The organism is Stenotrophomonas sp. TWI1183 (genome assembly GCF_039673115.1).
Taxonomy (GTDB): Bacteria; Pseudomonadota; Gammaproteobacteria; order Xanthomonadales; family Xanthomonadaceae; genus Stenotrophomonas; species Stenotrophomonas maltophilia_AA.
In genome coordinates, this window is record NZ_JBDJKZ010000006.1 from 56,374 (window position 1) to 169,769 (window position 113,396).

At 66.6% G+C, this 113,396-nt stretch carries 101 protein-coding genes, 1 tRNA gene and 1 riboswitch (2 of these 103 only partly in view); of the genes, 38 read left to right on the top strand and 64 right to left on the bottom strand.

Features of this window, described 5'->3' with window-relative positions:
- From ABE434_RS07755 to ABE434_RS07780, 6 genes are all read left to right on the top strand, one after another.
- Positions 1–571, top strand: partial view of an AI-2E family transporter gene (locus ABE434_RS07755; protein WP_313208836.1) — the 3' portion only. The gene continues 521 nt to the left of window position 1, outside the view; the window shows 571 of its 1,092 coding nt (coding positions 522–1,092); its start codon lies beyond the left edge, outside the window; it ends in the stop codon at positions 569–571.
- A gap of 85 nt (positions 572–656) precedes the next feature.
- Positions 657–1,133 (top strand): hypothetical protein, encoded by a 477-nt coding sequence (locus tag ABE434_RS07760; RefSeq protein ID WP_313208837.1) that lies wholly within the window; start codon positions 657–659, stop codon positions 1,131–1,133.
- 63 nt (positions 1,134–1,196) lie between these two features.
- Positions 1,197–1,907 carry an HAD family hydrolase gene (locus tag ABE434_RS07765; RefSeq protein WP_102788871.1) on the top strand — a complete coding sequence of 237 codons (711 nt, stop codon included), beginning with the start codon at positions 1,197–1,199 and terminating at the stop codon, positions 1,905–1,907.
- Between the two features lie 28 nt (positions 1,908–1,935).
- On the top strand, positions 1,936–3,303 hold the full coding sequence (locus ABE434_RS07770; RefSeq protein WP_346478419.1) for a leucyl aminopeptidase family protein: 1,368 nt from the start codon (positions 1,936–1,938) through the stop codon (positions 3,301–3,303).
- A gap of 157 nt (positions 3,304–3,460) precedes the next feature.
- Positions 3,461–4,573, top strand: a complete 1,113-nt coding sequence (locus ABE434_RS07775; protein ID WP_346478420.1) for a catalase family peroxidase — start codon at positions 3,461–3,463, stop codon at positions 4,571–4,573.
- Entirely contained in the window at positions 4,570–5,130 is a 561-nt protein-coding gene (locus ABE434_RS07780) for a cytochrome b/b6 domain-containing protein (RefSeq protein WP_121044183.1), read from the top strand. The genes ABE434_RS07775 and ABE434_RS07780 overlap by 4 nt, the downstream gene beginning before the upstream one ends.
- Before the next feature lie 102 nt (positions 5,131–5,232).
- Here the strand turns inward: ABE434_RS07780 and ABE434_RS07785 are convergent, their stop codons facing one another.
- Entirely contained in the window at positions 5,233–5,835 is a 603-nt protein-coding gene (locus ABE434_RS07785; protein WP_123731154.1) for a response regulator transcription factor, read from the bottom strand.
- Positions 5,832–7,058, bottom strand: a complete 1,227-nt coding sequence (locus ABE434_RS07790; RefSeq protein WP_346478421.1) for a sensor histidine kinase — start codon at positions 7,056–7,058, stop codon at positions 5,832–5,834. The genes ABE434_RS07785 and ABE434_RS07790 overlap by 4 nt, the downstream gene beginning before the upstream one ends.
- A gap of 296 nt (positions 7,059–7,354) precedes the next feature.
- Here ABE434_RS07790 and ABE434_RS07795 point away from each other — a divergent pair, with 296 nt between their 5' ends.
- The 6 genes from ABE434_RS07795 (at position 7,355) to ABE434_RS07820 (ending at position 15,196) form a co-directional block, all read left to right on the top strand.
- Positions 7,355–8,590, top strand: a complete 1,236-nt coding sequence (locus ABE434_RS07795) for an efflux RND transporter periplasmic adaptor subunit (protein WP_346478422.1) — start codon at positions 7,355–7,357, stop codon at positions 8,588–8,590.
- Between the two features lie 166 nt (positions 8,591–8,756).
- The gene (locus tag ABE434_RS07800) at positions 8,757–9,446 is read left to right on the top strand and encodes an ABC transporter ATP-binding protein (protein WP_179460460.1); all 690 of its coding nucleotides are present in this window, start codon (positions 8,757–8,759) and stop codon (positions 9,444–9,446) included.
- Between the two features lie 14 nt (positions 9,447–9,460).
- Positions 9,461–10,621 carry an FtsX-like permease family protein gene (locus ABE434_RS07805; RefSeq protein WP_346478423.1) on the top strand — a complete coding sequence of 387 codons (1,161 nt, stop codon included), beginning with the start codon at positions 9,461–9,463 and terminating at the stop codon, positions 10,619–10,621.
- Positions 10,622–10,631: 10 nt separating this feature from the next.
- Positions 10,632–11,942, top strand: coding sequence for an ABC transporter permease (locus ABE434_RS07810; protein ID WP_346478424.1), 1,311 nt, complete (start codon positions 10,632–10,634; stop codon positions 11,940–11,942).
- 98 nt (positions 11,943–12,040) lie between these two features.
- On the top strand, positions 12,041–12,289 hold the full coding sequence (locus ABE434_RS07815; protein WP_346478425.1) for a hypothetical protein: 249 nt from the start codon (positions 12,041–12,043) through the stop codon (positions 12,287–12,289).
- An 84-nt stretch (positions 12,290–12,373) separates the two neighbouring features.
- Complete coding sequence (locus ABE434_RS07820) at positions 12,374–15,196, top strand: TonB-dependent receptor (protein ID WP_346478426.1); 2,823 nt, start codon at positions 12,374–12,376, stop codon at positions 15,194–15,196.
- 883 nt (positions 15,197–16,079) lie between these two features.
- Here ABE434_RS07820 and rarD read toward each other — a convergent pair.
- On the bottom strand, positions 16,080–16,997 hold the full coding sequence (gene rarD / locus ABE434_RS07825; protein WP_179460464.1) for an EamA family transporter RarD: 918 nt from the start codon (positions 16,995–16,997) through the stop codon (positions 16,080–16,082).
- Positions 16,994–17,896 (bottom strand): drug/metabolite exporter YedA, encoded by a 903-nt coding sequence (yedA, locus tag ABE434_RS07830; RefSeq protein ID WP_179460465.1) that lies wholly within the window; start codon positions 17,894–17,896, stop codon positions 16,994–16,996. Before yedA ends, rarD begins: the two co-directional genes overlap by 4 nt.
- A gap of 177 nt (positions 17,897–18,073) precedes the next feature.
- Between yedA and ABE434_RS07835 the strand changes: the two genes are divergently transcribed.
- Positions 18,074–19,408 carry an MFS transporter gene (locus ABE434_RS07835; RefSeq protein ID WP_176990148.1) on the top strand — a complete coding sequence of 445 codons (1,335 nt, stop codon included), beginning with the start codon at positions 18,074–18,076 and terminating at the stop codon, positions 19,406–19,408.
- A 162-nt stretch (positions 19,409–19,570) separates the two neighbouring features.
- On the opposite strand, the gene ABE434_RS07840 is transcribed toward ABE434_RS07835, so the two are convergent.
- The 4 genes from ABE434_RS07840 to ABE434_RS07855 form a co-directional block, all read right to left on the bottom strand.
- A complete protein-coding gene (locus ABE434_RS07840; RefSeq protein ID WP_346478516.1) occupies positions 19,571–21,223 on the bottom strand; it encodes a M28 family metallopeptidase in 1,653 nt (550 codons plus the stop codon).
- Between the two features lie 70 nt (positions 21,224–21,293).
- Positions 21,294–22,226, bottom strand: a complete 933-nt coding sequence (locus ABE434_RS07845) for an MBL fold metallo-hydrolase (protein ID WP_346478427.1) — start codon at positions 22,224–22,226, stop codon at positions 21,294–21,296.
- Positions 22,227–22,266: 40 nt separating this feature from the next.
- A complete protein-coding gene (locus ABE434_RS07850; RefSeq protein ID WP_346478428.1) occupies positions 22,267–22,596 on the bottom strand; it encodes a hypothetical protein in 330 nt (109 codons plus the stop codon).
- A 170-nt stretch (positions 22,597–22,766) separates the two neighbouring features.
- The gene (locus ABE434_RS07855; protein ID WP_346478429.1) at positions 22,767–24,056 is read right to left on the bottom strand and encodes a tryptophan--tRNA ligase; all 1,290 of its coding nucleotides are present in this window, start codon (positions 24,054–24,056) and stop codon (positions 22,767–22,769) included.
- A gap of 107 nt (positions 24,057–24,163) precedes the next feature.
- On the opposite strand from ABE434_RS07855, the gene ABE434_RS07860 reads away from it, so the two are divergent.
- The gene (locus ABE434_RS07860) at positions 24,164–24,964 is read left to right on the top strand and encodes a hypothetical protein (RefSeq protein WP_346478430.1); all 801 of its coding nucleotides are present in this window, start codon (positions 24,164–24,166) and stop codon (positions 24,962–24,964) included.
- A 91-nt stretch (positions 24,965–25,055) separates the two neighbouring features.
- Here the strand turns inward: ABE434_RS07860 and ABE434_RS07865 are convergent, their stop codons facing one another.
- The 7 genes from ABE434_RS07865 to birA form a co-directional block, all read right to left on the bottom strand.
- The gene (locus ABE434_RS07865) at positions 25,056–25,277 is read right to left on the bottom strand and encodes a CsbD family protein (protein WP_019185523.1); all 222 of its coding nucleotides are present in this window, start codon (positions 25,275–25,277) and stop codon (positions 25,056–25,058) included.
- Between the two features lie 201 nt (positions 25,278–25,478).
- Entirely contained in the window at positions 25,479–25,616 is a 138-nt protein-coding gene (locus ABE434_RS07870) for an entericidin A/B family lipoprotein (RefSeq protein WP_123731139.1), read from the bottom strand.
- A gap of 191 nt (positions 25,617–25,807) precedes the next feature.
- Positions 25,808–26,728 (bottom strand): arginase, encoded by a 921-nt coding sequence (rocF, locus tag ABE434_RS07875; RefSeq protein ID WP_179460470.1) that lies wholly within the window; start codon positions 26,726–26,728, stop codon positions 25,808–25,810.
- Positions 26,729–26,821: 93 nt separating this feature from the next.
- Positions 26,822–26,897: transfer RNA gene (locus ABE434_RS07880), tRNA-Thr, on the bottom strand.
- 41 nt (positions 26,898–26,938) lie between these two features.
- On the bottom strand, positions 26,939–27,772 hold the full coding sequence (locus tag ABE434_RS07885) for an SPOR domain-containing protein (protein WP_346478431.1): 834 nt from the start codon (positions 27,770–27,772) through the stop codon (positions 26,939–26,941).
- 9 nt (positions 27,773–27,781) lie between these two features.
- Entirely contained in the window at positions 27,782–28,519 is a 738-nt protein-coding gene (locus ABE434_RS07890; RefSeq protein ID WP_346478432.1) for a type III pantothenate kinase, read from the bottom strand.
- A complete protein-coding gene (gene birA / locus ABE434_RS07895) occupies positions 28,516–29,481 on the bottom strand; it encodes a bifunctional biotin--[acetyl-CoA-carboxylase] ligase/biotin operon repressor BirA (protein ID WP_346478433.1) in 966 nt (321 codons plus the stop codon). Before birA ends, ABE434_RS07890 begins: the two co-directional genes overlap by 4 nt.
- A gap of 128 nt (positions 29,482–29,609) precedes the next feature.
- Here birA and ABE434_RS07900 point away from each other — a divergent pair, with 128 nt between their 5' ends.
- Positions 29,610–29,885, top strand: coding sequence for a hypothetical protein (locus ABE434_RS07900; protein WP_319209739.1), 276 nt, complete (start codon positions 29,610–29,612; stop codon positions 29,883–29,885).
- The gene (locus ABE434_RS07905) at positions 29,852–30,637 is read left to right on the top strand and encodes a M90 family metallopeptidase (RefSeq protein WP_346478434.1); all 786 of its coding nucleotides are present in this window, start codon (positions 29,852–29,854) and stop codon (positions 30,635–30,637) included. The genes ABE434_RS07900 and ABE434_RS07905 overlap by 34 nt, the downstream gene beginning before the upstream one ends.
- A gap of 94 nt (positions 30,638–30,731) precedes the next feature.
- On the opposite strand, the gene ABE434_RS07910 is transcribed toward ABE434_RS07905, so the two are convergent.
- The 4 genes from ABE434_RS07910 to dusA form a co-directional block, all read right to left on the bottom strand.
- Positions 30,732–32,156, bottom strand: coding sequence for a sensor histidine kinase (locus tag ABE434_RS07910; protein ID WP_070474511.1), 1,425 nt, complete (start codon positions 32,154–32,156; stop codon positions 30,732–30,734).
- Between the two features lie 20 nt (positions 32,157–32,176).
- Positions 32,177–32,860 (bottom strand): response regulator transcription factor, encoded by a 684-nt coding sequence (locus ABE434_RS07915; RefSeq protein WP_019185514.1) that lies wholly within the window; start codon positions 32,858–32,860, stop codon positions 32,177–32,179.
- Between the two features lie 77 nt (positions 32,861–32,937).
- Positions 32,938–33,303 carry a hypothetical protein gene (locus ABE434_RS07920; RefSeq protein WP_176990160.1) on the bottom strand — a complete coding sequence of 122 codons (366 nt, stop codon included), beginning with the start codon at positions 33,301–33,303 and terminating at the stop codon, positions 32,938–32,940.
- A 212-nt stretch (positions 33,304–33,515) separates the two neighbouring features.
- On the bottom strand, positions 33,516–34,511 hold the full coding sequence (dusA, locus tag ABE434_RS07925; RefSeq protein ID WP_346478435.1) for a tRNA dihydrouridine(20/20a) synthase DusA: 996 nt from the start codon (positions 34,509–34,511) through the stop codon (positions 33,516–33,518).
- A 123-nt stretch (positions 34,512–34,634) separates the two neighbouring features.
- Here dusA and ABE434_RS07930 point away from each other — a divergent pair, with 123 nt between their 5' ends.
- The 4 genes from ABE434_RS07930 (at position 34,635) to ABE434_RS07945 (ending at position 38,726) form a co-directional block, all read left to right on the top strand.
- The gene (locus ABE434_RS07930) at positions 34,635–35,687 is read left to right on the top strand and encodes a site-specific integrase (protein WP_346478436.1); all 1,053 of its coding nucleotides are present in this window, start codon (positions 34,635–34,637) and stop codon (positions 35,685–35,687) included.
- A 202-nt stretch (positions 35,688–35,889) separates the two neighbouring features.
- Positions 35,890–36,696: a DUF1254 domain-containing protein gene (locus ABE434_RS07935; RefSeq protein ID WP_346478437.1), complete on the top strand. Its 807-nt coding sequence runs from the start codon at positions 35,890–35,892 to the stop codon at positions 36,694–36,696.
- Complete coding sequence (locus ABE434_RS07940; RefSeq protein ID WP_346478438.1) at positions 36,636–37,211, top strand: DUF1214 domain-containing protein; 576 nt, start codon at positions 36,636–36,638, stop codon at positions 37,209–37,211. The genes ABE434_RS07935 and ABE434_RS07940 overlap by 61 nt, the downstream gene beginning before the upstream one ends.
- A 558-nt stretch (positions 37,212–37,769) precedes the next feature.
- Positions 37,770–38,726, top strand: coding sequence for a cation transporter (locus ABE434_RS07945; protein WP_346478439.1), 957 nt, complete (start codon positions 37,770–37,772; stop codon positions 38,724–38,726).
- Between the two features lie 21 nt (positions 38,727–38,747).
- On the opposite strand, the gene ABE434_RS07950 is transcribed toward ABE434_RS07945, so the two are convergent.
- A complete protein-coding gene (locus ABE434_RS07950; RefSeq protein WP_346478440.1) occupies positions 38,748–39,584 on the bottom strand; it encodes an AraC family transcriptional regulator in 837 nt (278 codons plus the stop codon).
- A 110-nt stretch (positions 39,585–39,694) separates the two neighbouring features.
- Between ABE434_RS07950 and ABE434_RS07955 the strand changes: the two genes are divergently transcribed.
- The 3 genes from ABE434_RS07955 to ABE434_RS07965 all read left to right on the top strand — a co-directional run bounded on the left by ABE434_RS07955 (position 39,695) and on the right by ABE434_RS07965 (position 42,547).
- Positions 39,695–40,120: an organic hydroperoxide resistance protein gene (locus ABE434_RS07955; RefSeq protein WP_019185509.1), complete on the top strand. Its 426-nt coding sequence runs from the start codon at positions 39,695–39,697 to the stop codon at positions 40,118–40,120.
- A gap of 142 nt (positions 40,121–40,262) precedes the next feature.
- Entirely contained in the window at positions 40,263–40,700 is a 438-nt protein-coding gene (locus tag ABE434_RS07960; RefSeq protein ID WP_346478441.1) for a lysozyme inhibitor LprI family protein, read from the top strand.
- 71 nt (positions 40,701–40,771) lie between these two features.
- A complete protein-coding gene (locus tag ABE434_RS07965; RefSeq protein ID WP_346478442.1) occupies positions 40,772–42,547 on the top strand; it encodes a peptidoglycan-binding protein in 1,776 nt (591 codons plus the stop codon).
- Between the two features lie 23 nt (positions 42,548–42,570).
- Here the strand turns inward: ABE434_RS07965 and mmsB are convergent, their stop codons facing one another.
- The 5 genes from mmsB to ABE434_RS07990 are packed head-to-tail and all read right to left on the bottom strand — an operon-like array spanning position 42,571 to position 48,115.
- Positions 42,571–43,461, bottom strand: a complete 891-nt coding sequence (gene mmsB, locus ABE434_RS07970) for a 3-hydroxyisobutyrate dehydrogenase (protein WP_346478443.1) — start codon at positions 43,459–43,461, stop codon at positions 42,571–42,573.
- Positions 43,458–44,633 (bottom strand): enoyl-CoA hydratase/isomerase family protein, encoded by a 1,176-nt coding sequence (locus ABE434_RS07975; RefSeq protein ID WP_346478444.1) that lies wholly within the window; start codon positions 44,631–44,633, stop codon positions 43,458–43,460. Before ABE434_RS07975 ends, mmsB begins: the two co-directional genes overlap by 4 nt.
- Complete coding sequence (locus ABE434_RS07980; protein ID WP_346478445.1) at positions 44,630–45,427, bottom strand: enoyl-CoA hydratase; 798 nt, start codon at positions 45,425–45,427, stop codon at positions 44,630–44,632. The genes ABE434_RS07975 and ABE434_RS07980 overlap by 4 nt, the downstream gene beginning before the upstream one ends.
- The gene (locus ABE434_RS07985) at positions 45,424–46,590 is read right to left on the bottom strand and encodes an acyl-CoA dehydrogenase family protein (RefSeq protein ID WP_346478446.1); all 1,167 of its coding nucleotides are present in this window, start codon (positions 46,588–46,590) and stop codon (positions 45,424–45,426) included. Before ABE434_RS07985 ends, ABE434_RS07980 begins: the two co-directional genes overlap by 4 nt.
- A 19-nt stretch (positions 46,591–46,609) precedes the next feature.
- Complete coding sequence (locus ABE434_RS07990) at positions 46,610–48,115, bottom strand: CoA-acylating methylmalonate-semialdehyde dehydrogenase (protein ID WP_176990171.1); 1,506 nt, start codon at positions 48,113–48,115, stop codon at positions 46,610–46,612.
- An 84-nt stretch (positions 48,116–48,199) separates the two neighbouring features.
- Here ABE434_RS07990 and ABE434_RS07995 point away from each other — a divergent pair, with 84 nt between their 5' ends.
- Positions 48,200–49,597, top strand: coding sequence for a short-chain fatty acyl-CoA regulator family protein (locus tag ABE434_RS07995; RefSeq protein WP_346478447.1), 1,398 nt, complete (start codon positions 48,200–48,202; stop codon positions 49,595–49,597).
- 66 nt (positions 49,598–49,663) lie between these two features.
- Here ABE434_RS07995 and ABE434_RS08000 read toward each other — a convergent pair whose 3' ends face one another.
- The 12 genes from ABE434_RS08000 to ABE434_RS08055 form a co-directional block, all read right to left on the bottom strand.
- A complete protein-coding gene (locus tag ABE434_RS08000; RefSeq protein ID WP_346478448.1) occupies positions 49,664–51,553 on the bottom strand; it encodes an RpoH suppressor in 1,890 nt (629 codons plus the stop codon).
- Between the two features lie 144 nt (positions 51,554–51,697).
- The gene (locus ABE434_RS08005; RefSeq protein WP_346478449.1) at positions 51,698–52,234 is read right to left on the bottom strand and encodes a lipocalin family protein; all 537 of its coding nucleotides are present in this window, start codon (positions 52,232–52,234) and stop codon (positions 51,698–51,700) included.
- Positions 52,235–52,262: 28 nt separating this feature from the next.
- The gene (locus tag ABE434_RS08010) at positions 52,263–53,336 is read right to left on the bottom strand and encodes a class I SAM-dependent methyltransferase (RefSeq protein ID WP_346478450.1); all 1,074 of its coding nucleotides are present in this window, start codon (positions 53,334–53,336) and stop codon (positions 52,263–52,265) included.
- A complete protein-coding gene (locus ABE434_RS08015) occupies positions 53,333–54,130 on the bottom strand; it encodes a DUF1295 domain-containing protein (protein ID WP_346478451.1) in 798 nt (265 codons plus the stop codon). The genes ABE434_RS08010 and ABE434_RS08015 overlap by 4 nt, the downstream gene beginning before the upstream one ends.
- The gene (locus ABE434_RS08020) at positions 54,127–54,684 is read right to left on the bottom strand and encodes a DUF2878 domain-containing protein (RefSeq protein WP_346478452.1); all 558 of its coding nucleotides are present in this window, start codon (positions 54,682–54,684) and stop codon (positions 54,127–54,129) included. The genes ABE434_RS08015 and ABE434_RS08020 overlap by 4 nt, the downstream gene beginning before the upstream one ends.
- A gap of 1 nt (position 54,685) precedes the next feature.
- On the bottom strand, positions 54,686–55,942 hold the full coding sequence (locus ABE434_RS08025; RefSeq protein ID WP_346478453.1) for a cyclopropane-fatty-acyl-phospholipid synthase family protein: 1,257 nt from the start codon (positions 55,940–55,942) through the stop codon (positions 54,686–54,688).
- The gene (locus ABE434_RS08030) at positions 55,939–56,706 is read right to left on the bottom strand and encodes a DUF1365 domain-containing protein (RefSeq protein ID WP_346478454.1); all 768 of its coding nucleotides are present in this window, start codon (positions 56,704–56,706) and stop codon (positions 55,939–55,941) included. Before ABE434_RS08030 ends, ABE434_RS08025 begins: the two co-directional genes overlap by 4 nt.
- Positions 56,703–57,983, bottom strand: coding sequence for an FAD-dependent oxidoreductase (locus ABE434_RS08035; protein WP_346478455.1), 1,281 nt, complete (start codon positions 57,981–57,983; stop codon positions 56,703–56,705). Before ABE434_RS08035 ends, ABE434_RS08030 begins: the two co-directional genes overlap by 4 nt.
- A 1-nt stretch (position 57,984) precedes the next feature.
- Positions 57,985–58,944, bottom strand: coding sequence for an acyl-CoA desaturase (locus ABE434_RS08040; RefSeq protein ID WP_346478456.1), 960 nt, complete (start codon positions 58,942–58,944; stop codon positions 57,985–57,987).
- 90 nt (positions 58,945–59,034) lie between these two features.
- Positions 59,035–59,820 carry an anti-sigma factor gene (locus ABE434_RS08045; protein ID WP_346478457.1) on the bottom strand — a complete coding sequence of 262 codons (786 nt, stop codon included), beginning with the start codon at positions 59,818–59,820 and terminating at the stop codon, positions 59,035–59,037.
- On the bottom strand, positions 59,817–60,386 hold the full coding sequence (locus tag ABE434_RS08050) for a sigma-70 family RNA polymerase sigma factor (protein ID WP_346478458.1): 570 nt from the start codon (positions 60,384–60,386) through the stop codon (positions 59,817–59,819). The genes ABE434_RS08045 and ABE434_RS08050 overlap by 4 nt, the downstream gene beginning before the upstream one ends.
- Before the next feature lie 70 nt (positions 60,387–60,456).
- The gene (locus ABE434_RS08055; protein ID WP_346478459.1) at positions 60,457–61,239 is read right to left on the bottom strand and encodes a hypothetical protein; all 783 of its coding nucleotides are present in this window, start codon (positions 61,237–61,239) and stop codon (positions 60,457–60,459) included.
- Positions 61,240–61,343: 104 nt separating this feature from the next.
- Positions 61,344–61,577, top strand: a riboswitch (cobalamin riboswitch).
- Positions 61,578–61,790: 213 nt separating this feature from the next.
- On the opposite strand from ABE434_RS08055, the gene metE reads away from it, so the two are divergent.
- From metE to pncA, 3 genes are all read left to right on the top strand, one after another.
- Positions 61,791–64,088, top strand: a complete 2,298-nt coding sequence (gene metE / locus ABE434_RS08060; protein ID WP_346478460.1) for a 5-methyltetrahydropteroyltriglutamate--homocysteine S-methyltransferase — start codon at positions 61,791–61,793, stop codon at positions 64,086–64,088.
- A 70-nt stretch (positions 64,089–64,158) separates the two neighbouring features.
- On the top strand, positions 64,159–64,848 hold the full coding sequence (locus ABE434_RS08065) for an epoxyqueuosine reductase QueH (protein ID WP_346478461.1): 690 nt from the start codon (positions 64,159–64,161) through the stop codon (positions 64,846–64,848).
- 52 nt (positions 64,849–64,900) lie between these two features.
- On the top strand, positions 64,901–65,527 hold the full coding sequence (pncA, locus tag ABE434_RS08070) for a bifunctional nicotinamidase/pyrazinamidase (RefSeq protein ID WP_346478462.1): 627 nt from the start codon (positions 64,901–64,903) through the stop codon (positions 65,525–65,527).
- A gap of 91 nt (positions 65,528–65,618) precedes the next feature.
- On the opposite strand, the gene purU is transcribed toward pncA, so the two are convergent.
- Entirely contained in the window at positions 65,619–66,470 is an 852-nt protein-coding gene (gene purU / locus ABE434_RS08075) for a formyltetrahydrofolate deformylase (protein WP_346478463.1), read from the bottom strand.
- Positions 66,471–66,544: 74 nt separating this feature from the next.
- Positions 66,545–69,217: a pyruvate dehydrogenase (acetyl-transferring), homodimeric type gene (gene aceE, locus ABE434_RS08080; RefSeq protein WP_346478464.1), complete on the bottom strand. Its 2,673-nt coding sequence runs from the start codon at positions 69,215–69,217 to the stop codon at positions 66,545–66,547.
- Positions 69,218–69,441: 224 nt separating this feature from the next.
- Here aceE and ABE434_RS08085 point away from each other — a divergent pair, with 224 nt between their 5' ends.
- Complete coding sequence (locus tag ABE434_RS08085; RefSeq protein ID WP_346478465.1) at positions 69,442–70,374, top strand: LysR substrate-binding domain-containing protein; 933 nt, start codon at positions 69,442–69,444, stop codon at positions 70,372–70,374.
- Positions 70,375–70,456: 82 nt separating this feature from the next.
- On the opposite strand, the gene ABE434_RS08090 is transcribed toward ABE434_RS08085, so the two are convergent.
- From ABE434_RS08090 to ABE434_RS08110, 5 genes are all read right to left on the bottom strand, one after another.
- Entirely contained in the window at positions 70,457–71,605 is a 1,149-nt protein-coding gene (locus tag ABE434_RS08090; RefSeq protein ID WP_346478466.1) for an NADH:flavin oxidoreductase/NADH oxidase, read from the bottom strand.
- 58 nt (positions 71,606–71,663) lie between these two features.
- Positions 71,664–72,482 (bottom strand): NAD-dependent protein deacetylase, encoded by an 819-nt coding sequence (locus ABE434_RS08095; RefSeq protein WP_176990190.1) that lies wholly within the window; start codon positions 72,480–72,482, stop codon positions 71,664–71,666.
- Positions 72,483–72,528: 46 nt separating this feature from the next.
- Positions 72,529–72,942, bottom strand: a complete 414-nt coding sequence (locus tag ABE434_RS08100) for an acyl-CoA thioesterase (protein ID WP_123731098.1) — start codon at positions 72,940–72,942, stop codon at positions 72,529–72,531.
- Between the two features lie 127 nt (positions 72,943–73,069).
- Positions 73,070–74,089 (bottom strand): ribonucleotide-diphosphate reductase subunit beta, encoded by a 1,020-nt coding sequence (locus ABE434_RS08105; RefSeq protein WP_176990191.1) that lies wholly within the window; start codon positions 74,087–74,089, stop codon positions 73,070–73,072.
- Between the two features lie 147 nt (positions 74,090–74,236).
- The gene (locus tag ABE434_RS08110) at positions 74,237–76,621 is read right to left on the bottom strand and encodes a ribonucleoside-diphosphate reductase subunit alpha (protein ID WP_346478467.1); all 2,385 of its coding nucleotides are present in this window, start codon (positions 76,619–76,621) and stop codon (positions 74,237–74,239) included.
- A gap of 577 nt (positions 76,622–77,198) precedes the next feature.
- Here ABE434_RS08110 and ABE434_RS08115 point away from each other — a divergent pair.
- On the top strand, positions 77,199–78,020 hold the full coding sequence (locus tag ABE434_RS08115; protein WP_346478468.1) for a DUF2884 family protein: 822 nt from the start codon (positions 77,199–77,201) through the stop codon (positions 78,018–78,020).
- A 58-nt stretch (positions 78,021–78,078) separates the two neighbouring features.
- Here the strand turns inward: ABE434_RS08115 and zapE are convergent, their stop codons facing one another.
- Together zapE and ABE434_RS08125 are read right to left on the bottom strand one after the other, a co-directional pair.
- Entirely contained in the window at positions 78,079–79,179 is a 1,101-nt protein-coding gene (gene zapE / locus ABE434_RS08120) for a cell division protein ZapE (RefSeq protein ID WP_346478469.1), read from the bottom strand.
- The gene (locus tag ABE434_RS08125) at positions 79,176–79,862 is read right to left on the bottom strand and encodes a CocE/NonD family hydrolase (RefSeq protein ID WP_346478470.1); all 687 of its coding nucleotides are present in this window, start codon (positions 79,860–79,862) and stop codon (positions 79,176–79,178) included. Before ABE434_RS08125 ends, zapE begins: the two co-directional genes overlap by 4 nt.
- Positions 79,863–79,918: 56 nt before the next feature.
- On the opposite strand from ABE434_RS08125, the gene ABE434_RS08130 reads away from it, so the two are divergent.
- Positions 79,919–80,785: an EamA family transporter gene (locus ABE434_RS08130; protein ID WP_346478471.1), complete on the top strand. Its 867-nt coding sequence runs from the start codon at positions 79,919–79,921 to the stop codon at positions 80,783–80,785.
- A 45-nt stretch (positions 80,786–80,830) separates the two neighbouring features.
- Here ABE434_RS08130 and ABE434_RS08135 read toward each other — a convergent pair whose 3' ends face one another.
- The 3 genes from ABE434_RS08135 to ABE434_RS08145 all read right to left on the bottom strand — a co-directional run bounded on the left by ABE434_RS08135 (position 80,831) and on the right by ABE434_RS08145 (position 83,609).
- On the bottom strand, positions 80,831–82,276 hold the full coding sequence (locus ABE434_RS08135) for an ExeM/NucH family extracellular endonuclease (protein WP_346478472.1): 1,446 nt from the start codon (positions 82,274–82,276) through the stop codon (positions 80,831–80,833).
- Between the two features lie 94 nt (positions 82,277–82,370).
- Entirely contained in the window at positions 82,371–82,889 is a 519-nt protein-coding gene (locus ABE434_RS08140; RefSeq protein WP_070474313.1) for a c-type cytochrome, read from the bottom strand.
- 114 nt (positions 82,890–83,003) lie between these two features.
- Complete coding sequence (locus tag ABE434_RS08145) at positions 83,004–83,609, bottom strand: TetR/AcrR family transcriptional regulator (protein WP_123731088.1); 606 nt, start codon at positions 83,607–83,609, stop codon at positions 83,004–83,006.
- Between the two features lie 146 nt (positions 83,610–83,755).
- Between ABE434_RS08145 and ABE434_RS08150 the strand changes: the two genes are divergently transcribed.
- The 3 genes from ABE434_RS08150 to ABE434_RS08160 are packed head-to-tail and all read left to right on the top strand — an operon-like array spanning position 83,756 to position 88,578.
- On the top strand, positions 83,756–84,919 hold the full coding sequence (locus ABE434_RS08150) for an isovaleryl-CoA dehydrogenase (RefSeq protein WP_176990199.1): 1,164 nt from the start codon (positions 83,756–83,758) through the stop codon (positions 84,917–84,919).
- 10 nt (positions 84,920–84,929) lie between these two features.
- Entirely contained in the window at positions 84,930–86,540 is a 1,611-nt protein-coding gene (locus ABE434_RS08155; RefSeq protein ID WP_070474306.1) for a carboxyl transferase domain-containing protein, read from the top strand.
- 55 nt (positions 86,541–86,595) lie between these two features.
- Entirely contained in the window at positions 86,596–88,578 is a 1,983-nt protein-coding gene (locus ABE434_RS08160; RefSeq protein WP_346478473.1) for an acetyl/propionyl/methylcrotonyl-CoA carboxylase subunit alpha, read from the top strand.
- On the opposite strand, the gene ABE434_RS08165 is transcribed toward ABE434_RS08160, so the two are convergent.
- Positions 88,533–89,735 carry a putative peptide maturation dehydrogenase gene (locus tag ABE434_RS08165; protein ID WP_346478474.1) on the bottom strand — a complete coding sequence of 401 codons (1,203 nt, stop codon included), beginning with the start codon at positions 89,733–89,735 and terminating at the stop codon, positions 88,533–88,535. The genes ABE434_RS08160 and ABE434_RS08165 overlap by 46 nt on opposite strands.
- Positions 89,736–89,871: 136 nt before the next feature.
- Between ABE434_RS08165 and ABE434_RS08170 the strand changes: the two genes are divergently transcribed.
- Positions 89,872–90,165: an NHLP-related RiPP peptide gene (locus ABE434_RS08170; RefSeq protein ID WP_179460518.1), complete on the top strand. Its 294-nt coding sequence runs from the start codon at positions 89,872–89,874 to the stop codon at positions 90,163–90,165.
- Positions 90,166–90,173: 8 nt separating this feature from the next.
- Here the strand turns inward: ABE434_RS08170 and ABE434_RS08175 are convergent, their stop codons facing one another.
- The 4 genes from ABE434_RS08175 to aceB all read right to left on the bottom strand — a co-directional run bounded on the left by ABE434_RS08175 (position 90,174) and on the right by aceB (position 96,941).
- The gene (locus tag ABE434_RS08175; protein WP_346478475.1) at positions 90,174–92,666 is read right to left on the bottom strand and encodes a putative peptide modification system cyclase; all 2,493 of its coding nucleotides are present in this window, start codon (positions 92,664–92,666) and stop codon (positions 90,174–90,176) included.
- A 13-nt stretch (positions 92,667–92,679) separates the two neighbouring features.
- Positions 92,680–93,726 (bottom strand): GGDEF domain-containing protein, encoded by a 1,047-nt coding sequence (locus tag ABE434_RS08180; protein ID WP_176990203.1) that lies wholly within the window; start codon positions 93,724–93,726, stop codon positions 92,680–92,682.
- Between the two features lie 223 nt (positions 93,727–93,949).
- Positions 93,950–95,242, bottom strand: a complete 1,293-nt coding sequence (gene aceA, locus ABE434_RS08185; protein ID WP_159498903.1) for an isocitrate lyase — start codon at positions 95,240–95,242, stop codon at positions 93,950–93,952.
- A gap of 52 nt (positions 95,243–95,294) precedes the next feature.
- Entirely contained in the window at positions 95,295–96,941 is a 1,647-nt protein-coding gene (gene aceB / locus ABE434_RS08190; RefSeq protein WP_346478476.1) for a malate synthase A, read from the bottom strand.
- Between the two features lie 108 nt (positions 96,942–97,049).
- On the opposite strand from aceB, the gene ABE434_RS08195 reads away from it, so the two are divergent.
- Positions 97,050–98,015, top strand: coding sequence for a LysR substrate-binding domain-containing protein (locus ABE434_RS08195; RefSeq protein ID WP_346478477.1), 966 nt, complete (start codon positions 97,050–97,052; stop codon positions 98,013–98,015).
- A gap of 737 nt (positions 98,016–98,752) precedes the next feature.
- Here ABE434_RS08195 and ABE434_RS08200 read toward each other — a convergent pair.
- From ABE434_RS08200 to ABE434_RS08220, 5 genes are all read right to left on the bottom strand, one after another.
- Complete coding sequence (locus ABE434_RS08200) at positions 98,753–98,995, bottom strand: hypothetical protein (RefSeq protein ID WP_346478478.1); 243 nt, start codon at positions 98,993–98,995, stop codon at positions 98,753–98,755.
- A gap of 137 nt (positions 98,996–99,132) precedes the next feature.
- The gene (locus tag ABE434_RS08205; protein ID WP_346478479.1) at positions 99,133–99,498 is read right to left on the bottom strand and encodes a hypothetical protein; all 366 of its coding nucleotides are present in this window, start codon (positions 99,496–99,498) and stop codon (positions 99,133–99,135) included.
- Between the two features lie 615 nt (positions 99,499–100,113).
- Positions 100,114–100,521, bottom strand: coding sequence for a hypothetical protein (locus ABE434_RS08210; RefSeq protein ID WP_346478480.1), 408 nt, complete (start codon positions 100,519–100,521; stop codon positions 100,114–100,116).
- A complete protein-coding gene (locus ABE434_RS08215) occupies positions 100,518–102,674 on the bottom strand; it encodes an RHS repeat-associated core domain-containing protein (RefSeq protein WP_346478481.1) in 2,157 nt (718 codons plus the stop codon). The genes ABE434_RS08210 and ABE434_RS08215 overlap by 4 nt, the downstream gene beginning before the upstream one ends.
- Positions 102,674–105,949, bottom strand: coding sequence for a DUF6531 domain-containing protein (locus tag ABE434_RS08220; protein ID WP_346478482.1), 3,276 nt, complete (start codon positions 105,947–105,949; stop codon positions 102,674–102,676). The genes ABE434_RS08215 and ABE434_RS08220 overlap by 1 nt, the downstream gene beginning before the upstream one ends.
- Positions 105,950–106,132: 183 nt before the next feature.
- On the opposite strand from ABE434_RS08220, the gene ABE434_RS08225 reads away from it, so the two are divergent.
- On the top strand, positions 106,133–107,035 hold the full coding sequence (locus tag ABE434_RS08225; RefSeq protein ID WP_346478483.1) for a LysR substrate-binding domain-containing protein: 903 nt from the start codon (positions 106,133–106,135) through the stop codon (positions 107,033–107,035).
- On the opposite strand, the gene ABE434_RS08230 is transcribed toward ABE434_RS08225, so the two are convergent.
- Positions 107,025–108,299: an MFS transporter gene (locus ABE434_RS08230; RefSeq protein WP_346478484.1), complete on the bottom strand. Its 1,275-nt coding sequence runs from the start codon at positions 108,297–108,299 to the stop codon at positions 107,025–107,027. The two genes, ABE434_RS08225 and ABE434_RS08230, sit on opposite strands and share 11 nt — an antisense overlap.
- 132 nt (positions 108,300–108,431) lie before the next feature.
- Positions 108,432–109,064, bottom strand: coding sequence for a signal peptidase I (lepB, locus tag ABE434_RS08235; RefSeq protein ID WP_346478485.1), 633 nt, complete (start codon positions 109,062–109,064; stop codon positions 108,432–108,434).
- Positions 109,065–109,242: 178 nt separating this feature from the next.
- On the opposite strand from lepB, the gene ABE434_RS08240 reads away from it, so the two are divergent.
- Entirely contained in the window at positions 109,243–109,653 is a 411-nt protein-coding gene (locus ABE434_RS08240) for a hypothetical protein (protein WP_046272279.1), read from the top strand.
- Between the two features lie 3 nt (positions 109,654–109,656).
- Complete coding sequence (locus ABE434_RS08245) at positions 109,657–110,106, top strand: 3-dehydroquinate dehydratase (protein WP_019184864.1); 450 nt, start codon at positions 109,657–109,659, stop codon at positions 110,104–110,106.
- A 260-nt stretch (positions 110,107–110,366) separates the two neighbouring features.
- Here the strand turns inward: ABE434_RS08245 and dcp are convergent, their stop codons facing one another.
- The 3 genes from dcp to arfB all read right to left on the bottom strand — a co-directional run.
- Entirely contained in the window at positions 110,367–112,523 is a 2,157-nt protein-coding gene (gene dcp, locus ABE434_RS08250; RefSeq protein ID WP_346478486.1) for a peptidyl-dipeptidase Dcp, read from the bottom strand.
- A gap of 146 nt (positions 112,524–112,669) precedes the next feature.
- Positions 112,670–113,230, bottom strand: a complete 561-nt coding sequence (locus tag ABE434_RS08255; RefSeq protein WP_346478517.1) for a lysophospholipid acyltransferase family protein — start codon at positions 113,228–113,230, stop codon at positions 112,670–112,672.
- A 46-nt stretch (positions 113,231–113,276) separates the two neighbouring features.
- On the bottom strand, positions 113,277–113,396 hold the 3' end of the coding sequence (gene arfB / locus ABE434_RS08260; RefSeq protein WP_121044396.1) for an alternative ribosome rescue aminoacyl-tRNA hydrolase ArfB. Its footprint extends 312 nt past the window's final position; the window shows 120 of its 432 coding nt (coding positions 313–432); its start codon lies off the right edge, out of view — the gene reads right to left on this strand; it ends in the stop codon at positions 113,277–113,279.

The window sequence follows — 113,396 nt, forward strand, 5'->3', positions numbered from 1 at the left end:
GTTGACCCTGTTCTTCATGATCTACGGGCAGAACCTGCAGAAGCATGCGATCGCGCTGTTCCCCAGCCGCCAGCAGCAACGCTTCACCACGGACATCCTGCGCTCGATCGAGCGCGAGGTTTCCCGGTACGTGCTGACCATCACCGTGATCAACACGCTGGTCGGCCTGGTGTTCTCCGGCATCCTGCTGCTGCTCGGCATTTCGCTGCAGGAGGCGCTGCTATGGGGCACCGTGGCGGCCCTGCTGAACTTCGCGCCCTACGTCGGTCCGCTGATCGGCGTGGCGCTGATGCTGCTGATGGGTTTCGTGGAGTTCAGCGATCCCTTCAAGGCATTGCTGCCCGCGGCCTGCTACCTCGCGCTGCACACCATCGAAGGCCAGGTGGTGACCCCGATCGTACTGGGCCGGCAGATGGCGATCTCGCCGCTGATCCTGATCCTGGCCCTGATGGTGTTTGGCTGGCTGTGGGGCATGGTCGGCCTGCTGCTGGCGGTGCCGCTGCTGGTCTGCATCAAGCTGGTGCTGGCGCGGCTGGATGGCACCCAGGGCTGGGCCAAGCTGCTGGAATAAGCAGTCAAGGCCAAGGATACGGCTGGCCGCGCGATCCCCGGTGCTGCCAGAATACCGGCACCTTTTCGGATGGATCCCGGCCCTGATGTCTTCCCTCGCTACCCGTTGCCTGGCCCTCGCCGGCCTTGTCACCCTCGCTGCCCCGACCTTGGCCGCACCCCCGCCCAGCGCCGAGGTGGCCAGCCGCCAGCTGGTCGAGGCGGTCACCTGCAAGCGTCACCTGACGCCTGCGCAGTTCGCCGCGCTGGCGAAGGTGCTCAAGCCGACCGAGCTGCAGGCGTACGGCGAGCTGTCCGATGGCGAGTATGCGCTGACCACACCGCTGCTCGTGCTGGGCCAGCCGGTGAACCGCCTGCACCTGTACGACGGTGCCAACGGCGAGGACAGCATCGACAGCTATACCGCCTACTTCAGCACAGCCGGTATCGAACAGATCGCAGCGCTGGCGAAGATTCCGCGCAACGAAGCCGGCGACTACACCTTGGAAGTAGGCCGCCACGACCTGAGCGTGCGGCAGGACGAGGGCCAAGCCTCCATCGCCTGCTCCTACGACCTGCGCTGAAGCACCTCACCTCGGCCCTGCGCGCGCCATGAAAGCCCGCGCGCGCAGGCGTAGAATGGCGGGGTGAATTTCCCCGTCCAAGCCATCACCCTCGACCTCGACGACACCTTGTGGCCGTTCGCCCCCATCGGCGCCCGCATCGACCAGGTGTTGTACGAGTGGATGCTCCAGCACAGCCCCGCGACCGCCGCGATGTACCCGGTGGCCGCGATGCGCGAACTGCGCGAGCGCTCCTTCCATGACAACCCGCACCTGCACTACGACCTGAGCGCGCTGCGCCGGTTGACGCTGAGCGAGGCGCTGGAGAAAAGCGGCGCCGATCCGGCCCTGCTCGAACCGGCCTACGAGGCGTTCTACGCCGCGCGCAACCAGGTCGAGTTCTATCCGGATGCGATGGACGCGCTGGCCCGGATCGCCGCGCGCGTGCCGGTCGCCGCGCTCAGCAACGGCAATGCCGACCTGCAGCGGATCGGCGTGTCCCACCACTTCACCTTCCAGCTCGGCTCGCGCGAGCACGGCGCCGCCAAGCCCGCGGCGAGCATCTTCCATGCGGCCTGCGAGCGCCTCGCGGTGGCTCCGGCCCACGTACTGCACGTCGGCGACCACGCCGAGATGGACGTGGTCGGTGCGATGCAGGCCGGCCTGCGCGGCTGCTGGATCAACCGCGAAGAACACCCCTGGACCCATCCTTCACTGCAGCCCGATCTGCAGTTCGACACCCTGACCGGGCTGGCCGACTGGCTGGATGCGAACGCATCCGCCCAGCACGCGTAAGCCGCCGCCCAAGGAGCACTCGAGTCCCATGTCCCAGATCAACGGTTTCACGTCCGATACCTCGCATGCGCTGCCGCTGCATGTGATGACCCGCGAGCAGTACGCCGGCTGGCGTGCGCAGCAGTCCGACGCGCTCGGTGCGTGGCTGGACGCGCAGCGCTTCAACGGCAGCGGTGGCAGCGTGGTGCTGCTGCCGGGCGAGCACGGCCTGGCCGGCGCGATCGTCGGTGTCGGCGACCCGGGCGATGTCTACAGCTACGCGCATGCGCCATTCGCGCTGCCGGAAGGCACTGTCTGGACACTGGCGGATGCCCTGGCACCGGAGATCGAGACCCTGCTGCAGATCGGCTGGGGCCTGGGCAGCTACCGCTTCGCGCGCTACCGGAAGCCCAACCGCGCGCCGGCCCAGCTGGCCACCACTCCCTCGGCCGAAGTGCGCGACGTGGTCGCGGCCAGCCTGCGCGTGCGCGACTGGGTCAACACCCCCACCGAGGACATGGGTCCGCAGCAGCTCGAAGATGCCGCACGTGAACTGGCCACGGCCCACGGCGCGCAGATCGAGGTGATCACCGGCGATGCGCTGCTGGAGCAGAACTTCCCGTCCATCCACGCCGTGGGCCGCGCCTCGCATCGCGCGCCGCGGCTGATCGTGCTGCGCTGGGGCAGCGCAGGCCAGCCGCATGTGGCGCTGGTCGGCAAGGGCGTGTGCTTCGACACCGGCGGGCTGGACATCAAGCCGGGCGATGGCATGCGCAACATGAAGAAGGACATGGGCGGCGCCGCGCACGCGCTGGGCCTGGCCGGGCTGATCATGGCCCAGCAGCTGCCGGTGCAGCTGACCCTGCTGATCCCGGCGGTGGAAAACGCGATCGGTCCGGATGCGTTCCGTCCGGGCGAAGTGATCGCCACCCGCAAGGGCCTGAGCATCGAGATCGACAACACAGACGCCGAAGGCCGGGTGATCCTCGCCGATGCGCTGACCTATGCCAGCGAGCAGCAGCCGGAGATCGTGCTCGATTTCGCCACCCTGACCGGCGCGGCCCGCATCGCGCTCGGCCCGGACCTGCCGGCGCTGTTCAGCAACGACGACACCCTGGCACAGCAGTGGCTGCAGGCCGGTGAATCGGTGCGCGATCCGGTCTGGCGCATGCCGCTGTGGCGCCCGTACCTGCGCTACCTGCACAGCAACATCGCCGACCTGGCCAACGCCGGTTCGCGCATGGCCGGCTCGGTCACCGCCGCGCTGTACCTGGAGCGTTTCATCGCCGAAGGCCAGACCTGGGCGCATCTGGATGTGTACGCCTGGAACGACGGCGAACGCCCGGGCCGTCCGGCCGGTGGCGAAGCGCTGGCGCTGCGTTCGGCGTGGGCGATGCTGAAGACGCGTTACGCCTGAGGCGCCGCGCCTCACCTGTGACCCCCACGATCCCCGCCCCGGCGGGGATCGTCGTTTCTGAAGAGTTGTCGAAAATGTGAATATCGGCCTGCGCCGGGTTCTGACACCATGCCCCCTGTCGCCCACCCACACGCATCGTGAAGGCAGGAATCCGGACATGTCGCTCTTCGGCTATACCCGCGCTGGTCGCGAACCGGGCGGTCCACGCCCTCCATCACCGCTGCTGTGGATCGCACTGATCGCCCTGATCGCGGGGGGTCTGGTGCTGGCTTTCGCCTGGCTGGCCGGCTGGATCGGTCGCGACCGCGTCACCGCACAGACCTTCACCGATGCCATCGAGGCGACGGGGCCACCGCAGCCCGGCTTCCGCCGTGCGCATACCAAGGGCGTCTGCGTCAGCGGTGTGTTCCAGGGCACACCGGAGGGCGCGGCGCTGAGCTCAGCGCGCGTGTTCCGCCAGCCCCAGGTGCCTGTGCTGGGCCGGCTCTCGATCGGCGGCGGCGATCCGCATGGCGCCGACAACAAGGCCCGCGTGCGCAGCATGGCGCTGCAGCTGGTCAGCGATGACGGCCAGGAATGGCGGATGGCGATGAACAGCTTCCCGTTCTTCGCGGTACCCACCGCGGAAGCCTTCCTCGAGCAGACCCGTGCGGGCATCCCGGACCCGGCCACCGGTAAACCGGATCCGGCGAAGATGGCGGCCGTGCTGGAGAAATACCCTTCTGCGCGTGCCTTCCAGCAGTGGGCCAAGACCGCCCCGTGGTCGAACAGCTGGGCCAACACCGCCTACAACGGCGTCAACAGTTTCCGCTTCACCGCCGCCGATGGCAGCCACCGCTTCGTGCGCTGGAGCATGCGTCCACAGGCACCGTTCGAGGACATGACGCCGGAACAGCGCGCGCAGTCCGACGATGATTTCCTCAGCGAGGAGTTCGCGCAGCGGCTGGCGCAGGGTCCGGTGCGCTGGGACATGTGGGTGACCGTCGCCAACGATGGCGACCCGGTCAATGATCCTTCGCAGGTGTGGCCGGAGGACCGCCGCCAGGTGAAGGCCGGCACGCTGACCCTGAGCAGCATGCAGCCGCAGGCCACCGGCGCCTGCCGCGACCTCAACTACGATCCGCTGATCCTGCCCAGCGGCGTGGCCGGCACCGATGATCCGATCCTGGCCGCGCGCTCGGCGGTGTATTCACAATCGTTCAATCGTCGCGAGCGCGAAATCGCCCGCGGCAACGCGCCCGCTGCCACGGGCAAGGAAGGTGCGCGATGAACCGTGATGCCGGCCATTTCAATCTTCTCGCCCGCGTCCTGCACTGGCTGATGGCGGCGATGATCCTGACCATGCTGTTCGTCGGCGTGACCATGGTCGCTTCGCTGCACTGGCGGCCGATGCTGATCGACCTGCATCGGCCATTGGGCATCGCGATCCTGCTGCTGGTGCTGGTGCGGCTGTACAACCGCCTGCGCCACCGTCCACCGCCGCTGCCGGCCGATCTGCCCGCCTGGCAGGCTGCGGCCGCGCATGCCTCGCACTGGGTGCTGTACGGGTTGATGCTGGCGATGCCGCTGGTCGGCTGGGGCATGCTCTCCGCCGGTGGCTATCCGATCGTGATGGGCGGCGGCGTGCACTTGCCGGCGATCCTGCCGCACAACCCGGCGCTGTACGCCGCCCTGCGCAATGCGCACAGCCTGCTGGCCTATGTGTTGTTCGCCACGGTGGTGATGCATCTGTCGGCTGCGCTGTTCCACCTGTGGGTGCGCCGCGATGGCGTATTCCAGGCGATGGCGAAGGGCCCGGAGAAAGAGCGCAACGACGATGCCGGATAAATCAGGTTGCCTGTCATCCTGGTAGCCACCGACCGTTGGTCGGTGGGGGCGGCCGGTATCGATCCCATGCATCGCGCCCACCAACGGTGGGCGCCTACCGCGTTACAACCAGCCTTTCTGCCGGGCCAGCCGATACGCTTCGATGCGGTTGGCGACGCCCAGCTTGCCGATGCATTCGGACAGGTAGTTGCGCACCGTCCCGTGCGAGAGCCCGAGCTGGGTGGCGATCTCGCTGGCCGAGCGTCCGTCGCCGGACAGGCGCAGCACCTGGCGCTCGCGGTCGTTGAGCGGATCGGCCTGCGACCAGGCATCCAGCGCCAGCTGCGGGTCGATCGCGCGGCCGCCGTGCTGCACCTGGCGCAGCGCATCGGCCAGGCGTTCGGCCGGGGCATCCTTGAGCAGATAGCCGCAGACCCCGGCATCCAGCGCGCGGCGCAGGAAGCCGGAGCGCGCGAAGGTGGTGACGATCACCACCTTGATCGGGAGTCCCTGACGGGCGATCCGCTGCGCCAGTTCCAGCCCGGACAGGCCGGGCATTTCGATATCGGTGACCAGGATGTCCGGCTGCAGCTGCTGCAGCATCCGCCACGCGGCTTCGCCATCGGCGGCGCTGCCCAGCACCTCGATGTCCGGCTCCAGCCCGAGCAGCGCTGACAACGCGCCGCGCACCATCGCCTGGTCTTCGGCGAGCACGATGCGGATCATGGCGCGGCTCCGTCCGGGAGGGCATCGGGCGTGACCAGTGCCACGACCGGCGTGGTTGCCGCCGGCAGGGTGACCCGCACCGTCACGCAGGTGCCCTCGCCCTTCGCCGACTGCATCAGCAGGGTGCCGCGCAGTGCCGCAACGCGTTCGCGCATGCCGGTCAGCCCGTTGCCATCGACGTGGAGACCACCGCGCCCATCGTCGCGGATCTGCATCAACAGACTGCGCCCGTCCTGCTCGAAGGTGATCCACGCCTGCCGCGCCTGTGCGTGGCGGGCGATATTGGTCACCGCCTCGCGCAGGACCAGTGACAATGCCCGTTCGGTATCGACCGGCATCGGCGGCGGCGGCGCGTAGTGCAGATGCACATACTGGTACTCCAGCAGCAACCGGGCCGAGGCGAGTTCGGCCGCCAGGTCGCTCGCGCGGATACCGGTGACTGCACTGCGCACTTCGGCCAGCGCCTGGCGCGCGATGGTCTCGGCCTCGTCCACCTCGCGGCGCGAGCCCACCGGATCGCGGTCGGCCAGCTTGCGCGAGAGCTCCAGCTTCAAGGTGATCAAGGACAACGTATGCCCCAGCAGATCGTGCAGATCGCGGCCGATGCGCTCGCGCTCGGCGGTCGCCGCGAGCCGACGCACTTCGTCCTGCGACAGCTGCAGCGCCGCATCCTGTTCATGGCTGGCGGTCTCGAAGTTGACCACCAGGCTGATGATCATCGCCATGCTCGGGATCCAGATCAGCGCCTGCCACGGATAGTGGGCCAACAGTCCCACCACCACGAACAGCGCGTTCAATCCCACCAGCTGCAGCAGATAACGCCCATACCCACTGCGGCGCGAGACGCGCAGGGTGACGCAGCCGAAAATGAAGTAGCTCACCGCCGAGGGGTACCACGCCAGCGGTACCAGCCCCAGTACCACCATCGACAGGGCGTAGCGCGGTGCGTGGCAACGCGGTGCGAGCAGCACACCGGCGTACAGCACGAGGAACACCGGGTAGGTCAGCAGGGTCAGCGCCGCCCAGCGCCAGGTGTAGCCACCGCCGAACAGCGGCGTCAGGAACACCCACAGCGTCCACAGCAGGTGGATCGCATCGACCCATGGCGATCTGCCGCGCCGCAGGTTCTCGGCCACGGCCGAATCCGGCGCGGGGCGCAGCAGGGAGGCGAGCCGACTGGAGGACACGGGCGATTCCAAAGCAGAGCGATCAGGCGCGATCATGCCACTTCAGCCAACACGTCGCAGGCGCCCCTGCCGTAGTGGACCTCGGCGTCCTGGAGACTGGCCAAGGACAACACAGAAGGCTCGGTCATGACGCACTCCCAGAGAGGACACCCACAGCGTCCGTCATCCGCGCTGCCGGTCCCAGTGGCCGGCGTCAGCCCATACAGGTGACAGCTGTCACTGCCGACGCCGCTGGCCGCCGGGCATGCTGTGCACCACCCGGCCACCGTGCCGGTTTGCCCCCCGGCCGCCGATGCGGTCACACTCGGCCCGATTCCCCGTCCAGACTCACGATGAACGCATCCGCTGAACTGCTCAAGGAACTCCGCATCGACCGCAAGGCCGGTTCGCCGCCGCCGTCGCCCCCGCGACGTGGCCGCTGGATCGTGCTGGCGATCGTCCTTCTCATCGTGCTGGCCGGGCTGGCCTGGTTCGTGTTCGGCCGCGAGCGCCCGATCGCGGTGACCACTGCCCCGGTGGTGGCGATCCAGCAGGGCGGCGCCAGCAGCTCGGTGCTCGATGCCAGCGGCTATGTGGTCGCCCGGCGCATGGCCACCGTCTCGGCCAAGATCACCGGCAAGGTCCGCGAGGTGATGATCGAGGAAGGCATGCGTGTGGAAGAGGGCCAGATCATGGCCACGCTCGACCCGATCGATGCCAACGCACAGCGCAGCCTCTCGGCCTCGCAGCTGGAGGCCGCGCGCAGCCAGCTGGCCGGACTGCAGGCGCAGGTCGCCCAGGCCGATGCCGAGGCCGGCCGCCTGCAGGCACTGGTCGGCCAGCAGCTGGTCTCGCGCTCGCAGTACGACCTGGCCATCGCCCAGCGCGACAACCTGCGCGCCCAGCTCAAGACTGCCCAGCGCAACACCACCGTGGCCAGCGATTCGCTGGCGATCGCCGACCTCGGCGTGGACAACAACATCGTGCGCGCGCCGTTCTCCGGCGTGGTCACCGCCAAGGCCGCGCAGCCGGGCGAGATCGTCTCGCCGCTGTCGGCCGGCGGCGGCTTCACCCGCACGGGCATCGGCACCATCGTGGACATGGACTCGCTGGAGATCGAAGTCGAGGTCGGCGAATCCTTCATCGGCCGCGTGCAGCCGAAGATGCCGGTCGAAGCCACCCTCAATGCCTACCCGGACTGGAAAATCCCGGCCGAAGTGATCGCGATCATCCCGACCGCCGACCGCGGCAAGGCCACCGTGAAGGTGCGCGTGGCGCTGAAGACCAAGGACCCGCGCATCGTCCCGGAAATGGGCGTGCGGGTCAGCTTCCTGGAAAGCGCCCAGCCCACCGAAGCCGCCAAGCCGCAGGGCGTGCGCGTACCGGCGGCGGCGATCGTGGAGCGCGACCAGAAGACGGTCGCCTTCGTGGTCAAGGACGATGCGCGGGTGGAACAGCGCGCGCTCACCGTGGGCACCACGCTCAACAACGACCGCCAGGTCACGCAGGGCCTGAGTGCCGGCGAGGTCGTGGTGACCTCACCACCGGCCGAGCTGCACGACGGCAGCAAGGTCACCGAAACCCCCTGACGGGCCGAAGGTAGCAGTACGCGAGCCGCCCCCACGCTCGCAGCAAGTGCGACTCCCTCGTGCCGTCACGGCGCGCACGGTGGCGGCTGGCCGTCACCGCGGAACCCGGCGGCCTTCGCCCGGGCGCGCCGCATGCCTTTTCTCACTGATCCACGGAGAACCACCCATGTCCACCCTGGTTTCGCTCCGCAACATCACCAAGACCTACCAGCGCGGCCCCGAGAAAGTGCAGGTGCTGCACGGCATTGATCTGGACATCCAGTCGGGCGATTTCGTCGCGTTGATGGGCCCGTCCGGTTCGGGCAAGACCACCCTGCTCAACCTGATCGGCGGGCTGGACACGCCCACCGCGGGCGAGATCGAGATCGAAGGCGAGCGCATCGACCGCATGAGCGGTGGCCAGCTCTCGACCTGGCGCAGCCACCACGTCGGCTTCGTGTTCCAGTTCTACAACCTGATGCCGATGCTGACCGCACAGAAGAACGTGGAGCTGCCGCTGCTGCTCACGCACCTGGGCGCGGCGCAGCGCAAGCGCAACGCCGAGATCGCGCTGACCCTGGTCGGCCTGGCCGACCGCCGCAGCCACCGCCCGAACGAACTCTCCGGCGGCCAGCAGCAGCGCGTGGCGATCGCCCGCGCGATCGTCTCCGACCCCACCTTCCTGATCTGCGATGAGCCCACCGGCGACCTGGACCGGCAGTCCGCCGAGGAGATCCTGGGGCTGCTGCAGCAGCTCAACCGCGAACACGGCAAGACCATCATCATGGTCACCCATGATCCCAAGGCCGCCGAGTACGCCACGCACACGGTGCACCTGGACAAGGGCGAACTGGCCGACGTGCCAGCGGCCCACTGACGGAGGATGCGGCGATGAAATACTTCTCGCTGGTCTGGGCACAGCTGTTCCGCAGCAAGACCCGCACCCTGCTGACCTTGCTGTCGGTGGTGGCGGCCTTCCTGCTGTTCGGCATGCTCGATTCGGTCCGGGTGGCCTTCAACTCCGGTGGTGACACCATCGAAGGCGCCAAGCGGCTGGTGGTGTCCTCCAAGCTCTCGATCACCCAGAGCCTGCCGCTACGGCTGCTGCGCGACATCGAAGCCACTCCGGGCGTGCGCAAGGTCAATTACGCGATGTGGTTCGGCGGCATCTACCAGGACCAGAAGAACTTCTTCCCGAGCTTCTCGGTCTCGGACAACTACATGGACCTCTACCCCGAGTTCGAGCTGCCGCCCGAGCAGGCCGAGGCGTTCAAGAACACCCGCACCGGCGCGCTGGTCGGTGAAGCGCTGGCCAAGCGCTTCGGCTGGAAGGTCGGCGACACCATTCCGATGCAGGCCACGATCTTCCCGCGCAAGGGCAGCAACGACTGGCCGCTGGAGCTGAGTGGCATCTACCGCGCCAAGGACCGCAACAACGCCGGCGCGGAGAACCAGCTGCTGCTGCACTGGAGCTACTTCGACGAGTCCAACGATTACATCAAGAACCAGGTCAGCTTCTACACCGTGCAGCTGGAGAACCCGGCGCATGCCTCGCGCGTCGCCCAGGCGATCGACGCGCTGTCGCTGAACTCCGACCACGAAACCAAGTCGCAGACCGAAGCCTCGTTCTCGCAGGCCTTCGCCAAGCAGTTCGCCGATATCGGCCTGATCGTCACCGGCATCATGGCGGCGGTGTTCTTCACCCTGGTGCTGCTGACCGGCAACACCATGGCCCAGGCGGTGCGCGAGCGCATCCCTGAGCTGGCGATCCTCAAGACGCTGGGCTTCAAGGACGGCACGGTGCTGGTGCTGGTGATGGTCGAGTCGGTGCTGCTGATCGTGCTCGGTGGGCTGATCGGCATGGGCCTGGCCTCGATCGTGATGCCGGTGATCAGCGCCAGCAGCCAGGGCATGATCAGCCTGCCCGGCGTGCCGGCGCAGACGTGGGTGATGGCACTGGCCCTGATGGCGGTGATCGGAATCGTGGTGGGCCTGCTGCCGGCATTGCGCGCGCAGCGGTTGAAGATCGTCGATGCACTGGCCGGGCGCTGAGGAGACCACCATGAACAAACAATGGATGTGGAACGTACTGACCGTGGTGGTGCTGCTGGTCGCCCTGGTGGTGTGGATCGTGCTGCCGTGGTGGATGGTGCTGGCGATTGCCGTGCTGTTGGCCGCCTGGCTGGTGCTGACCCGCAGTGGCCGGCTGTCGCTGGCGGCCGCGCGTATCGGCATCGCCAGCCTGCCGCAGCGCTGGGGTGCCTCCTCGGTGATCGTGGTCGGCATCGCCGGGGTGGTCGGGGTGCTGGTGGCCATGCTGGCGATGGGCGATGGCTTCAAGGCCACCCTGGAGCGCAGCGGCAGCGATGACGTGGCGATCGTGCTGCGCGGTGGCTCGCAGGCGGAAACCAACTCGGTGATCATGCGCGACCAGGTCCCGCTGATCGAGACCCTGCCCGGCGTGGCCCGCGGCAGCGACGGCAAGCCGCTGATCTCCGCCGAGCTGTCGCAGGTGATCAGCCTGCTCTCGCGCAGCGACCACAGCGATACCAACGTGCAGTTCCGCGGTGTCGGCGAGCAGGCTTGGGCGGTGCGCGACAACGTGCGCATCATCGCCGGCCGCAGGTTCAAACCGGGCCTGCGCGAGATCGTGGTCGGCAAGGGCGCGCAGGCGCAGTTCGAGGGCCTGGAGATCGGCAAGACCCTGCAGCTGGGCAAGCAGGAATGGACGGTCGTGGGCGTGTTCGCTTCCAACGATGTGCACGAGTCGGAGCTGTGGTCGGACACGCAGACGCTGTCGACCACGTACAACCGCAGTGCCTACCAGTCGGTCAACGTGCGTACCGAAGGGGCGGCGGGCTTCCAGCAGTTCAAGACGGCCATGGAGGCCGACCCACGCCTGAAACTGGATGTCGAGACCACCCGCGACTATTACCGCAAGCAATCCGGCGGCCTGAGCAAGCTGATCAGCATCCTGGGCACGGTGATCGGCGCGATCATGGCGATCGGCGCGGTGTTCGGTGCGCTCAACACGATGTATGCGGCCGTGGCCACGCGCGCACGTGAGATCGCCACCATGCGCGCGATCGGATTCCGCGGCGTGCCGGTGGTGACGGCGGTGATGCTGGAGACGATGCTGCTGGCCCTGCTGGGCGGTCTGCTCGGTGGGCTGGTGGCGTGGCTGGTGTTCAACAACTACACCGTGTCCACGCTGGGCAACAACTTCAGCCAGGTGGTGTTCCAGTTCCAGGTGTCCCCGCAGCTGCTGTGGACGGGCCTGAAGTGGGCACTCGGCATCGGTCTGGTCGGCGGCCTGTTCCCGGCACTGCGCGCGGCGCGGCTGCCGATCACCACGGCATTGCGCGAGACCTGAGCGATACGTTTGAACAACGCGCGTGCGCGTGATCGCGCACGCGAAATAGCAAGTCTGGAACCGCACTTGCAAGAGTGCGGTTCTTTTTTCGTGCGCGCGTGTTCACTGCACGTTTAGCTGTCGATCGCGTGGCTGTACGCGCGCTGCGACGACACGCCGCACGCACTCAAGTTGCCTCGCGCGTCGCCGCTATTGCTGCCTCGGCCCACCGCGATGGTGCTGTTTTCTTCACGCTGCACGACGATGTGAAAAAGGTTTCGTCTGAATGCGTGGATTTGTCAGCAATCGTTCATTTAAAGCGCTTTTTACGCTTTCAAATGAAAGTAAAAATTTTGAAAAGTCATTAGACTCCCGCCCCCCACGTCGTGGTGTGTTGTTCCCCACGCCGCCCGAACGGGCGAATGTTTTTACAGAGAAAGAGAAACGCACGGATGTATTTGAAGACCAATCCGCTGCGCAACGCGATCGCCATCGCGCTTGTCGCCAGCTGCAGTGCCCCCGCCTTCGCACAGAGTGCCGATGACGGCACCACCAACCTTGATCGCATCGAGATCACCGGCTCGCGCATCCGCCAGGCCAGCGTCGAGTCCGCCCAGCCGGTCGTCGCGCTGAATCGCGCCGAGATCGAGAAGAAGGGCTACGTCAACGTCGCCGACATCCTGCAGGACGTCACCGCCGCCGGTTCGCCGAGCATGAGCCGTGCCTCCTCGCTGGAATCGGGGCGCGACTTCGGCGGCATGTACGTGAGCCTGCGCAACCTGGGCCCGGAACGCAGCCTGGTGCTGATCGATGGCCGCCGCATGGGCGTCAGCGCCGGCGGCTACTCCGATCTGGCCTCGATCCCGTCCTCGATCGTGGAACGCGTGGAAGTGCTAACCGACGGTGCCTCGGCCCTGTACGGCTCGGACGCCATCGCCGGCGTGGTCAACATCATCACCCGCAAGAACTTCGACGGCGCGGAAGTCAGCGCCTACGTCGGCCAGTACAGCGAAGGCGACGGCCAGAAGACCGCCTACAGCGCGACCTTCGGCAAGACCTTCGACCGCGGCTGGGTCACCGTCGGTGGCGAGTACACCGACGAAGATCCGGTCCTGGGTGGCGAGCGTGAGTTCACCGCGTACCCGAACGGCCCGCGCCACACGGCCGACGGCCTGAGCGGCGTCACCCCGTGGGGCTACGCGACCGTGGATGGCAAGAACCTCAGCGTGGGCCCGGGCGGCGATCCGACCCAGCTGGGCAACTTCACGCCGGCCGACAAGGCCAACGATGCCAACACCAAGACCAACATGAGCCTGCTCACCGGTCTGCAGCGCAAGTCGGTGTTCGCCAACGGTGGCTTCTCGATCACCGATGACCTGCGCCTGGTCGCCGATGCGCTGTACAGCGAGCGCGAGTCGAGCAAGCAGCTGGCCGGCTACCCGTACCAGAGCACCGGTTCGCGTGCGCTGCTGTCCAAGGACAGCGCGTTCAACCCGTTCGGCCGTGACGTGGCGTTCGCGCACCGCACCGAAGAACTGCCGCGCGGCACCGAGAACAACCTGACCACCAAGCGCGCCAGCCTGGGCCTGGAAGGCAGCTTCGACACCGGTTCGCGTTACTGGGACTGGAACGTCAGCTACATGTACAACCGCAATGAAGGCGAGCGCATCGGCACGGGCAGCATGTACCAGCCGAACGTGAACCAGGCCGTGGGCCCGTCGTTCATCGATGGCCAGGGCATTGCCCATTGCGGCAGCGTCGGCAACGTAATCGCTGGCTGCACCCCGTGGAACCCGCTGGCCCCGATGGGTTACACCGGTCCGGGCTCGATGAGCAACCAGGACGTGCAGGACTTCCTGTTCACCCGCTTCACCGACAAGATGCAGAGCACCACCAAGGTGGCCAGCGCGAACATCTCCGGCTCGCTGTTCAGCCTGCCGGCCGGTGACATCCTGGGTGCACTGGGTGTCGAGCACCGCAGCGAAGAAGCCAGCTACTCGCCGGACCTGATGGTCCAGCAGGGCCAGATCGCCGGCACTACCGGCCAGCCGACCCAGGGCGACTACTCGCTCAACGAGGTCTACCTGGAACTGCAGGTCCCGCTGCTGGCCGACATGGCCTTCGCCCGCGAACTGTCGCTGGACATGGCCGGTCGCTACTCGGACTACAACAACTTCGGCGCGACCACGAACACCAAGTTCGGCCTGAAGTGGAAGCCGATCGACAGCCTGCTGGTGCGCGCCACCTACGGCACCGGCTTCCGTGCACCGACCGTGGAAGATCTGTACGGCGGCACCACCAGCACGCGTGACTCGTACACCGATCCGTGCGACACCACCTTCGGCGCGGCCGCCAACAACCCGCAGGTCCTGGCGCGCTGCCTGGCCAACGGTGTCCCGGCCAACTTCCGCCAGCTCGCCGCTGACGGCACCGCCGCGACGGTACCGGGCCAGCAGGGTGGCACGGACTTCAGCTCGGGCTCCAACGCCGCACTGAAGCCGGAAACCGCCAAGACCTGGACCGTGGGCGTGGTGTACAGCCCGGAGTTCGTCTCGGGCCTGGACCTGAGCCTGGACTGGTGGAAGATCCGCATCAACGACGTGATCGTCGGTGAGTCGGCCACGGACATGCTCAACCAGTGCTACGTGCTGGGCGTGGACGCCGCGTGCGACCGCTTCACGCGTGCCAAGTCGGGCCGCACGATCGGCCAGGTGAACGGCCTGGACCGCACGCTGTTGAACGCGGGCTACCAGGAAACGGCCGGCTATGACCTGTCGATCCGTTACCGTCTGCCGGAACTGGCGATCGGCAAGTTCGCGGTCTCCTGGAACACCACGTACGTGGATTACCTGGAGCGCAAGAACGACAACGTCGACACCACGCCGGTGCGTCAGTACACGGGCTGGGAAGGCAACTTCCGCGTGCGTTCGAACCTCAATCTGGACTATCAGTACGGCAACTTCGGCCTGGGCTGGACGGCGCGTTACTACTCCAGCATGAAGGAGAACTGCGCTTACACGACGGAGTGCAGCAATCCGGGCTTCAGCTCGGCCTATACGGGCCAGCAGGGCATCAACAAGGTGGGTTCGAACACGTTCCACGATATCCAGGTGCGTTATGTGCTGCCGTGGAATGGCACGGTGTCGATGGGCGTGAACAATGTGTTCGACCATCAGGGTCCGATCATGTACAGCCAGCCGAACAGCAGCTTCACGTACTACGGTGGGTTCGATATCGGCCGTTACATGTACATGAAGTACCAGCAGCGTTTCTGATCGGGTTCGCCTGATCAACCCTTTCTGATCTGCGGCTTACTCTCTCCAAGCCGCTGAGTGGAAGTAAGACGGCGCCTTCGGGCGCCGTCTTTTTTTGCGCTGCCGTTTTTGAGCGATGGCTTCTGGAGCTCTGGCTTTTAGAGCAACAGCCTTTAGAGCAACAGCCTTTAGAGCAACAGCCTTTAGAGCAACAGCCTTTAGTGCTGGGCTAGCCCTGGCTTGGGCGGGCACGGGTGGGTTGTCGGGACCCGCTGCAAGTACGTCCATGTAAGCTCATATGCCGCCAACCAAGGCGGCAAATGGTCCCGCCAACCCACCCGTGCCCACCCTTTGACAGTGGGCTGGTGCGCAATGGAAAAGCGGCACTGCGGCTGCGGCTTTTGATCTGCTCTGCTCTGCTCTGCTCTGATCTGCTTTGATCTGATCTGCTTTGATCTGCTCTGCTTTGATCTGCTCTGCTTTGATCTGCTCTGCTTTGATCTGCTCTGCTTTGATCTGCTCGGCGTTGATGAGCCCTGCGTTGATTGGTTTGGCTTAGCTCTACTGACCTTTAGTCGGCCTGTTCAACAAGCCTCCGCCTGGCTACAGCTCGCTCAACCCTGCTGCCTGCGCGCTGTCTTGGCTGAGCTTCCACCGGCGTTGCCCCACCGAATCAATACGCCGCTCGGCGCTGCAGAAATGGCGCCGCAGTGCCAGACCGCCCTTGGCTTTACCTAGGCCACCAGCCAACTGTCGGAGGCGGGGTGTGGGTGGGTGCGCGGGACCATATGCCGCCATGGATGGGTTCACGGCGGGTCCCGCGCACCCACCCACACCCTGCCCAGCCAGCCATCCCCGCAGCCCAAGGCTTCAAGGCTTCAAGGCTTCAAGGCTTCAAGGCTTTTCAGCCTTTCAAACCCCCAACCCGCGACCGCCAAACACCGTCGCCGATGAACAGCAGCAGCCCGGTCCAGATCGCGGCGAAACCCACCGCCTTCGCCGTATCGAACGGCTCGCGGAAAAAGAACACGCCCAACAGCAGGCCGATACTCGGCGCGATGTACTGCAGGATCCCGACCAGCGACAGCGGAATCCGCTTTACCCCGTACGCAAACCCGATCAACGGCAACGCCGTCACCGCACCACCGAAGATCAACAGCGCATCGTTGCGCCAGCCCCAGCCACTGAAGAACGCCCCGCCGTGCCCGTTCTCGCTCCACAGCGCGAACCCGATCGCCGGCAGGAACAGATACAGACTCTCCATCCCAAGGCCGGCCACCGGATCCACCGAGATCATCTTGCGCAGCAGCCCGTACAGACCGAACGAACAGGCCAGCCCCAGCGCGATCCAGGGCGGCGTTCCCGCATCGACGGTCAGCCATGCCACCCCGAGGGCCGCGCAGGCCACCGCGAGCCACTGCAGGCGGCGCAGGCGCTCTTTCAGCACCACCACGCCGAGCACCACGCTCACCAGGGGGTTGATGAAGTACCCCAGGCTGGTCTCGATCACGTGACCGGCATTGATCGCCCAGATGTACAGGCCCCAGTTGAACGCGATCGCCACGCTGCTCAGCGCCAGCGTCGGCAGCGCGCGCGGCTGGGCGGCGATGGCCTTCCACCAGCCCATCCCGTTGCTCAGCAGCAGCCAGGCCACCACCAGCACCGTGCTCCAGATGATGCGGTGCGCGATGATCTGCTGCGACGGCACCGCCTTGAGCAGGTGCCAGTAGACCGGCACCAGCCCCCACAGGGTGAAGGTGAAGGCGGTGATCGCGAAGCCGCGGCGCTGCTCCTGCAGGCTGTGTTGCGCAGGCAGGCTCACTTCGCGCGCGTCCGGGCCAGGGTCAGCACCACCACGCCGGCCAGGATCACCGCCATTGCCAGCAGGTCACGCCCGCCGAAATGCTCGTTGCCGATGATCACGCCCAGGATCACCGCGATCACCGGATTGACGTAGGCATAGCTGGCCACCAGCGCCGGGCGCACGTTGTGCAGCAGCCACACGTACGCGGTGAAGGCGACGATCGAGCCGAACATGCACAGGTAGGCGACCGCCAGCAGGCCATTCATGCTGGGCCAGGTGGTCGGGCGTTCGCCGCTGAGCAGGCCGAGCACGATGAGCATCGCGCCACCGCAGAGCATCTGCCCGGCGGCGGTCATGAAGGGGCTGGGCAGGTCCAGGCCGCGCGCCCAGATCGAGCCGAAGGCCCAGCCGATCGGCGCGATCAGCAGCAGGATCAGGCCCTGCGGCGAGGCGGTCAGGCTGCTGCCGGCGTTGAGCCAGACCACGCCGAGGAAGCCGATCGCAATGCCCAGCCACTCGCCGCGGCTGGCGTTCTGCCCGCGCATCGCGCCGAACAGGGCCATCCACAGCGGCACCGAGGCCACGGCGGTCGCGGCCAGGCCCGAGGACACCGTGCGCTCGGCCAGCACTACCATGCCGTTGCCCAGCACCAGCATGGTCAGGCCCATGATCGCCAGGTTGCGCCACTGGCGCCGGGTCGGCGCGGGCGAGCCACGCCAGCGCAGCACGGCGTACATCAGCGAGCCGGCGATGATGAACCGGCCACCGGAGACCATCGTCAGCGGCAGCGCGCCGCCTTCCAGCGCCAGCCGGATCCCGAGATAGGTGGACCCCCAGACCACGTACACCAGCAGCAGCGCCAGGACGACCAGGCCGCTGCGGGGAGCGGCCGACGGGGATTCGGGTAGAACGGCCATGGGCCACCACGGTACGGGGGAACCCGGATTCTAGGCCGTTGCCGATGGCGCGGCACCCCTTGTGCTGGCACGCTGATTTCACCGGGCCGCCGCGTGATGCCTGACACGCACCCGTTTTTGACGTGCGGTAAGGTAACAAGAGCAATCAACGCTTCCCAGCCAGGACCCCTACCCTGCATGAGCACTTCCGTCCCCGCCACCGCGGCACACCCCGAACGGGCCGCCCTGCGGCGCTCCATCTCCAACACCCTCAAAGGCTCGGCCGGCAACCTGGTCGAGTGGTATGACGTCTACGTCTACTCGGTCTTCGCGGTGTACTTCGAATCCCAGTTCTTCTCGGCCGCCGACAAGAACTCCACGATGTATGTGTGGGCGATCTTCGCCGCCACCTTCCTGATGCGCCCGATCGGCGCGTGGTACTTCGGCCGCTTCGCCGACCGCTACGGCCGACGGCTGGCGCTGACGGTGTCGGTCACGGTGATGGCCGCCTGTTCGTTCCTGATCGCGATCACCCCGACCGCCTCGCAGATCGGCATCTGGGCGGCGGTGATCCTGCTGTTCGCGCGCCTCCTGCAGGGCTTCGCGACCGGGGGTGAGTACGGCACCAGTGCGACCTACATGTCCGAGGCCGCCATCCCCGGCCGGCGCGGCTTCCTGTCCTCGTTCCACTACGTCACCCTGGTCGGCGGCCACGTGCTGGCGCAGCTGACCCTGCTGGGCATGCTGACCTTCTGGGACAAGCCGGAGATTTCCGCATGGGGCTGGCGCGTGGCGTTCGGCATCGGCGGCATCGCGGCGATCGTGGTGTTCTGGCTGCGCCGGAGCATGGACGAATCGCTGCAGACCGATTCCATCGAAGCCGCACGCGATGGCCGCGCCAAGGCCTCCGGCTCGATGCGTGAGCTGTTCGTCAACCAGTGGCGTCCGCTGCTGCTGTGCTTCCTGATCACCGCTGGCGGCACCGTCGCGTTCTATACGTATTCGGTCAACGGGCCGAAGATGATCCAGAGCGCGTTCGCGGGCGATGACGTCATGACCGGCACGATGATCAACCTCGGCGTGCTGACCTTCCTGATGGTGCTGCAGCCGATCGGTGGCTGGCTGTCGGACATGGTCGGGCGCAAGAGCCTGCTGGTGTTCTTCGGCATCGGCGGCGTGCTGTACAGCTGGTACCTGATCACCGAACTGCCCAACCAGCACGATCCGTTCATGGCCTTCCTGGTGCTGGGCATCGGCTTCGTGATCCTGACCGGCTACACCTCGATCAACGCGGTCGTCAAAGCCGAGCTGTTCCCCACCCATGTGCGCGCACTGGGCGTGGGCTTCGGCTATGCGATGGCCAACTCGCTGTTCGGTGGCACCGCGCCGCTGCTGTACCAGGGTGCGCTGAAGACCGGCCAGGTCGGCATGTTCGCGGTGTACGTCACGGCGATCATCGCGGTATCGCTGGTGGTCTACATGTTCTTCCTGACCAACAAGGGCCCGAACTGGCTCGATGGCACGCGCAAGTAGGGGACGCGCCATCGCATACGCGCTGGCGCCCCACGCTTTGCTGCGCAAACCGCGGGCCCCTTCTTACCAACACCCAGACCCCCGCCACTACGCGGCCGCCTCCTGACTCAGGGGGCTTTGGTTTTGCTGGCGGATGCGGCGATCCCGCAATCCCCCCCTACATCAGCGGCGCGCGGACTCGGTCTTTTCACGCTCGGCGCGGAATTCAGAGCCCTCTTCCCACTGCGGCCAGCGACGGCTGTTGGCCAGTTCCGCGCCCAGGTCGTAGACCAGCAGGGTGTCGGCGGCGTGGCCGCTCGGGTCCCAGCCCGGGGTCCAGGCATCGCAGGCCTGGTGGTAGCAGGCGGCGAAATACGCATCGCGCAGCTCACGGCCCTTTTCGACGCCACCTTCGCGCATGTCCAGCCCCGGGCCGATGGTGATCGCCGGCACGCCGAGGCGGGCGAAGGCGAAATGGTCGGCGCGGTAGAAGAAGCCGGCTTCCAGGTTCGGGTCCGGCGAGTAGGTACGGCCCCGTGCCTTGGCCACGCGCTCCAGGTCCCCTTCCAGCGACACCCGGCCCTTGCCCCACGAGGCGATATCGCGGGTCGGGCCATCCGGGCTGAACATCTCGATGTTCAACACCGCAGCGGTCTTGTCGAGCGGGGCGAGCGGGTGCGCGGCGTAATAGCTGGCGCCGAGCAGGCCCTTCTCTTCCGCGGTCAACGCCACGAAATACAGCGTGCGCTGCGGCTGCGGGCCGGCAGCGAAGACGCGGCCCAGCTCCAGCACGGTGGCCACGCCGGTGGCGTTGTCGATCGCGCCACGACGGATGCGGTCGCCCTTGGCATCGGGCTGGCCGATACCGAACGCGTCCCAATGCGCGGAGAAGATCACCGCTTCATCGGCATGCGCGCCACCCGGCAGCTTGGCCACCACGTTGCGGGTGATCACCTGCTCGCGCTTGAGCTTGAAGTCGACCGAGAGCTGCGCATCGCCCAGGGCCACCGGCTTGAAGGCCGGGGTCATGGCGCGGCGCTTCTCGGCCTCGAAATCCAGGCCCGCGTCCCGGAACAGCTGCTCGGCCAGGCTGCGCTGCATCCAGCCGCGCACCGGTACGTGCTGGGCCAGGGCCTGCTCGCGGGTGCGTTCGATATCGAACAGCGGCGAGGTGCCCGAGCTCTTTACCGTGGCCCAGCCGTACGCGGCCGGCGCGGTCTCGTGCACGATCAGCACGCCCTGCGCACCGCGGCGTGCGGCCTCTTCGAATTTGTAGGTCCAGCGGCCGTAGTAGGTCACGGCCTTGCCATCGAACGCGCCCGGCTGGTCGGCCTCGAAATCGGCGTCATTGATCAGCACCACGGCGATCTTTCCGTGCAGGTCGACGTCCTTGTAATCGTTCCAGTGGCGCTCGGGCGCATCGATGCCGTAGCCGACGAACACCAGCGGTGCGTTCTTGATCGCCACCGCATCCTGCGGTCGCAGGCTCTGCAGGGTCACGTCCTCGCCATTGGCCAGGGCGCGCTGCTTGCCCTTCTGGCGCAGCTGCGCGCGCACCGGGCCATCGACCTGCGCGCGCACCATCGGCACCGGCTGCACCCAGCCGCCGTCGACGCCACCGGGCTGCAGGCCGTACTTCTTGAATTCCTCGATCAGGTACTGGACCGTGCGCTCTTCACCGGGCGTGGCCGGGGCACGGCCTTCGAACTCGTCCGAGGCCAGGATGCGCACATGCCGCGACAGGGCCTGCGGATCGATGCCGCCACCGGGCAGATCATTGGCGGCGTGGGCCAGGCCGCCCACGAACAGGCAGGACGACAGCAGCAGCATGCGCATCGGATTCACGGCAGACACCAGGACGAAAACGGGACACCGGAGTGTAACGTGACACCCCCGTGACCGTGCACTAGCGGCGATCGCGATCCAGCCAGCAGGCCAGGCCCTGCGCGTTGAGCTCGATGTCCATCGCCAGCACACGGGTCACCGCTTCGTCATCCAGCGGGCAGCCGTGTGCCTGCGCGCGTTCCAGGTACAGCGCGGTCAGCGCCGCCACCAGGCAGCGATGCCGGTCCGGGCGACCATCGCATTGGCGACCGATCTCGACCATCGCATCGATCTGCTCGACGAGATCCGCCGCCAGTTTCCGCGGCGGTGCCACCGGCCCGTAGTGGGTCAGGTACATGGCCTGCGGATCGTAGGACAGCATCTTCGCGATCGACTGCTTCAGCGGCTCGGGATCAAACTGGACAGGCGAAGAGGTCGGCACGATGAACGCGCCCTGCGCGCTGTCCAGCTCGCGGTAGGACAGCCCGAAGGTGTCGCCGGTGAACCAGCTGCGGCTGCGTGCGTCCCACACGCACAGGTGATGGCGCGCGTGTCCGGGGGTATCGATGCACAGCAGTGCGCGCCCGGCCAGATCCACGGTGTGGCCATCCTCGGCAATCACCACGCGCGCGGCGGGCACCGGCAGCACCGGGCCATAACTGCGTGCGATCTCGGCTTCGCCATAGACCTCGGTGGCCCCGGCGACCAGGCGGGTCGGATCGAGCATGTGCGGCGCGCCGCGCGGGTGCACGACCAGGGTGGCGTTGGGCAACTGCTGCATCAGCAGGCCGGCGCCGCCGGCGTGATCCAGGTGCACATGGGTCAGGATCAGCCAATCGACCTGCCCGGGCGTGCAGCCTGCGCGCGTCAATGCGGCGAGCATCGCGGGCACGGCCAGGCCGGTACCGCAATCGATGAAGGCCGCCCGGCCGTTCTCGACGATCAGGTAGGCTGCGTCGAAATCATCGCGCTGGAACGCGGTGTCGATCGTATGAATGCTGGGGTCGGAGTGCATCAACACATCCCTGGCACGAAACGCCCCCATCTTACGTCGATCAGTGCAGCGGCTTCGATGCGGCTTTGGTCGCAGTGGCGGCCAGCAGCGGTCCGCGCAGCAGCACCGCAGCGACCATCACCGCCAGGAACGCACCGTAGGCATAAAGCACCGCCAGTACCTGCCGCCAGATCGGCCCGGCATCGTTCTGGACCACGCCGATGTGGTGGCCCCACAGCATCGCCAGGATGCTCAGCACGAAGGCCAGCACCAGCGCGACACCATCGAACAGGCGGCGCGCGGTGCCACGCGGCTGGCGCGGGAACAGCCAGTACAGCGTGCCCAACAGCACGAACCAGGGCAGGAACAACAACAACGACAACCAGGCCATCGCAGTCTCCCGTGCAGGAACACGCCCCTGCGGCGTGCAGGGGCATCATGCCATAGCGGTTGCATCGACCCACGGTCGATGCCTGCGTGATGGAGCGTTCGCCTGGTTGCCGGCCAGCGGCCGGCACTACGTGATGCTGCGGTTGCCTGGTCGCCGGGCAGCGGCAGGCGTTACCCGCGCAGCGCCTGGAGTGCGGCCAGCACTACGTCGACCTCGGCCTCGAGCTTGAACAGCTCGCTCTGCAGCCCGTCGCCATGCTCGGTCTGCTTGAGCACGCCGATCAGCTGGCCGGCATCGCGCGGCGAATCGAAGCCTTCGCTCTGGATCAGCGGCGTGCCGTCACCGGCCTGCAGCTTGAAGTAGAAACGGCCGTCCTTCTCGCGGTACTGCTTGAACAGCGGCGGTGCGGCGCGCGCGGCCTCGCTTTCCTCGCTGGGCACGTCACCGGCCGTGGATAGATCGCGCAGGCCAACCGCATGGCGCAGCTCCTTGAGCAGCGGCACGGCGAACTGCTCGCGCAGTTGCTGGCCACGACGGCGCAGCAGCGCCTCGATCTTTTCCGGCTCGGCCATCAGCGCGTCATAGCGCTCGCGCAGCGGGGTGATCTCGCTGTCGATGCGCTCGAACAGCTGCTGCTTGGCATCACCCCAGCTGATGCCGTCGGCGAACGCCTGCGCGAACGCAGCGGTCTGTTCCGGGGTGGCGAAGGCCTGGTACATCTGGAACAGCGCCGAGCCTTCGGTGCTCTTCGGCTCGCCCGGCGCGCGCGAATCGGTGAGGATCGCGAACACCAGCTTCTTCAGCTCCGCGCGCGGGGCGAACAGCGGGATGGTGTTGTGATAGCTCTTGCTCATCTTGCGGCCGTCCAGGCCTGCCAGCGTGGCGACCTGCTCATCGATCACCACCTCCGGCAGCGGGAAGAATTCGTGGCCGTAGACGTGGTTGAAACGCTGGGCGAAGTCGCGCGCCATCTCGATATGCTGGATCTGGTCGCGGCCGACCGGCACGCGGTTGGCCTTGAAGATCAGGATGTCGGCCGCCATCAGCACCGGGTACATGAACAATCCCGCGCTGACCCCGGCGTCATCATCCAGCTGCTCCTCGCGGTTCTTGTCCACGGCCGCCTTGTAGGCATGCGCGCGGTTGAGGATGCCCTTGCTGGCGATCACGGTCAGGAACCACATCAGCTCGGTGGTTTCCGGGATGTCGCTCTGCCGGTAGAACCACACCTTGTCAGGATCCAGCCCGCACGCCAGCCAGCTTGCCGCGATCTCCAGCGTGGAGCGCTGGGTACGCTCCGGCTCCTGCGCCTTGATCAGGCTGTGCAGGTCGGCCAGGAAGAAGAAGCTCTCGATATCCGAGGCCTGGCTGGCGGTGATCGCCGGACGGATCGCGCCGACGTAGTTGCCCAGGTGGGGCGTGCCGGAGGGGGTGATGCCGGTAAGGACGCGGGTAGTCATGGGGAATCAATGCGGACAGATGAACCGCCCCAGTTTACCTGCCCGCGCTCGACCCCGTTCGCCGGGCCCGTGCGTTTGATCCTGCACCTGCCCTGCGGAGCCCTGCCATGAAACGCCTGATCCTGCCCCTGCTTGCCGTGCTGGCCCTCTGCGGCTTCAAGCCGGCGCCCTCTCTGCGCTACGACACCGGGCCCGTCCACCTGACCGTGATCGACCGCGACAGCGGCCAGGCCCTCACCCAGTACCGCCAGGGCAGCGAGCGCTGGGTGGCAGGGCAGCAGGGCCATCGCTACAGCGTGCGCCTGCGCAACGGCAGCGCCGAGCGGGTGCTGGTGGTGCTCTCGGTCGACGGCCTGAATGCCATCAGCGGCGAGGTGGCTGCCCCCGGCCAGACCGGCTATGTGCTCAACCCGTGGCAGACCACCGATATCCACGGCTGGCGCAAATCCTCCGACGAGGTCGCCCAGTTCGTGTTCACCGATCCGGACCGCAGCTATGCGGCCCGTACCGGACGCCCGGACAACATCGGGGTGATCGGGGTGGCGGTGTTCCACGAAGCCGGGCGGGTGTCCTGGGAAGCGGCGCCCGCGGTGGCCGGCGCGGCCGATGCCAAGGCACGCCCGCAGGCGCGCGCATCGACGATGGAGAGCGCACGCGTGACCGGTTCCTCGGCCCCCGCCCCCCAACTGGGCACCGGCCATGGCCAGCGCGAGGCATCGCGCGTGCGCAACACCGCCTTCGAGCGCGCCACGGCGTATCCAGCGCAGCAGCTGCAGGTCCGCTACGACAGTGAGCGCAATCTGAGGGCACGCGGGATTCTTCCACGGCGGAGCACACCACCGCGCGACGAGCCGCAGGCCTTCCCCGGCCAGTACGTGCCGGACCCGCCGCCGTACCGCGATCGCTGATCCCGGACCAAGCGCATGAAAAAACGGGCCGCTCTCGCGGCCCGTTCCGGTTTCAACCCCCGACGGCTGCGCCGTCGCAACGGATCACCCCTCAGTGGTAATCCGGATAATCCTTGCGCATGGCGGCTTCGAAGTCGCGGACTTCGGTTTCAGCACGGTCGCGTGCCCAGCCATAGCGTTCCTGCAGGCGTCCTGCGAGGTACTCGGCATTGCCTTCGGCCACCTTGAAATCGTCGTCGGTCAGGTCGCCCCACTTGGCCTGCGCCTTGCCCTTGAGCTGCGTCCACTTGCCGGAAATGATGTCTTTGTTCATGGATTCGCTTCCTTGATTGCAACGGCCATCTCGCCGTGGGACCAGATTGCGCCAGGGCGCGTTGCCGCACGGTCAAGCGGCGATGAAACGCATGCTCACGAGCTTGAATGATTCACTACGGCATCCGTCCGCACTGTCATCCAGCGGACATGAAAAAGGCCGGGAATTCCCGGCCTTTTCCGTTGACTGCTGATCCGCGGATCAGTTGCCCTTGGCAGCGTCTTCGACCGATTCACCGGCCTTCTGCACGTCCTTGCCGGCACCAGCAACGGTGTTGCAGCCGGACAGCATGGCCACCGAGAACATCGACAACAGCATCAGTGCGATAACACGCTTCATGGGGTTCTCCTGGTTGTTCAAATTCAATACCGAAATCCGGTCCCGCCTGTCAGGAGAGCACGCCAGCGCAGCTCCCCTTCCTGACCTGCAGTGCCGTGGGTCGAAACACACAGCGCCGCGTGACGTGCAATCTGGCTGGAGCGGCGTGCAGCGGATGTGAATGCAGGAAAACGCTGTTCAGCCAGAAGTTCTCAATCGCGCATCAGCGTCGATTTGCCGAACAGGCTTTCGACCAGATCCACCGCCAGTTCGGCCGTGGCATTGCGGTTGTCCAGCAGCGGATTCAGCTCGACGATGTCCAGCGAGCCCATGCGCCCGGTGTCGGCGATCATCTCCATCACCAGCTGCGCCTCGCGGTAGTTGACCCCGCCCGGCACCGTGGTGCCCACGCCCGGCGCGATGCTGGGATCCAGGAAGTCCACGTCGAAGCTGACATGCAGATGGGTGTTGGCATCGATGCCGGCCAGTGCCGCTTCCATGGTGCGCTTCATGCCGGCTTCGTCGATGTAGCGCATGTCGTAGACATCGACCTGGTGCTGCTTGATCAGGCGCTTTTCTTCCTGGTCCACCGAGCGGATGCCGATCTGGTGCACCTGCTGCGGGCGGATCGCGGGGGCGTCGCCGCCGAGCCGGGTCAACGCATCCGGGCCGAGCCCGCACAGGCAGGCCACCGGCATGCCGTGCACATTGCCCGACGGGGTGACCTCGCTGGTGTTGAAATCCGAATGTGCGTCCAGCCAGAGCACGCGCAGGTCCTTGCCCTGCTCGCGGCACCAGCGCGCGACCGCGGTGATCGAACCAATGCCCAGGCAGTGGTCGCCGCCGAGCATGATCGGCATCCGGCCGGCCTGCAGTTCGGTATAGGTGGCGTCCATCAGCGCGCGGTTCCAGGCGACCACCTCGTCGAGATGGCGATACCCCTGCACGGGTGCCGTCCACGGATTGCGCGGACCGTCCAGGTTGCCGAGGTCGCGCACCTCCACGCCCCGCGCGATCAGCGCATCACCCAGGCCCGCGATGCGCAGGGCGTCCGGTCCCAGACCCGCGCCACGGTGGCCCGCCCCGATGTCGGTGGGCACGCCAATCAGGGAAACCGGGGAATACATCGCCATCGCTGTTGCCTCCATTGCAAAGAGGAACAGCATAGCCAGCGCGAGGTGATACGACTCGCGGCGCTGCAGCAGCCGTCATCGACCGTGCAGCAATGGTGCCGGCACCCGGATTCGAACTGGGGACCTACCGCTTACAAGGCGGTTGCTCTACCAACTGAGCTATGCCGGCATGGGCATCGCGGCGGGACGACCCGTCGCGGAGCCGGGATTCTAGCGCACGCGCGCGCATTCCAGCGAGCGCTGCTGGGCTGCGCCGCTGCGCTGGCGTGCCGCGGCGGCCTCTGTACCCGCTGCCAGGGTCGCATCCAGCCACCACTGCGCGCTGCCATCGCCACCGCTGGCGACCATCTTCGCTTTGAAACCGGCCGCGCTCAGCGCCGCCAGGCGACGATCCGCGCCTTCCCGGTTGCGGTATTGGCCCAGCGCGATGGCATGGGTCTCCTCGCCCTGGGCAATGATGTAGTAATCGCTCACCCCGGCCGCAACGATGCGTTTGACCGTGGCCTGCGCCTCTTCCCGGCTGGCGGCGGGTGGCAGCAGCACCCGGTAACGGGTGGCGCCGGCATCGGCGACCTCGCGCAGCCGGGCCGTGCGCAGGGCACTGCCGGCGCGGGACTGCGCGGCCTGGGCCGTCGCGCGGTCGGCGAAGGGCCCCAGGCTGACGCATTGGGCGGGCGCGGCCGGCGGCGCGACCGGTGCCGGTGGGGCGACCGCCGGGGCGCCGGCGGGACCAGGCGCAACAGCGGGCGCGGTAGCTGCAGGCGCGGGCGCGGGCGTGGCAGCCACGGCGGGGGGCGGCGCTGCGGTCGTCGCCGGCGGCTCGGCCACCGGCACCGCGGCCGGTGTCACGTCCTGCAGCGCCGCCGTGTTGTCAGTCGGCGTCGCCGCAGCGGGGGGCGCCTGCGTGGACGGCAGCACTTCCAGCTGCGCCACGCCGACCGGCGAGGCCGGGGGTTCGCTGACCGGTTCGCCGCGCAGCAGCCACCACAGCGCGACACCGAGGTTGAGGATGACCAGGACGACGATCAGGGCACGGGTAAGCATCGGCTGATCCTAGCCTGCCGACGGCGGTTGATGCACGGCCCAGCGGGCCAGCCCGTCGAGCACCAGCGAAGGCTGGAATTCGGCATCGCCGAGCAGCGGCAGCAGGGCGGGTGCACCGCCCCCGTGGACCAGCAGGTGCGGCAGCGTGCCGAGCCGTTCACCGCCCTGTACACGGCTGCGTTCGATCAGCGCCACCGCCGCACCATCGCAGCCGGACGCCAGCGCATCGGCGGTGTCATTGGCGAACTCGCTGTAGTCGCCGCCTGCCGCAGGCAACTGCACCGCACGCGCATGCAGCGCTTCGCGCATGGTGGTCGGTGAGGCCGAGATGCGGCCACCGTGGTGCTGGCCATCGGCATCGAGCAGGTCGATCGTGAGCGCGGTGCCCACGCCGGCGATCAACACGGCCTGGCCCCGCGCCGCCACGGCCAGCAGCGCCAGATAGCGGTCCACGCCGAAGCGGCCGGGATCGGCATAGGCGATCCGCACTCCGGCGTACTCTGCTTCGGTGCGCGCCACGCGCACATGGCGGAAGCGCGCCTGCAGCACATCCAGCATGGCGGCGGTCAGCGAGGGCGCTGCGACGCTGGCGACATACGCGGTGTCACCCGACGGCAGCGCATCCAGTGCCGCGGCGGGCATCGCTTCGGCGCCATGCGGCCATGCCTGCACATCGCCCGCGCGCATGCCCTGCAGCGGCGCGAACTTGAAGCGCGAATTGCCCAGATCAAACAACCAGTCGCTCATTGCGCCCTCACGCTGACTTCGCCCGCATGGAAAACCCGTTCGTTGCCGTCGATGCGCACGCGCAGCGCGCCATCGTCGGCCAGACCCAGCGCCGTGCCGGCAAACAGCACGCCGCCCTCTTCCACCTGCACCTCGCGCCCGGCCAGGCTGTCCAACACGGCATAGCGCGCGAGGAACGGCGCAAGACCGTCCTGCTCGAACGCGTCCAGTGCCGGCAGCAGGACCGCGAGGATGCGTGCGACCACGGCGTTACGCGACGTCTGTGCGCCGGACAGCGTGTCCAGATCGGTCCAGGGCTGGGTGATCTCCGCGGCGAACGCGGCGGGCATGCGCACGTTGACCCCCAGGCCGATCACCGCACGCGCGGGCCCGGCGAACTCACCGCCGCCCTCGATCAACAGGCCGCCGAGTTTGTGTCCATCGACGACAAGGTCATTCGGCCACTTCAGCGCGACGTCGCGAAAACCCGCCTCGCGCAGCGCCTCGGCCACCGCGACCCCGGCGACCAGGCTCAGCCCGCCCAACCGCGACAGGCCACCGGCAAAGCCACGCAGCACGGAAAGATAGATATGCGCCGCCAGTGGCGAGGCCCAGGCCCGTCCGCGGCGGCCGCGGCCGCGTGTCTGGCGCTCCGCCAGCAGGACCATTGCCCCGCGCTCCGGCGCGCTGCAGCGCAGCAATTCACTGTTCGTTGACGCAACCGACCAGGCCACCTGCAGGGAGGCAAGCTGGCCCGAGGCCGGGCCCGGCAGCGCCGCCTGGATCGCCTCGGCGTCCAGCAGGTCCAGCGGCTGCTGCAACTGGTAGCCGTCACCGGCGCGTCCGTCGATATCGACGCCCGCCGCCCTAAGTCCTTGAATCCGCTTCCAAATCGCGGCACGGGTCTGGCCCAGTTCGCGCGCCAGCGCGTCGCCGGACAGGCGCCCGGCGCCCAGTTTGGCCAGCAGTTGGCGGTCGTCCACGGCAGCTTCCATCGGGTAAACGGGAAAAGTATGCGGGAAAGCCGCCGCCAGCGCCCGCCCGGGGCCTTCCAATCCCCCGGCGGAATCGGGCTAGAATCGGGAACTTCACCCGCCGCTGGATGTTGACGATGCGCCCGTTCGCCCATTGCCTGCTCCTCCTGATGGCCCCGCTGGCCGCGCATGCTTCCGATGCGCTCACCACGGCGGGTCGCGGCGCGTGTGTCTATTCGGCCAGTGAGAACGAGCGCAGTGCGCCGGCATCGGCATCTGCGTCCGCCGCACCCGCCACGGTCAAGCCCAGCGCCAGCAGCGGGACCAGCACCGGCGGCGGCGGCGATGAGGACGTGCTGCCGCGCCTGCGTGCGCCGAAGTGGCACAGCTTCCTGCCGGGTATGTTCCGCTGATCGAACGACTGTTGGGCTGGCTGCGCCGCACGCCACGCGAGATCGACCCCACCCTCTGGGACACCACCTGCCAACGCGCCGCCTGGCTGCGAAAGCTGGATGCTGCCCGCCGCGAACGCCTGCGCGCCCTGGCCGCCCGCTTCCTGCACGAGAAAACCATCAGCCCGGCCGCCGGACTGCAGCTGGACGACGCCGATGGCGTGCTGCTGGCCGCGTTGTGCTGCCTGCCGCTGCTGGAGCTGGGTGAGGTGGGTCTGCGCGGCTGGTCGCAGCTGATCGTCTATCCCGACGCGTTCCGCGTGCACCGCAGCCAGGTGGATGCCGCCGGCGTGCTGCACGAATGGGACGATGCGCTGATCGGCGAATCCTGGGACAGCGGCCCGCTGATCCTGTCGTGGGCCGACATCCAGGCCGACATCGCCGATCCCGAGGCCGGGTTCTGCGTGGCGGTGCATGAGATGGCGCACAAGATCGATGCGCTGGACGGCGCGATCGACGGCACACCGCCGTTGCCACGTGCGTGGCAGAAACAGTGGGCGGCGGATTTCCAGCAGGCCTATGACGCGTTCTGCGCTGCGGTGGACCGGGGTCGGGAAACGCAGATCGATCCGTATGCGTCCGAGGCGCCGGAGGAGTTCTTCGCGGTGGTCAGCGAGTACCACTTTTCCGCACCGGCGCTGCTGGCATGCGAGATGCCGGCGGTGGCCACGCATCTGCAACGGTTCTATGGTCCGTCGCCCCTGATGCGGTGAGGTGCGCCACGACCAACGGTCGTGGGCTACCTGTCCCGTGGGAATGCCGGGGTACGGGCCATCGGTAGGTACCGACCGTTGGTCGGTACGGCCTTTACGGCCCCGGCGGCAACTTCACTTCGAAGCGCGCGCCACCCAGCTCCGGGGAACGCTTCACCTGCAGCTCGCCGCGGTAATCCTTGATCAGATCCTGCACGATCGACAGACCGATGCCGTGGCCCTGCACGCGCTCGTCGCCACGCACGCCACGCTGCAGCACCTTGGCGATGTCCTCCGGTGCGATGCCCGGGCCATCGTCATCCACCGACAGCACCAGGCCGGCGCGACGCGCACCCGGTGCCGGCAACGGATGCGCGGTCAGCAGCACGCGGCGCTTGGCCCACTTGAACGCATTCTCCAGCAGGTTGCCGAGCAGTTCCTGCAGATCGCCGGGCTCGCCATGGAAACGCGCGGCCGGGTCGATGTCGAACTCGCACAGCACGCCCTTGGAGGCATAAACCTTCTCCAGGCCACGCACGATCTCTTCGGCGTTGGACTCGATCGGCAGCGGGGCGGAGAACAGCTTGTGGCCGGACGACGCCGCGCGCGCCAGCTGGTAGGACACCAGGTTGTTCATGCGCCGCAGCTGCACGTCGAATTCTTCGCGCAGATCCTCATCGCGCGCGCCGCTGTCGAGCTGCGTGCGCAGCACCGCGAGCGGTGTCTTCAGGCTGTGCGCGAGATCGGCCAGGGTGTTGCGCTGGCGCTCGAGGTTTTCGCGCTCGCTCTCGATGAAGGCGTTGATGCTGTCGGTCAGCGGCTCAAGCTCGCGCGGATGGCGTTCGCTCATGCGCTCGGTTTCACCGCGCTGGACCTTGGTCAGTTCGTTGATCACGCGCCGCATCGGGCGCAGGCTCCACTGCAGAATGACCGTCTGCAGCAGCAGCAGGATCAGACCGATGCCGCCGAGGTAGAACCACACCCGCCCGCGGAACACGCGCAGCTGTGCGCCGAGCGCGCGCGAGTCTTCGAGCACGTAGATGGTGTACGGGAATTCGGTGGCCGGGTCGGCGTCGGCATCCCAGACCAGGCCCATGCCATAGCGGTAGGCCGAGCCCTCGCTGCCGTCGATCTGGATCATCGGCAACGGGCCTTCGAAGACTTCCTGACGCGGGGCCAGCATGCCGCCGCCCACGGTCGGCAGCATCGGGCCTTCAGCGGACATGGAATTGCCCTTGCCGTCGGGCATCACGACCTGCAGATAGAGGCCGCTGCCCGGGACGTCGAAGCGCGGATCCGGCGGCTGCTCGCGGATGTACAGCGAGCGGTCGCGGGTGAAATCGATGCCGGCCGCATACGCGGTGGCGTAGTTCTTGAGCCGCTCGCGCAGGTTGGCCTTCGCGGTATCGGCGAAGGCGGCATCCAGCGCGTAGCCGGCCAAGGCCAGGAAGGCCACCAGGCCCACCGAGGCGGCCAACAGCTGACGCGCCTGCAGTGAGCGCGGCCGCCAGCGTTTAAAGAACCACAGACGGCCGGACATCATCTATCGCCAGCCGCAGCTCAGCCTTCGTTGCGCGGAATGGCGAAGCGGTAACCGCGGCCACGCACGGTTTCGATCGGCTTGAGTTCGCCGTCGGCGTCGAGCTTCTTGCGCAGGCGGCCGATGAAGACCTCCAGCACGTTCGAGTCGCGATCGAAGTCCTGCTGGTAGATGTGTTCGGTGAGGTCGGCCTTGGAGACCAGTTCACCGGCATGCATCATCAGGTACTCGAGCACCTTGTACTCGTAGCTGGTGAGGTCCACGTTGCTGCCGTTGACGCTGACCGTCTGCGCGGCAAGGTCCAGCGCGACCGGGCCGCACTCCAGCGTCGGCTTGCTCCAGCCGGCGGCACGGCGCAGCAGCGCATTGACGCGGGCCAGCAGCTCTTCGACATGGAACGGCTTGACGAGGTAATCGTCGGCGCCCTGCTTCAGGCCCTCGACCTTGTCCTGCCAACTCGAACGCGCGGTCAGGATGAGCACCGGGAACTTCTTGCCCTCGTCGCGCAGCGCCTTGATCAGTTCCATGCCCGACATCTTGGGCAGGCCCAGATCGATGATGCCGACGTCGAACGGTACTTCGCGGCCCATGTACAGACCTTCCTCACCGTCCTGCGCAGCATCGACGGCAAAGCCTTCGCGCTTGAGCCGGGCTGCCAGTGTTTCCCGCAGCGGGGCTTCGTCTTCGACCAGAAGGATACGCATGAACTCTCCCTAGTGTCCTGGGTATGGCCCCATGGGGCCAGTGGGTAATGCAGATGACTGCGGACAACTATCCCTGTTCAGGGGTTATCGCCGCGTAGTGATGACATATCCGAGCGCGGCGTGCGGGGCTGTGAACGCGATGTCGCGGGATCGTCCATATAACGGACGCGGCCGCGGTCATCCATGTACTTGACCCGGTTGATGTCGCGCCCGTCGAAGGGCACGCGCTCGGCGCCGAGGATGTGTCCACCGGTAGTCCGCTGCACCCGACGGACCGCATCGGACAGCGAGCGCTCCTGCGGACCACCGCGTTCGGCCGTGCGCATCATCTCGGCACGGGCCGCTTCCGGCGGCATCTGCGCCCACGCACTGGCGGAGGCAGCTGCGCCCGTCGCCAGAAGGGCGAAGGCAGCGATGCGGCGGTGGCGGGTCACGGAGAACATCGGTCTGATCCTAGCGGAGCGCGGCTAAACGTTCAAAAGTTGTGAATCGGCAACCGCCAGCCTGGGCCGGCGCTTTACGAATCTTTAGCGAATTCTTGGTTTTAGCCAGTGAATCCGGTCTGAACTTTTCCGGTTGCCTCCCCGCTTTGTTCATCTAAGTGAACATTGGCGGCCAAAGCGAGGCCCTTGTCAAGCTGACAGGGTGATGCGGTTCACGCCGCGACGCGTTCGGCCTGGGCGCGGGTCACCGCCAGCGCCTGGTCGATCAGGCTCCAGTCGGCCCCGACGCGATGCGAGCCTTCGCTCAGGATCTGGCGGAAGGCGCGCCCACCGGGTTGGCCGTGGAACAGCCCCAGCAGGTGCCGGGTGATGTGCTTGAGCGCCAGCCCGCGGGCCAGCTGGGCCTCGATGTACGGCTGCATGGCGCGCAGCAGCGCCTCGCGAGACTGCAGCGGGGCACCGGTCTGGGCCGCCTCCAGCTGATGCAGCACGTAGGGGTCGTGGTAGGCCGCACGGCCCAGCATCACCCCGTCCAGCGCCGGCAACTGGGCCTGCGCGGCCTCGACCGTGGCCAAGCCACCGTTGAGGACGACCTGCAGCTGCGGACGGTCGGCCTTGAGACGGCGCGCCCAGTCGTAGCGCAGCGGCGGCACTTCGCGGTTCTCCTTCGGCGAGAGGCCCTTCAGCCACGCGTTGCGGGCATGCACCACGAACATCGCGCTTCCGGCGTTGGCCGATTGATCGACGAAATTGACGAAGTTTTCGTAGTCGTTGTCGTCATCCACGCCGAGTCGGCACTTCACCGTCACCGGGATGTCCACTGCGGCGACCATCGCACCCACGCACTCGGCGACCAGAGCCGGCTCGCGCATCAGACAGGCACCGAAGCGCCCGGCCTGGACCCGGTCGGAGGGGCAGCCGCAGTTGAGATTGACCTCGTCGTAGCCCCACGCCTGCGCGATGCGCGCGGCCTGGGCCAGCAGGGCCGGATCGCTGCCACCGAGCTGCAGCGCAAGCGGATGCTCGCTGCCGTCGAAGCCGAGCAGGCGCTCACGGTCGCCATGGATCACCGCGTTGGCGTGCACCATCTCGGTATACAGCCGTGCACCCGGCGCCAGCAGCCGGTGGAAGTACCGGCAATGGCGGTCCGTCCAGTCCATCATCGGGGCAACGCAGAGCCGAATACCCTTGATTTCTTTAATTTTCATTGACTTATCAAGCATATAGGCATCTCTCTCTTTCCCGAATTTGCACCACTTTTCCCGCATTTTCCCAACCAGCTGTACCATTGGCGTACCACGGAGGGCGTGGTACATCCGAGCTGGTACACCATGGCAACCCTGCAAAATCGGGACGGTCGCTGGCGCGCTATTGTGCGCCGCAAAGGCCACCCCACCCAAACCCGGACCTTTCCCACCAAGACGGCTGCGAAGGCCTGGGGGGACCGCATGGACCGCGAGCTGGCCGATCACGAGGCCCGAGGCGGTACACCCGGTGAAGAGCTCACCATCGGCGAACTGATCGACTGGCGGATCAACGAGCTGGCCAGCATAAGGGCCATCTCCAAGACCCACTCCGGCAACATGACCAGAATCCGCGAGGGCCTGGGCGACATCGTGGCCAGGAAGCTCACGGCCAACGATGTGATCGAGCACACCCGCCGGCGAATCCGCGGCGATCACATGATGGCCAACGGCATGATTATCCCAGCCTGCGCGCCGGCAACCATGAACGTAGAGCTGGGGTTCCTCTCGGAGCTGCTGAAGCTGGCCGGCCCGATGAAGGGCGTGAAGCTCGCCAGCGATCCCGTGGCCGAGGCGCGGCCGGTGCTCCGACTGCTGCGGCTGGTCGGAAAGTCCAAGCGCCGGGACAGGCGGCCCACGGACGAAGAGCTGCAGCGGCTGCGGGAGCATTTCCGCGCGGCGGCGTGGCGGTCAACCATCCCGATGGTGGACATCATCGACTTCGCCGTCCTGACAGCAAAGCGCGAGAGCGAGATCACCCGGTTGCTGTGGTCCGATGTGGACCAGACAAACCGCACCGCCCTGCTGCGCGACGCCAAGCACCCCCGTAAGAAGGTGGGCAACCACAAGCGCTTCCCGCTCCTGGGCGAAGCGTGGGACATCGTGCAGCGCCAGCCAAAACCGCCGGCAGACGGCCCGATCTTCCCCTACAACTCCAATTCCGTAGGGACAGCGTTTACCCGCGCTTGTGCGAAGCTGAGGATTGAAGACCTGTGTTTCCACGACCTGCGCCACGAGGCCACGTCACGGCTGTTTGAGCAGGGGTACGACATCCCCGAGGTCGCAGCGGTCACGCTGCACGAGTCATGGAATGAGCTGAAACGATACACACAGCTTCGTCCGGAGTCTTTGCACCGGTAGAACTACTGGCCGCAGGTACGAGGTATTGCGGTAGACCGGAGTCCGATCAAGCGGGAGCATGTAAATCTGCCACTTGTGAGGTCTGGCTATGACGCTCCACCGCACAATGCTGCTCTTCGTCATTGCCTTCTTTATCTGCTTGGCCGGCTGCAGGCGCGACGCTACAGGCCCTGCTCCCGACCCTAACGAGTCGACTCCGCCCATGAAGACCATATCCGCCGCCGAAGCTAAGGTCATAGCCCGTGACGCTTGGGTGTTCGGCTTGCCGCTGGTGTATATCGGCACTCAAACCGACGTGACCACACACGTCACCAAACCGGACGCCACGCGCGCGCCGATCAATCAGTTCGTCCACTATCGCGCCTTCCCCGATGCAGACAACAAGACCATTGTCGGGCTTAACGTAGATACCCTGTACTCGCTTGCGCAGGTGGACCTGTCAAAGGAGCCGATGGTGCTATCGGTACCGCCGATGGGTAACCGCTTCTGGATCATGCAAATCATCGACGCATGGAACAACGTGCCGCATGCGCCCGGTTCCCGTTCGGTCGGAGCGAAAGGCGGGGACTTTGCTCTTGTCGGTCCAAGCTGGACCGGCACCCTGCCTGAAGGTCTGACTGAACTGCGCATTCCCACCAACCTAGCCGCCATTGGTGGCCGCACTTACACCGCAGGCCCACAGGACTACAGCGCCGTCCACGCGCTCCAAGACAAGTACCGACTCATCCCGGTGTCGCAGTGGGGCAAGACTTACACCCCACCGATTGAGGTGCCGCTCAAGGACGGCGTGACCGACACCCCCGTGCCGAAGCAGGTCCTGGCGATGTCACCTCAAGACTTTTTCAGTCGCCTCAATGCGTTGATGGTGGGAAACCCCCCTATCAGGAGGACGGTCCGATACTGGAGCGCATCGCCAGCCTTGACATCGCGCCGGGCAAGACTTTCAGCATGGCGTCGTTTACCCCTGAAGTGCAGCGGGCAATCAGCGAAGGCGTCGCCGACGGCGTGAAGCTGATGAACGACACGCCGCGTGGCAAGAACGTAAACGGCTGGAATATCGCGCTGGACCTAGGGCGCTACGGTACGCAGTACCCGTACCGAGCCGGTTGGACCTTCTACGGTGTGGGCGGCAACCTCGCCGAGGATGCGGTGTACCCGGTCGCCGAGAAGCAGGCTGACGGCAGACCGTTCGAAGGTGGCAAGCAGTACGTGCTGCGCTTCAGCAAAAACGATATCCCGCCGGTCAACGCATTCTGGTCGGTGACGATGTACGACAGCGACAGCTACCTTGTCCCGAATGCGATCAACCGCTACGCGCTGGGTGATCGCAGTGGCATGAAGCAGGACAGCGATGGCTCCCTGCCGATCTATATCCAGGCGGAATCCCCCGGTGAGGACAAGGAAAGCAACTGGCTACCGTCGCCCAAAGAGGGCGAGTTCAAGCTAGCGTTGCGGCTGTATTCACCGAAGCAACAGGTTGCGGAGGGCACCTGGAAGCCGCCGGCGGTCACGCAGGTCCATTGACCGATTAGCACAGCCGCTGGGAAATCTGGGGGCGCCCAGCCGACGCGCTGGCCATGGAGGCCAGCCGCGTAGGCCGGGCGTCCCCACCAAGTCCAGCAACAGCGACGAAAGGCTTCTGCAAGCCGGTGCGTTGCAGCGTCTAGGGGAACGGCGGGGGCAGAGTTTCCTTCAGCATACGGTTGCCCCGGACCGCCTCACGCCAACGGACGATCTTGTCCACGTCCGTCCGCAGCTGTGCCTGGTGCCGCTCCACCCAGAGCTCAGCACCCGCCCTGCCTTTCTCGTAGCCCGTGCACACGCGCATGCCTGCAGGCGGAAACCGGTAGCACCCCAAGGTCGCTCGCCACACGCCATCGATCCCGTCGTGGAGCGCTGATTGTAATGCGCCGTCGCCGACCACATCCTCGCCGCTTCACCTGGGCAGATCCACCGCTGAAATATCCGTCGCGCCTGTCATGGTTTTTTCCGCACGGCTGGCGCAGGCTTGACCCGCAACGCACGGCCGTTACGCCAACAGGCGAGAATGCCTCCCATGAACCCTCCATCGCACACCACCTGATGTCCCTGCTCCGCCCTGGCACCTTCGACCCCACCACCGAACAAGGCGTGCTGCGCCTGTCGATCGCCGCCTCGCTGGCGATGGCCGCGGCCGCGGTGGCCTTCGGCCTGCTCGCCAACTCCTCGCTGATCATCTTCGACGGCATCTACGGGCTGATCGACGTGGTGATGACCTGGCTGTCACTGCTGGTGGTGCGCCTGATCAGCCTGTCGACCCACGTGGATACCCTGCAGTCGCGCTTGAACCAGCGCTTCACCATGGGCTTCTGGCACCTGGAGCCGATCGTGCTCGGGGTCAGCGGGACATTGATGATCGGGGCAGCCTTGTACGCCGCAGTCAATGCGGTGGACGCACTCATGTCCGGCGGGCGCGAGATCGCGCTGGGGCCGGCGATCCTGTTCGCGGTGATCTCGATCGTGGCCGAAACCGGGCTGGCACTGTTCGTACGCCGTGCGAACCGGTCGATCGGCTCGGACTTCATCGCGCTCGATGCGAAGAACTGGGTGGTCGCGGCGAGCATGTCGGCCGCCTACCTGGTCGCCTTCGTCGGCGGCTATGTGCTGCGCGGCACCGAATGGGCGTGGCTGGTCCCGTACATCGATCCGGCGATCCTGCTGGTGGTCTGCCTGTTCGTTGTGGTGGCGCCCCTGGGCACGGTGCGCCAGGCGCTGTCGGACATCCTGCTGATCACGCCGCTGGACCTGCAGGCGCATGTCGACGCGGTGGCACGCGACATCGTGGCGAGGCACGGTTTCCTCGAGTACCGCAGTTACGTGGCCAAGGTTGGACGCGGTGAGCAGATCGAATTGTTCTTCGTGGCGCGCGCGGACGATCCGCCGCGGCCGCTGATCGAATGGGACCGGCTGCGCGACGAGATCGGCGAGGCGCTGGGCGAGGAGTCGCCGGACCGGTGGCTGACGATCATGTTCACGACGGATCGGGAGTGGGCGATCTGAGCGACGCCGACGCGCATCGCACTATCGTTCGGGCGCCACACTGCCCTGTTTCCACTGCCGCGGCGACTGCCCTGTCTGCGCCTTGAACGCGCGCGACAACGCCGCTTCACTCCCGTACCCCACCTCGATGGCGATGCGCTTGAGCGGATGGCCGCGGCGCAGCGCCTGCTGCACGAGGCGGGTGCGCCAGCCCTGCAGATAGTGGCCGGGTGTGCTGCCGATGGTGTCGCGGAAACTGTCGGCGAAGGCGCTGCGTGACATGCCGGCGCGCTGCGCGAGCGACTCCAGCGTCCACTCGTCGGCCGGCGCTTCGTGCATGGCGACCAGCGCGTGGCGCAGCCGCGGATGGGCCATGCCGGCGAGCAGGCCGACACGGATCTGGCCACTCTCCATCAGCGCACGCAGGATCTGGATCAGCACCACCTCGAACAGGCGATCCAGCAGGGCCTGGCGGCCGCAGCGCTGCGCGAACGCTTCTTCGAACAACAGCGACAGCACCGGCTGGCCGCCATACAAGCCCTCCAGCGGCAGGCACACGATCGGCGGCAGTGCCGCGGCGACCGGGTTGTTGGCGCCCCCTTCGAACTGCAGATGGGCGCAGGCGAAATCCGCACCCCGCGTGGCATCGGTGACGAAGCGGTGCGCGAGCGGGCGCGGGTACAGCAGTACGCTGGGCGTGGTGATCTGCAGCGTGCTGCCGTCCGGGTGCTCGACACGCACCTCGCCGTCGCGGATCAGATGCAGCTGGCCGCGCTCGCCGTCGGCCGGCAGATCGTTGATGCCGCACAGCGCGCCGGCGTGGAAGACCTCGGCCGAGACCGCGAAACGGTCCAGCAGGGATTGCAGTCGATCGACCATGGCGGACTCCAGATCAAGTTTTCTGGACGAAATGTTGCCACAAGTACGAGGTAGGCGCGCACAGTACACCTGCCATCTGGCCCACCCCTTTCACTCCGCAGGAGAGTCCCATGTCCATTGCCAACGTTCTGTATACCGCCCAGGCCACTGCCAACGGCGGCCGCGACGGCCGCGCCGTCTCGTCCGACAACGTGCTGGACATCCAGCTCTCCACCCCGCGCGAGCTGGGCGGTGCCGGCGGCCCGGGCACCAACCCGGAGCAGCTGTTCGCGGCCGGCTACTCGGCCTGCTTCCTGGGCGCGCTGAAGTACGTGGCCGGCCAGGCCAAGGTCGCCCTGCCGGCCGAAACGCAGATCACCGGCAAGGTCGGCATCGGCCAGATTCCGACCGGCTTCGGGATCGAAGTGGCGCTTGAAATCTCGGTCCCGGGCCTGCCGCGCGAGCAGGTCGAAGAACTGGTGCAGAAGGCCCACATCGTGTGCCCGTACTCGAACGCGACCCGCGGCAACATCGATGTGACGCTGACCGTGGTCTGATCCACCCGAGGCGCGCGATGCGCCTGCAATCCACGTACGGCCGGGCCTTGTCCCGGCCGTACGCGTGTGTGCGCGCCGTGATGCCGTGAGTCAGGATTGCTTCGTATACTGCCCGCCGGACAATGGAATGAAGGAATCAGGCATGCAGGCGAAGTTCAAACAGTCCCTTCTGGTCGGCATCACGCTGACCGCGCTGATCGCCAGCGGTGCGGCGATGGCGCGCTCGCCGGTCTCCACGGCGCAGCCCGGCAAGGGCATCAGTGCCTCCTTCACCACCTGCCAGCAGCGCGCCCAGGGCGCGATCGCACAGGCAGCGTGCATCTCGCAGGAAACCAAGCTGCAGGATCAGCGACTGAACCAGGTCTACAAGGCGCTGCAGGGCAAGCTCGACGCTGCCGGCAAGGCCAAGCTGGTTGCGGCGCAGCGTGCCTGGCTGGAGTCGCGCAAGCGCGACGGCGAGCTGGAGACCGTGATCTTCGACAGCACCCAGCCCGGCAACCTGCAGGGAAGCGAGATCGAGATGCGCCGCCTCGGCGCACGTGCGGACCAGTTGCAGGGCTACATCGACCTGCTCGACTGAGCCGCGCCACGCTGGAATGCTGACCCGGCCCCCGGCCGCCCCCCGATTGCACAGAAACAAGGAAGTAAGCCATGCCCGACAACATCGATACCCGTAACCTGGATGCCACCTCCGGCGCGGTCTACTTCGCGGTAGGCCGTGGCACCGAAGGCGGCCCGGCGTCGTACCATCTGTCCATCGCCGGCATCACCCGCGGTACCCGCGAGCCGGACTGGGGCGAGGTCAGCAGCGTCGCGCAGAACAGCGGCTACAGCCTGGGCGCGATCCAGGTCGATTTCGGCCAGCGCGGTACCTGGCCGGTCGGCGCGATCGGCGATCGTCCGCTGGCGGCGGGCGAAAAGACCTATGTGGATGCGGTGATCGACCAGGCCCAGGCCTACGCGAAAACGCACAATCTGCCGTTCACCAACGATCGCGCCGACCTGCGTGGCGACCTGCTCAGCCACGGCAACGGGCTCAGCGGCCGTTCTTCGATCCGCTTCATGGACGAACAGACCCGCGACAGCATCAACGCCTGGGCCGGTTCGGACGAAGGCAAGCAGTGGATCCACGCCAACATCGATTACCCGCAGGTGCGCAACGCCACCCAGACCGCGATGTCGATCCTGGACGCGCACGGCAGCCATATTCCCGATGAGCGTCGTTTCGAGGCGATCAGCCTGCTGGCCAAGACCGCCAACCAGATGCCCGGCCAGCTTTCAAAGCTGGAAAAGGTGCTGGAGAACGGCGGCGACTACGACGCCCTGCGCACCAAGGCCGGCGAGATCCGCGCCACACACACCTACTACGATGGCCCCAAGGCCGCCGACATCGCCGCGCGCTACGAAGACGCCTACGCGAACAACAAGGACGCGATGGACCGTGCCCACACCAAGGTCAGCAGCCGTGACTACGCGCCGGCCGGTGAGCGCAATGATGCGGACATCCGCGTCGCGCTCGACCAGATCCATCCGCCGCGCCAGCAGAGTGCCGCCTCGAGCGTGCTGAAGGAAGGCGCCAGCGGCAAGGAGGTGGGCAAGCTCGAGTCCAATCTGGCGGTCCTCGGCTACACCGCCGCCAACGGCCAGGCCCTGAACGCCGACAAGCGCTTCGACGGCGACACCCGCGCGGCGGTGGAAGCCTTCCAGCGCGCGCATGGGCTGGAGCCGGTGGACGGCAAGGCAGGCCCGGCCACCCTGGGCGCGATCGACCGTGAAGCACGTCAGCTGCAGACCGCACTGGCCGCGCAGGGACATACGGATGCCAACGGCCGCGCGCTGAGCGTGGACGGGCACCTGGGCGCCGGTACCCGCGCCGCGCTGGGTGCTTACCAGCAGGCGCACGGTCTGGACCCCAGCGGCGTACTGGACGCGCAGACCCGTGAAGCGATGGCCGCACCGGCGCGCACCCAGGCACCGGCCGACATCGCGCCTGCGCCGGAACCGGCGCAGCGCGATGGCGCCGCGCTGCGGCCGCTGACCGACCCGGGCAACGCCCAGCACGTGCTGTACATGGAAACCCTGATGCGCGTGCATGAAGCCGAAGAGGCCCGCGGCATCGGCCACGGCCCGCACAGCGAGCGACTGGCCGGCGCCCTGACGGTGGAAGCCGCACGCGCCGGCCTGCACACCATCGACCGCGTCGAGCTCAACCAGGACGGTTCGATGGCGCGCGCCGTGCAGGCCAATGCGCTGCGCGACGAGGCCGCGTTGAACCGCACCAGCGCGCCGGTGCAGACCGCCGACGCGATGGGCCAGTCGCTGGAAGAAAGCACGGCCCGCGCGCAGCAGGCCGGCGACCAACAGCGGGAGCAGCGGCTGATGGATCAGCAGGCCCAGCAGCATGGCGCACGGGCCATGTCGGCCTGAACCCGGCCGCCAGCGACCGGGCTTTACCGGTCGCTGGTGACCAGCTGCACCACGCTGGAGAAATCCAGTTTGCCGCGACCGGCCTGGTGGTTCATCGAGTACAGGTTGCGGGCCAGCTCACCCAGCGGGATCGAGGCGCCGACACTCATCGCCGCTTCCACCGCCAGGCCCATGTCCTTGAGCATCAGGTCGCTGCCGAAACCGCCGCTGTAACCGCGCGACGCCGGGGCGTTGTCCAGCACGCCGGGCCACGGGTTGCACACTTCGGTGGCCCAGCTGCGACCGGTGCTGACCGCCATCATCTGCGAGAGCACCTTCGGGTCCAGCCCGTGTGCGACGCCCAGCGCGATCGACTCACCGGTCACCGCCATGATCACGCCCAGCGCCATGTTGTTGCACAGCTTGGCGACCTGGCCGGCACCGCTGGCACCGACATGGAAGATGTTCTTGCCCATCGCCTGCAGCAGCGGGCGGGCGCGTTCCAGCGCCTCGGCTTCGCCACCGACGATGAAGGTCAGGGTGCCGGCCTGGGCCCCTGCGGTGCCGCCGGAGACCGGAGCATCCAGCATCTGCAGGCCACGTGCGGCGGCCGCTTCGGCGACCTTGCGGGCGGTGGCCGGGGCGATCGTGCTGCAGTCGATGACCAGCGCGCCGCCGGGGATATCCGCGAGCAAGCCGTCATCGCCGAGGTAGACGCCTTCGACATGGCGGCTGGCCGGCAGCATCGAGATGACGATCTCGGCGTCGGTCAGCGTATCCAGGGCCGAGGTGGCGGCAGTGGCGCCGGCGTCGACGGCGGCCTGCACCGCGGCAGGCACCAGATCGAACACGCGTACGGCGTGGCCGGCCTTGGCCAGGTTGGCGGCCATCGGGCCACCCATGTTGCCCAACCCGATGAATGCAATACGGCTCATGCGTGGCTCCTTTCAGGGACGGTGGCACCGAGGTCGGCCAGCGGATGCGCGGCATCGGACCACGGCGAAACGAAGAAGGTGCGGGCCCACTCGGCCGTCGCGTCAGCCAGCGTGCGCGGCTGCCACTGCGGGGTGCGGTCCTTGTCGATCAGCAGCGCACGGATGCCTTCGGCGAAATCGCCATGGGCCGCCGCGTGCAGGGCTGCGATGTATTCGATGCGATAGACCTCGGCCAGCGAGGCGCCCTCGGCCAGGTGCTGCAGCTCGAACGCGAGTCGCGCCGAGCCCGGCGCACCGGCGGCGAGCGTCGCTTTGGCGGTGCTCAGCCAGGCATCGTCCGTCTCCAGCGCAAGGACCGCCTCGACGATCGCGCCGACGTCGTCGCTACTGCACAGCGCATCGATCGTCGCGGCGTTGCGCAGCAACGGGCCGGTGGCCGCATCGCTGGCGTGCTGCTGCAGCAGCGCGGTCAGCTGTTCGTGATTGCGCTTGGCCTCGGTGCTCCAGTGCACGTCCGCCAGCGCGTTGAACACGGTCTCGCGCTGCGCCTCGGCGATGTGGATATCCGCCAGACCGGCATAGATCGCATCGCCTGCGTTGAGCGGCGCGCCGGTTAACGCCAGGAACAGGCCGCCATGGCCGGGCACGCGCGGCAGCAGCCAGCTGCCACCGACATCCGGGAACAGGCCGACCGTGATCTCCGGGAATGCCAGCTTGGAGCGCTCACTGACCACGCGGTGGCTGGCGCCGGACATCAGGCCGATGCCACCGCCCATGACGATGCCATGGCCCCAGCACAGGATCGGCTTGGGATAGGTGTGGATCGCGTAGTCGACGCGGTATTCGACGTCGAAGAATTCGGCCGCGTAGGCGTTGTCGCGGATATCGGTCTTCCCGCTGTCGCGGTACTCGACCATGCTGCGGTACAGGCTGTGCAGGTCGCCGCCGGCGCAGAACGCCTTCTCGCCCGCGCCCTGCAGCACCACCAGCGCGATGCCGTCATCGCTGGCCCAGGCATCCAGCCGCTCCCGCAGCAGGTGCGCCATCGGCAGCGAGAAGCCGTTGAGGGTGCGCGCTGCGTTGAGCGTGGCAATACCGATGCGCGTGCCATTGCCGGCCTGGCGCTCTTCGAACAGCACCGGCGCCGCGTCGTTGGCGACGACGGTGCTCATGCGTTCTTCCACTGCGCGGCGCGCTTTTCCAGGAAGGCGTTCACGCCCTCGGCCTGGTCGGCGCTGTCGAACAGATCGACGAAGGCTTCGCGCTCGGCCACCAGTGCCGAGGCGTGGGTGCCGGTGCGGGTGGCCTGCACCAGGGTCTTGCAGGCGGCGATGCTGGTCGGGCTCTGCTTGCCGGCCTTGTGCGCCCATGCCAGTGCGAGGGCCTTGGCTTCGCCCTTGCCGACCTTTTCTTCGACCAGGCCGATACGCAGCGCGGTGTCCGCGTCGATGCGTTCGCCGAGCAGGATCATGCGCTTGGCCCAGCCTTCACCGACCAGGCGCGGCAGGTTCTGGGTGCCACCGGCGCACGGCAGCAGGCCGACGGTGGCCTCCGGCAGCGCCACCTGGGCGTGTTCTTCGATGATGCGCAGGTCGCAGGCCAGCGCGCATTCCAGGCCGCCGCCCATCGCGTAGCCGTTGATTGCCGCGATGGAGACACCGCGGAAACCAGACAAGGCTTCGAAGGCCTCACCGAAGCGGCGCGCGGCTTCACGAGCGGCCGCCTTGTCGCCGGAAGCGAACTGCTTGAGATCGGCGCCGGCCGAGAAGAACTTTTCGCCGTCGCCGGTGATCACCAGCGCATAGACATCGCGGTCTGCATTGAGCGCGCCCACCAGGTCACGCAGCGCGGACAGGCTGTGCACGGTCCAGGTATGCGCCGGCGGGTTGTCGAGGGTGATGACCGCGACGTGGCCATCGGCCTCGACCTTCAGGCCGACATGATCATGCTGGCGCCACTCCATCATCGCAGTTCCTCTTCGGTGTTGAGCAGGTGGCGGGCCACGATCACACGCATGATCTCGTTGGTGCCCTCCAGGATCTGGTGCACGCGCGAATCGCGCAGCAGCCGTTCAATCGGGTATTCGCGGATGTAGCCGTAGCCGCCGTGGATCTGCAGCGCATCGTTGCAGATGTTGAAGCCGGCATCGGTGGCGAAGCGCTTGGCCATCGCACACCACACATTGGCATCGCTGGCACCGGCGTCGAGCTTGCGCGCGGCGGTGTGCACCATCTGCCGGGCGGCGACCAGCTGGGTGGCCATGTCGGCCAGCTTGAACTGCAGTGCCTGGAATTCCGACAGCGCCTTGCCGAACTGGCGGCGCTCGCCCATGTAGCGGCGGGCGGCATCCAGTGCGCCCTGGGCAGCGCCCAGCGAGCAGGCGGCGATGTTGATGCGGCCGCCGTCCAGGCCCTTCATGGCCAGCTTGAAGCCGCTGCCTTCCTCGCCGAGCAGATGGCTGACCGGCACGCGCACGTTCTCGAACGTGATGCCGCGGGTCGGCTGGCTGTTCCAGCCCATCTTCTCTTCCTTGCGGCCGTAGCTGATGCCCGGCAGATCGGCCGGCACCGCGATCGCACTGATGCCACCGGCCCCGGCGCCACCCGTACGGGCCATCACCACCAGCAGCTCGGTGGCACCGGCGCCGGAGATGAAGGCCTTGGAGCCGTTGAGCACGTAATGATCGCCGTCGCGTACCGCGCTGGTCTTCAGCGAGGCCGCATCCGAGCCGGCACCCGGCTCGGTCAGGCAGTACGAGGCCAGCTTGGTGCCGGACGAGAGGTCTGCACCCCACTCCGCACGCAGGCTCTCCTGGCCCCATTTGGCCACCATCCACGACGCCATGTTGTGGATGCTGACATAGGCCGCCGTGGACGGATCCACATTGGCGAGCTCCTCGATGACGACGGCGGCGTCCAGACGGCTCAAGCCGCTGCCACCGACCTCGGGGTCCATGTACAAACCACAGAACCCGAGTTCCCCTGCCTTGGCGATCGCCTCGCGCGGAAAGATGCCCTCCGCATCCCATCGCGCGGCGTGCGGCGCCAGTTCGGCCTGGGCGAAGTCACGCGCTGCCTCTCTATAGGCCTGCTGCGCTTCGTCGAGTTCCGTCGTCATCGAGTGGCTCATGGTCGAACTCCGTTGTTGCTTACTTCAGGCTGATGGTGGTGTTGACGCCATGACCCAGCGTCTCGTCATCGAACCAGCGCGAGGTGATCGTCTTGGTCTGGGTGTAGAACATCACCACCTGCTTGCCGTACGGGCCCAGGTCGCCGAGCTTGGAGGCGCGCGAGCCGGTGAACGAGAACAGCGGCACCGGCACCGGGATCGGCACGTTGATGCCGACCTGGCCGACGTCGATGTCTTCCTGGAACTTGCGCGCGGCCGCACCGGACTGGGTGAACAGCGCGGTGCCATTCCCGTTCGGGTTGGCGTTGATCAGTTCGATGGCGTCTTCCAGCGTCTCCGCTTCCAGGATCACCAGCACCGGCCCGAAGATTTCCTCGTCGTACACGCGCATGCCCGGCGTCACGCCGGCGAAGATGGTCGGACCGACGAAGTTGCCCTTCTCGAACCCATCCACCTGCGGGTTGCGGCCGTCGAGCACCAGCTTGGCGCCCTGCTCCACGCCTGAGGCGATCAGGCCTTCGACACGCTCACGCGCGGCGCAGGAGATCACCGGGCCGACATCGGTCCCGGCGACGCTGCCACCACTGACCTTCAGCGTCTTGGCCTTGGCCACCAGGTCCGGCACCCATGCGCGCGCTTCGCCGACCAGCACCAGGGTGGAGGCGGCCATGCAGCGCTGGCCGGCCGCACCGAAGGCGGCACCGACCATCGCGTTGAGGCTCTGTTCCTTGTTGGCGTCCGGCAGCACCACGGCGTGGTTCTTGGCGCCCATCATGCACTGCACGCGCTTGCCGGCCAGCGAGGCGCGGTTGTACACATGCGTGCCGACGCGGGTGGATCCCACGAAGGACACCGCCTTGATATCCGGGTGATCGCAGATCGCGTTGACCACGTCTTCGCCACCGTGGACGACGTTCAACACGCCCTTGGGGATGCCGGCTTCCAGCGCCAGTTCGACCAGGCGCATGGTGACCATCGGGTCCTGCTCGGACGGCTTGAGGATGAAGGTGTTGCCGGTGGCGATCGCCATCGGGAACATCCACAGCGGAATCATCGCCGGGAAGTTGAACGGGGTGATGCCCGCGCACACGCCCAGCGGCTGCAGCAGGGTGTAGGTGTCCACGCCGTTGGCCACGTTGTTGGCCAGCTCACCGAGCTGCAGGTTGCCGATGGCGGCAGCGTGCTCGACCACTTCCAGGCCGCGGAACACATCGCCTTCGGCATCCGGCACGGTCTTGCCCTGCTCGGCGCTGAGGATGTGGGCCAGCTCGCTCATGTTCTCGCGGATCAGCTGCTGGTACTTCAGGAAGATTCGCGCACGGGTGCCGATCGGGGTCTTGCGCCAGGTCTTGAACGCTTCCTTGGCCGAGGCGACGGCGGCGTCGACCTCGCTGGGGGTCGCGAACGGGACCTGGGCCAGGACGTCCTGGGTGGCCGGATTGACCACGTTCTGCCAATGCGAGCTGGCCGATTCGATGAACTGGCCATCGATCAACATGCGGATACGGGGCGCTGCAACAGTCATGGACAATCCCGGCGGGTCGAAAGTTGTTAGCATTATTCACAGTGCTATCCTCGATTTCCGGGCTGTATGCGCTTAATCTGGCCAATGCCCGCTACGATTCTTGTGAATTCTGTGAATAGCCAGCCCGTCCAACGTCAGATCGGCCTGCGCCTGCTCAAGCTGCGCGAGCAGCGGGGCTACAGCCAGCTCGCGCTGGCCAAGGCTCTGGGGCTGTCGGCCAGCTACCTGAACCAGATCGAGCGCAACAAGCGGCCACTGACCCCGGCGGTACAGGGCAAGCTGCGCGAGGTGCTGGGTGATGTCAGCGACCTGTTCGAGGTCGATGACCCCGGTGCGCTGCAGGAATCGCTGGGCGAGACCCTGCGCGACCTGGGCCTGGCCGATGTCAGCAGCACCGAACTGCGCGCGATGGCGGGCAACCTGCCGCAGATCAGCCGTGCCCTGCTCGACCTGCACCGCCGCCACCTGATGCTGCGCGAGCATGCCGCCGCGCTGGAGTTCCAGCTGGGCGATGTGCATGCCGGGCAGGCGCTGCCCGCCGGCGACCAGGTGCGTGACTTCTTCAACCGCATGCACAACCACATCCCCGAGCTGGATGACCTGGCCGAGCAGTTGTTCGGCGAATGGGGGCTGGTGGCGGGGCATGTCGCGCCGCGCCTGCGCCAGCTGCTGGCCGACCGCCACGGCGTGCTGGTGGAGGTCGGACCGCTGCAGGCCGGACGCGAGAAGCGCGTCTACGACGGCGGCAGCCGCACCTTGTGGCTGCCCGACTACCTGGAGCCGGGTCAGCAGGCGTTCCAGATGGCGGCCGAGCTGGCCCTGCTCGGGTATGCGGCGCAGATCAATGCGGTGATTGCCCGCGCGGGGTTCGGTGAAGCCGAGCAGATCGCGCAGGCGCGGATCGGCATGTCCAACTATTTCGCCGGTGCGCTGGTGATGCCGTATGCACAGTTCCTGCGCGCCGCCGAGCACAGCGCGTACGACATCGATGCGCTCGCACATCGCTTTGGCGTGGGCTTCGAGGCGGTCTGCCATCGGCTGAGCACGCTGGCTCGACGCAGCGCGCCGGGGCTGCCGTTCTTCTTCATCCGCGTGGACCGCGCCGGCAATGTCTCCAAGCGGCATTCGGCGACCGACTTCCACTTCTCCCAGGTGGGCGGCTCCTGCCCGCTGTGGATCGTGTACGAGGCCTTCAACCAGCCAGGGCGGGTGCTGACCCAGACCGCACGCATGCCCGACGGGCGCCGCCATTTCTGGTTGGCGCGGCAGGTGAGCAGCGGCCCGATCGGGCATGGCCAGCCACGCAAGACCTTCGCGGTGGCACTGGGCTGTGATCTGCAGCATGCCGAGCGGCTGATCTACACGCGCGGGCTGGACATCCAGAGCCCGGGCAACTCGGTGTCGATCGGCCCAGGCTGCCGGGTATGCCCACGCGAGGACTGCATGCAGCGCGCATTCCCGCAGCTGCCGGCACGGGGCTGATACGGCCCGGTGCGGTTGGATCGTGCCGGCCAACGGCCGGCACCTGCCGGTTTGGAGGACACCGATCTAGTAGATCGGCGTCACCTTCATCTGCGGCAGCGGTCGCGGTGCGCCATCCGTGAGGTCCGGCCCGAGGTCTTCCCAGGTCTGGCCCTGCTCCACCATGTGCCGCCACAGCTGCTGCGACTCGCGGCGTTTGTCTTCCGAGCTCAAGCGGTAGGACGGCGGCACCGGCGTGCCGGTGGCCACACTTTGATACGCCGCTTCGTACGCCGCCACCCGTTGTGCGGGATCATCGGTGCGCGCCACATCCAGCGTGTAGCGCTGGTAGGCCGAGGCCAGATTGCGCCAGCGGATCCAGTAGTGGTTGGCAAAGGAGAAATCGCAGAAGCGTTCGCCGGCGATGCTGCCCTTGTCGGCGATGCGGCTGAGCACGGCCTGCGGCATGTCCAGGTTCATGCCGCCCTCGTCGCCCTCCAGCGCGACATGCACGATGCGGTCGCGGTAGCCCGGCGCGCGGGCCTGGAGCACATCGCGCCAGTTCTGCATGGTCGACACGATCGAGAACAGGAAGCCGGACATCTCCGCCGCCGCCAGCGGCTGCGCGATGGAATGGTAGGTGCGTTGCCAGCCATGGCGGTTCTCGGTCGGCAGGAACACCGCCTGCTCCGCACGCGCATGCGGGTCGCCATGAGCCAGCACGCTGACCGCCTCGGCGTGGCGCGGATACACCAGATTGATGCCGAACGTCGGCCAGCGCGGCAGCGCGGCGTCGAACAGGTGGATCGGGAAATTGCTGCTGATCCCACCATCGGAGAACCAGCAGACGCGGAAGGCCGCGATCACCGGGCCACAGCTCTGGCCGCCACTGGTGAGCCCTTCCATGCTGTCGGCCACGTTGGTGTTGTCGCGCCGTGGCTCGGCATCCGCGACCGGCTCGCAGCGACGCTCGCGGCGCGCCGGCTCGTGCAGCGGCACCGCGCTGATCAGCAGCGGGAAGCTCAGGCTCATGCGCGTGGCGACCAGCACCGGCAGTTCCTCGCCATCGACCAGGCGGTAGTAGTCGCGCCCATCGACGTTCTCCGGCATGCCTGCACGCGCCACCAGCCAGTCGACCACGCTCGCCGGGAACAACTGCGCGAACTCCTCGCGCAGGAACCAGAAATGCGCGGCATTGAACGGCAGCGTGCGCGGCTCGCTGTGCGAGATACAGGTGGTGATCATCTGCAGGGTGATCGCGTGCGCGCCGCCCGGCTCACCGGGATAGCGCGGCGCCGCGTGCAGATCGCCGAAGGTCAATGGCTGGTCGTCCGGCTTGCCGGCCAGTGCCTGCAGCCGTGCGTGCAGCCAATCGGTCAGGGCCGGTGCGGACGCATCGGGCTGCGTACTGCCATTGCACAGGCCGAGCAGGTTGCGCCGTGCCACCCGCGCGACGCGCAGCGCCGAGGCCAGCACGCCGGCGCCATACGCGCACAGCAGCGAGGGCAGCAGCGTGGCCCAGATGCCCTCGATGCCACCGGCCAGGTAGCCGATCCCGAGCAGCCCGGCGAGCGCAACCAGCAGCTCCACGGGTGCGATCGCGAACACTGCCGCGAGCAGGCAGGCGACCTTGCGCAGCAGGCCGGCCTTGCCGGTCAGCATCACCAGCAGGCGATACGCGGTACGCGCGCCGTACGCCGGCTGGAACAGGCTGTGGATGAAACCCTGTCGCGACAGCTGCGCCGAGACCTCGGCCAGCCCGGGAAAGCCTACCGCCGCAGCGACCGGCTCACCGGCCTGGCGGCGCCGATCGCCCAGTGCGGCGGCCGCTGCCACGGCGGCGGCAATGGCCCCGGCCGAGGTGCCGCCGATGCTCTTGAAACGGTACTCACGGGCCAGCGACAGCACCGCATTGGGATACACGATGCCGCTGGTGATGCCGCCCTTCATGACCAGATCGCAGTACTTGTCCGCCACGTTGCCGTCCTCTGTCCGCCGGTGCGCGGCCGATCCGCGCACCCTCCCCGCCTGTTCCCGCAACGATGCAGGGACCGGCGAGGTCGATGGCGACAGTATCGCCCGCGCGCTTCTCAAGGCCTGAGAAGCGCGGCACGGAACGGCTTATTCGGCCTTGCCGGACTGCGGTACGCGCCTTACCTGGGACAGGTCGTAGCCGAGCGCGGCGATGCGGGTCATGGCCGCCTGGTAGTCCGCATCGGAGATGGTCGGCGTGCGCGCCATCAGCCACATGTAATCGCGTTTGCTGCGCCCGACGATGGTCTGCCTGTAGTCGGAATCGAGATCCACGATCACGTACTCGGCCTGGATCGGCCAGATGAACTGCATGCCCCAGACGGCGCCGCCGGTGCCCTCCTTGACCGTCCCGATCGGGTGCATGGTCTTGATCGGGGCCTGGAAGCTGCCCTTGCGGTAGCGGAAGGTGGTCTGGATGCGACCGTCCGGACGCAACGCATAGGACTCCACCGCATCGAACGCTTCGCGCTCGGGGCGACTGGGGATATGCGCGATCACATACCAGTCGCCCATGAAGCGCGGCACGTCCACGTGGGCCACGGGCGGGATCGGACGGGTGTTGCCACTGCAGCCGCCGAGCATCATGCCGACGGCCAGCAGGGGGATGAGAGCGCGGATCGACATGACGGCTTCCTCCAGGAACGTGGGGTGATCACGGACGGTTGAACAGGTAATGGGCCACCTGCCACTGCTGGCCCTGCTGATAGCCGAACAGCTCCGCGCAGGCCATCCAGAACATCCGCCAGCGCTGGTGCCACAGCGCGGCCGAGGCATCGCCGTAGGTCTGGCGCAGCACGGCCATCACCGCCTCTTTCTCGCGGTCCTGGTTGGCCAGCCAGTGGTTGGCGGTGCGCTCGTAGTGGGTGCCATCGAGCAGCCAGCGCTGCTGCAGCTGCAGGTGCTGCTGGAAGAACAGCAGGGTATCGGCGGCCGGCATCAGGCCACCGGTGAAGAAGTGGCGGCCCATCCAGTTGTCATCGCCCTCGGTCTCGAACGGGTACATCAGCGTGCGGTGCACGAAGATGTGCACGAACAGCTTGCCCTCCGGGCGCAGCCAGCGGTGGATGCGCTGCAGCAGCTGCGGGTAGTTGCGCATGTGCTCGAACATCTCGATCGACACGCAGCGATCGAAGGTCTCCGCATCCAGCATCAGATGGTTCACGTCACGGGTCAGCACGGTGACGTTGATCAGGCCACGCGCGCGGCACTGGCCCAGGATGTACTCGCGCTGGCTGTTGGAATTGGATACCGCGGTGATCTGCGCGTTCGGGTAGCGCTCGGCCATCCACAGTGTCAGCGACCCCCAGCCGCAGCCCAGCTCCAGGATGTGCTGCCCATCGGCCAGCTGTGCGCGCTCGCCGTACAGCGCCAGCATCGCCTCTTCAGCTTCGTCCAGCGTTTCCGTGCCGGTGGCGTAGTAGCAGCTGCTGTACTTCAGGCGCTTGCCCAGGCAACGGTGGAAGAACTCGGCCGGCACCTCGTAGTGCTGGCGATTGGCGGCATCCACGTGCAGCGCCACCGCGCTGCTGGCCAGCCCGGCGATGCGCGCGGCAAAGCGCTGCGACTGCACCTGCTGGCCGCCGGCGAGCTCTTCGCGCAGGCGCTGCTCGCACTGGCGGCGGATGCCCAACCGCAGCAGGGCATCGGGCAGCAGCCCGCGTTCGGCCAGGCCGGTCAGGCCCGGTGCGTAGTCCGGCAGCGGAAGACGGTCACTGGCGACATTCATGGGGAAGATTCCTTGCGGGCAGACGACGAACGGGAGGGGAACCACGGAAACAGCATCGGCGTGGTGCGCTGGTACTCGCGGTAATCCTCGCCACGCGAACGCAGCGCCTGCGCCTCGGTGAAGGGAATCCCACTGACCCAGCGCAGGAACACGTACATCACCAGTGGCCCGGACCAGGCCAGCCACCACAGCGGCGAGTGCACGGCGAGCAGCACATAGGTGAACCAGTGCAGCCACTCGAAGAAATAGTTGGGATGCCGCGAGTAGCGCCACAGCCCCTCACGGCAGGTCTTGCCCTTGTTGGCCGGATCGGCACGGAAGCGCGCCAGCTGACGGTCCGCCAGCGATTCGCCGCCCACGCTCAGCAGCCACATCGCGATGGCCGCAATCAGCCAGCCCCAGCCCTGGGGTGCCGGATTCACCGACACCGCCACGAACGGCAGCGCGAACAGCACGATCAACAGCGCCTGGAACTGGAAGAAGCCGAAGATCTTTCCCTGGTGGCCGTTCCAGTGCCTGCGCAGGTGCTGGTAGCGGCCATCCTCGGGCTCGCTGCGCACGCGGTGCCACAGGTGCAGTGCCAGGCGTGAGCCCCACAGGCCGCCCAGCACCGCCAGCGCGATCCGCGGCATCGCCGCGCCATCGCCCAACAGTGCCAGCAGCAGGGCCGACGCGCCGACGCCCTTGGCCCAGAGCACATCCACCACACCGATGTTCTGGTGCCGGCGCTGCCACCACCAGCCCCAGGTCATGATCACGGCGGCGTACAGCCACACCCACCACAGCATTTTCATCGTGTCTCTCCCGGAACGAGTGGGCGCATCGGTGCGGCGTGGCGCTGCCAATGACGGGCGCACGCGGCAAGCACCGGCAGCGCGATCGCCCAGCCGAGGCCGAGCAGCAGCACGCCGTGCCATTGCGGTGCGGCGAACACCACCGACGACCAGCCGCGCGCGGCGGACAGATACGCCAGCGGCGCCAGCAGCAGGCCGACCAGTGCCGCCATGACCAGATGCCGCTGCAGCACCGCGAATGACACCGTGAGCGTCATCGCGAACGCGGCCCACAGCGCGAGGATCCAGACCGGGGCGACCCACGCGGGATCACTGCCGGCCGCGTAAATCACCCACCCGGAAGCGGCGGCCAACCCGTCAACGATCACGCCGCAGCCGATCGCCACCAGCATAAGTTTGAGTTCGACCGACGGTTGTGCCGACAACGCCAACTGGCTGCCCACATACAACGCCGCCGCCACCAGCGCGGGCCAGCGCAGCCCATGACCAGCGCCGATCACGGCGCACAGCCAGACCAGCTGGTTGCCGATCACGTTGGCCCAGAAACGGGGCACCTCAGCCCTCCCCGGCGATCAGCGCGGGCCGGTAGCCCGGACGCGCCATCAGCAGGTGCGAGACGCCGATGGAGCGCTCCAGGAAGCCACCTTCGCAGTACGCGAGATAGAACTCCCACAGGCGGATGAAGCGTGCATCGAAGCCCTGCGCGCGCACTGCGGGCAGCTGGGCCAGGAAACGCTGGCGCCACGCGCGGAGCGTGAGTGCATAGGACGGCCCGAAGTCATGCTGGCCGATCAGCTGCAGGTCGCTGCTGCGGGTCTTGGCCGCGACGATCGCGTTGATCGAGGGGATGAAGCTGCCGGGGAACACGAAGCGCTTGATGTAGTCCACGCTGCGCCGCGCCTGCTGGTAACGCTGGTCTTCGATGGTGATGGCCTGCAGCAGCGCCAGACCGTCATCCTTGAGCAGGCGGGTCAGCGTGGCGAAGTAGGTGTCCAGGTACTGCGCGCCGATCGCCTCGATCATCTCGATGGACACCAGCTTGTCGTACTGACCGTCCAGATCGCGGTAATCCTTGAGCAGCAGGGTCACCTTGTCCTGCAGGCCGGCCGCCTCGACCCGCTGCTTTGCCAGCGTGTACTGCTCGACCGAGATGGTGGTGGTGGTGACGTGGCAACCGATATGGCGCGCCGCGTACAGCGCGAAGCCGCCCCAGCCGGTGCCGATCTCGACCACGCGGTCGGCGGCGGTCAGCTGCAGCTGCTCGCAGATGCGCGCCAGCTTGCGCTCGGACGCCGCCTCCAGCGTGTCGTCCGGGCTGGCATACAGCGCCGAGGAGTACATCAGGTCCGGGGACAGGAACAGCGAGAAGAATGGATTGCCCAGGTCGTAGTGCGCGGCGATGTTGCGGCGGCTGCCTTCGCGCGTGTTGCGGCGCAGCCGGTTCCAGCCTTTCAGCAGCCAGCCGCCCAGGCGGGCCGGGCCGCGCTCCATGCCATCGAGCAGATCGCGGTTGCGGACCAGCAGCTGCACCAGCGCGACCAGGTCATCGCAGCGCCAGTCACCGCGGATGTAGGCCTCGCCCGCACCGACACTGCCCTGCGCGGCGACCGCGCGGTAGAAGCCGGGGTCGTCCACCCAGACCGTCACCTGGGGCGTGGCGTCCGGATCGCCGATCACCACATCACCCACGGCGTCGCGCAGCCGCAGATGCCCGCCGCGCAGCGGCGCCAGCTGCGCCAACAGGCGTGCGCGCAGGAACCCTTCGAGGGCGGACGGTTGCGGCACGGCCACCGCACGGGTCATGTCGTTCATGGGGATTTTCCGGCAAGAGAAGGATGGTCGTGGACGGGGGTGCGCTTCAGCCACAGGCGCAGCGCCTGCCAGTGGATCGCGGCAACGACCTTGAGGGTCATCAGCGGGTAGCGCAGCAGCACGCCGGCCAGGCCACGACCGGTGAGCGGATGGCGCCGCATGACCAGGTCGGCATCGAACTGGCATGCGCCCTCGCGCCAGACCTGCATGTGCACGTGCAGGTCGTCGCCCGGCGCGGTGAAGCGCCAGCGGTACTCGCAGTCCATCGGCATGAAGGGCGAGACATGGAACTGCTTGTCGAAGGACCAGCACAGCGCGCGGCCCTGGGCATCGGCCTGCGCCACCGGCAGCACGTAGGCGTGGCGCTCCTTCCACGGCGTGTTGGTGATCTCCGCGACGATGCTGTCCAGCGTGCTGCCATCGGCGGCGTAGCAGTAGTAGAAGCTCACCGGATTGAAGACATGGCCGGCATAACGCGGATGCGTCAGCAGGCGGATCGGCCCGGCGGGCGCGCGGCCCAATGCCTCGGTGATGCGTGCACGCACGGCATCGGCCAGCGGCTGATCGGGCGCGCCGAGATAGTCGCTGCGGCGGAACTCGACCACGTTGCGGCGGCCGACCGACCACAGCCAGCGCCGCTCGAACAGGCGCGGCAGTTCGTCCAGGTCCAGCAGCAGCTGCGCGATCGGGTAGCGGAATGCGTGCGCGTGCGGCGCGTGCCGCCGATGGCGCATCCAGCCGCGGTAGATCGCACTGGCGTTCATGCCGGCAGCGCCTCGGCCAGCGGCCAGTACGACTCCGCATCCAGCGCCTGTAACGCGTCGACCACGCGCCGTGCACTACGGATGCCATCCTCGTGGAAGCCCCAGCCCCAGTACGCACCGGCGAACCAGGTCCGACGGTGGCCCTGGATCTCCGTCCAGCGCTGCTGCGCCCGCACCATCGCGTGGTCGTGCACGGGATGGGCGTACTGCAGGCGACGCAGCACGGTGGCCGGATCGATCGCAGCGCTGCGGTTGAGGGTGACCACCAACGGCGTCGGCGTGTCGATGCCCTGCAGCAGGTTCATGCAGTAGCTCACCGTGCACGGCGCGAGGGGATCGCGCGGCACGTGCGCATTCCATGCGGCCCACGCCTTGCGGTCACGCGGCAACAGGCTGGCATCGGTGTGCAGGACGACGTCGTTGGGCTGGTAGCGGATCGCGCCCAGCACCGCGCGTTCGGTGAGATCGGCATCGGACAGCAGGGCCAGTGCCTGGTCGCTGTGGCAGGCCAGCACCAGCTGGTCGAAGCCTTCCAGGCCGGCAGCGCTGTGCACGCGCACGCCATGCTCGTGGCGCTCCACGCCGAATACCGGGCACTCCAGGCGCTCACGCACCTGCCAGCTACGGCGCAGCGCGTCGACATACCGCGCCGAGCCGCCCTGCACCACGCGCCACGGTGCGCGCCCGGTCATCTGCAGCATCTGGTGATTGGCCATGAACTGCACGAGGTAGCGCGCCGGGAACGCGGCCAGGCTGGCCGTCGGCGACGACCACAGCGCCGAGGCCATCGGCAGCAGGTGTTCGTCGATGAAGGTGCGGCCGTAACGGCCCTTGTCCAGGAATTCGCCCAGCGAGGGGCCCTCATCGTCGCGCTCGAGCAGCGCCGGCGCCTCGCGGTAGAAACGGCGCAGGTCGCGCAGCATGCCCCAGAAGCGCGGTGACACCAGATTGCGGCGCTGGCAGAACAGCGTGTCCAGCGAGGTGGCGTTGTACTCCAGCCCGCTGCGTTCGCTGTGCACCGAGAAGCTCATCGTGGTCGGCTGCGAGGCCACGCCCAGTTCCTCGAACAGGCCGGTCAGCAACGGATAGTGCGCGGGGTTGAACACGATGAAGCCGGTATCCACCGCCTGCGTGCGGCCATCGATCTCCACCTCATGCGTGTGGGTATGGCCACCGAGGTAGTCATTGGCCTCGAACAGCGTCACTTCGTGCCGCTGGCTCAACCACCACGCACTGGCGAGGCCGGCGATGCCCGATCCGATCACGGCGATACGCATGTCAGTGCTCCGCCTTGGCCAGCACCCAGGCCGGCACGGGTTTGAGGTCACGCACCAGCCCGAGCGCGGCCATCGCCCGCAGGCCATACCAGGTGACATCCACTTCCCACCAGTAGAAGCCCTGGCGCGCGGTCCCCGGGAAGAAGTGATGGTTGTTGTGCCAGCCTTCGCCGAAGGTCAACAGGGCGAGCCACAGGTTGTTGCGGCTGTCGTCACCGGTGTTGAAACGCTGGCGGCCGAAGCGGTGCGCGAGTGAGTTGATCGTCACCGTCGCGTGGAACAGCACGACGGTGGAGATGAAGAACCCCCACACCAGCATCTGCCCACCGGTGGTGCCCCACGACGGCGCGATGCGCTCCAGCAGGGCGCCCAGGCCGAACAGCACGGCGGCCAATGAGATAGGCACCAGCGTGTCGAAGCGGTCCAGCCAGCGTAGTTCCGGGTACTTGGCCAGGTCGGGGATGCGCGACCAGTCGGTACGGAAGCCCTCGACCGTGAGGAACCAGCCCATGTGGCTCCACCAGAAGCCATGTACCGAGGGCGAATGCGGATCGGCTGCCGTATCGGTATGGCGATGATGGTTGCGGTGATGCGCGGCCCACCACAACGGGCCGCGCTGCACGCTGGAGGCGCCGATCAGCGCGAAGAGGAACTGCACGGCGCGCGAGGTGCGGAAGGTACGGTGCGAGAAGTAGCGGTGGTAGAAGGCGGTGATCGCGAACATGCGCACCGCGTACAGGGCGACCGCCACGCCGACCGCCACCCAGGAGACACCCACCCAGATCACCGCCAGGCAGGCCAGGTGCATCGCGGCGAACGGGATCGCCCGCACCCAGTCCACGCGCTGTGGCTGGCCGGTCGCGGCCGCCGCATCGGTGCTGGTGTCGAACCAGCGCAGCAGCGTTGCCCAGCGGCGTGGCTGTGCGGTGCGTCCTGCGTCGGGGGTGGGGCTGACCGACATGACTCGCTTCTCCTGAGGCGTTATCAGGAGATACGGGAGCGGGCGCGGTTTGGATGCACGGATCCGGAAAAATAGTCCGGACCGGTGCGGTTACAGGTTCGCGATATCGCCCTTGGCGATGATCGGGCCGGTCGGAATGCCCTGCGGCGCGCCGGTGGAGGGCTCCAGCGTGATCGCCAGCACCGAGCCGTTCACAAGTGCATCACGCAGGGTGTCGGGCACGGCGACGGTGTGGGCACGGTTGATCGAGACCAGGCCCAGCGAACGCGGCGCGCCACCGGCCGGGATCAGCCACAGCTCCGGCGCGCGACCGGCCGCGTCTGCCGGTGCCGGGACGGGCACCATCAGCACCTTGCCCTGGGTCGTGTCGACCGAGGCCAGCCAGCCCGGCGTGCCATCGTCGTGCAGCAGCGGGGTGACCGGCTTGGTCGCCTGCTCCGGTTCGGCCGGGGCCGTCGGGGTGCTCGGCGTGACCGCCACCGGGGTGGACACCGGAGCGGCAGGCTCCAGTTCGCGGCGGCTGAACACTGCCACCAGCGCCAATGCGGCGGCCAGCGCGGTCATGCCCTGCCAGAACCCGGTGCGCTGCCACAGCCGCGGCGAGGCCGTGGCTGCGGAAGGCCAGCCCAGCGAGGTCCGGATACGCGGCCACAGGTGCGCGGGCACGGGTTCGCTTCCGAGCGACTCCAGCATCGGCGCGAGGCGGTTTTCCCACTGCGTCACCAGCCGGCCGAAGCCGGGATCGCTGGCGATGCGGCGCTCAACCTCGGCGCGCCGGGCAGCGTCGAGCACCCCCAGCACGTACTCGCCGGCGAGGATGTCGGCGCTCGGCGGTTCGCCGTCGTCATGCAGATCGTGGCGGTCGCGGATGTTCATTGTTCCAGGCACACCCGCAGTTGGCCCAGGCCCCGGCGGATCCAGCTCTTGACCGAGCCCAGCGGCGAGCCGATGCGGCGCGCGAGTTCTTCATAGCTGGCGCCATCGAGGAAGGCCAGCCGGATCAGCGAGCGACGGCGCGGCTCCAGCGTGTCCAGGCAGTCTTGCAGGCGCTCGTGATCGGATGCCTGTTCGGCCACCTGGGCGGGCTGCGGCGCGAAATCGGGCACTTCCTCGGCGACCGACAGATCATCCAGCGCGCGCGGCGGCGCGGCGCGCAGGCGGTCGATCGAGCGGTTGCGGGCCATCATCGACAGCCAGGTCATGGCCGCGGCCTTGGCACGGTCGAACTGTGCCGCCTTGTGCCAGACCGTGGTGAAGACCTCCTGCAGCACCTCTTCGGCATCGCCGCGGTCGCGCAGCACCTGCAGGCAGATCGCGAACAGGCGGCCGGAGGCAAGCTGATAGACCGATTCGAACGCCTGGCGATCGCCTCCGGCGACCCGGACGAGCAACTCGTCCAGACGGTGTGATGCGGCGGCGGCGGCGGCGTCCAGCTCGGGCATTGCAGGCTCAATGTCGATAACGGGCGTATCGGCATCCTCCTTGCTCCCGGCGCTGTCTGCAAGGGGGCGCTCAGGCACCGCATGTCTTCACCAGCGGCTGCGTGCGGGCAGCGGTGAGCTCGGCGGCGGGCGTTGCAACGGGGGCAGCAGGAAACTCGACCCGCACTTCCGGGTACCTGCCCTTGTCATCGCGGACGTTGCCGGTGCCGGTGAACTGCAGCAGGCGCTGGTCCGCGGTGGCATAGATCAAGGTCACCGCGGGCACGGCGAAGCCGAACCAGGCATCGAGCTTCATCTGCAGCTGCTCGGCCGGCTGGCCCTGCCAGGTGACCGCGCCGGTACGCTGCAGCTTCAGCGGCACCAGACGCTGGCGACTGGGCAGGAGGAACTGGAACGCCACGCTCTGTCCGGCCTGCAGCGCAGCCCAATGACGGCGCACCGCGGCATCGAAGCCGGCATCGACCACGGCCCCCGAGGGGATCGCGATCGCCCGGCTGAAGGTGGGCGCCTGGGCGCTCGCGCGGACCGATACCTGGCGTGCATCGGACGTCCCACGCACCCCTTCCTGATACCCATCGCGGCCATCGTCGAGCGTGAAGTCCGGTGTCTGCGGGTTGCCCTGCGGCGTCATCCATTTGCGCGCGAACGGACGGCCATCGCTGCAGCGGTACAGCACCAATCGCGACTGTGCGCTAGTCGGTCCCTGCAGCCAGTGCGTCTCGCGGTAGAGCAGGCGCCCATCGGCGGTTGCGTACGCGCGCCCTTCCTGGCGCTGCACGGTCTGGTCGGCGGCACTCACGGGGACGGCGAAGGCCGACATCAGCAGGATCAGGCAGGGCATCGGCTGGTGCATGGGGGTCCAAACAGGCGGGCTTGCAGGGAGATACGCAGTTGGCTGCGGTTTGGATGCAGTGGGGTCAATCGCGCAGACGACTTGACCATCGCTCGCCTTCGGCCTACCTTGTGCTCGCCGAAGGTATCCATCGCTTCATGCAGATGAAGGGATGGATTTAAACGGGAATCCGGTGAAGGCGCCTCGTGCGCCCATTCCGGAGCTGCCCCGCAGCGGTGAATGGAAACGACTCCTGCCAACAGCACTGGGCCTTCGCGCCTGGGAAGCGGCAGGTACTAGGTGGGCGTCCGCGCCCGTGTCCATCAGCCCGAATACCGGCCCCGGCCGGAGGACACGACCGTCCTCCGATTCGACCTGGAACGTCCGCGGGGAGGTTGCCGGGGCCTGCCGCCATGCCGCCTGCATGGCGCTGCCCCCGTGCGTCCGCTTCACGGCATCCGGTTCGCCCGCGGGGGCGAAGGTCGCTGGCGGGGCGGAACGGGCTGCAAAGCCCCGGACGGCGCGCGGTTCCTTCGTTCCTCAATGCCCCTACGCAATGAGGACACGTTCCAATGACCACTGTTACCACCCTGGGTTTTCCGCGCATCGGCGCCAAGCGCGAACTCAAGCGCGCGCTCGAAGCTTTCTGGTCCGGCGAGAGCAGCGCCGCGTCGCTGCAGGACACTGCGGCCGAACTGCGTGAACGCCACTGGCAGCTGCAGCGCGAGGCCGGCGTGGATGTGCCGCCGAGCAACGATTTCAGCCTGTATGACCAGGTGCTCGATGCCGCCTTCCTGTTCGATGCGATCCCGGCCCGCTACCGCGCGCTCGCCGATGCCGAACCGCTGAGCGGCTACTTCGCGATGGCGCGGGGCCTGCAGCGCGATGGCATCGACCTGCATGCGCTGGAAATGACCAAGTGGTTCGACACCAACTACCACTACCTGGTGCCCGAACTGCATGCCGGCCAGACCTTCACGGTGCGCGGCGACAAGCCGCTGGCCGAGTACCGCCAGGCCAAGGCGCTGGGGATCGAGACCCGCCCGGTGCTGATCGGGCCGGTGACCTTCCTGCGGCTGTCCAAGACCACCGATGGCAGCAACGCGCTGGACCTGCTCGATGCGCTGCTGCCGGTGTACGTGCAGCTGCTGGGCGAGCTCAAGGCCGCCGGCGCTTCGTGGGTGCAGCTGGATGAGCCGCTGCTGGTGCAGGACCTGGACGAGGCCACGCGGGCCGCGTTCGAGCACGCCTATGCGGTGCTGGCCCAGGCCGCCCGCCCGAAGGTACTGGTCGCTACCTACTTTGGTGCGCTGGAGGACAACCTCGATCTCGCCGCGTCGCTGCCGGTCGATGGCCTGCATGTGGATCTGGTCCGCGCGCCGGAACAGCTGGATGCGGTGATCAAGGCGCTGCCGGCCGGTCGCGTGCTGTCGGCCGGGCTGGTCAACGGCCGCAACATCTGGCGCACCCACCTGGACAACGCGCTGGTGCTGGCGCGCTACGCGCACGGCCATGTGGGCAGCGATGCGCTGTGGCTGGCGCCCTCGTGTTCGCTGCTGCACAGCCCGGTCGATCTGGACCACGAAAAGAAGCTGGACGACGAACTGCGCAGCTGGCTGGCATTCTCCCGGCAGAAGCTCGGCGAGCTGCGCGTGCTGGCCGACGCGATCGATGCGCCGGCACGCGCCGAGGCGCCGCTGGCGCACTCGCGTGCGTGCATCGAATCCCGTCGCCGCTCGCCGCGCGTGCACAACCCGGCCGTCAGCGCGCGGCTGGCCGCGCTGACCCCGGCCGATGCCCAGCGCCACAGCCGCTACCCGCAGCGTCACCTGGCCCAGGCCGCCGCGCTCAAGCTGCCGCGCTTCCCGACCACCACGATCGGCTCGTTCCCGCAGACGCTGGAGGTGCGTGAGGCGCGCGCCCGCAACAAGTCCGGCAAGCTCTCCGATGCCGACTACGATGCCTTCCTGGCGACCCAGACCGAGCACTGCGTCCGCGTGCAGGAACAGATCGGGCTGGACGTGCTGGTGCACGGCGAGTTCGAGCGCAACGACATGGTCGAGTACTTCGGCGAGCAGTTGGATGGTTTCGCCTTCACCAGGAACGGCTGGGTGCAGAGCTACGGCTCGCGTTGCGTGAAGCCGCCGGTGATCTTCGGCGATGTGACCCGCCCGCAGCCGATGACGGTGCGCTGGTCGCAGTACGCGCAGTCGCTCACCCAGCGGCCGATGAAGGGCATGCTGACCGGCCCGGTGACGGTGCTGCAGTGGTCGTTCGTGCGCGATGACCAGTCCCGCGCGGATACCTGCCGCCAGATCGCGCTGGCCCTGCGCGATGAAGTGACCGATCTGGAAGCGGCCGGCATCGGCGTGATCCAGATCGACGAGCCGGCGATCCGCGAAGGGCTGCCGCTGCGCCGCGCGCAGTGGCGCGACTACCTGGACTGGGCGGTCGAAGCCTTCCGGATCAGTGCCAGCGGCGTGCGCGATGCGACCCAGATCCACACCCACATGTGCTATTCCGAGTTCAACGACATCATCCACTCGGTGGCCGCGATGGACGCGGACGTGATCTCGATCGAGACCTCGCGCTCGCGCATGGAACTGCTGGATGCCTTCGTGCGCTTCCAGTACCCCAACGAGATCGGCCCGGGCGTGTACGACATCCACTCCCCGCGCGTGCCGGACAAGGCCGAGATGCTGGCGCTGCTGCGCAAGGCCGCCGAGGTGCTGCGTCCCGAGCAGATCTGGGTCAACCCGGATTGCGGCCTGAAGACCCGTGGCTGGCCGGAAACCCGTGCCGCGCTGGAAGCACTGGTGGCCGCTGCGCGCGAGCTGCGCGAGGAAACCGCAGACGCCAACGCCGCCTGATCTGCCCTTTGTAGACTGCCCCAAGGACCCCATCGCCGCCGTTGCCGGCGGTGGGGTCGACGAGAAACCCATGAACACGCCCCAGCTGACACCGATCGACCGTCCCACCCTGTCCCTGCCCGATGGGCACACCAGGCTGCTGCTGCATTCGTGCTGTGCACCGTGCTCGGGCGAAGTGATGGAAGCGATCACCGCCTCCGGTATCGACTACACGATCTTCTTCTACAACCCCAACATCCACCCGGTGAAGGAATACGAACTGCGCAAGCAGGAGAACATCCGCTTCGCCGAAAAGCATGGCGTGCCATTCGTCGACGCCGACTACGACACCGACACCTGGTTCTCGCGTGCCCGCGGCATGGAGAACGAGCCCGAGCGCGGCATCCGCTGCACGATGTGCTTCGACATGCGCTTCGTGCGCACCGCGTTGTACGCGCACGAACACGGCTTCCAGGTGATCAGCAGCTCGCTGGGCATCTCGCGCTGGAAGGACATGAACCAGATCAACGACTGCGGCCACCGCGCCGCCGCGCACTACCCGGGCATCCAGTACTGGGATTACAACTGGCGCAAGGGCGGCGGTGCCGCGCGGATGGTGGAGATCAGCAAGCGCGAGCAGTTCTACCAGCAGGAATACTGCGGCTGCGTGTACTCGCTGCGCGACGCCAACCGCCACCGCCGCGAGACCGGGCGCGAGCGGATCAAGTTGGGGGTGCTGTATTACGGCGATGGCACCTCCCGGCAGGGCGACGCCGACTGACCGTTGCGGGGGCGTCGGCTAGACTGGGCGCCCCCACCGTCGTGAAGCCGCCATGAGCCGTTACCCCGCCGATGTCGCCCTGGTCGTGATCGACCTGCAACCGGACTTCATGCCCGGTGGCGCGCTGGCCTGCGTGGACGGCGATGCGATCGTGCCGGGCATCGCTGCGGTGCTCGCCGAGCGCCATTACCGCACCGTGGTGGCGACCCAGGACTGGCATCCGGCCGACCATGCCTCGTTCGCGAGCCAGCACCCGGGACACCTGCCGTTCGAGGCGATCCTGCTGCACGCGCAGCCGCAGACCCTCTGGCCGGACCACTGCGTGCAGGGCAGCCCGGGCGCTGCATTGCACCCGGGCGTGGACTGGAGCGTGGCCGACCTGATCCTGCGCAAGGGCACCCGGCGCGAGGTCGACTCCTACAGCGCCTTCCGTGAGAACCATGGCCCCGACGGCACCCGCCCGGCCACCGGACTGGCGGGCTGGCTGCATGAGCGCGGCATCCGCGAGGTGCATGTGTGCGGCCTGGCGCGCGATTACTGCGTGCTGTGGAGCGCCCAGGACGCGGTGAAATCCGGGTTCCGGGTCAAATTCCATTGGGACCTGACCCGGCCTGTCACCGAGGCCAATGACGGCATGGTGCGTGAGGCGTTGGCGAAGGCGAAGATCGCGGTTGCCTGACGGGCGAACCCGGGCGCCGGCCAGAAAGCGTACCGACCAACGGTCGGTACCTACCGGAGCGTAGTACCCACCCAAGGTGGGTACCTACCGGTCAGCGGAACACGACGGTGCGATGCCCGTTGCGCAGGATGCGATGCTCCACATGCCGGCGTACCGCGCGGGCCAATACCTGCGATTCGGTATCGCTGCCCAGCCGCACCAGGTCGCGCGGCGTCATCGCATGGTCCACGCGTGCGACGTCCTGCTCGATGATCGGGCCTTCGTCGAGATCCGGGGTCACGTAGTGCGCGGTCGCGCCGATGATCTTGACCCCGCGCGCGTGCGCCTGGTGGTACGGCTGCGCGCCTTTGAAGCTGGGCAGGAAGCTGTGATGGATGTTGATCGCGCGCCCGGCCAGGGCCTCGCACAGGCGCGGCGACAGAATCTGCATGTAGCGCGCCAGCACCACCAGGTCGATCTGCTCGCGTTCGACCAGGTCGATGATCTGCTGCTCCTGCACGGCACGGTTGTCGGCGTTGACCGGCAGGTGATGGAACGGCACGCCGTAGGAGCCGGCCAGGGCGGCGAAGTCCTCGTGATTGGAGGCCACCGCCGCGATGTCCACCTGCAGCTGCCGGCTGTGCGCGCGGAACAGCAGGTCGTTGAGGCAATGCCCCTGCTTGCTCACCAGCACCAGCAGGCGCGCACGGCGGCGGGCATCATGCAGCTGCCAGTCCATCCCGAACTCGGCGGCCAGCGTGGCCATGCGCGCTTCCACGTCACCCAGCGACTGCGCGGCGGCACGGTCGAAATGCACGCGCAGGAAGAACCGGCCGCTCTCGTCGTCGCCAAACTGCTGGGCATCGAGGATGTTGCAGCCCAGCTCGAACAGCAGGCCGGACACACGGTAGACGATCCCGGTACGGTCCGGGCATGACAGGGTGAGGATGGAATCGGGGCGCATCCGACCAGTGTAAGCGAGCACCGCCAGCCTGCGGACGATGCTCTCAGATGCAACCAAGGGCGGTGGCCCAACGGCTACACCGACGCCGGATCCACCTTCTCCACATCGATGCCATAGCGGTCGATCGCCACCTGCAGCTGGGCCCGTTCGATCCGACCCTCGTCGGCCAGCGACTTGAGCGCGGCGAGCACGATGAAGTGGCGGTCCACTTCAAAGAAGGTGCGCAATGACTCGCGCGTGTCCGAGCGGCCGAAGCCGTCGGTGCCCAACGCGGTAAAGCGGCGGCCGTCGATGAAGGGGCGGATCTGGTCGCCGACGATCTTCATGTAGTCGGTGGCCACGATCACCGGGCCCGGGTGCGCGGCCAGGCATTGCTGCACATACGGCACCCGCGGCTCCTCCACGGGGTGCAGCAGGTTCCAGCGCTCCGCCGCCAGGCCATCACGGCGCAGTTCGGTGAGGCTGGTGGCGCTCCACACATCGCTGGCGATGCCGAAATCCTGCTGCAGCAGGGTGGCGGCGGCTTCCACTTCGCGCAGGATCGCGCCGCTGCCCATCAGCTGCACGCGCAGCGCCGGGTCACTGTCGGCGACAGCCGGGTGCAGCAGGTACAGGCCCTTGAGGATGCCGGCTTCGCTGCCTTCCGGCAGTGCCGGGTGCGGATAGGCCTCGTTGAGCACGGTGATGTAGTAGTAGATGTCTTCCTGGTCCACGTACATCCGGCGCAGGCCGTCCTGGATGATCACCGCCAGTTCGAAGTTGTAGGTCGGGTCGTAGGACACACAGCTGGGGATCACCGAGGACAGCACGTGGCTGTGGCCGTCGTCGTGCTGCAGGCCCTCGCCCATCAGCGTGGTGCGGCCGGAGGTGGCACCGAGCAGGAAGCCACGGGTGCGCGCATCCGCAGCGGCCCAGGCCAGGTCGCCGACGCGCTGCAGGCCGAACATCGAATAGAAGATGTAGAACGGAATCGTGGCCAGGCCGTGGTTGCTGTAGGCGGTACCGGCGGCGATCCACGAGCAGATCGCACCGGACTCGTTGATGCCTTCCTGCAGGATCTGGCCGTCCTTGGCCTCCTTGTAATAGCTCAGCTGGCCGGCGTCCTGCGGCGTGTACAGCTGCCCGAGGTAGGAGTGGATGCCGATCTGGCGGAACAGCCCTTCCATGCCGAACGTGCGCGATTCATCGGGCACGATCGGAATGATCAGCTTGCCCAGCTCGGGGTCCTTGAGCAGGGTGGTGAGGATGCGCACGAAGCCCATCGTGGTGGACTGGCCACGCTCGCCACTGCCCTGCAGCTGGGTGGCAAACGCCGACAGCGCCGGCACCGGCAACGGATCGACATGGGTGACGCGCGCCGGCAGCTGGCCGCCCTGGGCCTGGCGACGCTGTGCGAAATAGCGCTCTTCGGCACTGCCCGGCGCGGGACGCAGGTACGGCATGTCCTCCAGCTGGTCGTCGCTGACCGGCAGATCAAACCGATCGCGGAACGCGCGCACGGCATCGGCGCTCATTTTTTTGAGCTGGTGGTTGATGTTCTGCCCTTCACCGGCCTCGCCCATGCCGAAGCCTTTCACCGTCTTGGCCAGGATCACGCTTGGCCGACCATTGCCGGCGACGGCCTGCGCGTAGGCGGCGTACACCTTCTGCGGATCGTGGCCGCCGCGGGCGAGTGCCCAGATGTCGTCATCGCTCAGGTCCGCGACCAGCGCCAGCAGTTCGGGATACTTGCCGAAGAAATGCTCGCGCACGTAGGCACCGTTCTGCGACTTGAAGGTCTGGTAGTCGCCATCCACGCATTCCATCATGCGTTGGCGCAGCAGGCCGGTGCTGTCCTTGGCGAGCAGCGCATCCCAGCCGCCGCCCCAGATCACCTTGATGACGTTCCAGCCGGCGGCGCGGAAGGTGCCTTCCAGTTCCTGGATCACCTTGGCGTTGCCGCGCACCGGGCCGTCGAGCCGCTGCAGATTGCAGTTCACCACGAACACCAGGTTGTCCAGGCGCTCGCGGCCGGCCACGGAAATGGCGGCCAGCGATTCGGGCTGGTCCATTTCACCATCGCCAAGGAAGGCCCAGACCTTGCGGCCCTGGTGCTCCTTCAGCCCGCGGTATTCCAGGTAGCGCATGTAACGCGCCTGGTAGGCGGCGGTGAGCGGGCCCAGCCCCATCGAAACCGTGGGGAACTGCCAGAAGTCCGGCATCAGGCGCGGGTGCGGGTACGAGGACAGTCCGTCGCGGTCGGATTCGCGGCGGAAGTTGTCCATGCGTTCGGGCGCGATGCGGCCTTCGACGAACGCGCGGCCGTAGATGCCGGGCGCCGAGTGGCCCTGGATGTAGATCATGTCGCCATCGAAGGTATCGGTGCGGCCACGGAAGAAGTGATCGAAGCCGACGTCGTACAGCACCGCCGCGGACTGGTAGGTGGCGATGTGGCCACCCACGTTGGAGTGCTTGCCGGCGCGCAGCACCATCACCATCGCGTTCCAGCGGATCATCGCGTTGAGGCGGCGCTCGATGCCGAGGTCGCCCGGATAGGCCGGTTGGCGTTCGACCGGAATGGTGTTGGTGTAGGCCGTCCAGACGCGGCCATGCAGGTCGCCGTGGCGGGCCGTGTCCAGCTCGCTCAGCTGGTCCATCAGGTAATGCGCGCGCGGGCGGCCGGCGGCGTGGATGACCGCCTCCAGCGACTCACGCCATTCCTGGGTTTCCTGCGGGTCGGTATCGAGGGGGGCGAGCGCTGGGTTCATGTGCATCTCCGGGGAAGGCGGCCAGGCCGTGCGCAGGACGCGACGGCAGCGGGGGCGGCACAGCGCGGAAGCGGCGTCGCCCGGGCAACAGAGCCGGGCGAGCGGGCAACCTGGCGGTTGCGGGACAGGCACGATAAGCAGCCGCCGCCGGGGCGGGTAGACCGGATGGGCTTGGCGCTTTATAAAGAAATTCTTTCCAATGGAGCGCGAGAATGGCGGCCAGCATGAACATTCTCCAGTCAATCCGCAGTTTCATCCGGACCGCCGATGCCGGCAGCCTGGCCGCGGCCGCGCGCACGCTGGGGGTCAGCCCGGCGGCGGTCGGGCAGAACATCGCCCGCCTGGAAGCCCATCTGGGCGTGCGCCTGCTCAACCGCACCACGCGCACGCTGGCCCTGACCGAACGCGGCGCGCTGTACCTGGCCCAGGTGCGCCATATCGAGCGCGACCTGCAGCGCGCCCAGGCCGCCGTGACCGACCTTGATGCCACGCCCGAAGGCCGGCTGCGGATCGCCAGCAGCACCGCGTTCGGCCGGCACGCGCTGGCGCCGTTGCTGCCCGCGCTGCAGGCCCGGTTCCGGCGCCTGGCGATCGAACTGCTGCTCACCGACCGCAGCGTGGACCACGCGCACGAAGACGTGGACGTCAGCATCCGGATCGAGCCGCAGCTGGAGGAAGGCCTGGTGGCGCGGCCGATCGCGCAGGTGCCGTTCGTGTTCTGCGCGGCGCCCTCGTACCTCGCGCGAGCCGGCATCCCGCTGACGCCGGAGGCGCTGCGCGAGCATCGTTGCCTGCTGTTGCGCTACCCGCTGGACGGGCGTTACCTGCCGTGGGGCTTCGTGCGCGATGGCATGCGATTCGATGCCGAGGTGACCCCGGCGCTGGTCAGCGACGACATCGATGCGCTGGCCGCGATGGCGGTGGCCGGCGGCGGCATCACCCGGCTGGCAGCGTTCGTGGCCGCGCCCTATCTCGCGCGCGGCGAGCTGCAGGCGCTGTTCGAACCCGGCGATGCGGCGAGCACCCAGGCCTCACCGGAGCCGATGCGGTTGTTCCTGTGCGTCAGCGATCGCCGTGATCTGACGCCCAAGGTGCGGGCGCTGATGCAGCACATCATCGAGGGGCTGCCGCCGGCGTGGCGGGTGGATGTCGGCTGAGTGCAGGCGTGGCGGGTGGATGCCGGCTGAGTGCAGGCGCCAGTCGGGAGGCCGGCCAGCGGCCGGCACTACCGTCAGCGTGTCAGCGTTCCGGCGCGATGAACACACCGCGCGCTTCGCGCGGTTCGCAGCGCAGGTACTGCGGGGCCGGGGCGACCGAATCGCCCAGTGCCGCGGCGGCATGCCACGGCCAGCGCGGGTCGTAGAGGATGCCGCGGGCCAGCGCGATCGCATCGGCATGGCCGTGGCGCAGGATCGATTCGGCCTGCGACGGCTCGGTGATCAGGCCCACCGCGATGACCGGCATGCGCAGCTTGTGCGCCTTGATCGCCTGCGCGAACGGCACCTGGTAGCCCGGCGACAGCGGGATCTGCTGGCGCGGGTCGTTGCCACCGCTGGAGACGTGCAGGAACTGGCAGCCGCGCGCATCCAGCACGTGCGCCAGGGTCGTGGTCTGTTCGATATCCCAGCCGCCGGCCACCCAGTCGCTGGCGGAGATGCGCACACCGACCGCGATGCGATCGGAGACGGCCTCGCGCACGGCATCAAACACGCGCACCAGCAGGCGCATGCGGTTTTCCAGCGAGCCACCGTACGCATCCTCGCGGCGGTTGCTCAGCGGCGACAGGAACTGGTGCAGCAGGTAGCCGTGCGCGGCGTGCAGTTCGATCAGGTCCATGCCGACGCGTTCGGCGCGACGGGCCGCAGCCGCGAAGGCTTCGACCACCGCATCGATACCGGCCAGATCCAGTTCGGTCGGCGTCGGATCGGTCTTGGCGAACGGCAGCGCGGACGGCGCGACCGTGGGCCAGGCGCGCGGATCGGACGGGTCCATCGCGCCGCCGCCTTCCCACGGCTTGTTGACCGAGGCCTTGCGGCCGGCATGCCCCAGCTGCACGCCCAGCGGCATCGGCGACCACTGCTTGACCGAGGCCACGACCGAGGCCAGCGCGGCTTCGGTGGCGTCATCCCACAGGCCCAGGTCGGCCCAGCTGATGCGGCCTTCCGGCAGCACGGCGGTGGCTTCCAGGATCAGCAGGCCGGCGCCGGACTGCGACAGCTGCCCGAGATGGATGCGGTGCCAGTCGTTGGCAAGGCCGTCGACGCAGGAGTACTGGCACATCGGCGCGATCACGATGCGGTTGGGCAGGGTCAGCGGGCCGAAGGGGATGGAGGAGAAGAGCTGGCTCAAGGGGGGAACTCGGGAAGAGGAAATGGAACCGGGCGCCATTGCACTCCTGTGCGGCGGCGGAGGCAACCGTGCCAATGGATCAGTGTTTCGTAGCGGCTCAGGCGGCGGCGGTTCCTGGCAGCAGGAAGGCCAGCGCGTCGGCGCAGGATTGGTCGACCTTCAGGCTCAACAGCGCGTCCGCGCGGGTAAGGCCGCGGTTGAGCGCGGCGATCGGCAGCCCGGCCTGGGCCGCGGCCTGCACGAAGCGGAAGCCGGAATAGACCATCAGCGAGGAGCCGACCACCAGCACCGCATCGGCCTGCTGGAGATGCGCGTGGACGGTGGCGACCCGCTCGCGCGGCACGCTTTCGCCGAAGAACACCACGTCCGGCTTCAGCACGCCGCCACACAGCGGGCACGCCGGCACCTGGAAGGCGGAGAAATCCATCTCCAGATCGGCATCGCCGTCAGGCGCCTGCCCGGCTTCAAGGTGCTCCCAGCCGGGGTTGAGCGCCAGCAGCCGGTGCTGGAACGCCTCGCGCGGGGTGCGGGCTTCACAGCCCATGCAGCGCACCTGATCGAGCCGCCCATGCAGGTCGATCACCGCCTCGCTGCCCGCCCGCTGGTGCAGGCGGTCGACATTCTGGGTGAGCAGCAGCTCGACCTGGCCACGGGCTTCCAGCGCGGCGAGCGCGGCATGCGTGCCGTTCGGCTGGGCCCAGCCGAACCGGGGCCAGCCCAGCAGGCTGCGCGCCCAGTAGCGCTGGCGCGTGGCAAGCTCGCCCATGAAGGCCTGGTAGGTGACCGGCGGGCTGCGCTTCCACTGCCCATCGGCATCGCGGTAATCCGGGATGCCCGAATCGGTGCTGCAGCCGGCGCCCGTCAGCACGAACAGGCGCTGGGCGCGGTCGATGAACTCGGCGAGGGGGGTGCTCATGATCAGCAGATGGGGGCGCAGGCGCGGAGAGGCAATCGCTGGCCGCTCACGGACCCGGGATGTCGCCCGGCAGCGGCGGAACGGTGGTCGGATGGCCGTCGGCATCCAGCGCGATCATCACGAAGTGCCCGCGCGTGCAGAGCTTGCGCTCGCCGTTGTGCAGGTCCTCGGCGATCAGTTCGACCTCGACCTTCATCGAGCTGCGCCCGACCTCCACGATGCGGCCGACGGTCTCGACCATCTGGCCGATGCGGATCGGCAGCTTGAAATCGACCTGGTCCGAGCGCGCGGTGACCACCGTGCGGCGCGAGTAGCGGGCCGCGGCCAGGAACGCCGCCTTGTCCATCCACGCCAGCGCCTGGCCACCGAACAGGGTGCCCATGTGATTGGTGTGGTTGGGGAACACGATCTCGGCCATGCGGACTTCGATGGGCGGGATGGTCTCAGGGATGGGGGTCATGGCGGGGGCCGGGAGTGTTGTGGGGTGGCGCGGATGATACGACAGGGGGGTGGTTGGTCGCGTAGAGCACAACAAAAAGCCCCGGAACATGTCCGGGGCTTTTCGGAATCACGACGTAAGCGTCAGATCAGAACGACATGTCGAACGACACTTCGCCCTTCACGCCCACCTGGTAGGCCGAGGAACGACGCTCGAAGAAGTTGGTCAGCTCCTGCACGTCCTGCAGCTCCATGAAGCTCAGCGGATTGCGCACGTTGTACTTCTTTTCCATGCCCAGGCGATGGAAATGATTGTCCGCGCAATGCTGCAGATACTGGCGCATGTCGCGCGTCGAAATGCCCGCCACGCCGCCCGACAGCACGTCCTCGGCGAACTGCACTTCACACTCGATCGCGTCGGCCAGCATGTCGTAGACCTCCTGCTTCATCGCATCGTCGAACAGGTCCGGCTCTTCCTCGCGGATCACGTCCACGCACTCGAACGCGAACTCCATGTGCGCGCTCTCGTCGCGGAACACCCAGTTGGTGCCCGAGGCCAGACCGTTAAGCAGGCCGCGCGAACGGAAGTAGTACACGTACGCGAAGGCCGCGAAGAAGAACAGGCCCTCGATGCACGCCGCGAAGCAGATCTGGTTGAGCAGGAACTGGCGACGCTCGTCACGGGTCTCGATGCGCTTCAGGTTCTGGATCGAATCGATCCATTTGAAGCAGAAGTCCGCCTTCTTCTTGATCGAATCGATGTTCTCCACCGCGTCGAACGCCTTGGCACGCTCGTCCGGATCCGGCAGGTAGTTGTCGAGCAGGGTCAGGTAGAACTGCACGTGCAGCGCTTCTTCATAGAGCTGGCGCGACAGGTACATGCGCGCTTCCGGCGCGTTCAGATGCTGATACAGGTTCAGCACCAGATTGTTGGACACGATCGAATCGCCGGTGGCGAAGAACGCGACCAGGCGGTGGATCAGGTGGCGCTCGCCCGGCGACATCTTGCCGTGCAGGTCGCTGATGTCGATCTGGAAATTGATTTCCTCGACCGTCCAGGTGTTCTTGATCGCGTTGCGATACATGTCATAGAACTGCGGGTAGCGCATCGGGCGCAACGTCAGTTCGAAACCTGGATCGAGCAGCATTTGACTCGGCTTGTCGGCCATGGTGTTTCGTCCTTCTTGGCGACTACCGACCAACGGTCGGTAGCTACCGAATGTGTGATTTTCCGGCGGAACCGGTGTTCCCGGGTAGGCAACGACCGTCCGTCGGTGCACCCGGCGGTGCCGGCCGGGTGGGCCGGCACGCCTTGATTACTGGCACGCCTCGCAGCTTTCCGGGTTTTCCAGCGAGCAGGCGACGGCTTCGACCGGGGTGTAGCTGCTGACGGTGGTCTTGGCGATCTTGGTCGCCGGGCGCGAACGCAGGTAGTACGTGGTCTTGATGCCCTGCTTCCAGGCGTACATGTACATGGAGGACATCGCGCCGATGTTCGGGCTTTCCATGAACAGGTTGAGCGAGGCGGACTGGTCGATGAACGCGCCGCGGTCGGCGGCCATGTCGATCAGCGAACGCATCGGCAGTTCCCAGGCGGTGCGGTACACGTGGCGCAGCGTTTCCGGGATCTGGGTGATGCCCTGGATCGAGCCTTCGGCCAGCTTGATCGCGTCGCGCATTTCCGGGGTCCAGTGGCCGAGCTTCTTCAGCTCGTTCACCAGGTAACGGTTGACCTGCAGGAAGTCGCCGGACAGCGTTTCGCGCTTGAACAGGTTGGACACCTGCGGCTCGACGCACTCGTAGCAACCGGCGATCGAGGCGATGGTGGCGGTCGGGGCGATCGCGATCAGCAGCGAATTGCGCAGGCCGTGTTCCTTGATGCGCTCACGCAGGGCGTCCCAACGTGCGGTGTCTTCCGGCACCACGTTCCAGGCATCGAACTGCAGCTCGCCGCTGGCCGCACGGGTGTCGGCGAAGGACGGGTGCTTGCCGCGTTCCTGGGCCAGCTCGCACGAGGTTTCCAGCGCGTGGAAGTAGATCGATTCGGCGATCTTCTTCGACAGCGCGCGGGCCTCGGCACTGTCGAAGGCCAGGCGCTTGCGGAAGAACACGTCCTGCAGGCCCATGCAGCCCAAGCCGACCGGACGCCAGCGCAGATTGCCGCGGCGGGCGGTTTCGATCGGGTAGAAGTTCAGGTCGATCACGCGGTCGAGCTGACGCACGGCCAGGCGCACGGTGTCGGCCAGCTTGTCGAAATCGAACTCGCCGTGGGCATCGAAATGATTGCCCAGGTTGATCGAGCCCAGGTTGCACACCGCGGTCTCTTCGGCCGAGGTGATTTCCAGGATTTCGGTGCACAGGTTGGACAGGTGGATCACGTTGCCCGGACGCAGGGTCTGGTTGCTGGCGCGGTTGCACTTGTCCTTGAAGGTCATCCAGCCGTTGCCGGTCTCGGCCAGGGTACGCATCATCCGCGAGTACAGCTTGCGTGCGGAGATCGTGCGCTGGGCCTTGCCCTGGGCTTCGGCCTGCAGGTAGGCCTGCTCGAAGGCTTCGCCGAACAGATCGGTGAACTCGGGCACCACGCTCGGATCGAACAGCGACCATTCCTGGTCGGCCTCGACGCGCTGCATGAACAGGTCCGGCACCCAGTTGGCCAGGTTCAGGTTGTGCGCACGGCGCGATTCGTCACCGGTGTTGTCACGCAGCTCGAGGAAGTCCTCGACGTCGGCGTGCCAGGTTTCCAGGTACACACAGGCCGCGCCCTTGCGCTTGCCGCCCTGGTTCACCGCCGCGACAGACGAATCCATGGTCTTCAGCCACGGCACGATGCCGTTGGAATGACCGTTGGTCGACTTGATCAGCGAACCACGCGAACGCACGCGGCTGTAGCTGACGCCGATGCCGCCGCTGAACTTGGACAGCTGCGCGATGTCGCCGTACTTGGCGTAGATCGACTCCAGCGAATCCTGCGGCGAATCCAGCAGGAAGCACGAGGACAGCTGCTCATGCGTGGTACCGGAGTTGAACAGCGTCGGGCTGGACGGCAGGTAATCCAGGTTGCCCATGCGCTTGTACAGCGCCAGGGTTTCCGGCACGTCTTCGCTCAGCGCGCTGGCGATGCGCAGGAAGAACTGCTGCGGGGTCTCGATCACCTTGCGGGTGTGCGGATGACGCAGCAGGTATCGGTCGTACAGGGTACGCAGACCGAAGTAATCGAAATGCAGGTCCAGCGACGGATCGATCGCATCGTTGAGCTTGCGGGCGTTGATCTGCACGAAGTCGAGCAGGCGCGCGTTGATCAGGCCCACTTCGTGGCCGCGGCCGACCGACTGCGAGAACGCATGGATTTCCTGGCCGGACACTTCCTTGGCGATGAAGTTGGCCAGCAGGCGCGCGGCGAGGCGGCCGTATTCCGGTTCTTCACCGATCAGCAGCGCCGAGGTGCGGATCGACAGTTCGTCCAGCTCCTGGGTGGTCGCGCCGTTGTACAGGCCGGAGATGGTCCGGGTCGCCACGCGCATCGGATCCACCGCATGCAGACCTTCGCAGCAGCGCTGTACGGCGCGCACGATCTTGTTCAGGTCCACCAGTTCGGTCGTGCCGTTGCGCTTGGTCACGCTCATGGCGGTCGCCGTGGGCGGCGAGGTCAGCAGGAATTCGCTTTCCTTATCGATGTCGGTGCTGGTTTCGATGCTCACGGCGTTTTCCTCTGGGCGTGATTGGAAGTGGTACAGCGTCGCCTGCGTTGCAGGCCGAACCGGCGCACGGATCTACAGGGTGGACCTGCGGCGTCGCAGGAGCCGCGACAGCGCAGGCAGGCCTGCGGGCGGATTCCCCCTGCGTCACCGGTCCTCTCCCCCCGGAGAGTCGTGCGACCGGCACCACACGCTGTACGTGCGTGCGGTTGTCAGTAGGTCTTCAGGCCATCGGCGTGAAGGCGATACACCCGTCGACTTGTGGTCGGCGGGACCGACGGCCACAAGATAGTGGGGGTACCAGGTGTCGTCAACGCCAAATGTAGTGAATTTCCCCAATCCCTTGCGGCGCAAGGACCGGGCCGGAAAGGCGTCCGACGAACGGTCTGGACCTGTCGAAAGCGAGTGCGCAGTCAAGGCCAAAACGCCGATGCCGGATGCGACGCAGGGGCGCGAAAAACGGAACAGCGGCCTCACATGCCCCTAACGAATGGCAACCGGTCAGGGTGACTTCCGACCCGCGCCGGGGGCGCCGCGGGGTGCGACGCTCCAACGCGTCTCCTTTTACATGAACGCGACCATGCGCCTGCCCCTGACTGGATGTCTGTTGCTGGGCCTGACCCTGGCTGGCATCGCCGCTGCCGGCGAGAGCAAGGCGCCGGCCCTCTCCTCGCGCCAGTGCGGGGTGAGCACGCCCTACAACGTGCTGGTGGACAGCGGCGGGATCTGGCTGCGCAACCGCGAGCAGGTGCCGGCGGAGATCTTCTTCCACGATGGCGAGCTGAACATCGACCGCCAGCCGATCCCGGTCAGCGACGCCGACGCCCAGCGGCTGCGCCAACTCGAATGGGGCACCCGCCAGCTGGTGCCTGCCGTGGCCGGGGTGGCCGGGGAGGCCACGGATATCGCCTTCGATGCGCTGGGGGCCACGGTGGAGATCATGACGGGCAGCCGTCGCAAGGCACGCGAGGTGGAAGGGCTGCGCAAGGATGCCCACGATTACGTCGGCCGTACCCTGGGCCGTGGAATCTGGGAGCAGGACCTGTTCGGTACCCAGTTCGAGGCCCGGATCGAGCAGGCCGCCGAGTCGATGTCGGCCTCGCTCGCCCGCGGCGTGCTGTGGACGATGCTGACCGGCGGCTCGGATCGGATCGAGGCGCGCGCCGAGAAGATGGAGGCCGACCTGGAGCGTCGCATGGACGTCCGCGGGCAGGCGCTGGAGGCGCAGGCCCGGTCGCTGTGCACGCAGGTGCTGGCGCTGGATGCGATCCAGCAGTCGCTGGAGGTGCGCTACCAGGGCAAGCCGCTGGCGATGATGGTGATGGACCGCGAGGAGGACGCGGCCGCGCCGATCGCGCACGAACAGCCGCGCGGGGACGCGTTGGTGTTGCCGCCGTTGTAGGACTGCATCCACGCATGGCGTGGATCTACATCACGGCCTGTCCGGGCCCGGCGTGGGATTACGCGCGGTGCGGGGTACCCAGGTATTCGGCACTCTGCATTTCGATCAGGCGCGAGGCGGTGCGCTCGAACGCGCCCTGCAGGCGGACGCCCGAATACAGCGCCACGGGGGAATCGGTCGCGGTGGAGACCAGGTTGACGTGGCGGTCGTACAGCTCGTCGATCAGGTTGACGAAGCGACGCGCGGCATCTTCGTTGAGCGTGTCGAAGTGCGGGATGTCGCCCAGCAGCACGGTGTTGAACTCGTGCGCGATCTCGATGTAATCCGAGGGGCCGCGCGGGCCTTCGCAGAGCGCCTTGAAATCGAACCAGACGATGCTCTTGCCGCGGCCGCGCACCGGAATCTTGCGCGCCTCGATCTCGATGTTGCCCGCCTTGGCCGGCTGCCCACCGCTGAGCTCGGCCCAGCGGCCGGCGAGCCAGGCATCGCTGCCGGCGTCGATCGGGGACTGATACACCGGCGAGCGGGTCAGCGCGCGCATGCGGTAGTCCTCGGTGCCTTCGGCGTACAGCTCCACGCAGTAGGTCTGCAGCAGCCCGATCGCGGGCATGAAGCTGTCGCGCTGCAGGCCGTTGAGATACAGGTTCTCGACGGCGGTATTGGAGGTGGTCACCAGGGTCACGCCCTCGGCGAACATGCGCTCGAGCAGGCGCGCCAGCAGCATCGCATCGCCGATGTCGGTGACGAAGAACTCGTCCAGCACCAGCACGCGCAGCTTGCTGCGCCACTCCTGGGCGATCTTCGCGAGCGGATCGCTCTGCCCCTGGTGCTCGCGCAGCCGCTCGTGGATGCCGCGCATGAAGCGATGGAAATGGGTGCGGTACTTCTGCTCGATCGGCAGGCCGTCATAGAACAGATCGACCAGGAAGGTCTTGCCGCGCCCCACCCCGCCCCAGAAATACAGGCCCTTGACCGGCTCGGGCTTCTTCCAGAATGCGGAGAGGCGATCCAGCCAGCCGTCCTGCGCGCTGTCGACCAGCGCGAGATGGATGCGATCCAGCTCGGCCAGGGCGGCGTGCTGGGCCGGGTCGTTCTGCCATTCGCCCCGGGCCACGCCATCGGCGTAGCGCTGCGACGGGGTCATCACGGTGTCGCTCATGCCGCGTCGGGGGCCGCGTCGGGGGCGGGATCCGGCAGCCACTGCTTGACGCCATGGATGAGCGCGCCGCGCAGGTCGACGATCTTGCGGTGGAAGAAGTGGCTGGTGTCGGGCATGCGCACCAGTTCGTGCGGTGCATCCAGGCCGTCCAGCCAGTCATAGACCGCCTGCGGATCGACGATCTCGTCTTCCTCGCCCTGGATCACCAGCCACTGGGCCGGCGGCTGCATGCCGTCGAAGTCCCAGCGCCCGGCGGGCGGCGCGATCGAGATCAGCGTGGTCGGCTGCAGGTCGCCGGCGGCGCGCAACGAGACGTAGGCGCCGAAGCTGAAACCGGCCAGCCACAGCGCCTGCCCCGGCCGCTGCGCACGTACCCAGGCGGCGACGGCCTTGAGGTCGTCCTGCTCGCCCACGCCATTGTCGAACGTGCCGGCCGAGTCGCCGACGCTGCGGAAGTTGAAGCGCACGGTGGCGATGCCCAGGTCGCGCAGCGAGCGCGCCGCCATGGTGACCACCTTGTTGTGCATGCTGCCGCCCTCGGTGGACAGGGGGTGGCAGACGATCGCCACCACCGGCTGCACCGCGACATCGGCCTCGGGCAGATCAACCACGACATCCAGCGGACCGACCGGTCCGTCCAGCGTCAGCGCACCGCTTTCTTGGGGAAATGGGGGATTGTGCATGGCGTCATAATACCGTCCCTCCGCGTGCTTCACCGCCGCCCCCGCCGGATCCGTACATGCACTATCTGGTTTTCAGCGTTCTCTGCAGCGTGCTGGTCTCGGTCCTGCTGAAGCTGGCGCCGCGCCAGCGGCTGGACATGCCGCAGGTGGTGACCTGGAATTACCTGGTCGCCAGCGTGCTCAGCGCGGTGCTGCTGCAACCCTCGCTGGCCTCGCTGCAGAGCGCGCATGCGCCGTGGGCTGCCCTGCTCTGCCTGGCCGTGGCACTGCCGGCGATCTTCCTGATGATGGCCCGCGCGGTGACCCGCGCCGGGATCGTGCGCAGCGATGTGGCCCAACGCTTGTCGCTGCTGCTTTCGCTGCTGGCCGCGTTCCTGGTGTTCGGCGAGACCGCCAACGGCTGGAAGCTGGCCGGGCTGGGCCTGGGCCTGCTGGCGATCCTGGGCATCAGCGTGCGCCCGCGCGCCGGGGCGGCCGAGCCCACCGGCGGGCGGGCCTGGCCGTGGCTGCTGGCGGTCTGGGTGGGCTATGCCCTGGTCGACATCCTGCTCAAGAAGGTGGCCTTGTCGGGCACGCCCTCGATGGCGGCGCTGCTGGTCAGCTTCAGCCTGGCCTTCGTGCTGATGCTGGCGCTGCAGCTATGGCGCCACCTGCGCGGCATCGCCCGCCTGCAGTGGCGCAACGGAGTCGGCGGCGCCCTGCTCGGCCTGCTCAACTTCGGCAACATCCTGTTCTACGTACGCGCCCACCAGCACCTGCCGGACAGCCCGGCGGTGGTGTTCGCCGGCATGAACATCGGCGTGGTGGTGCTGGGTGCGCTGGTCGGCATCGTCGGCTTCGGCGAGCGCACCAGCGTGTGGAACCGGGTCGGGCTGGCGCTGGCCGTGGTGGCGATCGGGTTGATCGCGTGGGGCACGTGGTAATCGATTGATGCGGTGCCGGCCAGCGGCCGGCACACCCGTGCGGTATCAGCGATCAAACCCCAGCAGCAGCGGATCATGGTCCGAGCTGCGCCATGGGCCGGCTTCGTTGCGGTCGCGGTAGCCGACATCGTCGGCCTCATCGGCATTGATGTGCCACTCCGCTGCCGCGCGCAGGCGCTGCGCCATGCCCGGGCTCAACAGCGCGTGATCCAACCGGCCGGTCATACCGTTGTAGACGTAGCTGTAAGGCCGTTCGACCTTCGCCACCGCGAACGCATCCTCCCAGCCGGCCGCGTGCAGGGTGCGGATCGGGTCCTCCATCGCGTAGGCGTTGAAGTCGCCCAGCAGCACCGCATCACGGGTGCCGGCACCGGTCGGGTCGCTTGCCAGCCACCGGTCCAGCAGCGTGGCCGAGGCAACGCGGGTGGCGTTCCAGCAGGCTTGGCCGTCCTTCTGGTCGGCGTCCGCGCCGGTCGCTTCCGAGCAACCCTTGGACTTGAAGTGATTGGCCACGACCACGAACGGCGCGCCCTTGCCGGCGCGGAAAGCCTGCGCCAGCGGCACACGGCTGCGTTCGCCGAAAGGCTCCTTCTCCAGCACGGCGGGGGCACCGACCGGGGTCACCCGCGAGGCGCGGTAGATGATGCCGACCCGGATCGGGTTGTCACCCGGGCCCTGTTTGGCATCGATGAAACGCCAGTCGGCCTCCTTGCCGCGATCCGCATTGAGCGCGTCGACCAGCTGGGCGATCGCCGACTGCGGGCCGTAGCCATCGTTCTCCAGTTCCATCAGCGCGGCGACATCGGCACCGAGGGCGTTGATGGTCGCCACCAGCTTGGCCTTCTGCGCCTGGTGCTCGGCCAGGGTGCGGGCGCCGCGCAGGGTCGGGTAACCGCCGCCCTGGCCATCGCCATTGAAGAAGTTCTCGAGGTTGAACGCCGCCACGTGCAGGGCGCCCGCCACCACCGGCACCGCCGGGCGCTCCAGCGTGGGCAGGTTCAACGGACGGGTCACCTGCAGGCGGGTGGTGCCCTTGGGATCGATGCGGACGATGCCTTCGACATTGCGCAGGACCATGCCGGTGCGCAGGTTCGCGGCCGTGGGCAGGTACGCCACCGGGCCGGGATCGCGGGCATCGCTGCCATCATCCAGCACCAGCCGGCGATGCAGGTTGTCGGCCACCACCTGCGCATGCCCCGCCGTGCCCGGTGCGGCCACTTCGCTCGGCTGCCAGAGGCGGCCGCCGAAGGCCACGGTCAGCTCACCGAAACGCGACAGCCCATCGGTGCCGGCCAGGGTCAGCGGCGCGGCGATGCGGACCTGCTGGCCGTCCAGCGTGCGCCAGTCGGTCGGCGGCGCGGTCAGGGTGACCGTGGCCGACGTGGTCGGCGCCGGACGCACCTGCGGCGAGGTGGCGGGCTGCGGCTGGGCGGCATGGACCGCGCCGGACAACGCCAGCGCGAGGGCGAACACGAGGGGGGTACGGCGCATCGGAAGCAGGACTCCAGGGAAGTGCGACAAGGCTAACCATATAAAGTGAAACGCCGCCCTTCGGCGGCGTCGGTGGCCTGATCCGGCAAAGCCGTCATTTCAGGTTGGCAAGCATCCAGTCGACCGTGGCATGGATCTGCTCCTCGGTCAGCGCCGGGTTACCGCCCTTGGGCGGCATGATGCCACCGTCCGGGCCGGTGTAGCCCTCCACGGCATGCTTGTAAAGCGTGTCCTTGCCCTGGGCGATGCGCGCATCCCAATGCCCATGGTCCAGCGTCGGCGCCTTGCCGACGCCATTGGTATGGCAGGCGGTGCAGAGGTTGTCGTAGATCACCTTGCCGTCGGTGGTGCCGCCATAGGCCACCTGCGAGGCGGCTTTGACCAACGCGGCAGCGTGAGCGGCGGCCTGCGCGGCGGCACCGGTGCTGCCCGCATAGACCGCTCCAGCCGGCGCGATCCGCTGTTCGGTGCGCTTGGCCGCCATCGGCGAGACTTCGGGGGGAATGCTGGTATGCAGGTAGGCCGCAAAGATGATGAGGCCGAGTGTGATGGCCATCAGCAGCGCGATGACCATGGAAAAGCGTTTCAGGAACTCGAGGTCGTAATTCCGCACTCTCTATACCCCTGGCTGGTAGTCGTTGGACCACGGCTTGTCGCCGGAGTATGACCAGCGTCGGCGGCGCTGCGCAAGCGACCTGCCGGTGTCGCAATGCAGCATCCGCGCGGCTCAGGCGCCGGCGGCGCGCAGGCAGAAAACACAGATCGACTCGACCAGCGCATCTTCGTCGCCATGCGCGTCGCGGCTCAGTGCGGTCGGGCCGACCAGCGCCTCGGTGAACGCGCCCACGATGCAGGCCGCGGCGACATGGGTGTCCTGCTGTGGGAAGGTGCCTGCCTCCACGCCATCGGCGACGATGCGCCGGAACACATCGCCGAACAGACGGCGGCAGCGGATGCGCTCGGCTTCCACTTCGGGATCGACCGGCTCGGCGATGAAGGCATAGGCCAGCCCGGGGCCTGCCAGCGCGCGCCGCACGAAGGCGGTGATCGCGCGGCGCAGGCGCTCCGGCGCGGGCAACGGCTCGGCCGCGATCGCCTCGAAGATGCGCAGTTCGTGGTCCACCGCGGCGGTCAGCACCTCCACGAACAGCTCGGCCTTGGAAGGGAAGTGCCGGTAGATCAGGCCGGTGGACACGCCGGCTTCGGCCGCCACCGCCGTCACCGGGGCATTGCGGTAGCCGCCGGCCGCCACCAGCGCACGGGTCGCCAGCAGGATGCGTTCGCGGGCGCCGGCAAGGCGTTCTTCCATCAGGGCGGAGCGTTTATAGGCCATTTGTTGATTCTATGTTCAATTTTTGAATTTGTGTTCACTTCTTTGTCGAACCCGGCTACGCTGGGGGTACATCGCCCGCGGGACGGCCCTGTCAGCCCGTCCATCCCTCCCGGCGCGTCCCATCCCTTGTTGTTGCGGAGTCGCCCATGCACGTCCCGACCATGAACTTCGATCTCGGCGAAGAGATCGACCTGCTGCGCCAGAGCGTGGCCCATTTTGCCTCCGCTGAAATCGCGCCGCTGGCCGCCCAGGCCGACGAAGAGAATCTGTTCCCCAATGCGCTGTGGCGCAAGCTCGGCGAGCAGGGCCTGCTCGGCCTGACCGTGGAAGAAGAATACGGCGGCAGCGGCATGGGCTACCTCGCGCACGTGGTGGCGATGGAAGAGATCTCGCGGGCGTCCGGCGCTATCGCGCTGTCCTACGGCGCGCACTCGAACCTGTGCGTGAACCAGCTGCGCAAGAACGGCAACGAAGACCAGAAGCGGCGCTACCTGCCCGGCCTGTGCAGCGGCGAGCTGGTCGGCGCGCTGGCCATGAGCGAACCGGGCGCCGGCTCGGACGTGGTCTCGATGAAGCTGCGCGCGGACAAGCGCGGTGATCACTACGTGCTCAACGGCAACAAGATGTGGATCACCAATGGCCCGGATGCCGATGTGCTGGTGGTCTATGCCAAGACCGATCCGGATGGCGGCGCCAAGGGCATCACCGCGTTCCTGATCGAAAAGGGCATGAAGGGCTTCTCCACGGCGCAGAAGCTGGACAAGCTCGGCATGCGCGGCTCCAACACCTGCGAGCTGGTCTTCCAGGATTGCGAAGTGCCCGAAGCCAACGTGCTCGGCGTGGTCGGCGGTGGCGTCAAGGTGCTGATGTCCGGTCTGGACTATGAGCGCGTGGTGCTCTCCGGTGGCCCGCTCGGCCTGATGGCCGCGGCGATGGATGTGGTGATGCCGTACGTGCACGAGCGCAAGCAGTTCGGCGAGGCGATCGGCACCTTCCAGCTGATCCAGGCCAAACTGGCCGACATGTACGTCGGCCTCAACGCCTGCCGCGCCTATGTGTATGCGGTGGCACGCGCCTGCGACCAGGGCCGCACCACGCGCCAGGACGCGGCCGGCGCGATCCTGTACTCGGCCGAGAAGGCCACCTGGCTCACCGGCCAGGCGATCCAGATCCTCGGCGGCAACGGCTACATCAACGAGTACCCGACCGGTCGTTTGTGGCGCGATGCCAAGCTGTATGAAATCGGCGCCGGTACCTCCGAGATCCGCCGCATGCTGATCGGCCGCGAACTGTTCCAGCGCACCAAGTAAGGGCCCTGCCATGACCGTACTGAGCACCCAGCTGCAACCGGGCAGCGACACCTTCGAGGCCAACCGCGCCGCACTGCAGGCGGTGGTCGACGACCTGCGCGCCACCCTCGCGCAGACCGCGCTGGGCGGCAGCGAAGCGGCACGCGCCAAGCACACCGCACGCGGCAAACTGCTGGTGCGCGACCGCATCGATGCCCTGCTCGATCCGGGCAGCGCCTTCCTGGAAATCGCCCCGCTGGCCGCGCACGGCATGTACGGCGATCCGATCCCCAGCGCCGGCGTGGTGGCCGGCATCGGCCGGGTCTCGGGCGTGGAGTGCGTGATCGTGGCCAACGATGCCACGGTCAAGGGTGGCACCTACTACCCGATGACGGTCAAGAAGCACCTGCGCGCGCAGGAAGTGGCCGAACAGAACCGCCTGCCCTGCATCTACCTGGTGGATTCCGGCGGTGCGTTCCTGCCGCTGCAGGACGAGGTGTTTCCGGACCGCGACCATTTCGGCCGCATCTTCTACAACCAGGCCAACCTGTCCGCGCAGGGCATCCCGCAGATCGCCTGCGTGATGGGCAGCTGCACCGCCGGTGGCGCCTACGTGCCGGCGATGAGCGATGAAACGGTGATCGTGCGCGAGCAGGGCACCATCTTCCTCGGCGGCCCGCCGCTGGTGAAAGCGGCCACCGGTGAAGTGGTCACCGCCGAAGAACTGGGCGGTGCCGACGTGCATACGCGCATCTCCGGCGTCGCCGACCACATGGCCGACAACGACCTGCAGGCGCTGGCCCGGGTCCGCGCGATCATCGCCCAGCTCAACTGGCGCAAGCCCGAGCCGGCGCTGGCAGTGCAGGCCCCGGTGGAACCGCGGCATCCGGCCCACGAGCTGTACGGCGTGATCCCGGCCGACACGCGCAAGCCCTACGACGTGCGCGAAGTGATCCTGCGCCTGGTCGACGATTCACGCTTCGATGAGTTCAAGCCCCGCTATGGCAACACCCTGGTCACCGGCTTCGCGCATCTCCACGGCTACCCGGTGGGCATCATCGCCAACAACGGCATCCTGTTCTCCGAGTCCGCGCTGAAGGGCGCGCACTTCATCGAACTGTGCACGCAGCGCGGCATTCCGCTGGTGTTCCTGCAGAACATCACCGGCTTCATGGTCGGCCGCAAGTACGAGCACGGCGGCATCGCCAAGGACGGCGCCAAGCTGGTGATGGCCGTGGCCTGCGCCAAGGTGCCCAAGTTCACCGTGGTGATCGGCGGCTCGTTCGGCGCCGGCAACTACGGCATGTGCGGCCGCGCCTACTCGCCCAACTTCCTGTGGATGTGGCCGAACGCACGCATCGGCGTGATGGGCGGCGAGCAGGCCGCCAGCGTGCTGGCCACGGTCAAGCGCGATGGCATCGAAGCCAAGGGCGGGCAGTGGTCGGCCGAGGAAGAAGACGGCTTCAAGTCGCCGATCCGCGAGCAGTTCGAATCGCAGGGCCACCCGTACTACGCCAGCGCCCGCCTCTGGGATGACGGCGTGATCGATCCGGCCGACACCCGTCGTGTGCTGGGCCTGGCGCTGTCGGCCAGCCTCAACGCCCCGGCGAAGAAGACCGACTTCGGCGTGTTCCGCATGTAATGCACGGGCGGTGCCGCCTGGCACCGCCGCCCCTGGCCCGCGCAACGAGACCACCATGTTCACCAAGATCCTGATCGCCAACCGTGGCGAAATCGCCTGCCGCGTCATCGCTACCTGCCAGCGCCTGGGCATCGCCACCGTGGCGGTGTACTCCGACGCCGACCGCAACGCGCGCCACGTGCGCCTGGCCGACGAGGCCATCGCGATCGGCCCGGCGCCGGCGCGTGAGAGCTACCTGCGCGGCGACGCCATCCTGGAGGCCGCCCGCCGCACCGGCGCGCAGGCGATCCATCCCGGCTACGGCTTCCTCTCGGAGAACGCCGGTTTCGCGCAGGCCTGCGCCGACGCCGGCATCGTGTTCATCGGCCCCTCCGCTGCGGCGATCCGCGCGATGGGCGACAAGAGCGCGGCCAAGGCACTGATGCAGCAGGCCGGCGTGCCGCTGACCCCGGGCTACCACGGCGACGAGCAGATCCCCGAGTTCCTGCGCCAGCAGGCCGACAGCATCGGCTACCCGGTGCTGATCAAGGCCAGCGCCGGCGGCGGTGGCAAGGGCATGCGCCGCGTGGATGACAGCGCGACCTTCACCGAGGCGCTGGCCAGCTGCCAGCGCGAGGCGCAGTCGGCGTTCGGCAACGCCCACGTGCTGGTCGAAAAGTATGTCGAGCGCCCGCGCCACATCGAGATCCAGGTGTTCGGCGACAGCCACGGCAACGTGGTGTACCTGTTCGAGCGCGACTGCTCGGTGCAGCGCCGCCACCAGAAGGTGCTCGAAGAAGCGCCCGCCCCGGGCATGACGCCCGAGCGCCGCGCCGCGATGGGCAAGGCCGCCGTCGATGCCGCGCGCGCGGTCAACTACGTCGGCGCCGGCACGGTGGAGTTCATCGCCGGGCCCGATGGCGATTTCTACTTCATGGAAATGAACACCCGCCTGCAGGTGGAGCACCCGGTCACCGAGTGCATCACCGGCACCGACCTGGTCGAGTGGCAGCTGCGCGTGGCCAGCGGTGAGCCGCTGCCGCTGCAGCAGGAACAGCTGCAGATCCGCGGGCATGCACTGGAAGCACGCCTGTACGCCGAAGACGCCGACCGCGGTTTCCTGCCGTCCACCGGCACCCTGCGCCACCTGCGCCTGCCGGCCAACACCGCACACGTGCGCGTGGACGCCGGTGTCGAGCAGGGCGATGCGATCACCCCGTTCTACGACCCGATGATCGCCAAGCTGATCGTCTGGGACGTCGACCGCGATGCCGCGCTGCGCCGCATGCAGCAGGCGCTGGCCGAGTGCGAAGTGGTCGGCGTGACCACCAATGCCGCCTTCCTGCGCCGGCTGGTGATGACCGATTCGTTTACCCAGGCCAAGCTGGACACCGCGCTGATCGAGCGCGAGCAGGCCGCACTGGCCCCCAACGACGGCGACAGCGATCCGGCGCTCTGGGCGCTGGCCGCGATTGCCGGCGTGGCGACCAGCGAGGCCGCCCGCCGTGACGCGCGTGACCCGCACTCGCCGTGGCAGGCCCAGGATGGCTGGCGCCTTGGCGCGGCCGCCGCACGCGCGCTGACGCTGGAGCACCGGGGTGCACAGCGCAGCGTGGCCGTGCAGGGCGCGGGCGAACAGTGGACCGTCCACATGGACGGCAACGCACTGCAGGGCAGCGGCCGCCTGGCCGGTGATGCGCTGCGCGTGCAGATCGGCGAGCAGCTGCACCGTGCCACCGTCATCCGCGATGGCAATGAGCTCTACCTGTTCGGCAGCGAGGGCGTGCAGCGCTTCACCCTGCATGATCCCGTCAGCGAAGCGGACCAGTCCGTCGCCGATGCCGGCAGCCTGGTCGCGCCGATGCCGGGCCGTATCGTTGCCACGCTGGTGGCACCGGGCACGGCGGTCAAACGCGGCGCGCCGCTGCTGGTGCTGGAGGCGATGAAGATGGAGCACACGCTGCAGGCACCGGCCGATGGCACCGTGCAGGGTTACCGGGTCAAGGCCGGGGATCAGGTGGGTGATGGCGCGGTGCTGGTGGATTTCGAGGCGGCGTAGTTACCCGCACTGCGGCCGGCCGGATCAAATTCGGCCGTGCTGCGCTCTACCGCACGGTAGCCCACACCGCAGATCGCCAGCGCGCCCTGTTCCACGCCATCCAGGCCAAAGGCCTGGTCCACGTCACCTTCGTTGATGGCTGCGGTCACAAAAGCACCCAGGCCTGCTTCCGTGGCCGCCAGGTACACCATCTGCGAGATGTGTCCTGCGTCCAGCGTGAGCGCACGATACGCCTTGGCGTGGTTGCGATACTTCCAGAAGCTGCGTCCAAAACGAGGGGCGAGCACGATCAGGACCGGCGCATCGGCGAACCATTCCTGCCCCGATACCATGGCGCGAGCCAGCGATGGCAGCGTGGGAACGGGCGGCGATGGCAACGCCAGAAGCGCGTGGTCCAGCGCGTGATAGTGGTAGAGGCCGGGCGCGAGCCCGTCGACGCGCTGTACCAGCAGCCATACCTCGGTCGGGTGCAGACCCCCGCCCGAAGGGACGTTTTTCTTCAGAATCAGCATGTCCTGCTCGACCTGCAGCGCGGCGTGGGCCATGACGCTGCGCTGGAGGAGCTGGGCCAGCATCGGGAGCGGCAGCGCACGCCCGGGATCAAAGTTGCGACAGGTGGTTCTGGCCGCCAGCAGGGCATCGAACGGGGATTCCTGCACGTTCGGCAGCGGCTGGTACTGGCCCTCCAGAGGATGCACGGCAGGCGGCGGCGCACCCAGCGTCCTGCGCAGACCGACTGCGGTATCCAGGCCCTGCCCGCGCATGTCCGAAACGCTGTCCACGCCCTGCCAGCGCGAGTGCCGGTGCGCCACGGCGGACAGCGGCCACCAATGTGCGTCCTTGATCCGCTGGTCGCGCGCCAGAAGGTCTGCGTGTTCCGGCTGATCGCCCAGCAGCAGGCCGTTGCTCAGCAACTGGCCCCAGCGGGGATCGGCCATGTCCTGCGCCGACAACGTCCGCCACTGCGTTGCGCTGGTGCGGCCAAGCAGTTCGCTTTGCCCGGCGTCGATCTCCACCGGGCCATCCAGGTGCCCCGCAAGCGCCAGCCAGACATGGGTGCTGTTGGCCTCGGTGTTGCCACGCAGAAGCGCCTGCAGGCCGAACGAGACGGTTTCGCGCGGCTCCAGCAGTAGATGGGTACAGCGGCGAACGCGCATCGATCTTCCTGTCGTAATGCAGAGGTAAGCTTATCCCGATGTGCGGTGACCGCACACAGAGGCCTCCGCCGGTGCGTTGTGCTCAACCGGGGAGCGCTTGTGCCGATAGAACACTCTCTTGCCCTGGAAATCGACCATGACGCCTGCTCCCGCCCAGCTCACCCCGACCCAAGCCATGCTGCTGCTCGACCATCTGATTGGCGATACGGCGTTCCGCACGCTGTTTTCCGCCGATGGCGCGGCAGCGCTTGCCTCGATCGGCATCGACCCCGACGGCTGTACCGACTGCCTGGCTGTCGTGGACCTCGCCACGCCTTCGGAACTGCTCGCCCTGCGCAGCGAACTGGAAACCTATCTGAGCACGCATACCGCGTCGATGACGGTGGTGTTCTGTTTCGAAGCTGGCAAAGTTGGCGACACCATCAGCTGACGGTCGCCTCACTGCATGCCGGTCGCGCTGACCGGCACGGACCAGGTGGCCACGTCATGCGCGTTCAACGGCTGCCAGACCTGGATCGCCGCCACCTCGGCAATGGCTTGCCCACGATGCGTGGCCAGCCATTGCTGCTCTTGCAGGACGCCCGCCCCATCCTGCTGTGCCCTCCTGGCCTGCAGCAGCACGACATGCGCCTGCACCGGCTCGGACCCGTCCAGCAGCGGCTGCAGCATTTCTACCGCCGCATCGGCCTTGCCATCGATCAGCAGTGCATTGGAGGACACGATGCGCCGCCACTTGGCGACCACCGGGCTGTGCTGGCGTTCCAGCAGCGCCGCGTTGTCGCGCAAAAGTGTGTCGGCCAACGGATGCTGGCCCTGGCGCTGCGCAAGGTAGACCAGCGCCAGCAACTGCAGGCTGCGGTCGGCGATGTTGGGATGATCGCGCTCTTTCAACATGGGAATCAGCTGCGTTGCGGTCGCAGACAAGGTGCCTTTGTTGGCCCCCCCGCACAGCGTCTCGACGGTGGCATGCACCAGCTTCTGATGAATCTGGTAATCCGCCAGGCCCGGTTTCGCGGCATCCTGGCGCACGGCCGAACGCATGGCGTCGCAGTCTCCCTGGTCGGCGGCGAGCAGCACCTTTGCTCGAAGATGCATCAGGTCCTGCAGGGCGTCCTCGCCTTTGCCCATGCGCTCCACCAGGCGCCTGGCTTCTGCATACCGGCGCAGGCCGACCAGAACATCCACCTGGGTGTCGTCGATACCGTCGCGGCGGAGCGTACGCGCCTGCTGCAGGGTGTTCTGCGCCTCATGGAACTGGTTGCGGGCCAGCTGGATGCGGGCGAGGTGCACCATGGGGTAGATGCGCAGGTAGTCCTGGGGAACGGACGCCGCACGGGCGAAGGGCTCTGCCTCCTGGAAGCGGTTGTCCTGGATCAGATACCAGGACGTGTTGGAAGGACCGGCATAGAAATCCGGGTACACCCCGGCGAGTACCCGCCACTGCTCGACCGGCCACCCGTCCGGCTCCAGCTCCGCCTGCCATCCTTTCAGGTACAGCTGCTCGCGGTGCGGCAGCCGCCCCTTCAACGCCAGCGCTTTTTCCAGCTGCTCGCGCGCACTGCTGCGATCGGCGGTACGCGCGAACGATTTGGCCAGGCCGATATAGGCCAGCGCGAACGCCGGATCGATCTCCAACGCGGTCTGATACAGATTGCGCGCGTCATTGAAACGGCGCTCGCCCAGTGCCGTCTCGGCCAGCGCATACGAGCGCAGGGCGCGCAGACTGGCGGTTGAGGCACTGGGCAGCGGCATGGACCGCTGCAGACCTGCGACGGATTCGCCCAGTCCGGCCCTCAGTTCGCCGATCACCTTGTCGACCGCCTCCACCGCGTTGCCGGTCCCGGACGCCAGGGCCGTGTACGTCTGGATCACCACGTCCTTGCCAGGGTCGATCAGCGAGATCTGCACCTCGTATCCACCACGCCGCGGGATGACCTTCGGTACCAGGACCGCGCGGGCACCTTCGCGTACCGCCACGTCCACCGCGCGCGATCGATCCAGCACGGCATCCACGGGATCGCGTGCCAGTTCGAGGCTTTCGCGGACCTTGCCGTCGGACAGTACGTTGACGTACTTCGACTGTTCCAGGCCCAGCAGCATGGCCTGACGCAGCGAGTCATCGAAAATGGGCTCGCCGGTCTGGTTGGTGACATCCGACAGCACCACCCAGTCACGCTCAGCGAAGGCGATTGCCGGCTGCGACCGCGTCATCATCCAGGCCCCCACCAGCAGCGCGACGGCCAACGTGGCTTCCGCCACCATGGCCGTTGGCTGGCGCCAGAAAGGCAGGTCGCGGGCGGCCTTCGACGTCGCCCGGGGGCGACCGCTGGATGGCATGTCCGATGACATCACTCCGAACACGTCCATCGGCTGCGCCACGCCCTTGAATCGCCAGCGTCCGAACGAAGTCCATTTCAGTCCGTTGTTTTTATCGCGCAACGCAACGCCGGCACGCCGGACCATCGACTCAGCCGTCGCCGACACGAGAATCTGCCCGGGCCGTGCCAGCTGCATGAGCCGCGCCGCCATCGGCTTTGCCAGCCCTTCCACTTCCACCGGCTTGGAGCCCAGCGCGATCGCTTCGGCGCTGTTGTCCCACAGGATGACCTCACCGACATGCAGGCCCGCGCGTGCGCGGATGGGGTGCTGCAGCGATCGACCCAGTGCACCCAGGCCAGCGTGGTAATCCAGGGCGAATCCGAGCGCATCGATGGGCCGCTCGAACAACAGAAACAGCCCGTCCGAGCGATCGATCTGGTGCCCGTTCCACTGCTGCTGCAACGCCAGCACCAGCCGGTCATGCTCCTGGAACAGCTCAGCCGCCGCCGCATCACCGATGCGCTCCACCAGGATCAGCGAGTCGCACAGATCGGTGAACAACAGCGCCCGCATCTGCGGGGCCTGGGTCGACGTTCCGTTGTCGCCGTTCATGCCGATCTCCCGATCAGGGTGTGGCGGTCGCTGATCGCGACCAGTGCAATCGGTTGCCGCCCAGCCGTTTGGCCTGGTACAGCGCATTGTCGGCCCGGGCGTACCACTCGCTCCAGTCGGTCCGCGGGTCGATCAGGCAGACGCCGATGCTGACCGGGCACACATGCGGTACGCCGTGGGCGCGGCCGATCAGGCCATGCACCGCGCTGAGGATGAACTCGGCGGCGTGCTGCAGGCTGTCCTGGTCGGCGCTGCGCAGCAGCAGGCAGAATTCGTCGCCACCGAGCCGGCAGGCCACGTCCGGCTCGGTGGCCACCGAGCGCAGGATGTTGGCCACGCTCTGCAGCACGCGGTCGCCGGCCTGGTGGCCGTGCACGTCGTTGACCTGCTTGAACTGGTCGCAGTCGATCAGCAGCAGGCCCTGCGGCGCGCTGTCTTCCTGGGCACGGCATTCCTGCAGGTACAGCGCCAGACCACGCCGGTTGTGCAGGCCGGTCAGTTCATCGGTGCGCACCAGCTCGCGGGTGTGGGTGAGCTGATGGGTGGTGACGTAGAGATTGTCCAGCGCGGTTTCGAGATCGTGGTTGCGGCGGCGCAGCTGGCGGATGAGCACCTGTTCGTTGCTGACCACGCGCATGATCGTGCGGCGCAGGAAGTAGGCGAGCAGACCAGGATCGCGGTCGACCAGGCGCTGGAAATCCTCGTGGTCCAGTTCCAGCACGATGCTGTCCTCGACCGCACGCGCGCCGGCCGTGCGCTGGTGATCGCCGATCAACAGGCCCAGCTCGCCGAAGAATTCATTGGGACCGAGCGACTTCACGACGAGGTCTTCGCCGAAGTCCAGTTCGATGCAGCCGCTGACGATCACGTACATCGTGTTGCCGGCGTGGCCGCGGTGGAACAGATGCGTGCCTGAGGGCAGCTTGCGTTGCCGGCCGAATTCGGAGAACAATGCGGACTCGCCATTGCTCAGGATGGCGTGCACGATCTCAGCCATCGCCTTTCGGTCGATGTCTGGTTCCTGTTCGCACATGATCGCCGCCGCACCCTTGCCGGTCATTTCCGAACACCCGCTTTCCAGCGCCCCCTGGTGAGCGATGGAGGATAGCACTCCTCAAAACTGTGCGCCCTATCCCATTTCCGACTTTCAGACCCCAACATCGTTAAACGGCGTGGGTTCTCCCGTGTCTGGCCATGTGAAGACCGGTCCGGACTACGGAACAGGGCGGCAGGTCCCCCGACCGGCCGCCCTGCGGGCCTTCCCTGGCCGCCCTTCCGGGCTATCAGGCCGCCCGTTCCGCGTTGAACTGCTCTTCCTCGGTGGAGCCGCTCAGGGCGGTGGTCGAGGACTGGCCCTGCTGGATCGCCTGGGTCACCGCGTCGAAGTAGCCGGTGCCGACCTCGCGCTGGTGCTTGACCGCCGTGAAGCCGCGGTCGGCGGCGGCGAACTCGGCCTCCTGCAGCTCCACGAAGGCGCTCATCTGGCGGCGGGCGTAGCCGTGGGCCAGGTTGAACATCGAGTAGTTCAGGGCGTGGAAGCCGGCCAGGGTGATGAACTGGAACTTGTAGCCGTAGGTGGCGATCTCCTTCTGGAAGGTCGCGATCGTGGCGTCGTCCAGGTTCTTCTTCCAGTTGAAGCTGGGCGAGCAGTTGTAGGCCAGCAGCTTGCCCGGGAACTTGGCGTGGATGGCCTCGGCAAACTTGCGGGCGAACTCCAGGTCCGGCTTGCCGGTCTCGCACCAGATCAGGTCGGCATAGGGCGCATAGGCCAGGCCGCGGCTGATCGCCTGGTCCAGGCCGTTGCGGGTCTTGTAGAAGCCTTCCACGGTGCGTTCGCCGGTGGTGAACGGCTGGTCGTTGCCATCCACATCGCTGGTCAGCAGGTCGGCGGCCTCGGCATCGGTACGTGCCACCAGCAGGGTCGGCACGCCCATCACGTCGGCGGCCAGGCGGGCGGCGTTGAGCTTCTCGATCGCCTCGCGGGTCGGCACCAGCACCTTGCCGCCCATGTGCCCGCACTTCTTCACCGAGGCCAGCTGGTCCTCGAAGTGCACGCCGGCCGCACCGGCCTCGATCATCGCCTTCATCAGTTCGAAGGCGTTGAGCACGCCGCCGAAACCGGCTTCGGCATCGGCCACGATCGGCTGCAGGAAGTCGATGTCATCTTTGCCCTCGGCATGGTGCAGCTGGTCGGCGCGCAGCAGGGTGTTGTTGATGCGCTTGACCACCGCCGGCACCGAATCGGCCGGGTACAGCGACTGGTCCGGGTACATCTGGCCGGCCAGGTTGGCGTCGGCGGCGACCTGCCAGCCGGACAGGTAGATCGCGTTCAAGCCGGCCTTGACCTGCTGCATGGCCTGGTTGCCGGTCAGCGCACCCAGCGCGTTGACGAAGTCCTTCTCCTGCAGGTACGTCCACAGCTTCTCCGCGCCCAGCCGCGCCAGCGAGTGCTCCACGTGCACGGTGCCACGCAGGCGCACCACGTCGGCGGCGGTGTAGTTGCGGGTGATCCCGGCCCAGCGCGGGTCGGTGTTCCAAGCGTGCTGGATCTGTTCGGCGGTCTGCAGGGTGCTCATGTCGAATCTCCAAAGGGAACGGATGCGGTAACAGCAGGTGGATGGCGGGGGGTCAGTCGAGACGGTCGTAGGCGGGCAGGGTCAGGAAGTCGGTGAGCGCGTCGCGGCGACTGAGTTCGGCCAGCAGCGCGATGGACTCGGGGATGCGGGCGCTGCCCGGCAGCGCGGTGGTATCGCCCAGCCGCGCCGGCAGCTGGGCCAGGGTGGCGTCGAGCAGGGCCAGGTCGATGGCGGTGCCGTCGTCCAGGTGCTGGCCGGGGGTATGCAGCCACTGCCATAGCTGGCTGCGGCTGATCTCGGCGGTGGCCGCGTCTTCCATCAGGTGGTGGATCGGCACGCAGCCGTTGCCGTCCAGCCAGGCGGCCAGGTAGCGCACGCAGACTTCGACGTTGCCCTCGAAACCGGCGCGGGTGATGGTGCCGGTGGGCGCGGCGATCAGGTCGTCGCGGCCGACCTGCACGTCGTTGCGCAGCACGCGGTGCTGGTTCGGCCCGGGCATGTGTTCGTCGAAGATCGCCTGCGCGACCGGGATCAGCGCGGGGTGGGCGACCCAGGTGCCGTCATGGCCGGCGGTGACTTCGCGCAGCTTGTCCGCCCGCACCCGCGCCATCGCCTGCTCGTTGGCGGCCGCGTCGTGGTTGATCGGAATCTGCGCGGCCATGCCACCCATCGCATGCGCGCCACGGCGGTGGCAGGTGCGGATCAGCAGCTCCGAATAGGCCTTCAGGAACGGCTGGGTCATCGTCACCTGGCCGCGCTCGGGCAGCACCTTGTCGGCGTGCCGGCGGAAGGTCTTGATGTAGGAAAAAATGTAATCCCAGCGGCCACAGTTCAGGCCGACGATGCGATCGCGCAGCGCATGCAGGATCTCGTCCATCTCGAACACCGCCGGCAGGGTCTCGATCAGCACGGTGACCTTGATCTGCCCATGCGGCAGGCCGAGCATGCCCTCGATGTGCGACAGCGCGGTCTCCCACAGCGCCGCCTCTTCCATGCTCTGCAGCTTGGGCAGGTAGAAGTACGGCCCACGCTGCCTGCACATCAGCGTGCGGGCGTTGTGGAAGGCGAACACCGCCGCATCGAACAGGCCACCGGCGATCGGCTGGCCATCGATGCGCACGTGCTTCTCATCCAGGTGCCAGCCACGCGGGCGGACAATCAGCACGGCCTGCTCGTTGAACGGGCGCAGGGTGTACTGCTTGCCCGGCTTCCCATCGACGGACGGGCCGGTGTGGGTCAGATCGCCACGCACCGCGCCGATCAGCGCCTGCTGGCCGGCCAGCAGGTTGCGCCAGGCCGGGGCGGTGGAATCCTCGAAGTCGGCCATGAACACCTTGGCGCCGGAGTTCAGCGCGTTGATGACCATCTTGGGGTCGGTCGGGCCGGTGATCTCCACCCGGCGGTCCTGCAGCGCCTCCGGCAGCGGGGCGACCTGCCAGTCGCCGCTGCGGATCTCGGCGGTATCAGCACGGAAGTCCGGCAGGCCGCCGCCATCGAAGAAGGCCTGGCGGGCCACCCGTGCCTGCAGCCGGCGCTGACGCTCCGGCTCCACCGCCCGGTGCAGCGACACCAGCAGCGCCAGTACCCCCGCCGGCAGCAGCGCGGACTGGCCCGCCAGCTGGGTGGTGAGGGCGATGCCGGGGGTGGCCGGTGCATCGGCGGGGGTGGGCTGGGCGGTGGCGTAAGCGACGGCGGACATGGCGGACTCCTGCGGTGCGGTTGAGCTCCACCGTGCGCCGCCGCGCCGATATTTGACAAAGCAGTTATTGCAATGGCTTACATAAGGTGTGCTTATACTCATGACGCCATGACCACGCCACGCACGCCAAGTCCCCGGTTTTCCTACAAATCCGATCGGCTCAAGCCGCTGCGGGCGTTCTGTCAGACGGTCCGCCTCGGCTCGGTCTCACGGGCCGCTGAGGCGCTGTTCGTCAGCCAGCCAGCCGTCAGCCAGCAGTTGCAGGCCTTGGAGCGCGAACTCGGGGTCAACCTGTTCGAACGCAGCGGCCGCCGCCTGGTGCCCAGCCGCGAAGGCCAGCTGCTGTATGACATGGCGCTGTCGCTGGTTGAGAACCTGGACGGGCTGGAGGCCAACTTCCGCGACAAGGTGAAGGGACTGGATGCCGGCGAGCTCAACATCGCGGCCAACAGCTCGACCATCCTGTACCTGCTGCCACGCATCGTGGAGCGCTTCCGCCAGCGCCACCCGGATGTCCGCCTGACCCTGCACAACGCGATCAGCGCCGACGGCACCGACCTGCTGCGCAGCGATGCGGCGGACCTGGCGGTGGGCTCGATGACCGACGTGCCGGTCGACCTCAGCTACGCCCCGGCCTATCGCTTCGAGCAGGTGCTGATCGCCCCGCCCGAGCATCCGCTGGCGCACGGCGAGCTGAGCCTGGAGGCGATCTCGCAGTACCCGCTGGTGCTGCCGCCCAAACGCCAGATCACCTACCGGCTGGTGGACCAGGTGTTCCAGCGGCATCGGCTGCCCTACACCGTGGCGCTGGAGGTCGGCGGCTGGGAAGTGATCAAGCAGTACGTCGCGATGGGCATGGGCATCTCGATCGTGCCGGCGCTCTGCCTCCACGATGCCGACCGCGAGAAGCTGGTGACGCGCTCGATGAGTGCGTGGTTCCCGGAGCGGAGTTATGGCGTGATCGTGCGGCGCGGGCGTTTCCTGTCACCGCAGGCGCGGGCGTTCATCGAGCTGATCCAGCCGGACCTGTTCAGTCCGCGCAGCTATGATGAAAGTGGACATTCGGAGCGGTGAGGCGATTGACCATAACTCGCTCATTGAGCGCTCAATGGCTCTCACGTGCATTGGGCTCAGGCCTCAGGCCTCAGGCCGGCAATCCTGTAACTTCTTAGCGCCTTGGACCTCTGGGACAGGGCGCACCTAACATTTCGATGCAAGTGCGTTGACCACGTCCCAAGCAAAGATGTCAGAAGCCTCAGCCTCTGCGTTCTTGGTAAAAGCAATGACGATCTCACCCTCCGGCGTTCATCGAGTTGATCCAGCCGGGCCTGCTCAGTCCCACGGCCATCACGAGAGTGGGCATTTGGAGCGTTGGGCTTGGATACTTCAATACCATCGCAACAGTCGCCCGCTGCGGAACGGGACCTCGAAGGCTCAGAGTGTGCGCTTTTTTGTCCCTTAAGACGACAAGCGTCATTCTAGGAATCAGGCATGCCATCCACGCCTACAGGACGATGGCATGTTCATTGGGAGAAAGTGGATTCCCCAGGCGGCGTAGACCCTCTCACTCGAGGCCGAGCGCTCTACCGGGACCGGCCTTCAAATATCACGTTCTGAATTACCCAACGAACAAATTGATCAACCTATTTCTACGGCAGCCCGATGACTGCCGCAGCCGGATGACCCCGACGATTTGGGACGTCCTGAGCAGACGCATTCGCCATCTCTATTCCAACATGTGGATCCCACCCAACCAAAGACGGCAGAACCCATCCCATTTAGATCAAATCACTCCTTCATCGCTTGTAAAATCATTTACGGAGAACATATTTCGCTTCAACCCTGTCAATCAAGTAATAAACAAGCATGGTTGCAATAAATGAAACAAGCATCATATTCAAGTAGAAATCAATTGACTCTGGATAGTTTTGACACATTTCAGCCATCTTCAAATCAACCGACTCCGAAACGCACTGTCTGAGCTGCTTGTAAATACCTGAAGCCTTGCTCTGGAAGCGAACCACCAAGACTACAGACAGAACTTTGGCGAGCATCGTAACCCGCCTCAGGGTTTTTGGTGTCATATCAATCACATTTCTCAAATGAATTTTCCACGACGACGTTTCCAGCCCTGCCTCCCGCAGTCAACTAAGAAACTGGCTGCCTCCGAGTGCACCAATACGCCAGGATTCTACGAAAATCCGGCCGGTCCGGCGCTAGCTCGGCTGATCTTCTGTATCACGAAGACTACGACCTCAAAAACAACGTACACCACGCCAAGCATCGCCAGATACGCCCAGCCGCTTGCAACACCAGGACCACAGTAGCTTTCAGTCAGGCACTTGAAAATTCGGATGGTGATCTGCATGTCAGCCCAGAGGGCTACTGCTGCCATCAAGGCAATGAAGACAAGCGATGCCGATCTTGATGTGGGAAGCAACCTGCCTTTAAACGCGCTCCTCATAACTTTCCAAACCCGGAGCGGAAGTAAGCCGAACGAAGCAAGGCCAACGAAGCCAAGCACGTAAATCACAGCAGTGAAGAACCATGCGCTCATGGTTCACTCCTGAACTGGCGCAACAGCGTTCCAAGGAACCATGTTCCTGCTTGCACATACGGGAACGAAGGCTGCCCGCTCAATGCACTCGAAGACATGTTGGGCATGTACCAGCACCAGCTGAAGGAAGGTCCATAGCCCTATTGATTATGCTCTCTTCTTCCTTCTGCGAAATGTCCCTGCAGGTCGATTCCACCTTTTGGCCGCTATGGTGTTCGAAACTAGTGACGCTTGCTGAACCACCGGATATAAGGCCGCTACTACCCCTTTATTCGCCGCACCCAACGAACCAGCGGGATTGTAAAGAGCGGGTCTCCTACATCCCCCCGTGTTGTGAAAATCGCAGAGTAGTCACTCACGCCGCCAGGGCCAACCGTTGGCAGCAAAGAGGTTTCAAGACACATTGAATCAACGGCATTAACCAGATTTCCCATGGAATGGGCAAATGTATTGACACCCCTCCCCGCAAACAACTGGATGTTACGGTGTCAACGCAAAGAGCCCTGTGCAAACGATGAAACCACCTGACGGCAATTAACATGCCAATCAAGCTATTCCTGCTTACCAACCACAGTAGATTCAATAGGTTGAAAGCGCAAGATATTCACTTACCAATCAGAGCTTTCGTAGAGACCACAGCTTAAGAATTTCCGATACTAGAAGAGCCGCCATCACCACCACTGCGGATGCACCCATATATCCAAGATAATTCAAGAAAAACAGCGAGGGCATAAGGAAAATGACCCGCAAGGGGAACTGACAAAATGCAAAATACCTCCCTAACCTCCTCCTCTTCAACAGCAAGAATCCCGATGCAATAAAAGATAATTCCAGGAGCCCGGCGCCCCAGGAAAGTAAGACTGGACTTGAACTACCGTAGGCTTGATAGAAATCGTGCGCATGCGAAATTTCCGAAAACAAAGGGATGCGGCCATTGCGGGCGTCAAAAATTATCAATACGACAAAACTAGCAAAATCCAGCCCGCCCCATATCATGGGCCAATCTATACGAATTGCCCTCATCGATCTACTCCAGACCGCTGCATCAACTCAACTACGGTCATAGTTGTTTTATCAGGAACACCAGGCTTCCACTGGTAGGAATGGTTTGTATTCGACCAAATATCTGGCGCATAGACGAACGTCTGAGTGATCCGACGCTGCGTACCATTTTTGATCTCGCGGCGGCGACCGGGCTTTTCCGACTCATCATCCTCACATACAGCCGATTTCCACTCTTGTATCACATCTCTTTTAGTATTTATGAACTCATTAGGATTTGATCCAGGGATATTTGGCTCCATTGAGTGCGAAATCCTGTCATTTAGGCGATTCATCCACCACGTGAAATAGTTTGAACCAGAATGGTAATCGTAACCAACCGTCTGCCATTCAAGGCCTAATGGATCTACAAACCTTACAGGATTTCCCAATGCGTATGCGTAGGAATTTATTCCGCCACTCAGACCAATTGGATCACTCTGCACATACCGCGCAATGCTTGCGTCGTAATCCCTGAATCCGTTGTACCAGAGCCCCGTTTCGGCATCGTGGTACTGGCCCGGGAACCCAATATTCAGCCCACCGATGCTGTCCTGCTGAACACTTCGGCCATAGGCGTAGTTGTACGCCTTCCACACCGTCTGCTGGCTGGCGTTCGTAGCAAATTCAGGCCGTCCCAGATGATCAGTGTGTACGAAGTTAACTTGGCCACCACGGTCCAGGCCTACCAGCTCGCCGCCAAACCAAAGGTAGTTCGTCCAAGTACCGTCTGTCAGCTCCGATGTCAGCTGATTCTGCCCCGCGTAGTAGTAGCGGCTCGTACTTGCGTTGAGCTTCGCTACACGCTGACCTTGCGCATTGAGCATATAGTTCGTCACGGCCCCATTGACGTTAGCCTGAGTCATCCGGTTGAAAGGGCTATAGGTGTAGGTCTGAACACGCGACCCACTTGTTTCGCTGATGCGGTTGCCCACTGCGTCGTACTGGTACTGGCGACTTACACCATCACTGGTGTAGTTCAGAACGCGGTTGCTGTGAGGATCAATGCTGTACTGGGTTAGCGAGCTTCCCGCCTGGTAGCGATCATGGTTTCCGCCCGCATCGTACGAAAGCTGGTTGATAACGCCGAATCGCGTCAGTCTGGTCAGGCGACTCAGCGCGTCGTAGCCAATGACCTGCGTCATGTCCGGCGAGACCCCGTCACCTATCCGGGTGATCTCATTGTCCGCGCTGTGCTGGTAGTCCCAGGCGCTCAGTGCGGTGTTGTCCGCCCGTCGTACAGACATGGCGGTGAGGCGGCCGTCCAGATCGTGACTATATCCCCGTACAAGGCCGTTGCCGTAAGCGAGCCTGCTGCGAGCGCCGCTGGCCTTGTAGTCCGCAGCTGTGATCACCGGCTTGGTGACACCATTGATGGTGACAGACATTGAACCAAGCTGCCCGCCGGAATCGTATCCGTAGTCAACGAAGTTGCCGTTGGGATACGTTATCTTGTTCGGCCTTCCAATTGCATCGAAACCGTAATAGGTACTGTGATCAGTCGTTACTCCACCAGTGACGATCCAGTCGCGTCTGATGAGGATCTCACCCGAAGGGCTGTACGCGAAGTGGGTATCGGTGCCCTGTGCACTCAATCCACAAAGTCTCCCCAGCCCCCAGCTGCACCAGTCGTAGCTATAACTTTGCTGCTGACCATCGGAATTGACCGTGATCGGCCGCCCCAATCCGTCATGCGCAAAGGACGTCAAGCTGCCATCACCACGCGTGGTGGTTGTCCGCAGGCCGCTGGCGGCGTACTGATGACTCGTCACCCCCGTGTCAGGGCTGCTCTGCTTCCAAAGCTGACCAAATCCGTCGTACTCGTATGTAGTCAGCAGATTGCGTGGATCATTGACGCTGGTGACGCGATCCCCCTTGTCATAGGTCAAGCTCGTCACTCCGCCTGCCGCGTCAATTTGCTTGGTCAGCCTTCCCAGGGGATCGTACTCCATGCGAGTGATGCGATTCTGTGAGTCAGTCACCTGCAGCAGTCGGCCCTCCATGTCGTAGCCATAACGAACGTTCTGGCCTTGATTACCACGCTCTGCAATCAGACGACCAAGTTCGTCGTACTCGTAGTCAACGCTGACAACTACGGTATTGAGCGCCATCACAGTGATCAGCAATGCCGACATCAGAGCGCCCCTCCGGCTAGATAGTCAGTGCGTGCCTCATTGCCAAGCAGGCTGATCTCGCATACCGGGTTGCATAGCGGTAACCGATAGACACTCACAACGCCGCTGGACTGAGCACCAAATGCGGCGCCTCCGCTAGACATCTGTGCGTAGTAGACGACATCCGCCATCCCCTCCTGCAGGTGGACGGGTGTGACTTGAATGGTGAACGTGGCATTTGCGCCAGGCGGCACTGCTGAAGCCAAGGGACGTTCGCTGTGCATCCATCCGTCTCCCCAACGAAGGACGACCTCTCCTGGACGCCATATCACATTTCCGGTATTTCGGAAGGTGATCGTGATCGCCACGCTGTCTCCGCTGTTGATGGCAGCGTCGGGTGTTCTGAACTCCACAGCCGACGAGGCGAATGTCATTGGAGGAACTGCGACGCTTCCGGATCGACCAAGTGAGCCGTTCGTCCCCCCAACAGGAGAAATGCCCTGCACATGAATCGGCCGGTTCCCATGCATTCGCCGCTGCGCTTCACCTAGAGGAAGGCTGAAGCGATACGCGCTGGCACTGGTTTCGCAGGCATTCGAGATGGCGCCATCTGATGCACGATTTGCCCAGCCGCTCACCAGATGTACTCCTTGACCAGGCGGGCCACCTGCATAGGCTTCAACCGCGATGGATTGATTCATTCCCACTGAACAAGCCCAGCCATCGACCGCGTAGTTCCAATTTCCATCACTGGAGACCCCGGTAATCTCGCCTTTGACACCCGCTCGAGGAATGGTGAATGCACCGGAGTTCGCCAGCTGCTGGTTGTAGGCCGCACCTTTAGGTGATTGCCCATGGGCAAAGACAAGACGACCGCCATGCTGCTGCCGATTAGCCAGTGTCAAAGGAATCCTGTACCGATACTGTGTAGCCGTGGTCTGGCATGCGTTCGCGATGGATGCGTCGCTCGCTTGATTCCCAATGGCAGTACCCAGCAAAGCAACGTTGTCCGCATAGGCATGTACTTCAATGGACGACCTGGAGCCGGTCGAGCACGCCCAGCCGGACAGGTACCAGTTCCATTGTCCATCGTGGGTCAGCGCGTCGACGTAGCCCGTAACAGCACTATCACTCGGATAGTCTGTTTGGCGGATCTCTCTTCTCACAACATTGGATGCAGCGTCATAAGTGAGATTCGTCCACTGGTACGCACCGCCTGCGATTGGGCGCGATTGCCTCAGCAGCCGGCGCCCAGCGTCGTAGTCATTCCGGGTGGTGATCCCTTGCGGCTCTGTCAAGCTCGCGACGTTGCCTGCGGCATCATAGGTATATGAGGTCGTTGCCCAGCCGCTGCCAACGCTGGATCTGCTTTGTACCGGACGACCACGCGCATCGAAGGTCAACTCCTGCACGTCGCCATTCGCACCGGTCACGCGCCGGGGAACGCCCAGTCCGGTGTGGTCCGCATAGGTAGTTTTGTGACCCAGACCGTTGGTTGTGCTGATGAGGTTGCCCTGCGCGTTGAAGGCGTAGGTCACGTCGTCGTTTGCCAGCGGCCCGTCAATTTTTACGGAAGCTTTCAGGCCATTTCCGTGATAGGTGTAGGCGACGTTGATCGTGCGCGATTGATTGGGTGTTCCATGACTGCCCAGGTTCCGCTCCGTGGTTGAGCTGATGTTGCCTCTGGTGTCATAGGTGTATTGGACCTCCTTGACGCCCTCCAGTATCTCCTTCACCAGCCGATGCTGATCGTTCCACACCAGCCGCGTCGTCCGTTCAGATGTTGTTCCCGACGCCTCAACCTTTTTCAGCAGGCGGCCATACGCGTCGTAATCGAAGAGGGTGGCGACGTCTTGAAAGTCGAACACCAATTTCGGGTAGCCATTGGCGTCATAGGTCATTTCCTTGTAACTCGCTGCACACCGCGGAGAAGGGTCGCCTGCTACAGAAACGGCCTTTCCATCCTCGTAGGTGTACGTTGTCTTTCTTCCCAGCGGGTTGGTGACCGTGACTGAACTTTTTACTGGCCGGGCACGCGTGCCGCCCGTCGCAGTGCTCAGGTGGATTGTGCTGCCTCCTGCAGAGGCTCCATTGGCGACAGCGTTGCCATTGGCCATGCAGAGCAAGGCGGAGAATTGCATATCTCCGCATATATAGAGCACATCGCTTGGCTGCTGACCGCCCGGATAGATGGGAGGTGGAGGTGGCAATACAGGTTCGGTGGCCTGTACCGCATAGCTGAACTGGTAGCGCTCGATGCCACCCGCATGTTGCGTGCTGATCGCGCGACGCTGCCCGTCATAGGCAAAGGACGAGTACCTGACGCCGTTGAATGATTTTCCCGTCAATCCCCCCGGATAGCGGGCGTCTTCATAGTGGTATTGAATGGTTGTCGCTGGCGTACCAGGCAACGTGGTGGTGGCCAGGCGACCGCGACCGCTGGCCAGCGCATTGCTGGTATACGCATAGCGATAGACTGCGCCAGCCGGGTCGGTCACTTGCGTCAGCTGTCCGTTGGTCCAGGTGAACTGGACGGTACGCCCTGACGAGTGCGTTACCTTCTGCAGGTACCGATTGGCATATACGAAGTCCCATTTAACACCTTGCTCATTCTTACGCTGGGTTATGAAGCCTTCGGCGTTGTAGATTTCCACGCTACGATCATCTGCGTGCAGCTCGATCTGGCCATCTGCCCTTCGGATGATGTAGGCGACCGGCTGGGCACGATCTTCGTACCAGCGACTGGTTGCTACGTCATGCAGGAATTTAACTCGACTGCCATCCGGTCGCTGGGCCCAGGCGATATCCTGACCTTGTGTGAAGACCAGCGAATAGTCGAAATTGCTGAGCCAGTGATTGCCGAATATGCCGGCAGCGCTCCAATGGTGATTGTAGACCCGCCTAAGAAAAAGCCCCATTTCGCCAGCGGCTTGGAAATCCGTCTCCGGTTCGACCTTGTTCCCCGTGTATAACACCACCGGATTTCCTGCCGATTGCCGTCCTGGCTGGCCCTCATTGCAATCGTCGGTACGTTCATCGGTCTCTTGCTCCGGTGCCGTATAGCTGAACGTCGGCGGCGGACTGACCAGGTTTCTGAAATCGAAGTTGGGTCCTAATGACCAGATAACGCCAGGGCGCTCCCTCTGTCGAATGACGTTGATTCGCTCGAGGCTGGACGGTGGATTTTCTTCGTCCGACCCCTCGTTGTCAGCTCTCGACACGGGCGTTACGGCGAACAGAAGCAGGGAGGCCATTACGGCGGAAGAAGTGCATGCAAAAAGGCGAGTGCGGGTCATCCTGATCCACTATTTCTGCTCATTTGGATGCCTTCATAACATAACTGAACGGAGGATGAAAGATTAATGAAATGACTTTCTGTTGATCATCGGGTGGCGAGGGGTCCAACGGCAGCTTGTCCTTTCTGCGCCTGCACACGGTTTTCTTGGGGCGTCCTGCGCCACCGGCGTCATAATCCCCCCATGTCCATCGAACTCCGCCACCTGCGCTACTTCCTGGCCGTCGCCGAGACGCTGCACTTCGGCCGGGCGGCCGAGCGGCTGGGGATGTCGCAGCCACCGCTCAGCCAGCAGATCCGTCAGCTGGAAACGCTGCTCGGCGCGCGGTTGTTCCTGCGTGCGAACCGCCGCGTGGAACTCACCGACGCCGGGCGCGTGCTGCAGGAACAGGCGCGTGAGGTGCTGGCGCGGGTGGATACCGCGATCGATCTGACCCAGCGCGCGCAGCGCGGGGAAACCGGTGAGCTGCGTATCGGGCTGACCCGGGCGACGCCGCTGTCCACGCAGATTCCGCGTGCGATCTTCGCCTACCGCCAGCAGTTCCCGCAGGTGCAGTTGAAGCTGCGCGAGATGAACACCCTGCAGCAGATCGATGCGCTGATGGCCGGCGAACTGGATGTCGGGTTGATCCGCAAACGTGCCCTGCCCGCGCCGCTGATGTCACGCAAACTGTTCAGTGATCCGCTGGCGCTGGTGGTGCACGACCAGCATCCGCTGGTGCGTGATCTGCCCACCGATGCGGCGGTGGCGCTGCGGCTGTTCGCGCATGAGCCGTTCGTCGGTTTCCTGCGCGAGGTCGGCGCGGGCATCCACGATCATTTCATCGCGTTGTGCCGCAGCGCCGGCTTCACGCCGCGCATCGTGCAGGAAGCCGGGGAAGCCTCGACGCTGATCAGCCTGGCGGCTTCAGGCCTGGGCGTGACGGTACTGCCCGCCTCGTGCAGCCATATCCAGGTGGACGGGGCGCGCTTCGTCGCGCTCAGTGATCGTGCCGCCAGTTCAGAAGTGCACGTCGCCTGTCGGCGGGGTGCGGCGTCGCCGTTGATCGGGCACTTCACCCGTCTGCTGCAGGGTGTCAGCGGCTGAGCGCGAGCGCGGCGGTGCCCGGTTGCACGCGTTGCCCCAGGCGCCAGGCGATCACGCCACCGGCCACGGTCAGTACGCCGACGAAGCCGCACACGCCCAGCCAATCCCAGTGCGTGTAGAACACGCCGCCGAGCACGCCGGCCACGCTGGAGCCCAGGTAGTAGGCGAACAGGTACAGGGCGGATGCTTCGGCCCGCATCGCACCGGCGCGGCTGCCGACCCAACTACTGGCCACCGAGTGACCGCCGAAGAAGCCGAACGTCACCAGCGCGATGCCGGCGGCCATGCAGCCCAGCCACGGCATCGCCAGCAGCACGATGCCCAGCGCGATCAGGCCATAGCAGATCGCCAGCACGCGGCTGCGGCCATGGCGATTGGCCTGCTGCCCCATCCAGGCCGAGCTGAAGGTGCCGATCAGGTACACGCTGAAAATCAGGCCGACCACGGTCTGGCTGAGGCCGTAGGGCGGCGCCAGCAGGTGGAAACCGAGATAGTTGTAGAGGGTGACGAACACGCCCATCAACACGAAGGCGGTGGCGAACAACCACGGCAGGCCGGGATCGCCGAACAGTCTGCGCCAGCGCGCGGGCAGTTCGCGCAGGCCGCCACGGCGGCTCTGGAAGTGGCGCGACGGCGGCAGCTGGATCCACAGCAGCACGGTACTGAGCAGCGCGATCAGCGACACCACGCCGATGCCCCAGCGCCAGCCCCAGTGGTCGGCCACGATGCCCGCGATGAGGCGACCGCTCATGCCCCCGATCGCGTTGCCGCCGATGTACAGGCCCATCGCCAGGCCCAGCGCGCGGCTGTCCATTTCTTCGGCGAGGTAGGTCATGCCCACCGCCGGTACGCCACTGAGCGCGATGCCGAGCAGCGTGCGCAGCACCAGCAGCGTGGTCCAGTCATCCACCATCGCCGTGGCGACGGACAACACGCTGGACGCCAGCAGCGCTGCGACCATCACGCTGCGGCGCCCGATGCGGTCGGAGATCCATCCCGCGATCAGCATGGAGACCGCCAGCAGACCGGTGGTCAGCGACAGGGTCAGCGCACTGTTGGCCGCGGAGACACCGAAGTGGCGACTGAATTCGGGCAGCAGCGGCTGCACCGTGTAGAGCAGCCCGAAGGTGGAGAAGCCGGCCAGGAACAGCGCGGCCGCCGTGCGCCGGAAGGCCGGGGTGCCCTGATGGATCTGGTCGCCGGCCGGCGCTGCGGTGGTGGTCGGGGGGCTGCGGTCGGGGACCGCTGCGGTGTCGCCATTCATGCCGGTAAGGCCCGCGTGGACGGGCCGGAGCGAGGAGTCAGCGCTCAGGATAGGCAGCGCGGACAGGTCGATCCATAACCTGATAGGTCTGGATCGAGATGATCCAGATATCGATTCAGATTGTGGCCGGGATCACAGCGCCTTCCAGGTCAGGCCTTCGCCGCGGCGGTAGTAGACGTGCGAGGCCTTGCCATACAGCGCGCTCGCCTGGACCAGGCCGAAGAAGCGGCCGTCGGCGCTGTTGCCGCGGTGGTCGCCGAGCATCAGCACCTCGCCCGCCGGGACGGTCAGCCCGGTAATGTCGGGCCCGCCGCCCTGGCCCAGATCCAGCTGCGCCAGATGTTGGCCGAAGTCTTCGATTTCGCCGACGCCGGCCTGGGCCAGCGGATGGCCGTTGATGCTCAAGTGGCCGTCGTGCAGCTCGACCCGATCCCCGCCGACCGCCGCGATGCGCTTGATCAGGCGGGTGCCGTCCTGCGGCGAATCGAATACCGCCACGTCACCGCGCTGCGGCTGGCCGGTGTGCAGCAGCTCCACCGAGGTGAACGGCAGGCGCACGCCATAGGCGCGCATGTCCACCACCACCCGGTCGCCGGGCATCAGCGTGTGCTGCATCGAGCCGCTGGGGACCTGGTAGTGGTTGGCCAGGGTGTCGCGCGCCGCGGCGAGCAGGCCGAGCATGACCAGCAGCGGCAGGGCTTCTTTCTTGAGCCAGCGCAGCAGGCGGTGGTCGGCGGGGGCCGAGGCGGCGGCGGGGGTGTCCATACGGGCGCTCCAGGGAGTGTGTGGCTGTGACCGGACGGGAGCCGGGCAAGTTCCCTGGCCGGGTCCGAAAAAGCTACGCACTGTTTACGCCGGGCCGGCCGGGTCGGCATCGCGGTTTTACGGGGCGCGGCCGCATCGTGGCGACACCGCGCCGAAGGGCGCTTCGAAGAGACGCTCCATGACCATCCTGCTGATCCGGCATACACCGTCGAACGCCGTGCCGGACGCGTCGCCGCTGCCTGCGCGGGTCGCCGGGCACCGCCTGGCCTGCCGCGACTGCGACTCCCTGCCGGCCCTGGTGCGCTGCCTGCAGCGTGCCCAGCGCAGCCGCCCGGCGCTGGTCCTGATCGCCACCGCGGCGGTCGATGCACCGCAATGGGCCCGTTATGGCCAAGCGCTGCGCACCGCGCTGGAGGACCTGCCGGCGCCGTACATCGAGATGGCCAGCAACGACGACGACGCGCTGGACGAGCACCTGCATCCGCAGCATGCCCCGGCCGCGCGGGTGGTGTGCAGCAGCGGCCGCCAGGATGCGTGTCGCCTGTCGTTGGCGATCGCCGCCCATCGCCTGCAGGCCGTGGAGGGCTGAGCCATGTCGATCTTCATCATCCGTGGGCCGGAAGCGGCCGGGCAGCTGATCCGTACCGCGCAGCCGCTGCCTCCGCTCGTTCTCAAATCCCTGGTGCACCGCGCGATCGATGCAGGCACCACGGTGGCGATACGCGCCTGTGGCTCGGAGCAGGAGCTGCTGGACGCCCTGCGCGTGGCCGATCACAGCCGCGGCGAAGTCACCCTGCTCGATCCCGGTGCGTGCGTGGACAGCGCCCGCCTGCAGCGTCTGCTGCCGCATCTGCACAACGCCTATGTGGAAGTGCACGACGACGATGCGCGCGCCCCGGAGGCGTGCCTGCCGGCGGATGTGGGCCAGCGCATCGGCGTGGCGCGCGGGTACTGCGCGCAGAGCTACATGCACGCGCTGGAGATCGCGCTGGATCACCTGGGGTGCAGTGAGATCGCCGAAGGCGTGCACGTGGGGACGTGAGGCGCGGGGTCGGTGGGGCGGGCGCTGGGCCCCTATGCCCGTGGAGGCGAAATAAAGGGGGAGGGGGCGGCCGCAGGCCGACGCCGGAGGACATTCGCCGGAAAGGGTATAGGGGCCCAGCGCCCGCCCCAGCGGAGCCGCAACCAAAAAAAACGGCAGGGTTTCCCCTGCCGTTTTCGTTTCAGCGTGTGCCAGTGGCAGGCGTATCGGCCAGTCACCGGCGTACCGACCAACGGTCGGTACCTACCGGGATGCCGCGATTACTTCAGGCCACGATTGACCAGCAGCGGTTCCACGGACGGATTCTTGCCGCGGAACTCGCGGTACAGATCGGCCAGCTCCACGCTGTTGCCGCGGGAGAGGATCTTGTCGCGGAACACCTGGCCGTTCTCCGGGGTCAGGCCGCCGTTCTCCTTGAACCACTCGAAAGCGTCATGGTCGAGCACTTCGGCCCAGAAGTAGGCGTAATAGCCGGACGAATACCCGCCACCCCAGATGTGATCGAAGTAGCTGGTGCGGTAGCGCGGCGGCACCTGCGGCAGGTCGACCTTGAACTTCTTCAGCGCGGCCGCTTCAAACGGAGCGACGTCCTGCAGCTTGGCGTCGGCCGGCTGGGTGTGCCAGGCCAGGTCGAGCAGTGCGGCCGAGAGGTACTCGGTGGTCGCATAGCCCTGGTTGAAGGTGCGCGCCTTGAGGATCTTGTCGACCAGCGCCTGCGGCATCGGCTCGCCGGTCTTGTAGTTCTTGGCGTAGTTGGCGAAGACCTTCGGGTCCAGCGCCCAATGCTCGTTGAACTGCGAGGGGAACTCGACGAAGTCGCGCGAGGTGCTGGTACCGGCGATGGACGGGTACTTCACCTTCGAGAACATGCCGTGCAGCGCATGGCCGAACTCATGGAACATCGTGGTCACGTCATCGAAGCTCAGCAGCGCGGGCTGGCCGGCGGCGGGCTTGGTGAAGTTGCACACGTTGTAGACCACCGGCTTGGCACCGGTCAGGCCGTCCTGTTCGACGAACACGTCCATCCAGGCGCCACCGGACTTGCTGTCACGCTTGAAGTAGTCGGTGTAGAACAGGGCCAGCGAGGTACCGTCCTTGTCGAACACTTCGTAGACCTTCATGTCCGGGTGGTAGGTCGGGATGTCGGTACGCGGCTTGAAGGTGATGCCGTACAGCTGCGTGGCGGCGTAGAAGACGCCGTTCTGCAGCACGTTGTCCATCTCGAAGTACGGCTTGATCTGCGATTCGTCCAGGTCGTACTGCGCCTTGCGCACCTGTTCGGCGTAGAAGTCCCAATCGGAGGCAGCGAGCTTGAAGCCGCCCTTCTGCGCGTCGATCACCTTCTGCATTTCGCTGATCTCGCCACGCGCCTTGGCGGTGGCGGCCGGCACGGTGTCGGTCAGCAGCTTGAGCGCAGCGGCCGGGGTCTTGGCCATCTGGTCGGCCAGGCTGTAGGCGGCATAGTTCTCGAAGCCAAGCAGCTTGGCCTTCTGCGCGCGCAGCTGGGCCAGGCGCTGGATGGTCTCGCGGGTGTCGTTGGCGTCGCCCTTTTCGGCACGGGTCTCCGAGGCCTTGAGCACGGCAGCGCGCTGCTCGCGGTCGCTCAGCGAACCGAGCACCGGCTGCTGGGTGGTGTTCTGCAGCGGCAGCAGATACTTGCCCTCGAGGTTGCGGGCCTTGGCATCGGTGGCGGCGGTGTTGATCGCATCCTCGTCCAGGCCGGCCAGCTTGGCCTTGTCATCGACGACCACGGCACCGGCGGCGGTCGCGGCGACCAGGCGGGTGTGGAACTGCGTGGCCAGCGTGGTTTCTTCCACGTTGAGCTTGCGCAGCGAGGCCTTGTCGGCATCGTTCAACTGCGCGCCGGCGCGCACGAACTCCTGGTAGTCACGCTCGACCAGGCGCTTCTGCACCGGGTCCAGGCCCAGCGCGTCGCGCTGGTCGTAGATGGTCTTGATGCGGGCGAACAGCTTCGGGTCGAGGTTGATCTCGTCCTGGTGCTCGGCCAGCTTCGGGGCGACTTCTTCCTGCACCTTCTGGCGTGCATCGTTGGTGTCGGCCTGGACCAGGCCGAAGAAGATGCGCGACACGCGGGTCAGGGTCTCGCCGCTGCGCTCCAGCGCTTCGATGGTGTTGTCGAAGGTGGCCGGCTCCGGGTTGTCGGCGATCTTGCGGACTTCAGCCAGGTGCTGCTTCATGCCTTCGTTGAAGGCCGGCAGGTAGTCGCTGTCCTTGATCCTGTCGAACGGCGGCGCCTGGAACGGCAGCGTGCTGGCGCTCAACAGGGGGTTGGCGGACGCATCCGCCGGCTGCTGGGTCGGGGCGGGCTGGGTATCGGTCACGGGGGTGGACTCCTTGCCGGAACAGGCCGCCAGCGCCAGGCTGATGGCAGCGGCCAAAACTACGGTACGCGACATGAAACGGGCTCCTTGGATGAGGGCGCGGGACGGAAAATCCCGCAGCCGATCACCCTACTCCCAAAGCCCGCAGGCGGCATGTGCCGGTCGTGGCGCGTGGCTGTGCGGGCCGTGGGGGCTACCCCGTCCGGCCCGCCCGGCGGCGCTCAGACGGTGCCGCGGGTCTTGCCCTGCCAGGGCCGGTAGTACTCGCGGATCGCGGCCATGTCGGCCGCGTCGTTGCCGGTGGGATGGAACAGCGGGCCGATGCCGATGGTCTTTTCCGGGTAGTGGAAATAGGCGGCCAGCACCGGCACGTCGGCCATCCGCGCGATCTTGAGGAACCCGGCCTTCCAGTGCTGCACGGCCTTGCGCGTGCCCTCCGGGGTGATCGCGTACCACAGGCGGTCCGAGCCGCGGATCAGGCTGACCGCCTGCTCGACGGTGCCCTGCGGCGAACTGCGGTCCAGCGGGATGACGCCGAGCCTGCGCAGCAGGGGGCCCAGCGGCCACCAGAACAGCGAGGCCTTGCCCAGCACCTTGACCTGCATGCCCAGCGCGATCTTGGCCGCCATGCCCCAGAAGCCGTCCCAGTTGGACGAATGCGGGGCGATGATGAACACCACTTTGGGCACATCGGGCAGGGTCCCGGTCACTTTCCAGCCGCCCAGGCGCAGCGTGCAGCGGGCCAGCCAGCGGAGGAAGCGGTTCGGTTTGACCTGCGGCATGTTCGGCGGAACCACCGGCAACAACGGACTTCGGTTGTTCAAGCAATCACTCCCAATTGCGTGTGGTGCGCCCGCGCTTGATCTGCGCGCGCCCCTTTTTGGCGTCCAGACGACGCAGTTTCGACCCGTAGGTCGGCTTGGTGGCCACGCGTGCCTTGGGCACGCT

What these genes read in the sequence shown, in the direction of transcription:
- ABE434_RS07760 (WP_313208837.1), top strand. Translation starts at nt 657, where the DNA reads ATGTCTTCCCTCGCTACCCGTTGCCTGGCCCTCGCCGGCCTTGTCACC.
- ABE434_RS07770 (WP_346478419.1), top strand. Translation starts at nt 1,936, where the DNA reads ATGTCCCAGATCAACGGTTTCACGTCCGATACCTCGCATGCGCTGCCG.
- ABE434_RS07775 (WP_346478420.1), top strand. Translation starts at nt 3,461, where the DNA reads ATGTCGCTCTTCGGCTATACCCGCGCTGGTCGCGAACCGGGCGGTCCA.
- ABE434_RS07780 (WP_121044183.1), top strand. Translation starts at nt 4,570, where the DNA reads ATGAACCGTGATGCCGGCCATTTCAATCTTCTCGCCCGCGTCCTGCAC.
- ABE434_RS07785 (WP_123731154.1), bottom strand. Translation starts at nt 5,835, where the DNA reads ATGATCCGCATCGTGCTCGCCGAAGACCAGGCGATGGTGCGCGGCGCG.
- ABE434_RS07790 (WP_346478421.1), bottom strand. Translation starts at nt 7,058, where the DNA reads ATGATCGCGCCTGATCGCTCTGCTTTGGAATCGCCCGTGTCCTCCAGT.
- ABE434_RS07795 (WP_346478422.1), top strand. Translation starts at nt 7,355, where the DNA reads ATGAACGCATCCGCTGAACTGCTCAAGGAACTCCGCATCGACCGCAAG.
- ABE434_RS07800 (WP_179460460.1), top strand. Translation starts at nt 8,757, where the DNA reads ATGTCCACCCTGGTTTCGCTCCGCAACATCACCAAGACCTACCAGCGC.
- ABE434_RS07805 (WP_346478423.1), top strand. Translation starts at nt 9,461, where the DNA reads ATGAAATACTTCTCGCTGGTCTGGGCACAGCTGTTCCGCAGCAAGACC.
- ABE434_RS07810 (WP_346478424.1), top strand. Translation starts at nt 10,632, where the DNA reads ATGAACAAACAATGGATGTGGAACGTACTGACCGTGGTGGTGCTGCTG.
- ABE434_RS07820 (WP_346478426.1), top strand. Translation starts at nt 12,374, where the DNA reads ATGTATTTGAAGACCAATCCGCTGCGCAACGCGATCGCCATCGCGCTT.
- yedA (WP_179460465.1), bottom strand. Translation starts at nt 17,896, where the DNA reads ATGGCCGTTCTACCCGAATCCCCGTCGGCCGCTCCCCGCAGCGGCCTG.
- ABE434_RS07835 (WP_176990148.1), top strand. Translation starts at nt 18,074, where the DNA reads ATGAGCACTTCCGTCCCCGCCACCGCGGCACACCCCGAACGGGCCGCC.
- ABE434_RS07840 (WP_346478516.1), bottom strand. Translation starts at nt 21,223, where the DNA reads ATGCGCATGCTGCTGCTGTCGTCCTGCCTGTTCGTGGGCGGCCTGGCC.
- ABE434_RS07845 (WP_346478427.1), bottom strand. Translation starts at nt 22,226, where the DNA reads ATGCACTCCGACCCCAGCATTCATACGATCGACACCGCGTTCCAGCGC.
- ABE434_RS07850 (WP_346478428.1), bottom strand. Translation starts at nt 22,596, where the DNA reads ATGGCCTGGTTGTCGTTGTTGTTGTTCCTGCCCTGGTTCGTGCTGTTG.
- ABE434_RS07855 (WP_346478429.1), bottom strand. Translation starts at nt 24,056, where the DNA reads ATGACTACCCGCGTCCTTACCGGCATCACCCCCTCCGGCACGCCCCAC.
- ABE434_RS07860 (WP_346478430.1), top strand. Translation starts at nt 24,164, where the DNA reads ATGAAACGCCTGATCCTGCCCCTGCTTGCCGTGCTGGCCCTCTGCGGC.
- ABE434_RS07865 (WP_019185523.1), bottom strand. Translation starts at nt 25,277, where the DNA reads ATGAACAAAGACATCATTTCCGGCAAGTGGACGCAGCTCAAGGGCAAG.
- ABE434_RS07870 (WP_123731139.1), bottom strand. Translation starts at nt 25,616, where the DNA reads ATGAAGCGTGTTATCGCACTGATGCTGTTGTCGATGTTCTCGGTGGCC.
- rocF (WP_179460470.1), bottom strand. Translation starts at nt 26,728, where the DNA reads ATGGCGATGTATTCCCCGGTTTCCCTGATTGGCGTGCCCACCGACATC.
- ABE434_RS07885 (WP_346478431.1), bottom strand. Translation starts at nt 27,772, where the DNA reads ATGCTTACCCGTGCCCTGATCGTCGTCCTGGTCATCCTCAACCTCGGT.
- ABE434_RS07890 (WP_346478432.1), bottom strand. Translation starts at nt 28,519, where the DNA reads ATGAGCGACTGGTTGTTTGATCTGGGCAATTCGCGCTTCAAGTTCGCG.
- ABE434_RS07900 (WP_319209739.1), top strand. Translation starts at nt 29,610, where the DNA reads ATGCGCCCGTTCGCCCATTGCCTGCTCCTCCTGATGGCCCCGCTGGCC.
- ABE434_RS07910 (WP_070474511.1), bottom strand. Translation starts at nt 32,156, where the DNA reads ATGTCCGGCCGTCTGTGGTTCTTTAAACGCTGGCGGCCGCGCTCACTG.
- ABE434_RS07915 (WP_019185514.1), bottom strand. Translation starts at nt 32,860, where the DNA reads ATGCGTATCCTTCTGGTCGAAGACGAAGCCCCGCTGCGGGAAACACTG.
- ABE434_RS07920 (WP_176990160.1), bottom strand. Translation starts at nt 33,303, where the DNA reads ATGTTCTCCGTGACCCGCCACCGCCGCATCGCTGCCTTCGCCCTTCTG.
- dusA (WP_346478435.1), bottom strand. Translation starts at nt 34,511, where the DNA reads ATGAAAATTAAAGAAATCAAGGGTATTCGGCTCTGCGTTGCCCCGATG.
- ABE434_RS07930 (WP_346478436.1), top strand. Translation starts at nt 34,635, where the DNA reads ATGGCAACCCTGCAAAATCGGGACGGTCGCTGGCGCGCTATTGTGCGC.
- ABE434_RS07935 (WP_346478437.1), top strand. Translation starts at nt 35,890, where the DNA reads ATGAAGACCATATCCGCCGCCGAAGCTAAGGTCATAGCCCGTGACGCT.
- ABE434_RS07940 (WP_346478438.1), top strand. Translation starts at nt 36,636, where the DNA reads ATGGCGTCGTTTACCCCTGAAGTGCAGCGGGCAATCAGCGAAGGCGTC.
- ABE434_RS07945 (WP_346478439.1), top strand. Translation starts at nt 37,770, where the DNA reads ATGTCCCTGCTCCGCCCTGGCACCTTCGACCCCACCACCGAACAAGGC.
- ABE434_RS07950 (WP_346478440.1), bottom strand. Translation starts at nt 39,584, where the DNA reads ATGGTCGATCGACTGCAATCCCTGCTGGACCGTTTCGCGGTCTCGGCC.
- ABE434_RS07955 (WP_019185509.1), top strand. Translation starts at nt 39,695, where the DNA reads ATGTCCATTGCCAACGTTCTGTATACCGCCCAGGCCACTGCCAACGGC.
- ABE434_RS07960 (WP_346478441.1), top strand. Translation starts at nt 40,263, where the DNA reads ATGCAGGCGAAGTTCAAACAGTCCCTTCTGGTCGGCATCACGCTGACC.
- ABE434_RS07965 (WP_346478442.1), top strand. Translation starts at nt 40,772, where the DNA reads ATGCCCGACAACATCGATACCCGTAACCTGGATGCCACCTCCGGCGCG.
- mmsB (WP_346478443.1), bottom strand. Translation starts at nt 43,461, where the DNA reads ATGAGCCGTATTGCATTCATCGGGTTGGGCAACATGGGTGGCCCGATG.
- ABE434_RS07975 (WP_346478444.1), bottom strand. Translation starts at nt 44,633, where the DNA reads ATGAGCACCGTCGTCGCCAACGACGCGGCGCCGGTGCTGTTCGAAGAG.
- ABE434_RS07980 (WP_346478445.1), bottom strand. Translation starts at nt 45,427, where the DNA reads ATGATGGAGTGGCGCCAGCATGATCATGTCGGCCTGAAGGTCGAGGCC.
- ABE434_RS07985 (WP_346478446.1), bottom strand. Translation starts at nt 46,590, where the DNA reads ATGAGCCACTCGATGACGACGGAACTCGACGAAGCGCAGCAGGCCTAT.
- ABE434_RS07990 (WP_176990171.1), bottom strand. Translation starts at nt 48,115, where the DNA reads ATGACTGTTGCAGCGCCCCGTATCCGCATGTTGATCGATGGCCAGTTC.
- ABE434_RS07995 (WP_346478447.1), top strand. Translation starts at nt 48,200, where the DNA reads ATGCCCGCTACGATTCTTGTGAATTCTGTGAATAGCCAGCCCGTCCAA.
- ABE434_RS08005 (WP_346478449.1), bottom strand. Translation starts at nt 52,234, where the DNA reads ATGTCGATCCGCGCTCTCATCCCCCTGCTGGCCGTCGGCATGATGCTC.
- ABE434_RS08010 (WP_346478450.1), bottom strand. Translation starts at nt 53,336, where the DNA reads ATGAATGTCGCCAGTGACCGTCTTCCGCTGCCGGACTACGCACCGGGC.
- ABE434_RS08015 (WP_346478451.1), bottom strand. Translation starts at nt 54,130, where the DNA reads ATGAAAATGCTGTGGTGGGTGTGGCTGTACGCCGCCGTGATCATGACC.
- ABE434_RS08025 (WP_346478453.1), bottom strand. Translation starts at nt 55,942, where the DNA reads ATGAACGACATGACCCGTGCGGTGGCCGTGCCGCAACCGTCCGCCCTC.
- ABE434_RS08030 (WP_346478454.1), bottom strand. Translation starts at nt 56,706, where the DNA reads ATGAACGCCAGTGCGATCTACCGCGGCTGGATGCGCCATCGGCGGCAC.
- ABE434_RS08035 (WP_346478455.1), bottom strand. Translation starts at nt 57,983, where the DNA reads ATGCGTATCGCCGTGATCGGATCGGGCATCGCCGGCCTCGCCAGTGCG.
- ABE434_RS08040 (WP_346478456.1), bottom strand. Translation starts at nt 58,944, where the DNA reads ATGTCGGTCAGCCCCACCCCCGACGCAGGACGCACCGCACAGCCACGC.
- ABE434_RS08045 (WP_346478457.1), bottom strand. Translation starts at nt 59,820, where the DNA reads ATGAACATCCGCGACCGCCACGATCTGCATGACGACGGCGAACCGCCG.
- ABE434_RS08050 (WP_346478458.1), bottom strand. Translation starts at nt 60,386, where the DNA reads ATGCCCGAGCTGGACGCCGCCGCCGCCGCCGCATCACACCGTCTGGAC.
- ABE434_RS08055 (WP_346478459.1), bottom strand. Translation starts at nt 61,239, where the DNA reads ATGCACCAGCCGATGCCCTGCCTGATCCTGCTGATGTCGGCCTTCGCC.
- metE (WP_346478460.1), top strand. Translation starts at nt 61,791, where the DNA reads ATGACCACTGTTACCACCCTGGGTTTTCCGCGCATCGGCGCCAAGCGC.
- ABE434_RS08065 (WP_346478461.1), top strand. Translation starts at nt 64,159, where the DNA reads ATGAACACGCCCCAGCTGACACCGATCGACCGTCCCACCCTGTCCCTG.
- pncA (WP_346478462.1), top strand. Translation starts at nt 64,901, where the DNA reads ATGAGCCGTTACCCCGCCGATGTCGCCCTGGTCGTGATCGACCTGCAA.
- purU (WP_346478463.1), bottom strand. Translation starts at nt 66,470, where the DNA reads ATGCGCCCCGATTCCATCCTCACCCTGTCATGCCCGGACCGTACCGGG.
- aceE (WP_346478464.1), bottom strand. Translation starts at nt 69,217, where the DNA reads ATGAACCCAGCGCTCGCCCCCCTCGATACCGACCCGCAGGAAACCCAG.
- ABE434_RS08085 (WP_346478465.1), top strand. Translation starts at nt 69,442, where the DNA reads ATGAACATTCTCCAGTCAATCCGCAGTTTCATCCGGACCGCCGATGCC.
- ABE434_RS08090 (WP_346478466.1), bottom strand. Translation starts at nt 71,605, where the DNA reads ATGGCGCCCGGTTCCATTTCCTCTTCCCGAGTTCCCCCCTTGAGCCAG.
- ABE434_RS08095 (WP_176990190.1), bottom strand. Translation starts at nt 72,482, where the DNA reads ATGAGCACCCCCCTCGCCGAGTTCATCGACCGCGCCCAGCGCCTGTTC.
- ABE434_RS08100 (WP_123731098.1), bottom strand. Translation starts at nt 72,942, where the DNA reads ATGACCCCCATCCCTGAGACCATCCCGCCCATCGAAGTCCGCATGGCC.
- ABE434_RS08105 (WP_176990191.1), bottom strand. Translation starts at nt 74,089, where the DNA reads ATGGCCGACAAGCCGAGTCAAATGCTGCTCGATCCAGGTTTCGAACTG.
- ABE434_RS08115 (WP_346478468.1), top strand. Translation starts at nt 77,199, where the DNA reads ATGCGCCTGCCCCTGACTGGATGTCTGTTGCTGGGCCTGACCCTGGCT.
- zapE (WP_346478469.1), bottom strand. Translation starts at nt 79,179, where the DNA reads ATGAGCGACACCGTGATGACCCCGTCGCAGCGCTACGCCGATGGCGTG.
- ABE434_RS08125 (WP_346478470.1), bottom strand. Translation starts at nt 79,862, where the DNA reads ATGCACAATCCCCCATTTCCCCAAGAAAGCGGTGCGCTGACGCTGGAC.
- ABE434_RS08130 (WP_346478471.1), top strand. Translation starts at nt 79,919, where the DNA reads ATGCACTATCTGGTTTTCAGCGTTCTCTGCAGCGTGCTGGTCTCGGTC.
- ABE434_RS08135 (WP_346478472.1), bottom strand. Translation starts at nt 82,276, where the DNA reads ATGCGCCGTACCCCCCTCGTGTTCGCCCTCGCGCTGGCGTTGTCCGGC.
- ABE434_RS08145 (WP_123731088.1), bottom strand. Translation starts at nt 83,609, where the DNA reads ATGGCCTATAAACGCTCCGCCCTGATGGAAGAACGCCTTGCCGGCGCC.
- ABE434_RS08150 (WP_176990199.1), top strand. Translation starts at nt 83,756, where the DNA reads ATGCACGTCCCGACCATGAACTTCGATCTCGGCGAAGAGATCGACCTG.
- ABE434_RS08155 (WP_070474306.1), top strand. Translation starts at nt 84,930, where the DNA reads ATGACCGTACTGAGCACCCAGCTGCAACCGGGCAGCGACACCTTCGAG.
- ABE434_RS08160 (WP_346478473.1), top strand. Translation starts at nt 86,596, where the DNA reads ATGTTCACCAAGATCCTGATCGCCAACCGTGGCGAAATCGCCTGCCGC.
- ABE434_RS08165 (WP_346478474.1), bottom strand. Translation starts at nt 89,735, where the DNA reads ATGCGCGTTCGCCGCTGTACCCATCTACTGCTGGAGCCGCGCGAAACC.
- ABE434_RS08170 (WP_179460518.1), top strand. Translation starts at nt 89,872, where the DNA reads ATGACGCCTGCTCCCGCCCAGCTCACCCCGACCCAAGCCATGCTGCTG.
- ABE434_RS08175 (WP_346478475.1), bottom strand. Translation starts at nt 92,666, where the DNA reads ATGAACGGCGACAACGGAACGTCGACCCAGGCCCCGCAGATGCGGGCG.
- ABE434_RS08180 (WP_176990203.1), bottom strand. Translation starts at nt 93,726, where the DNA reads ATGACCGGCAAGGGTGCGGCGGCGATCATGTGCGAACAGGAACCAGAC.
- aceA (WP_159498903.1), bottom strand. Translation starts at nt 95,242, where the DNA reads ATGAGCACCCTGCAGACCGCCGAACAGATCCAGCACGCTTGGAACACC.
- aceB (WP_346478476.1), bottom strand. Translation starts at nt 96,941, where the DNA reads ATGTCCGCCGTCGCTTACGCCACCGCCCAGCCCACCCCCGCCGATGCA.
- ABE434_RS08195 (WP_346478477.1), top strand. Translation starts at nt 97,050, where the DNA reads ATGACCACGCCACGCACGCCAAGTCCCCGGTTTTCCTACAAATCCGAT.
- ABE434_RS08200 (WP_346478478.1), bottom strand. Translation starts at nt 98,995, where the DNA reads ATGCTCGCCAAAGTTCTGTCTGTAGTCTTGGTGGTTCGCTTCCAGAGC.
- ABE434_RS08205 (WP_346478479.1), bottom strand. Translation starts at nt 99,498, where the DNA reads ATGAGCGCATGGTTCTTCACTGCTGTGATTTACGTGCTTGGCTTCGTT.
- ABE434_RS08210 (WP_346478480.1), bottom strand. Translation starts at nt 100,521, where the DNA reads ATGAGGGCAATTCGTATAGATTGGCCCATGATATGGGGCGGGCTGGAT.
- ABE434_RS08215 (WP_346478481.1), bottom strand. Translation starts at nt 102,674, where the DNA reads ATGTCGGCATTGCTGATCACTGTGATGGCGCTCAATACCGTAGTTGTC.
- ABE434_RS08220 (WP_346478482.1), bottom strand. Translation starts at nt 105,949, where the DNA reads ATGACCCGCACTCGCCTTTTTGCATGCACTTCTTCCGCCGTAATGGCC.
- ABE434_RS08225 (WP_346478483.1), top strand. Translation starts at nt 106,133, where the DNA reads ATGTCCATCGAACTCCGCCACCTGCGCTACTTCCTGGCCGTCGCCGAG.
- ABE434_RS08230 (WP_346478484.1), bottom strand. Translation starts at nt 108,299, where the DNA reads ATGAATGGCGACACCGCAGCGGTCCCCGACCGCAGCCCCCCGACCACC.
- lepB (WP_346478485.1), bottom strand. Translation starts at nt 109,064, where the DNA reads ATGGACACCCCCGCCGCCGCCTCGGCCCCCGCCGACCACCGCCTGCTG.
- ABE434_RS08240 (WP_046272279.1), top strand. Translation starts at nt 109,243, where the DNA reads ATGACCATCCTGCTGATCCGGCATACACCGTCGAACGCCGTGCCGGAC.
- ABE434_RS08245 (WP_019184864.1), top strand. Translation starts at nt 109,657, where the DNA reads ATGTCGATCTTCATCATCCGTGGGCCGGAAGCGGCCGGGCAGCTGATC.
- dcp (WP_346478486.1), bottom strand. Translation starts at nt 112,523, where the DNA reads ATGTCGCGTACCGTAGTTTTGGCCGCTGCCATCAGCCTGGCGCTGGCG.
- ABE434_RS08255 (WP_346478517.1), bottom strand. Translation starts at nt 113,230, where the DNA reads ATGCCGCAGGTCAAACCGAACCGCTTCCTCCGCTGGCTGGCCCGCTGC.